Genomic DNA, 82,099 nt, shown 5'->3' on the forward strand with positions numbered 1-82,099 from the left:
AGAGCAACGTGTCACTGCCCACCCGTTCAGCTTCCATTTCGAATCCGCCCGTGCCATTCACCGTGCCGCCAGTCACGGCATCGCCCGGTTGTTTCTCCACGGGGAGCGATTCCCCGGTGATCATGGACTCATCCACGCTGGAGTGCCCGTTGAGCACCCGGCCATCCACCGGCACCTTCTCGCCCGGGCGGACGCGCAGGCGGTCGCCCGTCTTCACCTCATCCAGCGGTATTTCCTCGTCCCCATGGGTGCCGATACGACGGGCCGTGGGCGGGGCGAGATTGAGCAGAGCCTTGATCGCGGAGCCGGTGCGGCTGCGCGCCCGCAGTTCCAGGACCTGTCCCAGAATCACCAGCACAATGATCACTGCGGCGGCTTCAAAGTACACCCCCACACTGCCATCGTGACCGGTGCGCAGGGATTCGGGAAACCACCCGGGGGCCAGCATGGCGACCACGCTGTACAGATAGGCGGCCGCCACCCCCAGGGAGATGAGCGTCCACATGTTGAAGTTCAGCGTCGTCAGAGAGCGCCAGCCGCGTCGGAAGAACGGCCAGCCTGCCCACAGCACCACTGGAGTGCTCAGGGCAAACTGCAGCCAGCGTGAGGGCTCACTGTCCGCCCAGGATCCATGACCCTGGCCCGGCAGCAAGTGGGTCATCGCCAGGATGAACACGGGCAGGGAGAGCACGGTGCTGATCCACATGCGCCGCGTCATGTCCCGCAGCTCTGCGTTGTCGTCTTCTGGTTCGTCGGCACCTGCCACCAGTTTGGGTTCCAATGCCATGCCGCACTTCGGGCAGTCGCCGGGATGATCCTGCTGCACCTCCGAGTGCATGGGGCAGGTGTAGATCGTGCGCGCCTCCGGTTTCCAGGCCGGATTTCGATCCAGCGCCATGCCACATTTGGGGCAGTCACCGGGCTTGTCGGACTCCACCCCCGGGCACATGGGACAAAAATACTTGGCCGAGGCGGAGGGCTTCACCTCTGCGCCGCCGTGATGATGTTCATGTCCGTGGCCACTGCAGCAAGATGCCGCTGGGGCAGGCTTTACGGGAGCGGGGGCGTGTTGCTTGGAACCACCGCCACAGCAGGAGGACGGGGCCGGTGTCTGCGGCTTGGTTGCCTGAGGGGCTGGTGTGGAAGCTGGTGCACCGCCACAACACGAGTTTCCATGCGCGTGAGCTTCGTGATGCTCATGCTTCGTTGCGCCAATACCCACGAACTTCGTCCGGCAGTGCTCGCTGCAGAAGTGCCAGGTCTGGCCATCCTTCTCGGCGCTCAAGCTCGTCGCCGGATCCACCATCATGCCGCACACCGGGTCTTTTACCTTGTCCATCATTCAGTTCCTTCCATTGAAATTGTGGTTGTCGTGGGCCTGAGATGGAGCATCACAGGTGCAGTCCAGACACCCGTGGGTGGCACAGCTCTGGCAGCTCAGCTCCAGTCTCTCCCGCAGTTGCTGGCGGGCACGATGATGGCGTACGATCAGGTTGTTTCTCGTAATCCCGAGTCTCGCGGACGCCTCGTCCGTGCTTTCACCACCCAGGTCCAGCCGCTCGATCAGCTCGGCGTACTCCGGTTTCAGAGTCGGCAGCAGAGCCTTCATGCACTGGCACGTCACGCGATCCTCCTCGGCATCCGGGGTCACCTGTTGCTCCAGCTCCACCTTCAGCTTTTCCACCGCCCGGGCATGCACATCATCCCGCCGGTACAGATCAATGATCGTCCGGCGCAGGATGCGGTAAAACCACGCCTTGGCGCTCTCATCTTCCCGTAGTTCCCCGCTGGATCGCAGGGCCTTCAGCAGGCTTTCCTGCACCGCGTCCGCAGCCAGTTCCGGGCTGGACAGGCGCTTCCGCGCAAAAGCGAGGAACTCGCTCAAGTGTTCCAGCAAAGAGGTTTCTAGAGTCTTCATTCACCAAGGCTGACGCAAAGCTAGGGCGCTCATTACAGTGTACGCGTCTGAGCAGTGAAGAAATTTAACCACAGAGCCACAGAGAACACCGAGGAGGCAAAAATTATGAATTAGGAATGATGAATTATGAATGGGCTTCCTCTGACTGGGTCTTCGTGCCGATCAGGGGCTCCATTCCTAATTTCCAATTCCTAATTCATCATTTTTTGGAAGTTCCCTCTAGCTCACTTTCTTCCACAGCAATCCCAGGAACAGCGGGAACTCCTTCCGCGCTTTGTTCTCCGCCTTGGCCCTGGGGCCGGGTTCGCTTTGTTTGTGGGAATACCATTCCTGAAACCCGGCAAGCACGAGGCCGGCGGCGAAGCCTTTGGCGAGCAGGTCGGAGAGGCTGAGGTGAAAGGAGGTAGTGGTCTCGCTCTCCCGTTGGCCAGGGTGCATGACGATGGGGATGGTCAGCGGGCTGCCATACGCATCAAGGCGGCGATATTGGATCTTGGCCTCTTCATCAAAGCCCCAACTGGTCTGGCGGGGGATGCGGAAAGTGGGGTGGTTCATGGCCCAGAGCATGCGACCGCCCGGCTTCAGCACCTTGGCGGTGGCCTGGCAGACTTCGCCTAGGTGCGCCATGTTCTGGATGCAGAGGATGGCGGAGATGGCGTCGAAGGTGCCCAGGTCGTTGAGCTTTGCTGCGTCCCGCGCCACATAGCGGATGGGGGCAGGGGAGGGGTAGGTCTTGGCCCGTTTGATGAGGGAAGGGGCGGCGTCTACGCCGGTGACCTTGGCTCCCTCGGCCGTCAGGGCGCGGGAGAAGACCCCCTGTCCACAGCCAAGATCGAGGATAGCTTCGCCTGCCTGCGGCTTGAGCAGAGCCAGTGCCCCGGGGATTACCACTTGCTGGTAAAGTTCTGAACCGTTTTCGCCCAAGATCCGATCATACCACTGCGCCGACTGCTCCCAGGAGGTGGCATGCTTCCTCAAGCCTGCAGGACCGTGCCCTGGTCTGAATCCTGGCCGCGTCGGACTCTGGCAACCTTCTGTGCCTCCTTTTTGCGGTCGTGGTCCACGATAGGGGGCGGGAGAGGAGGAGCGTTCCTCCTGCTCTCCACGACGACGACGGTTTTGGTTCTTGTCGCCATCACGATCACGTTTCTGCCAAGCCATCTGTCAGAATAGCCGGATTGAGGGAGATCGAAACCGCAAAAGCAAAAGGGCTCCCGAAATTGGGAGCCCTTTGCTGAGAGTCTCGTGAATCGATCTGCGGGAGAGGCTTACTTCTTCCCAGAAGAGATTCGCTCGAAGAAATAGGGGATGGAGATCTTTAGGCACTGGATGCCGTAGCGCAGCGCCTTGGAGAAAGGGATGGAGCTGCTGTCTTCCTCGTACACCGTGGGGCAGGTCACCTCGCTCGTGGCGAAGTCATGCCGCAACGCGCCAATGAGCATCTGGTTGTCGAAGATAAAGTCGTTGCGGAATTCGTGGAAGGGCACCGTTTCCAGCAGCTTGCGGGTGTAGCCGCGGCAGCCGGTGTGGAATTCACTGTGGCTCACGCCAAAGCACCAGCCCATCACCATGGTGAGCAGGCGGTTGGGCAAATAGCGCCAGAAGGGCATGGTGCCGCGGGCTCCCTTGCCAGAGGTGCGGGCGCCCAGCACGAGGTCGTGGTAACCCGTGGCCAGCATGGCCGCCATGGGAAGGGTCACCTTGGGTGGGTACTGGTAGTCCGGGTGAAGCTGGATCACGATGTCCGCGCCAGCGTCCAGAGCCAGTTGCAGACAGCGCTTCACGTTGCCGCCATAGTTCAGGTTCTTCTCGTTGCGGAAGACAGAGATGCCGAGCGCCTGCGCAGTGGCAAAGGTGTCGTCTTTGGAGGCGTCATCCACCAGGATCACGATGTCCACATACTCGCGTGGGATGTCCGCGACGGTCTTGCCCACGGTTTTGGCCGCGTAGTACGCGGGCATGGTGACGGCGATCTTTTTACCAAGAAGCATGTGTGAGAGTGGTGCGTTGAATGACGGGAGAACGCCACCCGGAAGCAGGCATCAAGCCAGTTCCAGACTTTGTTGCCGGATGGAATCCCATGCCTTTTTGGCGAGGCTGTTGGGAATGTCCACATCGGAAGTCATCAAAGTCTGTCCCGCCGCAACGGAGTGCCGCAACCGGGCGCCGGAAAGGAGGCCGATGGGTGGCGCATCCGGTAGCTCTGTGATGCGGACCGTTTCACCACGCAGCTCCACACTGCCGATCGCGGCTTCTATGAGCGTGCCAGCAGGAAGATCCTTTTTGGCCACGGCTACCACATTGATCTTGGGCTGCGCGCTGTTGTTCAGCAACACTCCGCCACCAGCGATGACGCGGCGCAGGGTGCGCGGCAGTTCCAGGTGACAGAGGTGATAGGGGCGCAGCAGGGTATAGTACGGCCCATCACCTAGCTTCAGGTAGCGCAGTACCTGGGGGCGTTCGGTAGGGTGCTCGCAGGTTACGAAAACTCCGGCGGGCAGTTTTCGGTTGAGCACGTAGTCACTGAGCGGCGTGCCCAGTCGTGTGGCTTCGGCACCCAGCAGGGCACCTGCTTCATCCAGCGTCAGGTCCTGTGGACCCAGCATGCCGCGCTGAGCGATATCCGCACCCAGCCCATTGGCCACTAGTGCTTGCTCGATCTGCAGCTTGGTTCCGTCGGTGAAGCTCGTCACCTGCGTCCGGCTGATGCCGTTGCGGCTGGCCCAGTAGGCCATTTCTTCCTCTTTCGGATGATGATTGAGGAAGCCCTTGATGTTGCCGTACACCAGCGGATTGAAGCCCATCTGCACCGCCTCTTCATGCAGGGCGGCCAGGGAGCCGGGTTGGTCGCCTTCTGCCTCGGTCAGCAGACCGCTGTTGCAGAAGTACGAGCCCACAGTCACGTGGAACTCCGCGCCCATCGTCACCACCGGCAGGCCTGCCTCATGGGCAGCCTGCACAGCATTGCTGGCGTGAAGAATGTCCCCGCTGCACTCCACGATCACGTCAGAGTTGGCCATCAGGTCCTCCATGGACCGCGTCAGCAGGTTGGAATCGATCTCCCGCACGGAGTTCACCGGTCGCCGGGTCAGCACCCGAGACACCGCCATATCCGGCGTGGAACGCAATACCAAGCACAAGCCCACGGCAATGAACCCAGTCCCTACAATCCCAATTCTTGTTGGGACTGTACGAGATATTCTGGGCGTCATGGGGCTTGGCATCCGGGGTAGTTTTGCGGGGAGTCGCGGATACTGCCGACAACTGCCGCGAAAGCAAACGAATCCAGCAAGAAGCGTGATAATCTTGCGGGGAAAAACAATTGCCTAGCGAGGATTTTGTCCGCGATATCGATACACATCGCGGGAAGTAAAGGGCATGAGTCCGGAAAAGTGTCCCACATGTTCAAATTGTGCGGGATCCTCCAGCACAGCGATCACTTCCGCCAAGGTGGGATTGGATTTTTGAAAGCCCACATCCCCCAGATTGAAGTAGAGCTGGCGTTTGCTGCGGTCTGCTTCTTCAAGCAAGACGCGAAACTCTGCCAGGTTGTCCGCCCGGTACATGGCCGGGTCGTATGCTTCGGTGAACATGGAGAGAGCGCCGCCCATCACTTTCTTGTCGAAGTCGGGGTGACGCGGGCTCATGATCTCCCGGTAGCTGGCCACCGACTCACGGGAGGGCTCGATGGGGTGGTGCCGCATCCGATCCCGGGGGACGGCGGTGATCAGGACAAATAGCGTGGTCACGGCAAGCAGCAGTCCATGCCGATGCTTCACCCGCCAGCGCGCCATGCCTGAGGCGGCGGCAGAAACCAGCATGAAGAGGCCCGGTAGGAACGGTAGCAAGTACCAGGGGTAGGGCTTGTTCTGCCCTGCCGCCATGTGGGCGAGCATCAAGACGGGTGGTGCCAAGACGAAGATCAGGAGCAATCGGCGAGTCCGGTCAGTCACCAGCGCCCACAGACCCACGAGCAAAGTCAGGAGCAGCGTGCCCATTCCCGCTGCAAACAGCACGGGGTGATCACCAAATGCGGCGGAGAGGTGGTGGTGAAGCGGGTTGGTCTCCCGGCTCCACGAGTTCCAGGGCTGGCCAAAGACCCAGCCGGAAAAGGAATCCTGCCACCAGCGTAGATCCATCGTGCCGTGGATCTCCCCCTTTTTCATAAATTCCAGCAACTGTGGCCAGCAGGGGGTGAGGTAGCCCAGCACCAAGAAACAGGTGACCAGCCCGCCGACGATCCATCGGCTGGCGAGGAGGAATCTAGCCGACCACGTCAGGGACGGGGTCCAGAAGGCGACCATCACCACAAGATTGAGCCCCGCCAGCAGGTACACGCTCTGGAAATTGCTCCAAAGGATGAAAAACTCCAGCACCCCCATGAGCACCCACCAGCGCCAGAGTCCAGTCTGGAGGGCGCGACCCACTACTCCCACCAGCGCGGTGGCCCCCAGCATCACGAAACCGTAGCCGCGACCATCTACGGCAAACCGGATGAACCACGGATGCGCCGCCATGAGCAAGACCGTCCACCAGCCACTGAGCCCCCAGACCCGCAGGGACCAAATCATCAGCGCCAAGGTCGCCAGACCGCCCACGAATACTGGCGCGCGCAGGAGCGCTTCGTTGAACCAAGGGGCGTCCGGCCCGGTGCCGGGGCGGAAAAAGGTCTCATGGGAGAGCCGGGCAAAGGCGCTGTACCCCAGGTGGTTCGTAGGCTTGCGCATGTTCCACAGAGTGGTCGCCCATGAGCGGGGCTCAATGGTGAGTGTGCCGTCGGGCTGGCGCTCCACCTTGTCCAAGATAAACCGGCTGGCGTTGAAATCCTCATCTCCCCACATGGAGAGGGTCAGTCGAGGGCTGTTCATCCACGCCCCCAGTCCCACCACGCCCACCAGTCCCAGCGTCTGCCATCTGGTCCAGCGGGGGCGGGTAGGGGACTCCACAAAACTCATCCCTTCTTGCCGCTGCCGACCCAGCCAGGGGCTGGCCAGGAGCAACAGGGCGGACAGGCACAGATTCAGCTTCAACCCCTTATAGAGCCACACGGGTACGTAGGCCTCAGGTGCCACCACTTTGCCCTCTGCCTTCAGGCGCTCAATCCGACGCTCCTGTTTAACTGGCTGGTCGATCGTCAGATACGCCGTCAGGAACCCGGCAAACAACAGGGCGCTTGCCAGGACCAGAACACGGGATTCACGCAGCGGCAAAGAGGAGGGGACACGAAACATCCGGCCGCGACCATGGCTTTGAGGCTCCGTCGAGGCAAGCGCCAACTCCATCTCCTTCCCCGAGAGGGAGCCGTCCTCATCCAACAACGAGGAACCAAGAACTTGCTCACTTTAAAACTCCTGCTATCCTCCGCGCCTCATGTCGTCCGCAGCCTCCATCTGGCTCATTCGAATTATCTAGGGCTTCTGCAGCGCCTGAAAGGCGTTTTCTTGTGCAGACAGCCCGCATCCTCCCTCCCGACTGAGCGCCCGGACCCGGCGTCGAACTGGCGAAAGATTGACCTCGCCATCCCCCGGTCCGCCTTGCGCAAGACGCTCTTCTTTGCTTTTCTCGTAACCCTGCTTTTTTTCGCTACTTCCTCTCCGCTTCTTATGATCACTGCACCGAAAGTTTCCCTTTATGACACCACGCTCCGTGATGGGACGCAGGGTGAAGGCGTAAACTTCAGCTCGCTCGACAAACTGCGCATCGCCCACGAGCTCGACAGCTTTGGCATGCACTACATCGAGGGCGGCTGGCCCGGCTCCAACCCCAAGGATGTGGAGTTCTTCGAGCTGGCCAAAAAGCAGACATTCAAGCATGCCAAGATCGCTGCCTTCGGCAGCACCCGCCGTGCCGACCTGGCCGTGGACAAGGATCCCCAAGTGCGCACCCTTTTGGAGGCGGAGACGCCGGTCGTCACCTTCTACGGCAAGAGCTGGCTCCTTCACGTGACCGAAGTGCTGCGCACCACGCCTGAAGTGAACCGCGCGATGATCCGCGACACGGTGCGCCACTGCAAGGAGGCCGGTCGCGAAGTGTTCTACGACGCAGAGCACTTCTTTGATGGGTTCAAGGACGAGCCTGAGTATGCCCTTTCCACCCTTGAAGCTGCTCTGGAAGGTGGGGCCGATGTGTTGGTTCTGTGCGAGACCAATGGCGGTACCCTTCCTCACGAGATCGCTGAGATTGTTGCCAAGGTCCAGGCCCGTTTCCCGGAGGCCAAGCTCGGCATCCACAGCCATGATGATGGCGGTCTCGGCGTGGCCAACGCTCTCGCCGCCATCCGGGCAGGCGCCGTGCAGGTGCAGGGCACGATGAACGGTTACGGCGAGCGTACCGGTAACTGCAACCTGACCACCGTCATCCCCAATCTCCAGCTCAAGATGGGGATCCCCGTGGTGGGGGACCTTACCAAGCTCACCGTCCTCTCCAAGTTTGTGGACGATGTGGCAAACCTCCCGCACTTCAACCGGGCTCCGTTCGTCGGCAGCACTGCTTTCTCCCACAAAGGGGGCACGCATGTGAATGCCGTGCAGAAACTGGCCCGCAGCTATGAGCACATCCAGCCCGCCAGTGTGGGCAACCGCCAGGTGGTGTTGGTGAGTGATATGTCTGGCCAGGACAACATCCTTCACAAAGCTACCGAGCTTGGCTTCCCGCTCCAGCGTGGCTCTGCGGAAGTGAAGCGCATCCTCGATCACGTGAAGACCCAGGAGAACGAAGGCTACGAATACGAAGCCGCCGATGCCTCCTTCGAGCTCGTGCTCCGCAAGGACCTGGGTCAATTCACCCCCAGCTTCAAGCTGCTGGAGTATCACGTGAGCCACCGCACCCACGGCGAGCGTGGCTTCGATACCTGCGAAGCCACCGTCAAAGTGGAGGTGAATGGCGAACGCGTTTACACGGTGGAGGAAGGCGACGGTCCGGTGAACGCCCTTGACCGCGCCCTGCGCGTTGCCCTTTCCAAGGCCCATCCGGAAATCGCAACCGTTCAGCTCTGCGACTACAAGGTCCGCATCATCGATAGCCGCACCGGCACCGCTGCCAAGACCCGCGTGCTGATCGAGAGCACCGATGGTGTGAACCACTGGGGCACCGTCGGTGTGAACACCAACATCATCGACGCCAGCTGGGAAGCCCTCGTGGACAGCCTCGAGTACTTCCTTTCCAAGAAGGCGAACTACGCGGAGTAGAGTCGTCCGGGCCTTGCGGACAGCTTGTGACGGAGTGGCAGTGCATGCTGCCCTTCGTCTGCGCGCCATTCGTCGCGCGAGACTGCCCCTTGATGAGGCCGGGCCTACAGCCCTCACAAGGCGGCAAGATTCTCCGTTTCCCTGATGGCCTTGGCCAAATTTTTCACCCTTGGCGCACCGCGCCTCAGTTCTTCCCAGGGCTCTCAGGTACCAGCCGTGACAGCAACTGCTCGTACCGTTGCCGGTGAGGATGTCCTTCAGGGAAGATTTGGCGGGCGGTGGTGACCGCATGTTGTGCCAATGTCACGGCCTCCTGGGGGCGACGGAGCTGCACGCAGAGACGGGCGTAGTTGTACGACGTCATGGCGGTGTCGGGGTGGAGAGAGCCCAGCACCCGGAGTTGAGCTTCCAGCGTGCTCCGATAGAGGGGCTCTGCCAGATTGAATTCGCCCTTGTCCAGCAGCAGGTTGGCCAGGTTCTTCGCGCTCACCAGGGTGTCTTGATGCTCTGGGCCGAGGATGCGTACCCGTCCTTCATAGGAGGCGCGGTACAGCGTTTCTGCCCCGTTCACATCCTGGCGGTCGGCCAGGACGTTCGCCATGTTGTTCTTGCTGCTCAGAGTGTCGGGATGGTCGGGACCCAAGATTTTTTCCCGCAGCTGCAGCGTGTGCCGGTAGAGGGGCTCCGCGGCACCCAGGTCTCCCTTGCGATAATGCAGGGTGGCCAGGTTGTTCATGCTGGAGAGGGTCTCCGGATGCTCCGGGCCATAGAGGCTTTGGGACAAAGAGAGCAGGCGTTCCGAGAGCGGTTGGGCGGAGGCGAAGCGACCCAGCAGCCGATGCAAGGCGGAGAGCCAGCGCAGGGCGGCCAGTAGATTGGGAGAGGAGATTCCTTCGTTGCGCTCAATGGCGCGGAGCAGAGCATGCAGATGCGGCTCCAGCACTTGGTAGCGTTCCGTTCCTCCCACGACGCTCCGGGTCTTCCAACACTGGCGCAGGTAGGTGAGCACCCAGTCTCTCCAGCGTTGGTAGACGGACCGTGGATCAAAGATTGAATGTTGCTGGATGGGATCGCGCCATTCCCACTGGAGCCGGGCGGCCTCGGCCAGACCTACGCTGGTGAGCGTCCAGGCTTTTTCTTTCGTTCCGGGCTCTGCCCCTGGGACTTCCTGTTCCGTCAGGAAACCGCGCCGCGTCAGGTGCTGCAGTGGCTCCTCCACCTCACTGGGGCGCACGCCCATCGCGGTGGCGATGGAGAGGGTCGGCGCTGGGGTGGGGGCGTGCAGGGAAAGGGCATACCATGCGGGCAGGGCGGCTGCATCCAGCCCGCTGAAGGACTGGGCGCACTGGGCGAGAATCCAAGGGACGTTCTTCTGCTCGGAGGCGATGGTTTCGAGGAAATCAATGCCGTCTCTCCGCAAGCGCGCCAGGTACGAGGAGGGAACAATCTGCTCTGACGCCAGATGCTGGGCCGTGAGCTCCAGGATCAGCGGGTGGGCTCCCATGCGGCCGGCGATTTCCTGCCAGACAGGGTCGTTGAACTGAGGCAGCGAGTGAGAAGTCGAGTTCGCGTAGGCGGTGGCCGCTCCCGAGGTAGCCGCGGCAGGGAAGTTGCCTGTCGCTCCCACTCCGGCAAGTTCTGGTTCCGGCACTGCGGCGACGGCCTCGCGCGAAGGTTCCTTGTCCAAGCGGGAGCGATAAAGGCAGAACGCTCCGTCTTCCAGAGACAGCGGGTGCACGGTCACGGTCGGGACGCCTGGCAGGACAAAGGGCTCCAGCGCCTCCACCACCAAGTGGGCAGGGCCGGCCAGCTGCAAGAGGCGTCCCAAGTTCTCCGCGACTTCAGCGCCTTCCAAGATCAAACAGACGTCTGGTTTGGAGAGGAGCTGCTTTACCGCCGCCTCATGCTTGGTGTCAGGAATGTCTCCCAGACCAGCCTGGGTAAGGATGGTGGCCAAGGCAGAGTAGTGGCCTTGCGCCTCATGAAAATTGTAGCGGAAGACTCCGCCAGGGTAGGCACCGGGCGCGTCTGGGCCGGGTGCGATCTGGGCCAGCGAGGCCGCTATGAGCGAACTCTTGCCGATGCCGCGGCTTCCGGTGACGCTGACCCGGTGGGAGCTCTTCAGCGCCTGTTGAATGGATTCCTTCTCCAGGGTCCTCCCTACGAAGTTCGGCGCTGGCTGCGGAACGTGCCACGGGGGAGTATGGCGCGTCGGCGGCGGTTTGATGAAAAGTTCCGTGCCCGCGGTCACCGACGTCGCCGGTGGCAGTTGAGGGCTGGCTTGTGCAGGCGGAGGGGCGGGGGATTGTGCGAGTTGCTGGCGGGTCTCGTCAATCCAGCCCTTCAATCGACGAACAATGGCCCGCAGGGCTTCCATGTCCTGCACGCGGATCTCGGCTCCATTGTGGCGGACCAGACGTTCCTGATGGGAGTGTTGCAGGGTGACGGCCTCCTCCTGCTCGGGCGGGTGGGAGAGGGAAGGGAAGTCCGCATCGCATACCACGGTGAAGACTTTTTTCCCCAGAGATCTCGCCATTGCATATTCCAGCTGGGCGTAGCTCCGGCGGGGTTCCGCCGTCGGGCGGTTGGCAGGCTCCGGGCCGAAGCAGCTTCCTGCCAGATGGATCATCGCATCGCACTTGCTGATGTGGTGCTCCATGAGACTCCAGGCGGAGGCCCACTGGGCAGGGTAGTTGTCCACATGGACCGGCGTGGCCTCCATCTGTAACATCTCCGCCCGCACCAAGTTGACCGCTATGCCCAGGTCAGGACTTGCCGCGCTGATGTAGATCTCCGGTCGCCTTATCACAATCAGTAGTTGGTACAGTCACTCTATGCGGAGATCTCCTCCTTTAACAAGCATGGGTATGGAAAAGAAATAATAATAGCAATAACGGACTCGTTTTGGGGGAAATAGCGGCTTTGGTCATTTTAATTTCGCATGCGACCAAATGGTTGCGTGCATGGCCCGGTGAAAAGCTTGCACACCCCCGGCAATTCAGCTTCGTTGGCGCGATGCGCGGCGTCTCCAAACCCCAACTGACAGCATTGATCGCCGCGCTCACTTCTTGGTGGGAGCGGTTTCGCCGCGTGCCTATCGTGCAGCATTGGGGGCGGGAGCTCGCTGCTGTGGGGGCCATTGTGGTGGTATTGGCGGCGCCGTTCCTTCTGAAGCCGGCGGAGGGCAGCGCTCCGCGCCAGCATGATCGTCGGCTGGTGATCTACACCCCTCACCACGAGAAGATTCGCCACGAGTTTGGTGCCGCCTTTGCCAGGAAGTGGAAGGAGGAGCGGGGCGAGACTCTCTACGTCGACTGGCGCGTGGCTGGCACCTCGGAGATCGGTCTCATGATGCGCTCCGACTACGCCGCGGCTTTTGAGCGCTATTGGACGGACTCGTTGAACCGGCCCTGGTTGCCAGAGGTGGCGACCTCGTTTGGCAATTCCAAGGTGACGCTGCCCAAGGCGGGAGAGAAGGGGCAGCTTACCCTGCAGCAGTCGGCAAGGAAGGAATTCCTGGACTCCGCCGTTGGCATCGGGGTGGATCTCTTTTTTGGCGGAGGTGCGGTGGACTATGAGTCCCAGGCTAAAGCGGGCTTTCTGGTGGCGGCGGATGCCAGTGGCCAATTCGGGCTGAAGCCAGTGATGAAAAGGCACCCGGAGTGGTTCCAGCCGCAGTCCATTCCCCAGAACCTGGGGGGCGAGAACTACTACGACAAAGAGTCCCGCTGGGTGGGGACTTGCCTCTCCAGTCTCGGCATCTGTTTCAATCGCGATGTCCTGGCCCGCCTGGGGATCGAGAAGGAACCTCTTCAATGGGAGGCCCTGGGGGATCCACGGTACTTTGGGCAGGTGGCGCTGGCGGATCCCAACAAGAGCGGGACGGTGACCAAAGCTTTCGAGCAGCTCATCCAGCAGCAGATGCAGCTGGCGATCGATGAGCGGCGTGATGACCCGAAGGCCGAGGGCGACCCGGAGAAAATCGGTCTGGAGATCGGCTGGGAGCGTGGGGTGCATCTCATTCAGCGAATCAGCGCGAACTCCCGTTACTTCACCGACAACGCCACGAAGATCCCCCTTGAGGTTTCCCAGGGAGATGCGGCCGCTGGCATGTGCATCGATTTCTATGGGTGGACGTTTGAGGATTTGGTGCGTCGGCCGGACGGGACATCCCGGATGGGGTATGTGACCCCGCTGGGCGGCACCTCGATGGGGGTGGATCCCATTGGCATGCTGCGGGGCGCGCCGGAGCCTGAGGTAGCCACGGCTTTCATGGAATTCGTGCTCAGTGATGCGGGGCAAAAGCTTTGGAATTTCAGCCCCGGTACTCCTGGCGGGCCCGTTCGCACGCCTCTACGCCGGCTGCCGGTACGTCTTGATTTCTATCAAGCCGCGAACCGGGCCTATATGACCGATCCTCATGCTGATCCGATGGAGACGTCTCGAGCCTTCACGTACCACCCGGAGTGGACGAATCACCTCTTTGGAGTGGTGCGATACTTGGTAAAGGTGATGTGCGTGGATACCCATGAGGAGCAGCGTCGTGCCTGGGAGATGTTGATCAGTCGGAATTTCCCACCGCGGGCCACTGCCGTGTTCGAAGACACCCGGTTGCTCAATTATCAGGCCGCACAGGAGCTGGCCGCCCTTCTGCAAAAGAAGGACAAGGTTCAGGAAGCCCGTAAGGCCACCGAACTCAGCGTCGCCTTCCGCAATCAATACCGACGCGCCTACCAACTGGCCAAAGACGGATTCTAGGAGTACTTCTGCGTCTTTAGCTAGTCTGTATGGGGTGCGGTACCTGGAGGCCTGGCAAGCGAACCATCACGAACCAAGCACGAAGAACTGATTCCCCATGCCTCGCTCTTTTAGTTATGTCGTGTTTGTGGTGATGGCGGTCTTTTTCGCCTGCTTCTTCCTCATGCCCATCTGGAGCACCTTGGAGGTGGCCTTTCTTGGGGGGAAGGGGCAGTTCACCTTCGACTATCTGGCGGGGATCTTTCGCAATCCCATGTATCGTGAGGGGTTGGTGAACGCCTTCATCATCGCGGTGTGGACCACGTTGGGCTGCCTGGTGCTCTCACTGCCGCTGGCGGTGTTGTTTCACCGCTTTGAGTATCCTGGAAAGAATGTCCTCAACGGAATGCTCCTGCTTCCCATGATCCTGCCGCCCTTTGTGGGGGCGGTGGGGGTGCGCGCCATGCTGGGGCAGGCCGGGGCTTTCAACAGTCTGCTAATGAAGCTGGGCCTCATGGATCCCGCCCACCCGAGAGACTGGCTGGGGGAGGGGCAGATGGTGGGCGTCATCATCATGACGACACTGCACCTCTTCCCCATTCTGTATCTCAATGTGACCGCATCGCTGGCGAATCTGGACCCTGCTCTGGATGAGGCTGCGGCGAATCTGGGGTGTGCGCCCTGGCGGCGCTTCTGGCGCATCACGCTGCCCCTCATCATGCCCGGCGTTTTTGCCGGCGGTACCATCGTCTTCATCTGGGCCTTCACGGAGCTGGGGGTGCCACTGGTTTTCGACTACACCCGGGTCACGTCCGTCCAGATCTACAACTCGTTGCGTGATCTCAGTGACAATCCCCAACCCTACGCGCTGGTGGTGGTGATGCTGCTCGCCACGGTCCTCATCTACTTGACCAGCAAGTTCCTGTTTGGCCGCAGTCATGTGCTCGGAGGGGGGCGCAATGTTGTCGCGCGGGAGCCGGTACGGCTCGCGCCCATATGGGCGTGGGGGGTGACGGCGCTTTTTGCCGGCGTCATTTTCATTGCCATGGTGCCGCATATTGGCGTCATTCTTCTTTCTCTTTCCAAGGGTTGGTACCAGTCGGTGTTCCCTGAGGGGCTGACTCTCCAGCACTACCGGGACGCGCTCAGTCATGAGATGACGCTCACCGCCGTCTCCAACAGTTTGAAGTATGCTTCGCTGGCCACCTTGCTGGATGTAGTGCTGGGGTTGGGCATTGCGTACGTGAACGTGCGTTCCCGGCTCCCGGCCCGGCACCTGCTGGATGTGATGGCCATGTTGCCGCTGGCGGTGCCAGGCATTGTTCTCGCCTTTGGCTACCTCGCCATGGCCAGGGAAGGGGAGCCCTTCCACTGGCTCATGTTGGGGGAGGATCCGGTGTTGCTCCTGGTGGTGGCGTATTCCGTGCGCCGACTGCCCTATGTGGTCAGGTCCGCCACTGCCGGCCTCCAGCAGGTGAACCCCGATCTGGAAGACGCCGCGCAGAACCTGGGGGCTCCTCCTTGGCGGGCTTTTCTCCGCGTCACCCTGCCTCTTATCACGCCGAATCTCATCGCGGGCGGTCTTCTGGCATTCGCCTTTGCCATGCTGGAGGTGGCAGATTCCATGGTGCTCGCCCAGCAGGCCAGTCACTATCCCATTACCAAGGCCATCTATCTCCTCATGCACTCCTTGGGAAATGGTCCGTATCTCTCGGCTGCCTTGGGGGTCTGGGCCATGATCTTCCTGGGTGTTACCCTCTTGGGGGCGGCTCTCGTGTTGGGGAAAAAGCTGGGATCTCTTTTTAGAGCTTAGGAGATGGTGATATTTGGCTAATCATTAGTGGTTGCGGAGTGCCGACCAACCCGTCGCGAGTAATCACAAGGCTTGGTTTTCCGACTGTCTGATCGGCTCCAAAAATATCTTGCAAGGTCGCAAACCTCGTGTTTCTTCCCCGCCCCTTGCGAGCCAGCTCATCCGCTGTTGGTCTTCGGGTTCCCTTTTCTTTGATCAGGGGATAGCTCGCCCCGAAGGCAACCCAGCTATTCTATACCACCATGTCCATCCGTCTTGCCCGCTTCGAGATGCCGAATCGCCTCGTGAAAAACGACGCGACCGCCACCGACTATTACGCCCAATTCGTTGCTGAACCCTTCGACCGTGGTTATGGCCACACGATCGGCAACAGCCTGCGCCGCGTGCTGCTTTCCTCCCTGGAAGGCGCTTCCATCACCAGCGTGCGCATCAAGGGAGCTGAACATGAGTTCACCACCCTTCCCGGCGTTCTCGAAGACGTGACCCAGATCGTTCTCAACCTGAAGAAGGTGAAGTTCCGCCACTTCGAGAACAAAGAAACCCGCCTCCTTCAGGTGTCCGTGGACAAAGAAGGCGTCGTGACCGCTGGTGACATCAAGGACGACACGAGCTATCAGGTCATCAACAAGGATCAGGTCATCTGTACCCTTGATCGCAAGGGCAAATTTGAAGCTGAGCTCGAAGTCAAAGTGGGCCGCGGTTTCGCCACCAACGAAGACAACAAGCGTCCGGACATGCCGATCGGCGTGATCCCGATCGACTCCATCTTCTCCCCCGTGACTCGCGTGAAGTACGGCGTGGAAGCCACTCGCGTGGGCCAGAACACCGACTACGACAAGCTTCTCATCGACGTCTGGACCGACGGCCGCATCACCCCTCAGGACGCTCTGCTTCAGTCCTCCGCGATCCTTCGCAAGCACCTTGATGTGTTCGTCAACTATGACGACAACCAGGTCGAGTTCGAAGTGGCTCCGGAAGCTCAGAGCGAGGAAAACCTGGAGCTGCGCAAGCTGCTCAACATGTCCGTCAACGAGATCGAGCTCTCCGTCCGCGCTGCGAACTGCCTCAACAACGCGAACATCACCAGCGTGGGCCAGCTCGCGATGAAGAGCGAGGCCGAGATGCTTCGCTACCGCAACTTCGGCAAAAAGTCCCTCACCGAGATCAAGGAAAAGCTCTCCGAGCTGGGCCTTACTCTCGGCATGAAGCTCGACCCGTCGCTGCTTGAGCCGCTGCCTGGTGGCGTCTCCATGCTGCGCGCCGGTGGCTTCCGCCGTGACGATGACGATGAGGCCGATGCCGACAGCTTCTCCCGATTGATCAGCGCCAACCTGGGCGATGATGACGATGAGGAATAATCGCCTGCGCCCCGCCCAAGGTAAGGTTAATTGACTAACAGGAAATTGAGACAATGAGACATCAACGCAAAACCGTTAAACTGCAGCGCAAGGCGAGCCATCGCGATGCATTGCTGAAGAACCTCTGCAAGAGCCTGATCGAGCACCGCCGCATTCGCACGACCCTCGCCAAGGCCAAGGCCCTGCGCCCTGTGGTGGAAAAGCTTGTCACCCTTGGCAAGCGCGACACCGTGCACGCCCGCCGTCAGGCTTTCGCCGTGCTTCGTAGCAAGAACCTTGTCAGCAAGCTCTTCGGTGAGATCGCCGTGGCTTCCAAGGAGCGTCAGGGTGGTTACACCCGCATCACGAAGCTCGGCCAGCGCCAGAGCGACTCCGCTCCGATGGCTTTCATCGAGTGGGTTGATGCCTTCGCCCCTGCAGCCGCTGCTGCTTCCGTCAAGGAAGTGGAAGCCGAAGTGGTCGGTAAGGAGTAAGATCGTTTAGCACGATTGATTCAATTTCAGGAACGCGGGAGCCGCTTGGTTTCCGCGTTCCTTTTGTTGTGTCTGGTGGCCTGGGTTTGCGCTTGCGCTTGCGGGTTGAAGAATGATGTGGTGGGATTTTCTCCTGATGCGCATGGGGACCTTATCAACGCGGCAGTTTTCCCGTCTGATTTTGCGACGTCCTCTGCATGCCGTCTGTATGCGTAGAGTGGCGCAGGGTGTGGTGGCCTGTCTTTTGGCCATCCTCGTGCTGAAGGCGGGTGAGATGGATCCCACCCAGTATTGGGAGACAAGAGATGGCGTCTCTTACGTGGTAGCCACCAACAAGGGCGGGGAGTCTGGCTACATGGCTGTGGTGATTCCCACCGAGGATTGGGTCTCCTCTGGTCGTGAAGCTCCGGCTGGAGCGGTGAAGATTGATGCCGAAACGGTCTCGTCTTACCTGTACTTCCATCCTTCCGAGTTTCCCCGCGAAAAGGGGGAGTTCCCGAGTGAGGAGGCTATTGAGTTTGAGCGAAATAGACGAGAGAAGGCGTACTTTGAGGCCTGCAAGAAAGCTGGCTTGGTTCTTCCCCGGGATGACAAGCAGACCATCATGCTATTTGAGGTCGGCACGGTCGCGATCCGGGTGGATCGAGTGATCAAGGGGGCGGTGACCCAGGGGCAGCAATTGATCCTCAAGTGGAATCGACCGTATCGCAAGTCGTGCCCCCCTTTCACGCCGCCGGATAGCGGGCAGTATTTGTACCAGCTTGTCTTGGCTCAAGATGGGAAGACGGTCGCTTTCTTCGATGGGTGTGAGGTGGCTTATCTTCCCCGTTTGGAGGCCAAGCTGTCTCGTTGAGGTTGAAGTTGAATGGGGGGGCTCTTCACATCTCGCGTGACATTTGTCCGCCGGAATGTGATTTTATGGAAAAACAGCCCCCGATCACAGATGACTGAAACCAATCCCAACTTGCTCGACCCCAAGGATGCAGAACACCTCAAGCTTCTCGCGATTTTTCACTACGTCGCGGCAGGGCTGGCGTTCGCGGGGCTGGCATTCATGTTCATACACTTCCTCTTCTTCAAGATGATGATGTCCGATCCGGCCATGCTCAGCGGAGCCAAAGGCGGCCCTCCGCCGCAAGCAATCTTCACCTTCATGAAGGTTGTCTATGCAGGGATGGGGCTCTTCTTTGTGGCGTATGCGGTCGGCAACCTTCTCTCGGCCAAGTATCTAAAGCAGAGGCGGCATCGCATGTTTTCTTACGTGATGGCCGCGCTCAACTGCCTGCACATTCCCATCGGTACCACGCTGGGGGTGTTCACGATCATCGTTCTTTCGCGTGATTCAGTGCTGAAGGCGTACGGAGACGCCTGAGGTCTCGGAGCGGTGCGCCAAGGGGGGTGCTCAGGTGCGTGAGTAGAATTCGGTGGGGACGCGGCACGAGAAATCTACGTTTCACAGCGTTGAATGGCTTGGTGTCGATTACCACCGAGCTCCCGCCATGCGATTTGCCCCACTTTTTCCCCTCTTGTTGGTCGTCATCTCTTTGTCGTCTCGCCTGAGCAACGCTGCCGATCCACACTCGTCGGATCATGGCTGGCAAAAGCAGGGGCTGATGTTCAAGATGGAGCCCGGGGTGCTGGTGCAGAACTTTACCAGCCCGGCGGAACCTCTGCAAGATGGGCGTTGGCGCATCTGGTGCAGCCTTTCAGGAGCGCAGCGGAACAAGAATCTAGCTTTCGCGGAAGGGCGGCCCGGTGGCGACTGGAAGGTGACGGAGGCGGTGCTCTCGCCTGGTGCTCCGGATCTCAGTGCTCCCTTTGCCATTGGTGGCGTGCCGGAGGGGTGGCATCTGGTTCAGGGGGTGCATGTAAAGCTCCCTCAGGGAGGGGAACGTCTTTACTTCTGGGCCCATGGCGAAGGGGTGGTGCGATACGTAGCAGCGGACCGCATGAGTGACGCCGGGGATCATTACCGGATCGTCAATGCAGGGGCACCCTGCCTCTATCACCCTGCTGATCGGGCGGTGGGTGGCCCGGCCGCTCTTGAGGCGGAGTTGCTGAGGTGGGCCAAAAAGGTGGCCGCTCCATTGGAGGGGGAGGCCCTCGCTTCTGGGAAGCTGATCTCAAACGACGCCACCAATGTCTATGTCCTGCCTGACGGCACTTTTGAGATGTACACGGTTGGGCTGGTTCAAATCCCGAAAGAGGATCCCCGATTCCAACCCCAGGACAACATTCCCGGCTTGCTGCGGGTTATTGACCGCTTGACCAGCAAGGATGGTCTGAAATGGGGCAATCGGCAGCGGGTGATCGAGCCTGACGAGAAAGATCCGGTCGATCAGCAGTTTTACTTCCTCTCCGTCACTCACACGGATGCTGGGCGGGTGGGGGTACTGGGCCATTATCGACTGGGAGCACAGACGATCGATCTGGAGCGATGCTCTTCCGCGGACGGTATCAGGTGGGAGCGAATGGCCCGTGAACCCTGGATCTCACGGGGTGGGGAGGGGAGTTTGGATGGTTACCTCCTTCATGCGCCCCATGCGATGGTGCGGCGTGAGGGGAAGTGGTGGCTCTTTTACACCGGTGGGAATTTTAGCCACAACCGTAAGCTCTCCTATGGGCCAGAACATCGGGGCATCTTCCTGGCGACTCGCCCAGATTTGGCTGAGCCCTAATCAGCAACGGCGGGATGCGGTTATGGTCCCGACTCCGGAGAGGGGGCGGATTGAATCAGGTGCCCCTTTTTGAAGTTCATCCTTCCCGCCTCTGTTTTATCCGGGTGATAATCGATCATTGGACCGTCGTAGGCGTGATCTTTGAGGGTTGCCGTCCGGTGCGGATCGCTTTCAGGGGTGATCCATCGGTAGGTCCAGGCTCCCTTTCCTAAATAGATGAGCTCCGCTTTGTTCCCGGGTCGGATGAGTTGCTCGTAGGTGCCCAGGGCGAGTTTCCCGGAGAGTATTTTGCTGTTCGCCGCTCCCAGCCGGGAGATTCGTGCGATCTCCCTCCGGTCCTTGAAGAACAAGGTTATCGGGAGGGCGAAGTTGCTCAGGCTGACATAGGTGAGGCCGGCTGCGCGGGGGCGGGAGTCTACGAAGTTGAATGCACTCGTCTCGACCCAGAGAATGGCTTTGGCAGGGTCAGCTTCAGCGTACACAAAAGCGAAACGGTCGTACCAAGCCCGGGTCAGTCGCCGCTCCTCAGGGGGCCAGTGAGCATTGATGAGGGATCGCTCGCGGGCAGAGACTGAAAGATCAGGTTCACCATAAGCTTTCTGAATCGCCAGTAGAGAAGGGTGGGTGGGGCTCACGGGTACCTGAGGGGGTGGAGCGGGCTGGGGCTGGTCGCCGGTCATCAGGCGATCCCGCAGCGTTGCGGTGAGAGCTCTGATTCGATCCTCGGCATATGGTCGGTCGAAAAATTGGGGGTCGAGCAGGATTTGTCCTCCACGGGTGCGGAGGACGGCCGCGTCTTCCGCTGCGCTGGCTGGACGGAGTCGCAGGGTGGACTCAATGGTGGAAGGATTCCAGGGTGTCGCCTCGTTGTCTCGCTGCCAGCGGGTGAAGTGAATCACTGCCCGAAGGAGAGCGGGTGAGTCGTCGGCCTGGTTTTTGACGAACCAAATGAGGTGTTCCTCCCCGGGCGTAAACCGTTTGTAGCGAATGGATTGGAGAAAGAGGGAGTGTCCCGCAGGAGTGGTGGGGGAGATGTAGGCGCGGTCGCCGGCAAAATAGCCCTCGTCGTTGTCCTTCTCCTCCTGGCCCGCCTGGTCTGCCACTCGAATGCAACCAAATTGGCACCAGGAATCGGGAAGGCTTAGAGCCCAAACCAGGTCAAGGTAAGGGGTTCTGGGTGCCCGGAATCTCACCGCTGACCCCAGTCGTCCGTCGGGTAAGACAAACGCGGCGTTGCGAAGATTGGCCTCGAATTGACGAGGGGGATCCGAGCCTTCCGTCACTGAAACCTCCGGGAACTCCTTCGCCCGGGCTTGGAAAAGTTCGGGAAACAGCTTCCACGGCGCGGAGGCCTTGGCCCCCTCTTCCTGAGATCCCGAAAGGGTGGGGGAGAGCGTGAGGCATGAGAGCAAAAGGATGCCCGGATATTGCGAAAACCTGCTCATGGCGGCCGATGGCTGGCCGCCTCATCCTACAGAGCCAGAAGGAGATTGAGAAGCAACTTCTCCAAGGGATCTCCCTCCGGCATAAAAGCTGCGCCATGGGCCGCCACAGGCTGTTCGCAGGGACATCAGGGGCTGCCAAAAAGTTCAAAATTCTTCATTTCCATTCTTGCAAACAACTGCCAGCATCCTACAATGAATCCCCTTGTGAAATTTTTCACAAGCGCAGACTCTGAACCTTATGGGCAATTTTTTTCCTCGCTGGACCAACTGGGTGCCGTTGAAGATTGCGGTGTGCCTTGGATTTGTACTGGTGGGCGTGGCCGTTGGTGCCTCCTACTATTTCACTCCCAAGTACACCCGGGTAGGCTATGAGCCGACGCAACCCGTGGCATTTTCTCACAAACAGCACGTGGGGGAGCTCGGGCTCGACTGTCGCTACTGTCACTCCTACGTGGAGCAGTCCAGCCACTCGAACGTGCCCACCAACCAGACCTGCTACAACTGTCACGGTCCGGACAAGGGGCAGGTGAAGAAGGACAGCCCGAAGCTGGCCAAGGTTCGTGAAGCCAACATCACCGGCCAGCCCATCGAGTGGGTCAAGGTGCACAAGGCCCCTGACTACGTTTACTTCAACCACAGCGTGCACGTGAACCGCGGCGTTTCCTGCGTCAGCTGCCACGGCAAGATCAATGAGATGGAAGTGGTGAAGCACGCTGAGCCGCAGAGCATGGGCTGGTGCCTTGACTGCCACCGTGAGCCGGAGAAGAACCTCCGCCCCCTCGACCAGATCACCAATCTCAACTACAAGCCCGAGCAGCTCAACCGTGATGCCTTCTATCAGGGTCTCGCTGACAAGGGTGCCAAGTTCGAAGACCTCGGCAAGACGGTCCTCAACGGCAAACCGGCGGAGAAGCTCCCCGCCGACCTGAACGCTCTCGTGGCCCTCGCCACGGATACCTACGGCCCAACGGTCACGCAGCAGGAGGTCGGCAGCCAGCTCAAGCACAACTGGCGCATCCATGCTCCCGAGGATTGCACCACCTGTCACCGCTAACCTTTCGCGCCAAGTCCACGCATGAAACGCATCTGGCAACATCCTGAAGTCAAGTCTGAGCGTCGCTACTGGCGCAGTCTTGGTGAGTTCTCCGGCACGCCGGAGTTCACCGAGAAACTGGGCCGCGAGTTTGATCCTTCGATCAGCCTTGAGTCGCCTGAAGAGCGCGAGAACTCGCGTCGTGATTTCATGAAGATCATGGGCGGCATCGCCGCCGTGGCCGGTTTGGCAAGCTGCCGCCGTCCCCAGCAGAAGATCCTTCCTTTCACCAAGCACGTGGAATGGATCGTGCCGGGCAAGTCGCTGCTTTACGCGACCGTGATGCCCCGCCCGTACGGCTCGACCCCGGTGGTGGCCGTGACCCACGAAGGTCGCCCGACTCACCTTCAAGGCAACCCGCTGCATCCGACCAACGGTGGTCTGGATATCTTCGCCCAGGCTTCCGTGCTGGACCTCTACAGTGAGTCCCGCGTCAAGAAAGTCGTCGGCAAAGGTGCTCCGACCTCCTGGAGCAAGTTCGAGCGAGAACTGCGCGGATGGTGGGAACACAGCTGGTCCAAGAATGGCGGCGAAGGTCTCGCCCTCCTCCTGAGCCCCAGCACCTCGCCCACTCGCGGCAGCCTCCTGGCGGACTTCGCCAAGACCTATCCCAAGGCTGCTGTTTACAGCTACGCTCCTGTCAGCCGGACCAACGAGCTCAATGCCGTGAAGGCCCTCTTCGGTGAAGGCGTGTCCCTGCTTCCGAACTACGCGGCGGCAAAGATTGTCTTCTCCTTGGACGCAGACTTCCTGGGCGTGGACTCCACCACGGAGTTCCACACCAAGTCCTTCATGAAGAACCGTGGTCCTGAGAAGGGCACGGACGGCATGAGCCGTCTTTATGTGATGGAGAACCGCTACACCCTCACGGGTGGCATTTCTGACCATCGCAAGCCGACCGCGGCCAGCCTCATTCCTGCCGCGGCTGCCGTGCTGGCGCAGGAAGTGGCCAAGTTCACCAAGGACAGTGCTCTGCAACAGGCTGCCGCTCCGTTGGCGCAAGGCCTGAGCGACAACCACAAGCAGTGGATCGCGGTTGCGGCCGAAGATCTTTTCGCGAACCTCGGCAAATCGATCGTGGTTGCCGGTTCCGGTCAGAGCGAAGCGGTGCACGCCCTCGTGCTCGCGATCAATGACTCTCTCAAGGCATTTGGTTCGGTGATCGACACTGTGACCGTCCCGGTGGACAAGTCCGGCAGCATCGAGCAGCTCACCACTGACCTCACGGCCAAGAAGGTGAAGCAGCTCTTCATTCTTGCCGACACCGATCCGGTCTATGACGCCGTCGGTTTCGCTGAAGCCGCCAAGGCCAGCGAGGCGAAGATCGCGACTCTGGCTCTCCGGGCCAACCACACGGCGAAGCACTCCCATTGGATTCTCCCTGCCGCCCACTACCTGGAAGCATGGGATGACGTTCGCTCTGCCGAGGGCGTGTATTCCGTGGTGCAGCCGATGATTCAGCCACTCTTTGACGGTGCCTCCGTCAACGACATCCTGCTCGCACTCTTGGGTCGTAAGCACCCGGGCCCCGCCCGCGCGAAAGCGGTGGAGCCTTCGAAAGATCCCGCTGCTCCCGTGCCCGCTCCGGTCTTTGAAGTGGACCCCGCCTACGTGGCCGTGAAGGAAAGCTTCACAAAGACTGCAGGTGCTTGGGATGAAGAGAAGTGGAATCATGCATTGCGTGACGGATTCCTTCCGAAGACATTTTATCCGAAGGCGAAGGTTTCCCTGAACCGCGGTGCAGTGGCAGGTCTGGTGGCGAAGGCTCCCAAGCTCTCCGCTCCGACTGAGCAGGCTCTGGAAATCGTCCTGGCCCCTGATGCCAGCGTCTATGACGGTCGCTACATCGACAACGCCTGGTTGCAGGAAGCTCCGGATCCAATCACGAAGCTGACGTGGGACAACGCCGCTTGGTTGAGCCCGCGCACCTTCAAGCGCCTTGGCCTCAAGACCGAAGGTGACTTCATCGAAGTCAAGGTAGGGGACAAGACCCTCAAGATCGCCGCGATCGCCTGCCCGGGCCATGCGCATGATTCCGTGACCATCCCGCTTGGCTACGGCCAAAAGGTGACCACCTACGTGGGCAAGGGAACTGGCTTCAACGCCTACCCGCTGCGCTCCGCCAACACTGACTACATCATCAGTGGCGCTGCGGTCGCCAAGGTGGAGGGCAACTACGAGCTCGCCATCACGCAGGAGACTTACACGATGGAAGCCCGCTCGCAGGTGCGCGAAGCGACGCTCGAGACCTTCCAGAAGGACGAGCATTTCGCCTCCCACCAGGGCATGGATTCTCACATCCCGCCGGAGATGAGCATCTACAAGGGACGTATCGGCGTGAAGTCCGAGGAGAACCCTAACGGCTTCGACTACGAGAACATCCCGCAGTGGGGGATGGTGATCGACCTCTCCAAGTGCCTTGGCTGCTCCGCATGTATCGTGGCCTGCCAGAGTGAAAACAACATTCCCGTCGTGGGCAAGGACCAGGTTCGCAAGGGCCGCGTCATGCAGTGGATCCGCATGGACCGCTACTTCGCCACCCCGGACAATGTGGACACCGACCCGACTCTGGAAGACTTGGACAACCCGGAAATGGTGAGCCAGCCGGTGTCCTGCCAGCAGTGCGAATCCGCTCCGTGTGAGACGGTCTGTCCCGTGAACGCCACCGTTCACACTGAAGACGGCCTCAACGCCATGGCGTACAACCGCTGCATCGGTACCCGCTACTGCGCCAACAACTGTCCGTACACCGCCCGTCGCTTCAACTTCTTCGATTACAACAAGCGCAACCCGCTGATCGAAACCAAGGTGTTGGGTCTTAAGACGAACAACATCTACGCTGGCCCGCTCGGTGAGAAGAAGCCCCAGGAAATGGAGCAGCTTCAGAAGAACCCGAACGTCACCGTTCGTATGCGTGGTGTGATCGAGAAGTGCACGTACTGCGTGCAGCGTCTCGAAGAGGCCAAGATCAACCAGCGCCGCATTGCCCGCGATGACTCGAGCAAGCTGATGGTGAAGAGCGAGAGCCTCAAGGTGGCCTGCCAGGCCTCCTGTGCCGCCGACGCCATCGTCTTCGGCAACTTGGCCGACAAAGACGGTCCGGTGGCGAAGATGAAAGAACATCCGCGCAACTACCAGGTGCTCAAGTACCTCGGCACCCGCCCGCGCACCAGCTACCTGGCTAGGATTCGCAATGTGAATCCCCAGATGGCGAAGTTGGAGCTCGAAAAAGACCGCACGGTGCCGACGGGTACCTCCAGCAGCATGGAACGCTCATTCTAATTTGTCATGGCCCAGCAAACGGCGACCGCCTCCCACTCATCCTCAAACCAGCCGCGCATCCTTGATCGCGAACCGCTGGTCCTGAACAACCGCAGCTACAGCTGGATCACGAACCGCATCTGCGGCATCGTGGAAAACCGGCAGCCCAAGCTGTGGTGGATCCTCTTTATCCCGTCGGTGATCCTGACGGGCATCATGGCCTTCTGCTTTGTGTACCTCATCTCCACCGGGGTGGGTGTCTGGGGCCAGAAACAGCCGGTTGCCTGGGCGTGGGACATCACAAACTTCGTGTTCTGGATCGGTATCGGTCACGCCGGCACCCTCATCTCCGCCATTCTCTTCCTCACCCGGCAGAAGTGGCGTACGGCGGTGAACCGGGCGTCTGAGGCAATGACCCTCTTCGCGGTGATGTGCGCCGGTCTCTTCCCGGCATTCCACGTCGGTCGTGTCTGGATGGTGTGGTTCCTCGCACCGGTACCGAACGCGAACGCCATCTGGCAGAACTTCAAGTCACCGCTCCTCTGGGACGTGTTTGCGGTGTCCACTTACTTCACGGTGTCCGTGATGTTCTGGTTCATCGGTCTTGTTCCCGACCTTGCGACCCTTCGCGATCGCTGCAAGCCTGGCCTTCGCCGTACCCTTTACGGGATCTTCGCCCTCGGCTGGCGTGGTGGCAACCGTCAGTGGAACCACTACGAAATGGCCTACCTCCTCCTGGCGGCCCTTTCCACCCCGCTGGTTCTTTCCGTGCACTCCGTGGTGTCCTTTGACTTCGCCACCTCGGTGGTTCCTGGCTGGCACACCACCATCTTCCCGCCCTACTTCGTCGCGGGTGCTATCTTCGGCGGCTTCGCCATGGTGCTTACACTCATGATCCCGGCCCGCCGGATCTACGGTCTCTATGACCTGATCACAGAGAAGCACATCGACAACATGGCCAAGATCATCCTGCTGACCGGTACCATCGTCGGTTACGGCTACAGCATGGAGTTCTTCATGGCCTACTACTCGGGCAACCAGTACGAACTCCAGACCTTCCAGCTCCGTGGTCTCTACGGTCCGTCCGTCTGGTACTACTACTGCATGTTCGGCTTCAACGTCTTCGTGCCGCAGCTGTTCTGGTTCAAGTGGTGCCGTAAAAACCTGTTCGTCGTCCTCTTCGTCTGCATGTGCGTGAACGCGGGCATGTGGTATGAGCGCTACGTCATCATCGTGACAACGCTGGAGCGCCACTTCATGCCGGGCTCCTGGCGTGTGTTCGACGCCACCTGGGTCGACAACTGGACCTTCATCGGGACGTTCGGCTTCTTCATGATGAACTTCCTACTCTTCCTGCGCTTCCTGCCGGTGATCGCTGTGGCAGAAGTGAAGGCAGTGCTCCCTGAGGCCAACCCGCATCATGACGACCATCACGAGAAGGGTGTTCACGAACTGGAGATCGAGTACGGAAAGGTCAAGGTCTCCTAACCCCTCGCTGGAGGAATTTTCACATGGCACGAACCACTCTCAAACGAGTCCACGGCTACCTGGCTGAATTTGACAGCGCCAGCGACGTTTATCACGCATCCGAGCAGATCCGCGACGCTGGCTTCCAGCGTTGGGACGTTCACTCGCCGTTCCCGATCCACGGATTGAACGAGGCGATGGGGCTCAAGCGTTCGATTCTTCCCTGGTTTGTCTTCTTTGGCGGCGCAGCGGGCATCACGACAGCCTTCTGCCTGGCTTACATCACCCAGGTGGGCATCTACCCCACGGTGGTGCAGTCCAAGCCGGCGAACATCTTCACGACAGCGGCTTTCTTCCCGATCATGTTCGAGCTGACGATTCTGTTCTCAGCGTTCACGACGGTGTTTGGTTGCTTCGCTCTGATGGGGCTTCCACGGCTGAACCACCCGCTCTTCGCGGCCAAGACCTTTAAGAAGTTCTCCGACGACGGGTTCTTTATCTGCATCGAGGCCCGCGATCCGAAGTTCCACCAGGCTGAAACCAGGGCCCTCCTGGAAGGGCTTGGCGGAAAGAACATCGAACTCGTTGAGGACGAACTGTAAGCATCACGACTGTCCATGAAATACTTTTTCCTCAGTTACTTTCTCGTCGTGGTGACGGTGGTGAGCTTTGCGGGCTTCCGCGGCCACAAGTTTGAAAAGCCTCCGATCCAGGTCTTCCCGGATATGGATGACCAAGCCAAAGTCAAGGCCCAGGTGAAGAGTCACTTCTTCGCGGACGGCGTGGGCATGCGTCACCCGGTCGCGGGCACTGTGCCCATGGGTTTCGAACATCCCAGCAAGCCGGCGAGTGAAGGCTACACGCCCCAGACGATGGAGTTCACCCACGGATCCACGTATTACTACACCGGCAAGGTGGGGGATTACTACGGCGATGGCTTTCCTGAAGAGTTGAAGGTTTCCACCGAGTTTCTCAAGCGCGGCCAGGAACGTTACAACATCCAGTGCGCCATCTGCCATGGCACCTCCGGCAACGGCAAGGGTGTGTTCACCAAGTACTCCACCGTCGTTCCCGCCGACCTGACAGGCCCCGGCTTTGATGATGCCTCGAACCCGGCCTATCGGCCCGACGGCAAAATCTACGACACCATCACAAATGGCTGGAACCAGATGGGCGGCTACGGCGCCAACATCACAGTGCAGGACCGCTGGGCGATCGTCGCCTACGTTCGCGCCCTCCAGCATGCGGCAAAAAATCCGGCCAAGTAATTTCCTTTCAAGCAAAGCATGAGCGCCCATCCCATCACTCTTGACGACCTGCCGCGCGACGGAGAACGGCTCGATCTCACGAAGGTCAGCAAGCTGAACGGCTTGTTCCTCGTGATCGGCGGCCTTGGTCTGGTGGCCTCCCTGGCCTACCTCCTTGGTTTCCTTGGCGAGCAGAAGCAGGCGGAGTTCGCCTACAGCTGGTTGTTTGCCTTCTTCTTCTTCTTCACCATCACCTGCGGCGGCATCTTCTGGACCATGCTCCAGCATGCCTCCAACTCCGGCTGGAGTGTGGTGGTGCGCCGGTTGTTTGAGAACCTCGGTTCCAACATTGGCTGGATGGCGGTGTTCGTGCTTCCCTTCGTATTCATTCCCTCCGTTCAGAACGCCCTCTGGGAGTGGATTCCGATTCATCACAAAGCGGCAGAAGAGGCTGTTAAGTATAATGCGGATCATTCTGGCGCGAATTGGGGCACCTATGAAGGGCTGCACCACCTGGCGGAGACGGATCACTCCAAGCACATCCTGACCTCCAAGTACGGCTACCTGAACCTGAGCTTCTGGTATGTTCGTGTGGTGGTGTACTTTGCCATTCTCGGTGCCCTCGCTTATTTCCTGCGCAAGTGGTCCATCCAGCAGGACAAGGACGGCAGCTTCAAGCACACGTTCCGCTCCCGCGCCTTCTGCTGCATCCTCCTGTTTCCGTTCGCCCTCGCCGTGACCTTCTCGGCGGTGGATTGGGTGATGGCGATGGACTACACCTGGTTCTCCACCATGTGGGGCGTCTACATCTTCGCCGGCGGTGCCTGGGGTGCCATGGCGGTCTCGATCCTCGCGCTGACGTATGTCCGCAGCAACGGCTACCTGCACAAGGTGACCAGTGGCGAGCACTACCACCTGATGGGCAAGCTGCTTTTCGCTTTCACGGTGTTCTGGGCGTACATCGCCTTCAGCCAGTTCTTCCTGATCTGGTACGCAAACATCACGGAAGAAACCCGCTTCTACATCCTGCGTAACACAGGCGGCTGGTGGTACCTCAGCCACGTGCTGGTCTGGCTCCACTTCGCAGTGTCCTTCGTGTTGCTGCTTTCCGCTGGCCGCAAGAAGCGCACCGGCGTGATGAACGCCCTCTGTTTCTGGGTGCTGCTCATGCACGTGGTGGACTGGTACTGGCTCATCATTCCCGAGCGTGGACCTTCCCTTTCCGAGGGTAAAGTCTTGTGGCTCGACGGAGCCTGGGTGGGGGATGTGATTGCCCTGCTTACCATGGGCGGTCTTTGCGGCTGGGCTTACCTGCGCCGTCTTTCCAAAGCCAGCTTGTATCCCTGCCGTGACCCCCGCCTGCTGGAGTCCGTCACCGCCACCAACTAAGAGTTTCCCATGTCGTCTCCCACGCCACCCACACCCTCCCGAGCGCTCTCAGTCTTTCTGGGCACGCTGGCGGCATTTGCCAGCTTCGCCGTCGTGGCTGCCTTGCTGCAAGCCATCGCTGGCGGTACGCCTGAGTACCGGGATCATGATGCTCGCGTCAAAGTCAAAGAAGGCATCGCTGCTGAACAGGATGCCCTCGTTGAGAAGTACGGTCTGAAGCATGATTCGACTCCTGTGCTTGCCAAAGCCGCTGAACTTGTGAAGGAGCGCAAGCCCTCCACCTCCACGCAGGTGGTGCCTGGTTCCCCGACAGCGTTGAAGGCAGCTGCTGCTCCCGCAGCCGCTCCTGCTCCCGCACCGGAAGCTGCGAAGAAAGCGGAGGAAAAGCCTGCTGCCGCCCCAGCCCCAGCGCCTTCACCGGCCCCGGCTCCAGCGCCTTCACCGGCCCCGGCTCCAGCGCCTGCGCAGACTCCCTCACCGGAAACTCCAAAGGTCGAGGCTCCTGCCCCGGCTCCGATGCCTGCCGCGCCTGCTCCGGCAGCCGCCCCGGCTCCCGAGGCACCTAAGACGGAAGCGCCTGCGCCAGCCCCGGCACCCTCACCCGTTCCAGCTGCTCCGGCACCCGTGCCAGCCCCCGCTCCTGAGGCACCGAAGCCAACTCCGGCTCCCGCACCAGAAGCTCCTAAGTCGGAAGCGCCCGCCCCGGCTCCTGAGGCACCCAAGCCAGCTCCCGCACCTGCCCCCGAAGCACCAGCGCCTGCTCCTGCTCCCTCCCCCGAGGCTCCGAAGACGGAAACTCCAGTTCCCGCCCCGGCCCCAGCCCCGGCTCCTGCCCCCACCACTCCCGCTCCTGAGGCTCCGGCTCCGCCTGCCGCTCCGGAAACTCCCGCACCCCAACCTCAGTAAGCATCGTTTTTTCCTTTTTACCTGACCTGCCATGGAGACAACTGACACGACCGTCTCAAACAGCGACAGCCTACGCCGCGCGGCCATTGACCGCTCGGTGAAGGGGCCGGTGCTCTTCCTGTTCGCCAACGCCGCCCTTTGGCTGCTCGCATCCACCATCATGGGCTTGATCGCCTCTGTGAAGCTCGTTAAGCCGGGCTTCCTGGACTACGACTGGCTCTGGTTCCTCAACTACGGGCGCCTTCAGCCAGCCCATCTTACGGCCTTGGTCTATGGCTGGGCCATCCAGTCCGGCCTTGGTGCCAGCGTCTGGATCCTTGCCCGCCGCTCCGGTGTGGCTTTGGAGCGTGGTGCCGGATCGATGGTTACCGCTGGGGTGTTCTGGAACATCGGTGTGACGCTCGGTATCATCGGAATCCTTTTCGGCGGCAGCACTTCGCTGGCCTGGCTGGAGTTCCCGGCGTTCGTCTGGCCGCTCTTCCTGGTGTCATTCCTGATCATCGCTGGCCGCATGGTGCTGCACTTCAACGCGGTGCAGCGTGAGAACTGGTTCTTCCTCTCCTCCTGGTACATTCTCGCGGGTCTCTTCTGCTTCCCTTGGATTTTTGCCACGGTGAATCTGTTGCTCAACCACTATGCCCCGGCTTCACCGCTTGGTGCGATTGGCGCTGGCATCAACGCCTGGTACGTGAGCAACATCATCTGGCTGTTCTTCACTCCTATTGGCTTGGGTGCCTGCTACTACTTTATCCCGAAGATCACCGGCAAGCCGGTTTTCAGCGGCCAGCTTGCGCAGTTGGGTTTCTGGGGTCTGGTGGTTCTCGGTGGCTGGACTGGCTACCAGAAGTACATGGGTGGGCCGCTTCCCGCCTGGATGTCCGCAGTCGGCGGCACCGCGGCACTGCTGCTCCTTGTTCCGGCTGGCATTGTGGCTTTGAACAACCACCTCACCACTGAGGGCAAGCGCGGCCTCATCGAGAGCAGCCCCACGCTTCGCTTCGTGTTCGTTGGTTCTTTCTGCTACGTGCTCATGAGTGGCGTGAGCGCCCTGCTGGGTACGTTCTGGACGGGTTCCAACACCCAGTTCACCTACGCCGAGTACGGCTATCAGCTCCTTGCGGTGTACGGCTTCTTCAGCATGACCATGTTCGGCGCGATTTATTACATCGTTCCCCGTCTGGCCAACTGTGAGTGGCTGAGCGCCCGCCTGATTCGCCAGCACTTCTGGTTCTCCGTTTACGGCATCAGCGCCATGGTGGTCTGCATGCTGGTCGGCGGTCTGTTCCAAGGCGCGAGCGTCAACAGCCCCGACAACTGGAATCAACCCATGGTCGGTAGTGTCATCAACGCCCGTGGTTATCTTGTGGGCCGCTCTCTGGCCTGGGTCTTCATCCTGTGGTCGAACTTCTGGTTCTTTGTCCACCTTGTCTTCATGGTACTGGGTCTGGGACGTCGTAGCACGACGCCAACCCTGCTTGTGCATGACCGCCACCATGACTACGTCCCCGGAACTTTAACATCGGTTACCACCAAAGAAGCATGACCAGCTTGCGCAAACTCGTGATTGGATTGGGTGTCAGTTTCGGAGCTCCGTGGCTCCTGCTGGTCGTCATTCCTGCTCTCAAAGCCCAGAAGACCGTTCCTATCCCGTACGACAAGGATCGTGATGGATTGACCGGCTTCTATCCGGCCGAAGGTGTGTACCGCCAAGGTCAGCTCGTCTATCTTAAAGAGGGATGCGTGCAGTGCCACACCCAGGTTATCCGCACCACCTTCAACAACATCTCTGATGGCTGGAAGAAGGGGTGGGGGAGTGATCAAAGCGATATTCCGAAGCATGTTGTGCGCGCCAGCACCATGCGTGACTACCTCGGTGAGCCAGTGGCTCCTCTAGGTGTCCAGCGGAATGGTCCGGACCTCGCCAACTTCGGCTACCGTGTGGTGGGTGAAGCCGGCCGTGAAGCTCTTCACGTGAAGCTGTATGCCCCGCGTTCCCAGAATGAGTGGAGCATCATGCCGTCCTACCGCCACCTCTACAAGGTGCAGAAGATTCAAGGTGCCGGTTCTCCCGACGCTCTGAAGCTTCCGAAGGATCTGGCTCCCAAGAAAGGCTACGAAGTGGTGCCGACCGCCGAAGCCGTGGAACTGGTGAACTACCTTTGCTCCCTGAAAAAAGACGCCCCCGAGCCCGGCAAGGTGGTGGCTGACAGCAAGTAACGACGAGCCATGAACGAGAATCAGCCCCAGAACTTTGACAATACTGACCTCGACCGCCTTCACGCTGCCGTGAAGCGCGAGAAGCCTGACGCCCAGCCTGGCCGCGAACCTGCTCCCTTGTGGGTGTTTGTCGCCAGCATGGCCGCCATGGTGCTCGCCGGTGGCTACGCCGGAGCTTACGTCGGTGGATTTGAATTCGAGCAGAACTCGCCCTACCTCGGGAAGGTGACGGATACTCGGCCGATCAAGCTTGATGTCGCAGACACTCTCGATCCCTTCGCCCTAGCGATGAAAAAGGGTGCCGATTCCTACAACAGCTGCCAGGGCTGTCACGGTGCATCCGGTGGTGGTCAGCCAGGCCTGATCCCGCCGCTCGCTGGTTCGGAATGGGTTGCAGGTGGCACCGAGCGCATCGCCCGTATTGCCCTTCACGGCCTGAGCGGTAGCGTCACTGTCAAAGGTGCAAACTACAATGGCGTGATGCCTCCTCAGTCGGGCCTTTCCGACAAGGAACTTTCCTACGTGATCACTTACATCCGGAACTCCTGGGGCAACAAGGGCTCCTTGGTGACGCCGGACATGGTGAAGAAAGTCCGCGCCGAAACGAAGGCCCATGTGGGTCCCTGGACGGCCGCCACACTCTCGGAGTTTGCCGAAAAGGACATTCCGGGCGAAGCTCCCGCAGCCGCCGCGCCCGCAGCCAAGTAATAGCAATCAACCGGCATCCTGACTCTCTGAGCTTGAGCACCGCACCTTTCCAATCCCCCGTTTTCCGAACCACCTGCTTTTATTCATGAGCGCTGTTACCGCCCACCACGATCACTCGCATGCGGATCATGCTCACGAGCACGATCACCCGAAGCAGAGCTTCCTCTACAAGTACATCTTCAGTACCGACCACAAGGTCATCGGGATCCAGTACGGTCTCACTGCGATGTGCTTCCTGCTGTGGGGCTTCTTCCTCATGATGGTGATGCGCTGGAGCATCGCCTTCCCTGGTACGGAAATGCCCCTCTTCGGCCATCTGATGGGCGAACGCTGGGCTCCTGGTGGGGTGGTTAGCCCTGAGCTCTACAACATGTTTGGGGCCATGCACGGCACCATCATGGTGTTCTTGGGCGTGGTGCCTCTCGGTTTCGCCGCTTTCGGCAACTACATCATGCCGCTGCAGATTGGTGCAGTGGATATGGCGTTCCCCAAGCTCAACGCCTGGAGCTACTGGCTCTACTTCATCGGCGGTGTGCTCATGATGCTGAGCTTCTTCCTCCCGACGGGTGCTGCCCAGGTGGGTTGGACGAACTACTCTCCTCTGGCCACGACCGCACAGATCGACGTGAAGAACATCTTCTTCACCGGTCAGACGCAGTGGTTGTTCTCCATGGTGTTCCTGATCTCTTCCTCGCTGTTGGGCTCGGTGAACTTCATCACCACCATCCTCAACCTGCGCTGCAAAGGGATGACCTGGATGCGCCTGCCCTTCTTCTGCTGGGCCATGTTGGTCGTCGGTTTCCTGCTTCTCCTTGCTTTCCCCCCGCTTGAAGTCGCTGCCGTCATGCAGCTCGCTGACCGTCTCTTCGGTTCCAGCTTCTTCCTTCCGACGGGCTTGGTGGAAGCCAACAAACACCTCGACATCGCCGGTGGTGGCAGCCCGCTGCTCTACCAGCACTTGTTCTGGTTCCTCGGTCACCCGGAAGTGTACGTGCTCATCCTTCCGGCCATCGCCATCGTTTCTGACGTCATCCCGGCCAACATTCGTCGTCCGCTCTGGGGCTACAAGTCCATGATCTACGGCGTGCTCACGTTGGGCTTCCTGAGCTTCATCGTGTGGGCTCACCACATGTACCTCACGGGCATGGGACCGGTGGTCTCCACCTTCTTCCAGATCACCACGGTGTTGATCTCGGTGCCGTCCGTGATTCTTCTGACGTGCTTGATGATCACCCTCTGGGGCGGTTCCATCCGCTTCAACACGGCGATGCTGTTCGCCTGTGCGTTCCTTCCGATGTTCGGTATCGGTGGTCTTACCGGTCTGCCGCTGGCCTTCAGCACGATCGACCTCTATCTGCACGACACCTACTACGTGATTGGTCACTTCCACTATGTGGTGGCTCCGGGCACGATCTTTGGTCTCTTCGCCGGCATCTACCACTGGTACCCGAAGATGACGGGCCGTTTCATGAACGAGACGCTTGGTCGCCTGCACTTCTGGCCTTCCTTGCTGTGCATGAACCTGCTGTTCTCCCCGATGTTGATTCAGGGTATGGCAGGCTTCCACCGCCGCTGGCATGATGGTGGGGTTGCTTTCGCTGGTACGTCCAGTGGCGACTGGATGGGCATCCCTCTTTTGAAGCTCAACGAAGTGATGTCCTTTGCTGCTTGGGGTCTGGCCATTGCCCAGGTGCCTTTCATCCTGAACCTGTTCTTCAGCATCAAGGGTGGTAAGAAGGTGAAGTCGGACAACCCATGGCAGGCCACCACGCTGGAGTGGGCCACCCCGACACCTCCCGGACACGGCAACTTCCTTCAAGAGCCCGTGGTTTACCGCGACGCTTACGACTACAGCGTTCCTGGCGCCGAAACGGATTATTCCCCGCAGTGGCTTCCAGAAGGCGTGAAGCCTGAGGAAAAGCTCACCCACATGCATTGATCTCCCCGGGGCCAACCACTCCTGTTCCAGTCAATCATTTCTCCCAACTGACAACTTTTTCGCTCTGATGGAAATTCCATACACCGTCAAACCCCGGCCGGACACCGGACTGTTCAATGCGAAGATCGGCATCTGGCTGTTCCTCGCTTCTGAAGTGATGCTCTTCGGCGGTCTTTTCTCTGCCTACATCTTCCTGCGCATCGCCCCCGAAGGCCCCTGGCCTGTTCAGGTGCTGACCGTTAAGTGGGGTTTCATCAACACCCTTGTGCTGATCTTCTCCAGTGTCACCGTGCTGCAGGCGTGGGTGGCTCTGAAGTTGAGGAAGTTCCGGTTGTTCCAGGTTTGGATGACTCTCACTATCCTCTGCGCTGGTGGCTTCATGGCCATCAAGTCCGTCGAGTACGCTGACAAGTTCCATCACTTCGGTGTTTTGCTTAAGGACGGCAGCTCCTTGGAAGGTCACTTCCCGGAAGATCATCCTTATCACATCAAGTTTGATGAGGTGAAGACCGTGACGCTGGCCTCCAAGCACATGGACAAGGGCCTCTTTGACTGGAGACTTTTCCGCCATGGTTCTGACGGTGGTTTCCTCAAGTACATTGTGGACGGCAAGCCTGAGTTCAAAGATGCCGCCGGTAACTTGGTGACGTTGGATGCAGCTACCGTGAAGAAGTTGGTGCACGATGCTCAGGAGAAGAAGATCGACTTCATTGTCCTTACCGCGACCAATCCGCTCAAGTTTGACATCCCGCCGTCGAAGCTCTTCGACAACGCCTACGATGCTCACAAAGCCCATTTCCGTGATGGCACAGTGATCGACGGCAAGCTGGCCTATGATTCGATGCACCTTGAAGTGGACCGGATCGATCTGCGCCGCCTCTTCGCTGCAGACGAGAAGAGCGACCAGAAGGCCTTTGAAAGCGTGCAGAACGCTGACGTGTGGCGTGTCCTCGGTGGCGACTGGAAGAAGAAGTTCAACGAGCACCACGATGTGGAACTGAACAAGTTCATCGAGAAGCACAAGAGCCAGAAGAAGCCCCAACAGCCCATGGACAACAGCGACTACGTTCGCCACGTCTATGCCATGAAGATCAGCCTGGACGACTCCCACGGTCACGCCAACGCTGCCAAGACGGGTGGGGAAGGGCTTGCTGCTGAAGCCGCTGGTGACTCCCATGGCGCTCACGCTGCGGAAGCTCATGCTGGCAGCCACGGCCATCCTCTGGTTGTGATCGGGAAGAAGGACATTTCCTTCTGGTCCAACTTCACTCCCAAGTACGGAAACTACTTCGCCATCTACTTCACTCTGACGGGCCTGCACGGTCTGCACGTGATCGGCGGCGCACTTGTACTGAGCCACATGTTGTTGTTCGGCAAGAGGATCTACGACAAGGACCCTGACCACCTGGCAAACCGTGTGGAAGTGGGCGGCCTGTTCTGGCACTTCGTGGATCTGGTCTGGATCTTCCTGTTCCCGCTGCTGTATCTCCTCTAACCCGACTCTCCGGGGCTGCGGCCCCGGGAATTGATTCCCAGCTTTTTACCATCATGGCTCACGACCATCACGACCACGACAGTCCGGAATACTACAAGAAGCAGTCCAAGATCATCTGGGCGGTTGGTGGTGTTCTCGTCCTTGGCACCCTCATCACCGTCGGGGTGATGGACTGGGACATGGGCTCCCGCGCCGCCAACATTGCGTTCGGCATGTTCATCGCCCTGGTGAAAGCCAGCTTTGTCGCCCTCATCTTCATGCACTTGAAGAGTGAACGCGGTCTCATCTACAAGGTTCTCTTCTTCACCGTGCTTTTTGCGATCGGCCTCTTCGTGCTGACTTACCTCGGCTACGCTGATCCGCTGCACTCCAAGTTCATCGGTTACTGATTTCCCGCCATGTCCCTCAAAGGCTTCCACATTCTCTTCATCGTTCTGTCGTTTCTCTGCACCGCGGGGTTCTGGGCCTGGACGGTGGTGGAGGTGGAGCAGGCGAGGGAAGCCCGGGCGGTGGTTGCTGGGAACCTGAGTGGTACCCTGGCGCTGCTGCTGCTCGTTTACGGAATTTGGTTTGTCGCCAAGAAGAGCAAGACCATCAAGGTTTGAGATCCTGATCCCCATCACACCATGAGCCTCTTACATCTGCACCAGCTTGCCTGCGCCGTCTGTCTTCCGGACCAGTCGTCCGAAGTGGCCAAGGCTTCGAACACTGCCATCCTTTTTATGGTGGTCGTGGTCTTCAGCGTGCTGGGCCTGCTCGTCAAAATCATGTTCAACTTTGCACGCAAGCAGCGTGAGTTCGAAAATTCGTCCCTGTAAATTCCCATGATACCCGATTCGATGATCACCCTTGCCACCCTGAACAAGCTTCTGGGGATTCCCGCTCTTGCTTCTGAACACGGCGAGATGGTGGACCACATGCTTGAGCTGGTGCACTGGTTCATGTTGCTCCTTTTCATCGGCTGGTCCGCCTTCCTGGTGGTCGTCTTCACCAAGTTCCGTCAGAGCAAGAATCCCAAGGCCGACTATCACGGTGTCCGCGGTCACGCCTCCACTCACATTGAGATCGGCGTGGTCATCGTGGAAGCCATCCTTCTGCTCGGTTTCGCTTTCCCGCTCTGGGGCCAGCAATCTGAAAAATACCCTTCCGGCAACAACGTGCTGAAGGTACGTGCTGTGGGCGAGAAGTTCCTCTGGAGCTTCCAGTATGGTGGTACCGACAATACCCTGGGCCGCACCGCTCTCAAGCTGATCGATATCGGCACCAACCCTCCGAACACGATCGGTCGCGACATGAAGGACCCGAACGGCAAGGATGACTTCGTGAAGGTGGGCGTGATGACCCTTCCGGTGAACCGCCCCGTGATCGTGGACGTGACCAGCAAGGACGTGATTCACAACCTTGCTCTTGTGCCGATGCGTATGGCACAGGATGCCACCCCTGGCGTTCGCAGCCACGCCTGGTTCAAGCCAACCAAGACTGGGTCCTGGGACATCATCTGCGGTCAGCTTTGTGGCCCCGGCCACTCCGGCATGAAGGCCACGTTGAACGTGATCGAGCAAAAGGAGTTCGACGAATTCGTTAAGGAAAACAGCGACACCGCCAAGGCCGCAGTCGAAGCCACCCCGGCTCCTGCTGCCCCGGCAGCCCACTGACGCCGTGGCGGTTCTGCGACAGAATACCGCTCTGACCGACCTTGATCCTTCTTTGAATTTCTGCGAACGGCAAAGCCTTGGGGCTTTGCCGTTTGTTGTTTTTTAGCCCGTTTCGCCCATCCCTGATCTCATTCCTGGCATGAACTGGACCCGATTTCAAAAGCTGGCCCTGATAGCGTTCATCTCGGTGGAAGTGCTCATCTTTGTGGGCGCAGTAGTGCGGGCGACTGGCTCAGGCCTCGGATGTCCCGACTGGCCTCTCTGCTATGGATGCTGGACTCCGCCGACCAAAGCGGAGGACATCGATTTCAAAAAACTCAACATCGAGAAGTTCCGGGCGAAGGCCGCGAGACTGGGGCGGGATCCCGCTTCCATCACCCCGGAGACGTTGAGGGCCGAGTTTGATCCTGTCGCCACCTGGGTAGAGTACATCAACCGTCTGACCAGCCTCCCGGTGGGGCTGTCTGTGACCGCTCTTCTCGTGGCGTCTTTTTGGCAGATCTGGGCGGGTCGCTTCCGGGTCTTTGCCGGTGCACTCGGTTCCTTCGCCCTGGTGCTGATCAACGCCTGGTTGGGCGCGCGGGTGGTTCTCAGCGGTCTGAAGCCCGGCATCATCACCTTGCACATGGCTTTGGCCATTCTCTTGCAGTGTTTTCTCGTGTACACCGCCTGGCGTGGCACTTCTCAACCGTGGAAGCTTCCCGTGATCGGGGGCGGGGGCAAAGCTCTGTTTCGCATTGGGCTGCTGCTGTTTGCCCTGGTCGTGTTGGAGGGTGTCATGGGGTCCCAAGTTCGGGAGATGACGGATCACCTTGCCATGCTCCACGCGGGGGAGAAGCGTGAGCTCTGGGTCAAGGAACTGGATCAAACGGTCGTTTACCTCCTCCATCGGAGTTTCTCATGGATTATCTTGGGAGTGGCTTTCCTGTTTCACTGGAAGTCAACTCAAGTGCTTGGCCGAGTCGGTTGGCTGGAAAGAGGGATTGTGGGACTCGTTTGCGCTCAGATGGTGCTCGGTGTGGTACTGTCCCAGGTCGGAATCGTTCGGATCGCACAGATTCTCCACATTGGCTTGTCTTCCCTGCTGGTGAGTGGATTGTTCCTCTGGCTGCTCGGCAGCCATCGGGCAACCCGGGCGAAAGACTTGTCAGCACCGATGGAGACCGATGCGCCCAGTCCTGTAGTTTAGATTTCCCAGTCCCGTCTTTTCAGAGAGCCAGATGCAGAGTTCCGTCATGTCAGAGACCGCCACCTCGTCGAATACCCCATCCAACGTCACGATGAAGGACCTGATGTCGCTGACGAAGTTTCGTCTCAGTGTTCTCGTGTTGGTGACCACCTTTGTGGGTTACTGGCTTGGGCGCAGTGGGCAGGATCTGAACTTGCCATTGATGTTTCACACCCTGCTGGGCAGTGCCTTGGCCGCCTTTGGCGCGGCGGTGTTTAACCAGTTGATGGAGATCGAGCCGGACAAGCGGATGGACCGCACAGCGGATCGCCCCCTGCCTTCGCGCCGGATGGAGCCGGGTGTGGCCTTTGGAGTCGGCTGGCTGCTCAGCGCCTTTGCCTTGTTGCACCTGGGGAAGATGGTGAACGTGGAGTCCGCCGCTCTCTGTGCCATGACGCTCGCGGTCTATCTCTTCATCTACACCCCCATGAAGCAGCAATCGGCTTGGAACACGATTGTGGGCGCGGTGTCCGGCGCTTTGCCGCCGCTCATCGGGTGGGCTGGGGCCGCAGGTCCCCCGGTCAACAATGACGCTTACTTCCGTCTGGAATTGATTTCTTCCAGCGGGGCCATCTTCCTGTTCTCTCTGCTTTTCCTCTGGCAGCTCCCTCACTTCCTCGCGATCAACTGGATGTACCGGGATGAGTACCGCAAGGGCGGCTTTGTCATGTGGGCCAATGAGGATGATACGGGGGGCAAAACCTCCAAGCTGGCCCTGCTTTTTTCATTCTGTGCCGTGGCGCTCGTGTTCCTGCCTCCCTTTGCGGGGGACACCACCTACTGGTTCCTCCCTTTTGCGCTTCTGGTGAACCTGATGCTGGTGTGGCTGGCCTGGAAGTTCTACAAAATTCGCGACCGGGCGAGTGCACGGAAGTTGTTCTTCTTCACCCTCATGTACCTGCCACTCCTGCTGGGTATCAGCATGGTGTTCTGGAAAGCCTGATCAGCCGCCAACGGCGTGGCATTTTGCCACGTAGCGGCCTCGCCGTTCGTAAGCGTACTGGATCCTGTTACCATTCCTCTCTTCGACCTCCGCCTCCGTCTATCCCCGTGTCTGATCAAGCCATGAGCACCCCCACGCCGCCCTCCACTCCGACTGAGCCTTCACCGGATGACGCGCCCAAGGGCATCAATCCGCTGACCGTCTGGGTGCCCATCATCGTGATTGTCTGCGGTGTGGTGATCGGCTGGAACTACATGGTGAGCCAGATCAAGAAGGAGCGGGAAGAGTCGGCGGGCATGGTGGAACAGCGCTTGCCCATGTTGTCCAGACTGGAGAAGAATATTGGGTTCGTGGAGCGCAATGGCCAGAAAGTGGAACTCGCTGCGCTGAAAGGCAAAATCATCGTCGCCTGCTGGGTGTACACTCACTGCCCTCGTGGTTGTTCCGGCGTGGTGGGGGAGCTCCTCAGCCTGCACAATGATTTGGAGGCCAATCCAGACGTCCATTTCCTCTCGGTAAGTGTGGATCCTGCGGATGGCCCTGAGCAACTCAGCAAGTTCGCTGAAGGGCTGAAAATCAAAGGGGACAACTGGTGGTTTGTGAATGGGGAGACCAAGGAAGTGCGCTCCTACATGACCCGCTACTTCGGGTTTCAGGGCGTGCAGGATGTGCCTGAGAAAGACCGCCTCTCTCCGGATGACAAGTACATCCACGACATGAAAGTCGCCCTGGTGGATCACAAAAGTCACGTGCGTGGCATGTACGACGTGGCCAGCTTCGACCCAGAGTTCAAGGCCTTCTGGAAAGACAAGATCCGCAAAGATATCGCCACACTGCTCAAAGACAAAGTCGAGGACGAACAGGGCAAAAACACCAAGTAAGGGGTGGTTTGCCGCCATCCTGCGAGCCTGGGCGCTCAGTTGCTCTCAGAAGAAAGCCGCAGGGCTTGGCGCTTCCCGTCTGATTCTGCCCGGAATTGCATGATTTGATTGATTGAGAGGCAAATGAGGCGGAAAGGCAGTCGCTCTCTCGTCCGCCATTGCTTCATTCACGATTGATTGCACCACCACCATGGAAGTTTACGAACTCCCTGCGCTCAACGCCACCCTCAACGCCGCCGCCGCTGTTCTGCTGCTGTCGGGCTGGATCTGCATCAAGCTGGGCAAGCGCTCCGCTCACATCACTCTCATGTCGTTGGCGCTGGTGGTCTCCGCAGCGTTTCTTACCAGCTACCTGATCTATCACTTCCATGTACCCAGCATGAAGTTTCAGGGCAAAGGGGCGATCCGGTGGGTGTACTACACCATCCTGATTACCCACGTCTTTCTCGCCATCGTCAATCTGCCCATGATCATCATGACGGTGGTGCCTGCGCTGAAGAAGAAGTTCGACAAACACAAGAGAATCGCCCGCTGGACGTTTCCAGTCTGGATGTATGTCTCTGTGACAGGCGTGCTGGTGTACCTGATGTGTTACCACTGGTTCGCGCTCGGGTGAGGAGCGCGTGGCAGGATGGGGGGCTCGCTGTGTCGCCGCCCAGTTGGCTGATCCATGGCGAGAAGTTTGCTTCCAAGAGGGGGCGCTATCGGCTTGCCGGTCCGCGGTAGAATTGCGTTGTTCCTGCGCTCGCTTCACCCTCGGCTTATTCGTAGTGAACCCTCTGGGTTCGGAAGCAGGGTGCCGAGCAGCCGCCACCCCTCGGTCGGGACTACATTCCGGTGCAAGGGACACTCGATGCGTCGGTCTTCTGCCCGTTTGCTCTCGTGAATCGTCGGAGCAACGAACAGCGTGGCTGGCGTGATCTGACCCGACCCAGTGGAGACCATGCGGTCAAATTCGACCGTTGGTCCACTGGATTACTGAGCTACCGAATCACTCCCCAGTGGCTGGTGAGCGGCCAGTAGCAGAACCAGCCGGGGCCAACAACGTTCTGCTCGGGGACAGGGCCCCAGTAGCGGCTGTCAGAGCTGAAGTAGCTGTTGTCTCCCAGGGCCATGTATTGCTTTTTCTCCAGTTGCACGCCACGCACGGGCACGCGACGGCCGGTGGCGTCCTGGATGGCGTCCTGGTACCCGCGATAGCCGTCCTTGGGCTCGAGGTAAGTGCCCGTCATCACCCGCTGAAAGCCGGGTTCAGTGGCAAGCTGGCCGTTGATGAAGAGCTGGGAGTCTTTGATGGCCACGGTGTCCTCAGGAACGCCGCCGAGCCGCTTGATGTAGTGTTGGGAGCCCCAGCGCGCGTCGAAGTTGCCGCTTTCGATGCGGGAGATGTTCTTGGTGGTGAACACAAACACCTCCCCGCGGGTGGGGCGGCGGAAGTGGTAGGCGAACTTGTTGACGATGACGTGGTCGCCGTTTTGCACGATGCCACGGGCGAGGAGCTGGCCCTTGCGAATGTAAGAGCGGGAGCCGGTGCGACGGTTCACGGCAGCGCGCATGTCCGGGGTGTCGTTGCTGCCGAGCTCGGTATCCGTGTTGGCGTGGGCCCAGAACTGCAGGTCATCCGTGAGCTGGCGGATAGGGGCGGAGATCTTGATGGTGTGCCCATCGGCGAAGTGGACCTTCGTGTAGGGACGGAAGATCAGGAACTTGTGCTCCGTAAGGGCGGTGGGTGCCAGCTCACCTTCGTGATCTGAAACCACATTCAGATAGGTGGTACCGGTAAAGAAGCCGCCGAGCTTGCCAAGGAGGCCCGGATTGGGATCCTTCTCCGTGGCTTCAGCACGGATGCCATTCAGCGTAGGCTGCATGGAGCCCGTGGGGATCTGGAAAGGCTGGGCAATGTAAGAACGAATGCCCAGGGCGATGACGATGGAGACGAAGAAGACCTCGATGTTTTCCGCCCACTCCGTGGTACGGGCCTCCGGCAGAGCCCGCTCACAGACTTGATTCAGCTGCTTGCTCAGCTCGTCAATGCGGGTGCTGTTGCGCTGGCTGATGGCGCTGTCCAGTTCAGCGCGGAGTCCGTTGATCTCATCCAGCTTGGCAGCAGGCAGCAGATCGCGCTTGTAGTGGAGGAAACGGGTGACCCCCTTGCGGAGCAGCTTGGCGTGCTTGATGAAGCGCGGTTGGAACATGGCTGGCTGAGACTGGGTGGTGTCGGTTGAGGGGGCGCCGGAAAGGCGCGGATGGAGAGAGGGGCGTTGGCTGCCCCTGTGGTGACGCACCAGGAGCAGCGTATGCGAAGGGTGCTGCTCAATCCCCGGTCTTAAGCACCTGAATGAAGGCCTCTTGAGGGATGTTGACGCGGCCGATGGCCTTCATGCGCTTCTTGCCTTCCTTCTGCTTTTCCAACAGCTTGCGCTTACGGGAGATGTCACCGCCGTAGCACTTGGCGGTCACGTCCTTGCGCATGGCGCTGATGGATTCGCGGGCGATGACCTTGCCGCCGATGGCGGCCTGGATGGCGACAACGAAGAGCTGTACGGGGATCACTTCCTTGAGCTTGGCGGCGAGGGCCCGGCCGCGGGACTCTGCCTTGCTGCGGTGCACGATGCAGGAGAAGGCGTCCACCGGCTCGCCGGCGATGAGCATGTCCATTTTCACGAGGTCGGAGGCCACGTAGCCGGCATGTTCATAGTCCATGCTGCCGTAGCCGCGAGTCACGCTCTTGAGCTTGTCATTGAAGTCCACGAGGATTTCGTTGAGCGGCAGCATGCACTGGATCATGACCCGGTTGTCGTCCAGGGTTTCCGTGTGCTGCACGTCGCCGCGCTTGTCCATGACGAGCTGCATCATGTCTCCGATGTACTCGTTGGGCACCATGAGGAAGATCTTCACCATCGGCTCGCGGATTTCCTCGATCTCCGGCACGGGCGGGAGGAAGGAGGGGTTGTCCACGATGACCATTTCACCGTTGGTCTTCAGCACCTCGTAGATAACGCTCGGGTACGTGGAAATCACGTCCATCTGGAACTCACGGCGCAGGCGCTCCTGGATGATCTCCATGTGGAGCAGGCCGAGGAAGCCGCAGCGGAAGCCGAAGCCGAGGGCGGCGGAGCTCTCTGCCATGTAGCTGAAAGCAGCGTCGTTGATCTGCAGCTTGCCCATCGCCATTTTCAGCGATTCAAAGTCGTCGGTGCTCACCGGGTAGATGCCGCTGAACACGAGGGGGTGAATTTCCTTGAAGCCCGGGAGGGGTTCGGGGGAGGGTCTACGGGTCTCCGTGACGGTGTCACCGATCTTCACGTCCGACGTGGCCTTCACGTTGGCAATGATGTAGCCGACGTCTCCAACGTGCAGCTCCGGCACGGTGGACATCTTCGGGCGGAAGACGCCGACATCCTTCACTTCATAGTCCAGACCGGTGGACATCATGCGCACCTTCATGCCGCGCTTCACGCTGCCGCTGAAAATGCGGACATAGGAAACCACGCCGCGGTAGGCATCGAAGACGGAGTCAAACACCGAGGCGCGCAAATGTTCTTCGCCGAGGGATTTGGGGGCGGGGATGTATTTCACCACAGCCTCCAGGATGTCCTCGATACCGATGCCCATCTTGGCACTGGCCGGCACGGCTTCATCTGAAGAGAGCTGCAGGATGTCCTCCAACTGTTTCTTCACGCGAGGCACATCGGCGCTCGGAAGGTCGATCTTGTTGATGACCGGAATGACGTGCAGATTCTGCTGCAATGCCAGGTTCAGGTTGGCCACCGTCTGGGCCTCCACGCCCTGAGAGGCGTCCACCAGGAGGAGGGCTCCTTCGCAGGCAGCCAGGGAGCGGGATACTTCGTAGGAGAAGTCCACGTGCCCGGGGGTATCCAGGAGGTTCAGTTTGTAGGTCTTCCCGTCCTTGGCCTTGTAGCTCATGGTGACGGGGTGCGCCTTGATCGTGATGCCACGCTCGCGCTCCAGATCCATGGAGTCCAGCAGCTGATCCTGCTGCTGGCGCTCTGAAATGGTCTTGGTGAACTCCAGCAACCGGTCGGAGAGAGTGGTCTTCCCGTGGTCAATGTGGGCGATGATGGAGAAGTTGCGGGTCAGTTCGATGGACATCAGGGGGCGGGGACGGGAAAAAGGGGGATGAGACTTAATCGCGGAACCGCCACTTGGCAAGGGGGGCTTATCCGCCTGAAAAGTGAGACAGGAGGATGACTGCGAGGTTGTTGCCAGCATGAACGATCATGCTAGCAGCCAGTTTCCCGGTGCGCTGGTACACCCAGCAGTTCAGGATCCCGAAGAGGAAGACGTGGACGGTTCCGTTGACACTGTAGAAATGAGATCCTGCGAAGACGACGCTGGAGATCAGCATGCCCACCACGGTGCCCCAGCGGGCCTGCACGGACCTGAAGATGAAGCCGCGGAAGACGATCTCCTCCACAAATGGGGCCATAGTGACGGCCCAAAAGATGCCCAGAGGAAGGGAGAGCTCGCCCTGGTTTGAAAAGGAACGACTCAAGCCGTCCAGCACGCTGGAGGTGGAGCCCAGCCATTCCAGGCCGGTGTCCAGAAAATGGAAAAACCAAGGCAGGAGCCCCATGCTGGCGAAACCCAGCCCGATGTAGCTGGCGGAGGCGAAATCCCGGTTTCTAAACCCCAGGACCTGTGCCAGACGCGAGAACTTAGGGGCGTAGATCCGGCAGAGTGGCACCAGGGGCAGAGAAACCATCGCGGTGGCCCAGCCCAGCCAGATCCAGGTGGTGGTTTGCCAGGCGGAATACTCATCCATCACTGCCGCAATGACTCCCGCCACCCATGGGTATGCGGCGGTGAAGACATGGTGAGTCAGCCACAGGGCGGCGAGTGCTGCGAGGCCGAAGGTGCTGACCACCCGGGGGCCAGGCCAGAGGCGGTAGAGGCGTAAATGGGAGGCGGGCGCCTTCAGGCCAGAGCGGGCCAGTGCCACCCATGCCGCTGGGAGCGCGATCAATCCCAACAACGTCAGGTTCACCAAAATGACGGCGGCGAAGCCGAAGTTGCTCATGGCCCCTTTCTGAGCTTCGGCGAGAGCATCCTGATTGATCCGGTCCTGAAGATGGTACTGGGCCGCCAGAAAGCCCGTCCACCAGTCCACGGGTTGTTCACGGAGGTATTGGTCCAGGGCTTCGCGTTCGGATGCCGCCACCGGTGTGCCGTCCACGGCACCTTTAATGTAGCGGTAAGCGGGAAGTTTCTGCCCCTCCTCACTCACAGACTCCAGCGCCCCCTGGGCTATGGCCGTCCACTCCGCGGAGTTTTCTTCTTGGTCCCGGCTGAAACGCAGGCTGACCAGCGCGAGGTCCATCTGCAAGGCGTCCGTGGAGTGGCCTTCCGCCGCGACCTCGGTGAAGGCTGAGTAAACATCTTCGGGGATGGCATCCAGCTCCAAAATCCACTTCATGAAGCCGGGGCCCTGGTATCCTTTTTGGGAGTACTCATCATGCACCATCATGGAAGTGGCGACGTAGTTCCGAAAGGCACCCGAGGTGCTTGCTCCCGCGCTGGAACCGCCGCTCCAAGACCACTCTGCCTCCCACCAGACACACAGGATCAGGGCGGCCATTGCCCAAAGCACCAATTCCCGCCCCAGTCCCATTCTGCCCGGGATCAAACGCTGGGCATGACGCTTCGGGGCGTTCAGGTCGCCGAAATGGGCACCATTAGGGAGTGGGGGAGGGGTGAATTCGGCCTCTGCGCCAGAATCATCCCCTGAAGGTGAGGGCATTGCATCGTCCTACCGGAAGTTTTGCGACTGGACAAGTGAAAGTGACGAGCCGCGCAAACTGCGGCAGTGACCTGCACGAGAGCCCTTCGTCCAGTACGGCTGACAAGGGCAGGAGCCCTTGCAATCAATTGACGGAGAAGCCCGTCAGTTGTTGGCGGTCTCCGCGTACGGAGAGAGTCGCCACACGATGCGTACCTGCACCTCTTCAGGGCTGTTGAGCCGCAGATCGGACTCGAAAGCATCCTGTTGAGCGCGCCGCTTCAAGTGCCGCAGGTCACGACAGTGGAAGTTCACTGTCTCTTGGCGGGCCGGGAAATCCTGCGCGGTGGTTTCGAGCCCAAAGGAAGGCTCCAGCACACGACGGAGTCTGAAAAAGAGGAGGTAGTGCTCGCTTTCCAGGCGATTGCGAGCAGCGAAGAAGGTAGTGAGTACGGCTTGGGCCGAAGCCTGGCTGTCGAGCAGCATCATGCGGAGATCGAGGACCTCATCCGCAGCCGAAGGGGAAACTTCACAAAGCAACTGGGCCGCCAGACGGGCAGCATCAGCACGCCATCTTGCCAGAGGCCGCCGGGAATCGGTGGCTGGGGAAGCAACGCCAGTGTGAACTTGCATGCGAAAAGAAGGATCAGAATCGTGACAATGCAAATGAAATCGTGAGAATGGGTCTCAGTAGCCTGTATTCAGTGACAAAACGGTCAAATATTGTCCAATCTTACGAGGAAAATGGACGCGTAGAGTGGTGGAGTGGTGGAGTGAGGGAGTGAGGGAGTGAGGGAGTGAGGGAGTGAGGGAGTGAGACGGGGCAGGGCCATTTGCGTCGCAGGCGGTTTGAGATGGACCGCGATACCCCAAGATCAACGCCGTCTCGATTCGGCCTTCGCCCTGAACACCAACCAACAAAAAAGACCAGCTCCGGAGGGAGCTGGTCTTCGAGAAAGGGTTCGTCAAAACCTGAACCGCTGCGGAACAGCGCTTACAGGTTCTTGAGGTAGCTCTTCAGCATCCAGAGGGTCTTGTCGTGATACTGGATGCGCTTGATGGCGAGGTCCTGCGTTTCGAGGTCGTGAGCCTGCTCAGCGGTGTCGCGAAGTTTCTTTGCAGACTCGTTGGCGGTTTCGTTGCCTTCAATGATGGCGGCGACGAAATCTTTGGCCGGAGCAGCACCCACCGGAGCGCCGGGGATGGAGCTGGCTTTTGCAAAGACAGCGAGGCCACCAGGGGAGTAGTCACCCAAGGCGCGGATGCGCTCGGCAACTTCGTCTACAGCTTCGAAAAGCTCCTCATACTGTTTCTGAAACGCGCCATGAAGTTCGAAGAAAGCAGGGCCTTCCACGTTCCAATGAGCAAGGTGTGTTTCCGCCATGAGGCTGTAGGAATCAGCGAGCAGGGTGGAGAGGGCCGCCGTCACAGCGTTTTGGGTTTTTCCGGGAGAAGTTTTCGTGGTGCTCATATAGCTAAATACGTTATTGAGAAAGTAGGCGGTTGTTGAGAATGTAGCAACCAATCATTTCGCTGTAACTTGCTGGGATGTGAATTAGGATTGAGAATCTATGTCAAGAACACTGTGCGACTGGAGCAAGAAGGACATTCAACGGCATGCCGACGAGCTGCTGGAGATTGTCTCGCCCCAGCTTTATCTTTGTGAGAAGTGCGCCCGCACGGCGTGCGATGACCGGTACCTGTGCCGGGGGGTGGAGATCGCCAAGCTGCGTCGCCGCCATGAGCGTGAGCTGGCCCATCACGGCCATGACGATTGATTGATTGATTGAACGATGGATGGATGTGCCACAACCTTCCGGTGATGTTGTTTCCTGATGATGCAGCCGCTGTCACGGCGGTCCCGGTGAGGGAGTTCGAGGATCTAATGGCGCGACCGGGCCCCGTGCTGGCGCTGGCGCCCATGCAGGATGTGACGGACCTGCCCTTCTGGCGGCTCATGACCGACTATGACGGTGCGGACCTCTACTATACCGAGTACTTCCGTGTCCATGCGGACTCCAATCTGGAGAAGCCCATTCTGCGCTCGGTGACGGAGAATCCCACGGGGCGGCCGGTGGCGGCACAGATGATCGGGAACGACATTGCCTCGCTCGTGCGCACGGCGAAGGAATTGCAGGAGCATCCGATCGCCGCTGTAGATTTGAACCTGGGGTGCCCGGCGCCGGTGGTTTATAAAAAGTGTGCCGGCGGCGGTCTGCTGCGGGATCCTCGTCACGTGGATGCCATCCTGGGTGCGCTGCGGGATGCGGTGGTGAAGTGCAAGTTCACAGTAAAGACTCGAATCGGTTTCGATGACGCTGGCGTGTTCGAGCAATTCCTGCCGATCTTCGCCAAGCACAACATTGATCTGCTGACGGTGCACGGTCGCACGGTGGCCGAGATGTACCGGAGTGAGGTGCACTACGACTTCATTGCCCGGGCGGTGGAGGCGATGAAGTGCCCGGTGCTGGCCAATGGCAACGTTTCATCCGCGGTGAAGGCAAAGGAGATTCTGGAGGTGACGGGGGCCCGCGGTCTGATGATCGGACGTGGAGCCATCCGCAATCCGTGGATGTTCCGGCAGATCAGGCAGCATCTGGCCGGGCAGCCGGTCGTGCTACCCCGGGGGCGGGAGGTGCTGGAGTACATCCACCGTCTGTATGAGGCCGTGACCAGCCCGGAGGTGCCGGAGACGCTACAGGTGCAGAAGATGAAGAAGTATCTGAACTTCCTCGGCCTGGGAGTCGAGCCCACGGGGAGCTTCCTGCACGCCATGCGGCGTGCCAAGACTAAGGTGGAGCTGTTTGCCGTGTGTGCGAGTCACCTTGAGCATGACGCCGCGATGCCTTTGGAGCCGTTTAGCCTGGAACTCAAGGCCACGGACGTGATGGCAGGGGCTCATTTGTAGGTGTCTGTCTGTACCGCTTGCCGGGAAGGAGGCTCTTTGACAAGGCGACCTAGCTTCACAGAATGTGAGCATGCATCGTCTGCTTCGCTTCCTGGTACTTCCAGCTTTCCTGGGCACTGCGCCCATGGTGGCAGGGGTTGAGTTTCATGTTTCTCCCTCCGGCCTGGATACGGCCGCTGGCACCGCGGAAGCTCCGTTTGCGAGCCTGACTCGTGCCCGTGATGCGATCCGGGAGCTGCGCAAGAAAGCCGGGCTCAAGGAGCAGGCCCGGGTGGTGGTGCATGATGGGACCTATGAAATGCAGCAGCCGCTGGAGCTTGATGTGGTGGACGGCAGGTCTGACGGTCAGCCGGTGACCTGGGAGGCCGCGCCGGGGGCGAAGCCCAAGTTCATTGGAGCCCGCAAGGTGACGGGCTGGACCACGCACGAGGGCGCCATCCTCAAGGCGGATGTATCCGGCTTGAACCTGAGCAAAATCCAGATTCGTCAGCTACTGCTGAATGGCGAGCGCCAGCCGCTGGCGCGCTACCCAAACTTTGACCCTGCCAATCCGCTCTACGGTGGCTGGGCGTTTCTCACTGAACTGCCGGAGGGGGCCAACGAGGGCCACGTATGGAAGCGGGAGGGCTATGTGAAGGCTGCGGATGTGCGCAAGTGGTCCCGGCCGGAGGAGGTGGAGCTCTTCATCTTCGCCCAATATGGATGGTGGAATTTCATTGAACCGGTAAAATCTCTGGATCCGGAGACCCGCAAGCTCACCCTGGCCAAGGATTGCGGTTATGACCTGCATCCGCACAACCGCTACTTCTTCCAGAATGCACTGGAGGAGCTGGATGCCCCAGGTGAGTGGTATCTGGACCAGAAGAGCGCCACGCTGTACTTCTGGCCACCCAAGCCGCTCGACCAGGCGGAGGTTCGGATTCCGGTGGTGGATAGCTTCGTCCGCATGCGTGCGGGCGTGAAAGGCATCACGGTGCGGGGGCTGTCCTTCCTGGGATGCAATGGCACAGCCATCACGATGGAAGGCACGGAAGACTGCCTGGTGACAAAGTGTGTCATCGAGCACAGTGGCAGCATGCGAGGCTCCGGCGTGAGCCTGCAGGGTGGCAAGAACAACCGGGTGGAACGCAATGAGATCTCCTACATCGGCAACACCGGCGTGGGTGTGGGCGGTGGGGATCGCAAGACGCTGGTGCCGGCCAACAACGTGGTCACGAACAACCACATCCACCATGTGGGGGTCATCAACAAGAATGCCGCCGGGGTGGGCCTGGGAGGCGTGGGGAATGTGGTCACGCACAACCTCATTCACGACGGCCCGCGCATGGGCGTACAGTTCAGTGGAAACAACCTGGTCATCGAGTACAACCACATCCACCACGTGATGCTGGAGACCCAGGATGGCGGTGGTGTGTACACAGGCGGGCGCGATTGGATCAGCTCCCGCGGCACGAGTCTGAAGTACAACTTCATCCATGACATCGTGGGGGTGGGGCAGGAGTCGGCCGGGCTCAAGGTTCCTTTCTTCGCCTGGGGGATCTACATGGATGACAACGCAGGCGGGCTGGACATTGAGGGCAACATCGTGGCTCGCTGCTCTCGCGCAGCCATTCACCTGCACAATGGGCGGGACCACCACATCCTGAACAACATCTTCGTGGATGGCGGTGAACGTCAGATCGAGTTCAACGGCTGGCGGCCCGAACACAGTTATGTCAAAAACCACATGACGACCATGGTGGAAGGTTGGGCCAGTGTGAAGGATCTGCCCGCCTGGAAAGGCATGCGAGGCATGGAGATCGATCCACGAAATGCCTTCTTCCCCGACCAGACCATGATGAGCGGGAATGTGGCAGAGCGGAACATCGTGCTCTGGAGCAAGCCGGAGTTGCGCTACGTGGACGTCCGCAACTGCATGCCGGAGCACAATACTTGCGACTACAACCTGGCATGGAACGGTGGTCAGCCTATTCGCACCGCCGTCTCCAAAGTGGGACCCGATCAGGGTGATGATCTGTTGGCCGGAGCAGGTAGCTTCCAAGGTGTGGCTGACGGCACCGCTCCCAAGGGTTGGGGGTGGAACCACAAGCCGCTCAAAGAGTTGAAGTCGGTGGTGCAGGGCGGCGTGCTGGTGACGGACGGTGCGGTTAGCAAGGATCCCAAGAACCCCCACAGCGTGATTCACAGTCCCTTCGTGCCGTTCAAGGCGGGGGCCTCCTTCCGCGCCCGGCTGAAGGTGCGCTCGACCAAACCGGAGGCCAAGGTTTCCGCCGCGTTCATGATGTTCGTGGGCGGGAAAGGATACTGGGAAGGGCCTCGCAAGGAGATTCACCTCACCCCCGAGTGGCAGGAGGTGGAAGTGACCGGCTCCATGCCCCGGGAGTCGGATGCGAAGTGGAAGGACTGGATGAGCCAGTTTTGTGTGAGATTCGACTTCCCGGTGGACGAGGCCGTCCTGGAGCTCAAGGACCTCAGCATCCGCGAGGCTGGTCCCATGGATGAATGGAGTGCCTGGCAGAGCGAGGGTTGGGACAAGCACTCGGTGGTGGCGGATCCCTTGTTTGAAAACGCCGCCAAGGATGACTATCGCCTGAAGCCGGAATCTCCCGCCTTCAAGCTCGGGTTCAAGGCGCTGCCGATCGAGAAGATTGGGGTGGTTGAGGAGGCAAATTAGGAATTAGGAATGGCCGCTGCGCGGGAGGTGTGGAGATCCAGTGGGTGATCTCTGCGCATCCTCGGCAGCGGTACTTCCGGGGCTGGCGGAACCACAGGGCCAGCCGGTCGCCGGGCCGTCGCCACTCTCGTTTGGAGCTGGCCTCCAAGACATCTACCCAACGGCCGAAAGTCGTTGGGCCAGAAGCTAGTCCACACAGGCTCGGCATCGCATCGTCCTCGAGGGAAGGTGTCTGTTGAAGACCGACACGCCGACAGAGCTAACCCTTTGGTGGTATGCGTTTTTTCTCGAAATGCTAATTGTTACTTGATGGATAGTGACGATATGCAAATTATGAATAGTCCAGTTTCTTATGCGTGGTCTTGCTGCGCGGGTCTCTAGCTCTTTGTCCTAATCATGAGAAAGCTCCTGTCTATCGTCGCTGCGTGGGTTGGGTTTGCGGGGATGGGTATGGCGCAATCGCCATCTCCAGAGACCACCCCGCCAGCGGGGAGCTTAAAGGCGGCAGAAAAGCTGGCAGAGGTGATGAATCTCAAGGGGCAAATGGGAGGCGGCTTTGAAGCTCTCATGCCAATGATCAAAGGCATGGCTGACAGCATGATGCTGGCGACTGAGGAGCGCACGGCTCTAGAGAGCACCTTCCGCCAGTGGTATCTGGAGGACTTCGACCATGCGAAGATCTTGGCGGAGACCGTGAAGCTCTACGCGAGCACTTTCACGGAGGAGGAACTGATCATCCTGGCGGAGTTCTATACGACCCCAGCGGGACGCAAGGCCCTGACTGTGATGCCAGAACTCATGAAGCGCAGCGTGGTGATGGCGGCGGCTGAAAGCAAGGCCAAGCAGGAGCAGTTGAAGGCGCGACTGGATCGCCTCTTCACTGAAAAAGTGAGTCTGGCTCTGGAGCCAGGGGCAGGGAAGCGAGGGAACTGAGCGCATCGGCGCAGTTTCCCAGCAAACATTGCTTGTCAGGGAATGGCTGGCGACCGCAAGATGAGCGCGGAATTTTTTCCGCCCGTCCACGTTCACCCCTAGCCACACCTTCACCTTCACGCCCATGGTGCCAACCAGGGCGTTCCGATGCTTATGAAAATGCTGCTTCCGTTCGTTGCCGTCGTGCTCGCCTTCACCTCTGTGCGTGGTCAGGAGCCTACACCGGGGGCTGTGAAAGCAGCAGAAAAGCTGGCGGAAGTCATGGATATCAAAGCCCAGATGTCGAACGGTCTGGAAGCGATGATGCCGATGATCACCAACATGTCGGAGAAGATGAAACTCAATCCGACGGATGCCAAGGAACTGGAAGGCATCTTCCGGACCTGGTTCACGGAGGATCTGGATCACAGCAAGATCTTCGACGAGACGATCAAGCTCTACGCCCAGAACTTTACGGAAGAGGAGCTGGCAGGCCTCGCCGCCTTCTATGAGAGCCCGCTGGGGCGCAAGTCTCTCACGGCTCTGCCTCAGCTCATGAAGAAGGGAGCTCAGATCGGCATGGCGGAGGGCCAGGCCAAGCAGGAAAAGCTGCGGGCCCGCCTGGAGCCTTTCTTCAAAAAACACGCTCCGTCAGGAAATCCTTGAGAGTGAGGACGCCGGGTGCCAAAAAAGCCCGGTCTTCATGAGCGGGGGGAGGCGTACACCTTAACGCCCTCCTCTCGCAAAATCCTCAGTATGCCCAAATCTCCCCTCCCGGAGCGCCCGTTGCTGCTCCTTCTTGCCGCTGTCCAGTTCACCCACATCCTGGACTTCATGGTCATGATGCCGTTGGGGCCTCAGTTGATGAGGCTCTTCAATATTCTGCCGCATCAGTTCAGCAATCTGGTGGCCTCCTACACTTTCAGCGCGGCCGTGGCGGGGCTGCTGGGGGCGTTTTTGGTGGATCGCTTTGACCGGAAGACGGCTCTGCTTTTCTGCTATGCCGGGTTCCTCCTGGGCACTCTGGCGTGTGCCCTTGCGCCCTCCTATGAGACGCTTCTCGTGGCTCGTATTGTCAGCGGTGCTTTTGGCGGAGTATCGGGAGCGATGGTGCTGACGATTGTGGGGGACATTGTGCCTCTGGAGCGACGGGCTTCCGCCATGGGCATCATCATGTCCTCCTTTGCACTTGCCTCCATCTTGGGGGTGCCTTTTGGGCTTTGGCTTGCCGCGATCTGGAGCTGGCATGCCCCATTTCTCCTTGTGGTCGCCCTGGGATCGGTAGTGTGGGGAGTGACGTTGGTACGTTTTCCCGCCCTGCGCGGACATCTGGCGGCGGCAGGCCAGCACAGCAGACAGGCCATCAAGGGTTTGCTTGAACTGCTGACGAATCGCAACACCCTGGCGGCACTTTCCTTCATGATGATGATGATTTTCGGGCACTTCATCATCATTCCCTTCTTGAGTCCCAGTATGGTCGCCAATGCGGGGCTGGCAGAGAAGGATCTGTCTTACTTCTATCTGGCGGGCGGCATCGCAAGCTTTGTAACCTCCCCGGTGGTGGGGCGCATGGCGGACCGGCATGGTCGGTTGAAGATGTTTGCCATCATGATCTTGGGAGCGCTTCTGCCGGTGTATCTGATCACCAATCAGGGACCGTCCCACCTGGCAGTCATCATGGTGGTGGCGGCACTCTTCTTCGTCTTTGGCGGAGGGCGTTTCATTCCCGGGCAGGCCATCGTGACCTCTGCGGTACCAGCGCGTCTGCGGGGCAGCTTCATGAGTCTGAACAGCAGTGTGCGTGATCTCGCCGCAGGCGTGGCCTCCATGTTGGGCGGCCATATCGTGGTGAAGGACGCCCTGACTGGGAAGTTGCTCCACTTCCCTACGCTGGGATGGATCGCAATCGCGGCTAGCCTGGCCAGTGTGGTGCTCGCCTCCCGGGTGAAGGCGGTGGCGTAGCGATTTGCCGCTTCTTGAGGCGGCCTCGCCCGCCAGCGCAGTCTCCTGAGGGTGATGCGGGTGGGCCGCAAATGGTGCGTGCAAGTTAGCAAGGCCGGATCCGGCTGGATGAACGATCTTTCAGGCAGAGGGTGAGGGCTCGCAAGGGAGCCTGACCTTCTGGGAAGATCGCATTCATTCTGCGGATTTGGATTGTTGTTTGCTCAGGCCATGGAACTCACCGTTCAACAGCGTCGCGGCTTTTACGCAGGGGACGCCATTCAACGCCGGATCGGGGAGTTTCTCGGCGGGCGCTTTCCCGATGGGGGCACCGCCATGTACTTTGCTCCCGGGACAGAGGCGGAGTCGATGTACCGCCGACGTTACCCGCTGAGGGAACTGACACGCTGGCTGGATGGAGGATCGGAGATCAACCGTTCTCTGTGGGATCACGAGTACCTGATTGCCCACCTGGACATTGAATATGTGAACTTTGACCGGCCCGGGGAGATTTACCTCGATCCAGACCGCGGTTTCTCCCTGCAGCAGCCGGTCCAGCGTGCAGTGAAGGACATCCTGTTCTCCTACGGCATCCGTCCGCTGCATCTCCTCACCGGACGGGGCCATCACTTCGTGTGGCAGATGCGGCGCGAGAGTGAGGTTTTTCAGAAGCTGGCTGGCTTCGGGCGGCTCTCGGACACCTTGGAGCGGCTCTATGAAACATCTCCATCGCCCACCGGCGAGCTCGTGGAGCCGGAGCTGGGCCGGGCCTTTGCCGGGCTGGGGCTGGTGATGGAGTACCTGGCCCACCAGGTGAAAACCGTGGCCGCCGGGGAGAGCGAGATCCCGGTGGAGATGGCCGCGATTGAAGTGGGGGCAGATGATCACGGTCGGGAGATGGTGTCGGTGGATATCACAGAGTATGCGGATCCTCTCATTGCCCGGGCGGTGCGGGTACCTTTCAGTGTTTACCTGAAACCCCGGCAGCAGACGTGGAAGATTGGGGCAGAAGCTGTGGACAGCATGCCGCCCATCTTCAGCATCCCCATGCCTGCGGGAGTGCGGCTGGGGCGGGCGCTGCAGATGATGCGGGAGGTGGACAAGGTGAACCGCCTGGCAGAGCGCTCCTCCACCCGGATTCCGGATGCCTCCGAGCCCATGGAACGCCTGGTGGAGGACTATGCGGCGTCAAGGTTGAGGAAATTTCATGACTGGTACTATGAGGCCCAGCATGACCCGGCGGAGCGCTGGCCGGAGACGTATGACCGCACGGATCTCTCTGAGGTTCCGCCGTGCGTTCGTCTCATTCTGGAAAAGCCCAACGATCTGCTGCTGCGACCGGCTTGTGCAGAACGGGTGGTGCGGGTGATGCTGGCCCTGGGTTGGCATCCGCGACACATTGGAGGGCTCATCCGCTCCAAATATGAACGGGAACATCATGAGTGGGGGGAGCAATGGTATCTCTGTGATCCAGCGACCCGTGCCGATTTCTACGCCCGGCTCTTCAGCGGGCTTTTTGCCACCGGAGTGGATGACCTGGTGGACTTCAACTGTCGCTCTGCCCAGGAGGAGAATCTCTGCCTGGTGACGGATTGCGGCGATGATATCCGGCGGTTCCGGGAATCACTTTTACACAGGAGGCAACATGAGAGACTGGGCCATCGGCCTTTCCACGGGCTGTTTCTACCAGAAGAGCATCTTTGACTGCCTGGAAACGATCGGCTCCGGAGGGTTCAACCTCGTGGAGATCTGCTCGTTCCCAGCGCATTTGAACTACCATGACACCGGCGCGGTGCACCGGGCAGCCGAGAAGATGGCCGGCATCGGGATCGAGGCGTACTCGTTTCATGCCCCGTTCGCCGACCACATCGACATCACGTCTCTCGATGCTCAACGACGTGAGCAAGGGGTGAAGGAGGTGCTGGTGGCGGCGGAGGCGGCGGCGATGCTGCGCGCCCGGAACTTTGTCATTCATCCGGGGCCGGAGCACGCGCTGTATCCCACAGGGGATGAGCGTTGGTGGCGGCTTGAGCACGTGGCCCGTTCCTTGAGCACCATTGCCACCCGTTGCCAGGAGTTGGGCGTGCTGTGTGTCCTGGAGAACAAGCTGTCTCACCTGCTCTTTGGCAACATTCCTGACATGATGTGGATCCTCGGGGCGATGACGACCACGCATGTTGGGGTATGTCTCGATACAGGCCACGCGTATCTGGCCCGCAATCTGGACAGCGCCATGCACAAGCTGGCGGGCTATCTGAAGATGGTTCACGCCAGTGACAACTCAGGTCATCATGATGATCACCTGCCCCCTGGCGAGGGGCATATTGACTGGGTGAATGTCCTGAGGAAACTCGGCGATAGCGGCTTCCAGGGCTCCATCATGCTGGAGATAGCGGGAAGAGGCGAGCCGCATGAAGTGATGGCGGCAGCGCGGAAGGCCCGGAGGTATTTGCGGGATCAGGAGAGGAGGCTGTAGACAGGAGTAACAAGATTTCTGACAGATTTACAAGATTGGGGGTGGAGGTTGATGCCTCCACTTACCATTTACCTCTTACCGTTTTTTACCATTCACCAACCCTCCCCGTACTTCTTCGGCAAAGGCCCGGGCGGCGGCGGTGCGGTGGCCGCCGTTGACCCAGATGAGGCCGACGCGGCGGTAGGAGAGGTCGGCTGGTTTGTCGGCCAGACGACGGACACGGAGGTCGGGGTGCTTATCCCACTGCACAGCGGATTCTGGGAGCAGGGTGACCATGTTCGTCTGACGGATCGTGGAAAGAACACCTTCGATGGAGTTCATTTCCACGGCGGGATGCAGACGGTGGTCGAGCTGTTGCAGGGCGACGCTCTCCACCACGAGCTCGCGCGTGCAGAAGCCATGGCTGAGCAGCACCAGGGGCTGGGCCAGCATCTCGGAGAGGAGAATTTTGCGCTGGCGGTCCAGCGGGTGTTTGTCAGGGAGTACGGCGACGAGTTGCTCGACGAAGAGCGGTTCGGTATCGAGGTGAGGGTGGTTCTTGGTAGAGATGAAGCTGATGCCCAGGTCAAGCTTGCCGGCCAGCACCTCGGCTTCCAGACTCTCCATGGGCATTTCTCGAACGGATACCGTGACTTTGGGATAGCGGTTGCGGAAGGCGCTCACGGCTTCGGGCACAACGGCAACATTGACGGTGGAGACGATGCCCACCCGAAGCTGTCCGCTTTCCATCGTCTGTAGCTCGGCGATCTCACGGCGGGCGTCGTCCAGTTCGCGCATGATGGTGACGGCCCGGGTGTGCAGGATTTCCCCTGCAGCCGTGAGGCGGACCGTCCGGCTGAGACGGTCAAAAAGCGGGGTCCCCATCTGGCCTTCCAGCTGCTTGATCTGGTGGGACAAGGTGGGCTGGGAGACGTGCAGCGCCTCCGCCGCCCGGTGGTAGTTCCCGGCGGCGGCTACTGCCAGGAAGTAGCGCAGGTGCCGCAGTTCCGTAGGGCTGTCTTTGATTGATGGCATCTATCGAAACGATTGAATCAAGAGAATGGATGTATCAGTGAAACACCGGACGGTAGGGGCATGCAAGTTCCAACTTCTGCTTCATGTGCAACCTCATTGAAACCTGCCAACTCCGTCACTACGCGTGAGAAGGCGGGGCTGCCGCCGGCACTTTATGCGCTCACCGTGGGAGCCTTTGGCATTGGCACCACGGAGTTCGTCATCATGGGGCTGCTGCTCCAGGTGGCTGCGGATCTCCACGTGTCGATCGCTGCGGCGGGGCTGCTGATCAGCGGGTATGCGCTCGGGGTCTTTGTCGGAGCCCCGGTGCTGACCATTCTGACCAGCCGGCTGCCTCGCAAGGCGGTGCTCATGGGGCTCATGATCCTGTTCATCGTGGGCAACGTGGTATGTGCGCTGGCGCCAAACTACACGGTGCTGATGGTGGCACGGGTGATCACAGCCCTCATGCATGGCACGTTCTTCGGCGTGGGCGCGGTGGTCGCCACTGGACTGGTATCGGAGGATCGGAAGGCCTCGGCCATCTCGGTGATGTTCACCGGCCTGACGGTGGCCACGCTGCTGGGGGTTCCTGCCGGGGCCTGGCTGGGGCATCATTTCGGCTGGCGGTCCACCTTCTGGGCGGTGAGCGTGATTGGCGTGGTAGGCTTTGCCGTGATCGCGCTCCTGGTGCCCCGGCAGCAGCAGACGGGTGAACGGGCCGGAATGATGAGGGAGGAGCTGGCCGCAGTGTTTCGCCCGCAGGTGCTGCTGGGTCTGCTCATCACCGTGCTGGGCTGGGCGGGGGTGTTTGCGGTATTCACTTACATCGAACCCATCCTCACCAAGGTGACCGGCTTTGCCCAAGAGGCAGTGTCACCCATTCTGTTCGCCTTCGGCGGGGGCATGGTCTTGGGAAACTACGTGGGCGGCAAGCTGGCGGACCGCAAGCTCATGGCCACCATGGTGGGCACGCTGGTGTTTCTGGCGCTGGTGCTGGCGGGCACCACCGTGGCGATGCACAGCAAGGTGGGAGTGGTGCTCTTTGTGGGCCTGCTGGGGGTGGCGGCATTCGCGACCGTGGCCCCGCTGCAACTGCGGGTGCTGCAGAAGGCGGGGGGCGGTCAGACCCTGGCCTCCAGTCTAAATATCGGGGCCTTCAATCTCGGCAATGCCATCGGTGCCTGGATGGGCGGCGTGATCATTGAGCGGGGAGCCGGGGCCGGGTACCAAGCTGTGCCCGTGGCGGCAGCGATGGTGGCAGCCGGAGCCGTGTTGATGGCGCTATGGAGCTGGAAAGGGGATGGGCGGGAGCGGACGCTTTCTAGACAGAATTAACAAGATTTTGAAGGATTAACAGGATGGGGAAAGTGGGAGGCAGTGGGGTAGTTTGGATGAACCCTGCAAGCGGGACGCCCGGGGTTCAGCATCGCGCCCACTGCCTTCTGCCCACTGGCTCACGCCAATTCTGGCAGCGGAGAGTCGGCGTCGCCGAACTTGTGCATCTTCATGCCCATGCGTTCCATGACGGAGAGGTGGAGGCGGCAGAGCTTGCGGTTCTCGTTCTGGCTGTAGTCCAGCATGCGGCCGCCGCGGATGGTGCCGCCACCGCCGCCAGCGAGGAGGACGGGGAGCTGGCGGGAGTCGTGGGCGTTGCCATCCCAGAGGCTCGAGCAGAAGAGAATCATGCTGTTGTCCAGGAGGGAGCGCTCGCCTTCATCGGTGGCATCCATCTTCTGCAGAGTCTCGCACATGAGCTGCATGTGATACTCGTTCACCTTCTGGTACATGGCCAGACGCTCGGGATCATTGGCATGGTGGGAGAGCTCATGCTGACCACCCTTGATGCCGCCCAGGAAACCGAAGTTCATCTGGGAAAGGTCGTTGTTGAGCATCATGGTGGCGATGCGCGTGCGGTCCATCTGGAGGGCCAGCACCATGGTGTCCAGCTGAAGGCGCAAGTGGTCGCGCACATCGGCAGGGATGCCAGCTGCGGGGCGGGCGAAGGTGGGGGCCTTGACGGTGGGGGACCAGCCGTTACCGTTGGTCTCCTTTTTGCTGAAGGCATCCGCTTTTTCAATGCGCTGCTCCAACTCGCGGACGGAGGTGAAGTATTCGTCGAGCTTCAAGGCATCGCGGCGGCTCACTTTGTTGCGCAGGCTGTTAGCATCTCCCAGCACGAGGTCGAGCACGCTCTTGTCGCGCTTGCGCTTGGAGCCGTCGTCAAAGAGTTGGTCAAAGGCCTGTTGAGGATAGATCTCTTTCGGGGCTGGCGCAGTTGGGCTGCTCCAGGAGATGTAGGCGGAATAGATGGAGGTGTAGCCGCTGTCAGTGCTGTACTTGGGACCTTCCGTGCCCAGCACAATGCTTGAGACGGGGGTGTTCTTGCCCAACTCCTGCGCCATGAGCTGGTCCATGGTGGTGCCCACCTGCACATCCGTGGTGGTTTGCTTCACGGTCAGACCGGAAAGCACGTTCATCTTTGGGTAATGGCCGCCGGGGCCGGCCACGGTGGTGGGGTTCCAGAGTCCCTTGAAGACCAGAAGCTTGTCCTTCACCGGCTCCAGCGGGCTGAGCGTCTTCATCAACTCAATGCCCTGGGGACCGTTGGTGGCGCCCCAGTGGTGCGGGTTCACGCCATTGCCCATGAACAGGGCGGCGAACCGGCGGGGAGCTCCCTTGGCGGATGGCGTGGCGCTGCCCCATGCATTCATGGATTCCAGCCAGGGCAAACCCATGGCAATCCCTGCTCCACGCAGGAAATGGCGGCGGGACAAGCCGGAGGAACGGCTGACAGGGCGGGCGTTAAAGGAGCTCATGGGACGAATTCGTGTGCAGGGATCGGGGTTTTCTTTGGGGGGCGGTTATAGACTATTACGCGGTCAGGAGGGCCGGTCATTCATTCCGGCGGTGCTGGAACTGGCGGCTCTGCACCAGGGTGAGGACCGCAGCAGAGAACTTGCCACCGGACTTTTTCATTTCCTCCTGCATGGAAGCGAGGAGTGGCTTGTCCGAGGGCAGGACGTTACGCCCTAGGGCGTAGCCCACCAGCTTGCGGCAAAAGACGGCGCTGAACTCGTCTTCACGGGAACTGAGATATTCTCTCAAACCGGCAAGTCCCTTGAAGGATGCGCCACCTTTGATCTGGGCGGAGTCATCGATGGCCTGGCCGCCGTCGTCCTGGGTGCGGAGTCGGCCGATGGCGTCAAAGCCTTCCAGGGCGAATCCCAACGGATCGATCTTGTCATGGCAGGAGGCACAGGCTTTGTCAGCGCGGTGAGCCTCCAGCCGCTGACGCAGCGTGGTGGCCTTGGCCGCACTGTCGTCGAGCTGCGGCACATCCGGCGGCGGCGGTGGGGTAGGGGCACCCAGCACGGCATGCAGAAGCCAGTCACCGCGCAGCACTGGACTGGTGCGTTGGGGGTAGGAGGTCTTCGTGAGAATGCTGCCCATGCCGAGGATGCCTCCCCGTTGGTGCTGGCCCACGGCGACTTTCTTAAACTCACCGCCTGTCACACCGGGCACGCCGTAGTGCTTGGCCAGGCGCTCATTGAGGAACGTGTAGTCTGCGAGGATAATTTCCTTTACCGGGCGGTCTTCACGGATCACGTAGGCGAAGAATTCAGTGGTCTCCCGATACAGGTCGGCCCTCAACTCCGGAGTGAATTCCGGGAATTTGTTTCCGTCCACAGTGCTGTGCTTGGAGAAGCCGTTGAAGGACAGCCACTGGCCGGCGAACTCCTCAGCGAGGGCACGGGCACGGGGATCGCGCAGAAGTCGTTGCACCTCGGTAGTGATCGTTTCTTTCCTGGACAGGCTGCCATCCATGGCCGTCTGGGTGAGACGCGTGTCCGGCACGGAGGACCACAGGAAATAACTGAGCCGGGTGGCCAGTTCCCAGGGTTTCAAGGGATGTTCGCCGGGCTCATTGGCCTCCTCCATCTTGAACACGAAGTCCGGGGAGATGAAGATCCTCACCAGCACCTCGCGGGCGGCGGATTCGCGATCCAGATCACGAGCGCGGGCGTCAGCATAGAGCTGGCTGAGTTGTTGCTTGTCTGCGTCCGTCAGGGGGCGACGCCAGGCTCTCTTGGCAAAGTGCAGCAGGTGTCCACGCAGATTTTCATCCCACTCGTTCAGATCCTTGGGATTGGGCTTGAGGGAGCGTACCAATCGCCAGTCGGTCAGCATGCGCGTCATGCGGTCCTTCTCCTGGGGAGGGATCAATGAGGCGAGCTGGACATCGCTCAAGTAGTACACGCCGGGTCCTTTGCCGCCGCGTTGGAAGTTGCGAGAGACTTCCTCCATACGGCGCAGGTATTCGTCTGGGAAGGCGGTCTTCATCCTGCTGAAGTCCACCATCGTGTTTCGCGCGGCTTCAGTCTGGCGTTTCCAGAGCGTGAGCACGCCCGGCAAGATCTTCTGCGGGTCGGGGGCGTTCCCCACCACAGCAGTCCATTGGATGGTGGCGAAGTCGCTGTCCGGGCCTTCCAGCACAAGGCGACCTTTGCCACGGAAGAGGGTGGCGTCGTCAGGCAGGGGAAGGGGGATCACCTTTGGGGCCTGCACCACGAGGGTGTCGGCATTGACTTCTGGGCCCAGAGGATTCTTGCCAAACTGGGCAAGCGCTTTCTCGGCGGTGCTGATGCGTTGGTTCAAGGTAACAGCATCTGCCCCCGGAGCTTGCAAGGCCTTGCGATCCATCTCCATCTGGCGGCGCAGCCACACGAGATAGGGCTCCGTCTTCTTGCCGCGGGTCAACATGAGTTCGGTGAAATGCACCCAGTCTCCGCGATTGCCATCGCCCAAGTCCCCGGCGACGAGCTTCACTTCCATGTGCCCGGTCACTTCACGGACGAAGCCATAGGGACGCAAGCCGTCGGCATCCTGTTGCATGCGTTGCACACCTGTGCCGGGGCGCTTGGGGTCCCACCATGAGCGACGTTCTGCCTGAATGGCGAGGATCTTTTCGCGGACCACTGCGGGCACCTCTTTGGGCTTGGCCGCATCAGGTCCGGGCAATTCTTTCCAGGCGTTGCGCGTGATGTCCAGGAACCGGGAGTTGCTCTTGTCATTGTTGAGCATGGTCCACCAGTTCTCCAGGAAGGCGGGAAAAAGCCCGGCTTCCTTGGCCAGTACTTCCAGAGACGTGGCCCCGGTCTGCTCGCGATGCTTGAACTTCCAGCTGGCGAGCATGTAGTCGCCTTCGCGCATGTCGTCCCCATCCTTGGGAAGGTAGGGGGCTGCCATCTTCTGATACCAGACGTAGAGGCTCTGCTCTGCTTGATCGCGAATTTGCTCCGGCCCGCGAAGGCCGACACGCTGGGTCTGAAAGCTGATGCCACGGCCGGGCAGGATGCTGGCGTGGTCGGCCAGTTGGCGGGCTGCGGAGAGGTACTTGTCGAGCTGCTGGGGGCTGACGAAGAGCACATCACCCACGTTCGAGAAGCCTTCGCCGCCACCACCGTCGGGCAGGAACTCCTTGGCGAGTTTGTAGTCCTGGCCCGTGAGGTCGCGAACCGTGTTGTCATACTCCGCATTGGTAAGACGACGGATCGTCACCACGCCGGGATCTCCGGCGTTGGCCAGGGCTGCCGCTTCGAGAGAATGATTGAGCCAGGCTGTCAGGCGGGCTTTTTCTTCAGGGGACGGCTGGGGATCATCTTCTGGCGGCATCTCGGCCGCGTGCATGGAGTCCTTGACCTTCTTCCAGAACTCAAACTCCGAGCCCACTTTGGGATCGGCATCCAGGGTTTTGAGATTCACGCCACCCTTGGTCTTCTTGCCGCCATGGCAGTCATAGCAGTACTGCGTGAAGAGAGGGCGGATGTCCTTTTCCCAATTGGCTGTGGCGGACGGTTCAGCGGCTCCAGCCAGCCCGAGGGGACTGGCGCTGGCACCCAGCACTGCCAGCGCCATCGAGAGACGCGGGCGGAGCCGGGAAGAGGATTTGGAGTGGGGAGCGGTGGCGCGGAGCGGATTCCAGGACGGAGCAATCATTGGGGGCGAGTCATCTGAACGTCCTGCCGCATTTGGGGGAACACGGGAAGACGAGGAGGGCAGTCAGACCAGGGCGGGATCAGTGAGGAAGCGCTGCTGAATGCGGTGGAAGAATACGTAGGGAGGGTGGGGGTGTTTCAGGGGTTATGTTTCGATTTGAAAGTAATTAAGCGGCGAGTGGAGCGGTCCCATAGAAAGGACAAATTCGGCCGATTTTGGACGGGAATTGTGAGGGATGGGACGGTGCGCTGGGAATTCTTACCTGCGGACATCTGGAGAGGCAGGATGGACGTGCATGCGCGCGGCGCCTGAGCCGGTTGGCACAACCGGACTACTCCCGCCGCCGCCTCAGGGGCAGTCCGACGGTCCCCGTCGGGATGGGAGCGGAGGGGGCGTACGGACAAAGGCCGGAAGACGATCCTGGCGATCAGAGGGTTCGCGGAGGTGAGTCACGCGTCTCCTCCGTTGCCTGAGCCGGTTGGGACAACCGGACTATTCCCGACGTTGCCCTAGGGGTAGTCCGACGGTCTCCGTCGGCTCAGTCGCTGGAAAGGACGTACGGACAAAGGCAGGAAGACGATCCTGGCGGTCAGTGGGTTCGCGGAGGTGAGGCACTCGTCTCCTCCGCCGCCTGAGCCGGTTGGGACAACCGGACTACTCCCGACGCCGCCTCAGGGGTAGTCCGACGGTCTCCGTCGGGATGGGAGCGGAGGGGGCGTCGGAAATATGTCGAGGGCGTACTGACCACTCAGCACGCCCTCTGTCGTCTTTTGCCCCAGAAGAACTGCGCCGCTGGATGATGGGCTGTTGGCGCGATGCTAGGCACTCATCCCATCCATTGCACCCCACGGCTCAAGGCTCTCCAGCTTCTTGCTCTGGAGCGCCGCGTAGATGTCAGGCAGGTCGAATTGCTTCAACACGCCTGGAAGCAGCGTGGCGTAGGGCCACTTGTAGTCCTCCGTCGTGGCGATGACCTCGTAGGAGGCCAATGCGTTTTTCAAAGTGACCTGGGTGACCGCAGGGGAGAGAAGGGCGGCGAAAGCAGCCGCGAGCGCGCCCCAGCCGCGTCCGGCGAGATGAATCTCCTGGTGGCCCTGGGCTTTCAACCAGGTGACGACGCGGAGGAGGTCGCCGACCTTCTGACCCAGATAAGGACGGTCCAGCATGATGGCATGGGCGGCGAGGAAATAATCGCTGCCGTAGGGTTTGAGGAATTGATCTGCGCCGCAGGTGTCCGGCTGAGACTCGCCGATACCTCGCACATCACAGGCATACACGGCGGCGTCAGCGGCGGCACCCACCAGTTCGGCCACGAGAGGCTCGGAGCGGAGTTCGGCATCCGCGGAGCGGTGGGCCACATAGAGAATGGCCCGAGTGCCGCCCTGAGGGGGACGCGAGACTAGTGAGGCGTCGTGGAGCCGGGTGACGAGCGCCTGGATGCCGGGCTCGGTTTCCACCGCGTAGGTGCTGCTGCCTTTGGCGGGATACTTGCGGCCGCTGGAGGGGCGGAGGATGCGGTAGTCGGGCACGGTGGTACTCAGAGCTTCTGCATGGAGCCTGAGTGTGCTCTTGACCGCCTCCACCAGTTTGGAGCCGGTCAGGCGGGGGCGTTGGGTGGCGAGTTGTTTGGCGGATTCGGCCGTGAGCGAAGCGACGGTTCGAGGCTTTAACTCGCTGATTTGCCCACTGGCGGTGCACCAGAGTGTCTCGTCCTTTTCGATCACCAGATCGGGCTCCGACGTGGCTTGGGACACTCCTGTCACCTTGTTGAAGAAGCGGTACATGGCCTCGCGGTTCTCCTTGGAGTAGCCATGATAGTCCGAGCCGATGTGGAGCTGGATGTTCTCCGGCTTACCCAGCAGCGTGTAGAGCTGCTTGAGGCGTTCATAAGCCTCCATGCTGCCCCGCACGTCGAAGAAGTCCTTCTCCTGCGCCACGATGACCACGGGTTTGGGGGCCATGGCAGCGAGGAAATCACTATGGTCCAGGCCGAGGGCGAGCACTGCAGGCGGACACTGCTCGGTATCGGCAGGCAGTTCGTTTTCTGCGTTGCGGCGGAAAGTGGTGACGAAGCAGGCAGGCGCGGCCATGGTGAAGCGCGGATCGAGCCCGCAGATCCACGTTGTCTGCGTGCCGCCGCCGGAGTTGCCTGTGAGGCCGATGTGCTTGGGATCAACTTCAGGGCGGGTGAGCAGGTAGTCCAGAGCGCGAATGCCATCCCAGGCAAACCAGGCACCGAGGAACTCTCCCACCAGTGTCTGTTGATTGCCTGACTGGATGTGCTCGCTCACACCCGGGCTGAACCGGGACTTCAACGTGCCCTCAGCGAGATACTGAAAGCGTTCCCCCTGACCGATGGGATCGATGATGAAACAGACATAGCCAAGGCGGGCGAGTCCTTGGGCGAAGCTCTGGTAGGCGTCCGCTGCTTTGCCATTGAGGGAGTGGCCACACACACCGATGACGCCGGGCATCTGCCCAGTGCGGCCCACAGGCACATAGAGATTCCCCGTGACGAGAAGGCCAGGGCGGCTCTCGAAGATGATGTGCTCAATCTTGTAGCCGTCGCGTTCCACCGTGCGGGTGACCCGGGCGTTGAGGGGAGTCTTTTCAGGCTCGGGGCCGAAGCTGGTGCGAATGCGCTCACGAACAGACGTGACATAGCCTTCAGCATCGGCCTGCGTTTTGAGGGCGGCCCGCTTTGCGTTTTGTTGGGTTTCGACCGTGCGCACCTGGTTCACCAGCCACTCCTGCATCATGCGGGGGAAGCGATTGAGTGGTGCCAGAGCGGGTGCGGCCACGGTGGTGGTGGCGGGAACGGCAGCGGGGGATGTCGCCGCAGGTGCTGCGGCAAGGATGCGAGCGCCCGGCGCAGTGGTCAAGAAGGCAGGGGCAAAAGGCAGGCCGACGAGGCCGAGACCCGCACGACGCAGGAATTCACGTCGCGGAGAATCCGGGGTGGCTTCAGGGGTCGAGTCGGCGAGGGAGCGGGAAGGGGAATCGGCCATGGAGCGAAAAATTGGAATTGAGGAAATGCGGTGATCTCAGAAATCTGGCTGCACAGGAACTTCGTGTGCGATGCGAATGCACCAGTACCGGGAGGATGAACATGATCTATCCTGTTGAGTCCGAACCGGGCAGAGATGGGTGAGAATTGGGTATAAAAGTACTGGGAGAGGGATAGGGAAAAAGGGAAGGGGGAGAAGGGTTTAGTGATGGTTGTGGAATGGCAGGGGTGTGTGACGGAGGGCTTACGGAGGTGGCTGGTAAGGAACGAGCTGTTTGAGACAAAACGGTCAACACCTGGATGCGAAGCATCTTTAGGAGTGCGGCAAGAATTGCCGCTTTCGGGAGTCCTGTGTCGGGCGGATGCGATATTGTGGGAGCGGTGGCGATGATGGGCGCTGCTGGGGGGCAAAGGGTAAGAGGAAATCACATGGGCTGCGAAAGCGGTGATTCTCACCGCAGTCCCAAAGCGGCTGCGCCGCCAGGTGGAGGAGGTGATGAGATTGGAGCAGACAAAACTGCTTGCGACGTTGGATGAACACAAAAAAGGCGTGGGGGTCATTTGACCGCCCACGCCTGAGTGAGTGTGTGAACTTGCGGCTTACTTCGCTGCGGCGGCTTTCACGGCTGTGGTCTCGATGCCTCTGGCGGCCACGGCCTTGTGCGCGACCTCTTGCAGATAGCGGGCGTCTTCCGCGCTCAGGCCTTTGGGGACGTAGGTGTTGCCCACACAGCTTTGCTTGAAGAGAACTTCAAAGAAGCAGCACCCTCCCAGATATTCGCCTGCGATGTTGGCGTGATGTCCGTCCATGCCGAGGGTGGTCTTGCCATCCTTGCCTTTTTTCCACTGCCAGCCCATGTGGAGGGAGTGTTTCTGATTGGGCAGTTCACCCTGTTTGGCAGTCTTGGGATTGAAGGTGGTGTCTGGCTGGAAGCGCCATTGGGGATCATTGTCGGCGATGTGAAAGGCATCGCCGGTAGGGATGATGCGCAGGCCGCCCAGTTCCTTGGCAATGGTATTGTAGGCGCTGGTCAGTCCTTCATACATGGCTTCCTGGGTGGCAGGCTCACCGGGTTTCTCGGCGGGCTTGGTGAAGCGCGGGTCATCCACCCGGTAGGCCCAGGTCTGGTGAACGACGATCTCAGACTTGGGTGCGTATTTCTTGATGTAGTCGCGCAGCTCGGTGGCGGAGGGCCGGTAGTTGGCGATGTCATGGCTCTTGATGCTGGCCATCTGGATGGTGATGACATCCCAAGGTTCCGCAGCGAGGGATTCCTTGAGGCCGCGCTTGCTGGTGTAGCAGCCTTTGGGGTCAGCAGGATTGGCTTCGTGCAGCTTGGCTTTGTCCAGATGGACCTGCATGCTGGCACCTCCGATCACCAGCGGCGTATGGATCAATGTCTTGCCAGCGGCCTTGGCCAGACCGGGCAGATGCTTGGTGGCGTTCGCGGAAAAACTATTTCCCACGGTGAGAAGCCGGACGGTGGTGGGTGCGGCCTCCTCTGCGGAGAGCAGAGGTGCGTAGAGCGTGAGCAGCGGGAGTGCGAGGAGGGTGCGACGGAGCATGTGGGGTGGTAAAAGGTGAGAGGTAAATGGTAAGAGGTGAGAAGTTACTTCAATTGCTCTCTGATGAACTTGATCATCATGGCGCGGCCGGTGTCGTCGGCGTCTGCCATGCGGTTGCCCACGCCGCCGTGGTCGTGGCCATCCACCTGCTGGATCTGGAAGCTCTTGCAGCCTGCGGAAGTGAGGGCCTCGGCGAAGAAGCGGTTTTCCTCGGCACGCATGGCCATGTCTTTCTCCGCATAAAGGATGAGCATCGGCGGGATGTCCTTGCGGACGTGATGGAGCGGAGCGGCTTCATCCACGATCATGGTGCCCTTTTCAATGCCGCGTTCCGCGCGGACGGCAGCGTGGGTGATCATCTGACCGGCCACGGGGATGTAGCCGCGAATGTCTTCCGGCTTCAAATTGTGCCTGCCCAGATAGCGTGCATCCAGCGCCAGCATGGTGGTGAGGTAACCGCCCGCGGAATGTCCCGCGACGAAGACTCTCTTCGGATCGCCGCCATGGGCAGCAGCGTTTTTCAGCACCCAGGCGACTGCTGCCGCGGCGTCTTCAAGGTAGGCGGGGTAGGTGGCCTTGGGGCTCAGACGGTAGTTCACGGAGGCCACCAGAAAACCGTCCTGGGCGAGGCGGGCTGCTACGGCGGCAGTGTCCTTGCTGCCCTTGTCTCCACCGGTGATGCCGCCGCCATGGAACCAGACGATCACCGGGAGCGGTTCCTTGGAGCCGGCGGGGGCATAGAGATCCAGCTTGCAACGGGTAGTTTCATAGTCCGTGAGGCCGGTGGTGCTCTCCTTGTAGGGGAGGTTGAGCTGGGGCGTCAAGGCAGGCTCATCCGCAGAAATGCAGGTGGCACCAGCGAGCAGCAGGCCGATGAGGGCGGCTGCGAAGGGGAGGCGGGAGGAGGGACGCATGGCGGACGATGAACCGCCCTGTGCCGCGATGGAGCAGGGCGGGTTAAGGAGACGCGCAGGAGGGGGGCGAAATTTCGCCAAATATGGAGATGTCTCTTTGCCGCTGTTCGCCTCAGGGTTGTGACGGGCTGATCTCCGCCACGTACAGCCGGGTCCAGGGACCCTCGCTGACATTGAAGTAGATGCGCCTGCCGTCTGCGCTGAAAACCGGATGGGGATGGGAGCGCCGCCAGGATCGGGCGCCCTCGTTGTTCTTGAACTGATGGAGCATGAGGTGCTGGCCACCCCGTGCATCGGCCAGGATGATGCCCCAGTGGTTGGAGTCGCTTCCAAAGCGGTCCATGGTGGTATCCGTGACCAGCAGACGGCCGTCCGGACTGGCAGAGGGGTGATCACCCCGGGCCGCGGGCAACCCCGGAGTGCGCGTGGCCTTGCCATTGTCACTGTCGAAGATGGTGAACGTGGTCTCCACGATGTGCCGGTCGTCCGGATGCCACGAGGGGTGTCCCCAGCGCTCATTCTGGTAGAGGAAGCGCTTCTCTTTGAGATCGTAGCAAATGAGGCCCTGACGCACGCTGGCTGCCCCACTGCGTGGGTCCGGTCCGCTGGCAGCGGCCATCTTGAAAAAGACCCGGTCGAGCTTCGGGCTCAAGACGGGGAAGAAGATCGAGACCTCTTTGCCGGAATAGGCTTTGGAGAACCAGTCTGGATATTGCCGGGTGACGTCTTCCACCTTCAGCGCCGTGGTGATTTCCCCCGTGACGACGTTCACAAGTTCCAGATCACGATGCGGGCCGGGATTCCAGTGTTGACCATAGAGCGGCACCACCTGCCCCTGGGGCTGTCCCCAGCCGCTGAGTCGATCCTGGGCCAGTACCCGCTCCACGGGCGGGTTCCCGTCCACATTGACGGAGGCGACGAACCAGCGTCCTTCCCGCTCCCCGTGATAGGTGACGGTGCGGCCCTCATTCACCCACTGCTGGCAGGCGACCCGGTGGGCATCCTCGGCTTTGAGATTGGTGGCGAGTTGTTGCTCTGCGCCAGTCTTCCGGTCGCGAACCCACACCTCTCCGACGTGGCCGTCCGCGGCGGTGGAGACGAAGAAGAGCACTTTGCTGCCATCCGGACTCTCCGGACAGGTGTTGAAGTAGGAGTGCACGGTGTGGCGCTCCTTTTCCGGGGAAACTGGCTGGATGCGCACGCCACTTCGCCAGGGGGCCAGAGGATCCTCAGCGGAGGATGCCGGACTGTTCGTCTGGGCGGGCAGGGAGGTGCTGCCGCAAAGGAGCAATGCGGCAACCAGGGTGCGGACGTGGAGCGAGGAGGGCATGGCGGTGAGGAGGACTTCCATGCACAAGACGGCAGCTTGCAGGGAAGCCTTGCGAAGAACCGCAGGTTCCACGGTGACGACCCGACCCCAGGGCTAGCCCTCGTTGTCCAAAGCGGGCTCGTTGAGCGGGAGGTCCACTACGAGGGGGCGATGGTCTGAGAAGGGCTTCTTCACGTGCTCATTAAACTCCGCCAGGGTCTCTCCGTAGTGGGGGGCGAACCGGTAAGGGCCGCGTTTGTCGCGAGAGTCCTGAAGGAGGCCGGACTTCACAAAGAACCAATCCAGACGGTATCGCCCCAGCGGGCCGATGGGGCGGCGCACACTGAAGCTGGTGACCTGGCCCTTCAGGCGACGGTCGTTGCTGTTGGCCAGGAGGCCCTTGCGACCGTTGATTGAGCGCGCCCGGTCACCGCGAAAGTCAAAGCTGCTGCCGTCATCGAACTGGAACTCCTTCACCCGGTTGAAAAGGCCCACCACGCGGTTGGGGAACAGGATGGGGACATTGGGGGCGAGAGGGCTTTGAAAATTCTTCAATGCATTCACCACCCCGCGTTCCCGATAGAGGGGGATGACGGTGCCCCAGACGAGGCCGGACACGTTGGACGCGGTGGAGACAAAGCTGGCCGGAGTATCAAGCTGACGCCAGATGACACGCTCGACGGACGTGGGGCTCACATCATTGGGCGCGGAATTGTGGTCCCCCGCCATGATGACCGGGTGGGGGATGTTCTTGATGTACCCGAGGATCTCCACCATCTGGGCCTCCCGGTACTTCGGCAGCGTCTTGATCTCCAGGTGGTTGTTGATCAGGGTGACCAGCCCGCCCGGTGCGTTGGGCACAGCCACATCCACGCGGAAGAAGTTACGACCGCCGACCTTCAGTTCGCGGGTGATTTCATTGTCAAAAACCAGCGCTGAACCTACACGCCGGCCATGCTCGGCGAAGTCGGCACGCTTCTGTTCGTCCTTGAACCAATCGTAGGGCTGGGTCTTGAGTTGAAAGGCCTCCGCTTTGACAATCGGGTAGCGGGAGAGGATGGCAGAGCCAAAGACGCCTTTGTACCGGGCGGGATCAACACTGTGGTATTGGGGCTTGCCAGCAGGGCTGTCAGGCCGGGGTTCGTGACCCAGGAGCACAGGATCCACTTCCAGAGCCTGCGCGGCGTAGGCGTAGTTCATCCCCAGGGACCGGGCCAAGGTGCGGGCGGCATCCACGTAGCCGGAGCGGTTCACCCCGAGGTCCATTTCCTGAAGGAACACGATGTCCGCGCTGGCCAGACGCTGGCGCTGGCGCAGCATTTCTTCCCGCAAGAGAGAGCCGGCTGGCGCACGCTTCTCATTGATCATCGAGGTGTAGGCAGCGGGAGATGTCAGAGCCTCCGCCACCCGGGTGATGTTGAGAGATTTCTCGATGTTCCATGTCGCCACCCGCAGAATGGGGCCGAGGCCGGCCGTGCTTTGCACATGGGGGCGCTGGCCGGAGAGATAGGCCTCGTTGCTGACCACTGGGGTGCGCCAGAATCGCTCCAGCCGGGCCGCGGTCTCACCCTTTGGCTGGGGGTTTTTGCTCAGGGAGACGAGCTCTGCATGACTGAGGAAGTCCGGAGTCTGGCGTGGGGCCAGGCGCTGGCGGACATGGGCCGGAAAGGTGATGGCTTTGCCTTGAACCAGAGGTGTGGTCCGGTCAGCGTTTTTTCGTCCCGTGGTGGAGCAACTGGGAATGGACAAAGCTAGCAGCAGCCCGCCAGCCAAAGTCGCGTGGACTCGCCGCCGACGTGCATTGCGTCGGGAACAGAGACTCGGAGCGTCTGCGATGGGGGGCAGCATGCTGTGGGGTAAAATGAGACCGATAGGGGGACCCGTGCCAGGGGCAAGAAAAAAGCATACGTCTGAGGTGAAAATGGGGGAACAACGTTCTTGTTTGGCAGGAGGCGGCGCATGGGGGCCTACAGGCAAAAAAAAGCCCGACGTGACTGAGCACGTCGGGCTTCAAATGGAGATCTGGATGTCCCGTGTGCGGGCCTAGGGCTTCTTCTCGGCGGCCGCAGGCGTTGCCGGGGCGGCAGGCTTGGCTGGCTTCGGTGCCGGCGGCTTGGGCTCCACGTAGGGAGGGTTCACGTGCGCTTCGGGAGCGGTTTCCTTGAGGTTCGGGGGCACGTCGGCCTTCACATCACCCAGGGCCCACTTGATGCCGCCCACCAGAATGTCCTGGAAGATGGGGTTGGTCCAGACGTCTTCGCGGTGGCCCATGGCGGTGTACCAGACGCGGCCTTCGCCTTCTTTGCGGGCCCAGGTGATGGGGAACGCGGGGCGCTTGTATTCGTCGCCCTTCATGGAGGGGGAGTCGATGGTGCTCAGCACGTGGATGTCGGGCGTGAAGTCTTTTAGAGAATACCACTCTTCGGGGAAGCTGTACTCCTTGCCCACGTTCTCAAAGCCGGGGAACTTGGGATTGGTGACGGTGATCTTGGCCGGCTGCTGGGCACCGTGTTTGATGAACTCGGCACCGAGGAAACGCACATAGGGATCCGCCTTGTCGCCGTGATTGAGGAATCGCTCCGGCCCCTTCTTGGATTCATTGTCCGTGTGGAAGGTGTCGCTGGCGGAGTGGGAGCCGATGAAGCCTTTGCCGCTGCGCACGTAGTCGAACAGCGCCTGTTTGCCCTCGGGGCTCATGGCGGGCTGGCCGTCGGTGCCGGGTGTGGTGAGGTCGCCGGTGGTGTAGAAGAACACCGCGTCGAACTGGGCCAGGTACTCTTTGCTGAAAAGAGAACCGTCTTTGGAGTAGGTGAACTCCCAGTTGTTCTTTTTGCCGAGCTCGGTGAGCACGCCTTCAGCATGGCTGGGCTGGCCTTTTTTCCAGGAGATGACGGAGTGCTCGAATCCGCTGGATTTGGTGAAGAAGAGGATCTTGCGTTTCGGCGGCGTGGTGGCGGAGAACGCCATGGCCGCCACGACGGCCAGCAGCGTGAGTGGTGCGATGAGTTTCTTGAACATTCCCCGGGAATACACGGTGGGGCCGGGTTTGGCGAAGAAAAAAATTGGCGTTACAGCTGCACCCGTCGTGCGCGTTTACGGAGGTCTGATGAAGCGTCTAATCTGGCTGGCAGCGGTTTTTTCAATGGGGTGGTGCACTGCAATCCTGCGGGGGGCGGATCATCCCAATGTCCTGTTTTTGTTCAGTGACGATCAACGCGCGGACACCATCGCTGCGTTGGGGAACGCCCATCTCCAGACACCCAATCTGGATCGCCTGGTCAAGGAGGGCACCACCTTCACACGAGCCTACTGTATGGGCTCCAAACAGGGAGCGGTCTGTGTGCCCTCGCGAGCGATGCTGATGAGCGGGCGCACGCTCTACCGGGTGCAGGAACAGCTCAAAGGCGTGCCCACCTGGCCGGAGAGTTTTGCCACTGCGGGATATCGCACTTTCCTGACGGGAAAGTGGCACAACGGAGCGCCCTCCGCGCTGCGGGTGTTCCAGGACGGAAAGGCGGTTTTCCTCGGGGGAATGGGCAATCCGGATGCGATTCCCGTGCAGGACATGGCTTCGCCAGATGCGGGCGGGCCAAGGCAGTTTGTGAACAGGCGCACGGTGGAGAAGCACTGTGTGGAGCTCTTTGCCGACAAGGCGGTGGAGTTCCTCCAGGGGCAAAAACAAGGTGCGCATCCCTGGCTCTGCTACGTGGCTTTCAACGCACCTCACGATCCCCGGAAAGCGCCACCTGCGTGGCACGAACAGGCCAATGCCAACAAGCCACCGGTGCCGGAGAACTTCTTGCCGGTGCACCCGTTCAACAATGGTGAAATGACCGTGCGGGATGAGAAGCTGGCCCCCTGGCCGCGTACCGAGGCGGTGATCCGGCAGGACCTGGCGGACTACTATGCGGCGATCATGTTCATGGACGCGCAGATCGGCAGGATTTTGGAAACCCTTCGAGCAACCGGCCAGGATGAAAAAACGATCATTGTCTTCACCAGCGATCATGGACTGGCCATCGGCAGCCACGGTCTGATGGGCAAGCAGAGCCTGTACGACCACTCCATGCACTCCCCACTGATCCTGAGCGGACCTGGAGTGCCGAAAGGAGAGAAGCGAGATGCGCTCTGCTACCTGCTCGACGTGTATCCCACGTTGGGAGAACTGGCGGGAGTGCCCAAGCCGGAAGGTAGCGAGGGGCTGAGCCTGGTGCCGGTGCTCAAAGGCGAGGAAACGACCCGCCGACAGGCGATCATGACCGGCTACCGCAACGTGCAGCGTGCGGTGCGGGATGATCAGTGGAAGCTCATCGTGTATCCGCAGGTGAACAAGATGCAGCTCTACGATCTGAAGTCAGATCCAGCCGAGACCAAGGATCTGGCCCAAGAGCCTGGGCATGCGGAGGAAATTGACCGCATGCGGTCGCTGCTGGAGAAGCTGCAGAAGGAGAACGGGGACACTCAGGTGCTGAGGACGGAGCATCCGCTGCCGCTGGAGTTCGATTTTGCGGGTCAGGGGACGGCGACAAAGAATTGACAGGATTAACAAGATTTTTAGCGGATTAACAGGATGGCTGGTGGAGGCATTTCATTTGGACAGAATTAACAGAATTTACGGAATTAGAGTTCAGAGGCGTAGGGGGGAAGTGTGGTCTTGGTTAAATGGAATAACAGCTATGGGGGTGGAGAATTCCGGGAGCCTGATTCTGTTAATTCCGTTATTTCTGTCTAAAAAGTCTCTGCCTATGCCGTCTCTGGGCGTAGGGATTTCCAGGGCTCTTCGTTGCTCACATCCACGATGCCGGGTTCGTCGGCCTTGGCCGGGGAGAGAATGGCCAGGAAGACAAGGCGTTCATTGAAGGGGTTGTAGGTGCCATGGACTTCGCCCTTGGGGATGAAGGCCATTTCGCCTGGGCCGAGGATGCGTTTTTGGTGCCCGACCCATTGTTCTGCGCGGCCTGAGACAATGTAGATGATTTCTTCGCGGGTCGGGTGGGTATGGAAGGGGTGGGAATGAAAGGGCTCCATGTTGGCGCGCACCATGAGGAGCTCCTGGTTGTTCACTACGTCATTGCGGCACAGCCATTCTTCGAGGGTCCAGGGCGAGACAAAGTCCACCTTTTCCGCGGCAGTCACGAAGCGGCGGGAGGCGATATCTTGCGGAGCAGGGGTGGGGGCGGAGTCAGCGTTGGACATGGTCGTGGGAAAGGGGATGGGGATGCGCCAAGGCAAAATGGTAGTTGAGAGCCAAAACTACGTCCTGCAAACACATCCACCTTTCTAAAATCCACATCCAGGCGACTGAAGGGCACAACAATGGGCGACTAATAACAGTCCTCGTCTTCCTCGACATCACGGGTCCAGTGCGACTTGACGACAAGATTCAATACTGCCACCCCTGCCAACCAGCCAAGGGCATTCAGTAGTTCATTCGCAGTGGGGGCAGCTGGGAGCCACCAAGGCTCGTCTTGTGCACACTGCTCTTACCATAGCCAAAACGAAGACGGTATGGGAAGACAAGAACCGGGTCTGGTTACCTTCCAAAACGGAACAACTCCGCGTGCTCGTTCTTTTTCCCCAGGATCTCATCGCGCATGATCTCGGCGGCGATCAGACTGTAGATGATGCCGTTGCCGCCAAAGCCGAGGGTGAAGCTGGCGCGGGGAAACTCCGGGGTCTGGCCGATGTAGGGGAGGCCGTCCTTGGTTTCTCCGAACGTGCCGGCCCAGGCGAAAGCTACTTCGAAAGGGATGTCGGGGAAGAGGTGCTGAAACTTTCGGAGCAAGGTGGCCGACTTGGACTCGATGAGCGAGTCTCGCCGGTCGGCGTCGCGGAAGTCTTCATCTTCACCGCCGATGATGATGCGTCGGTCTGCGGTGGTTCGGAGATAGAGATAGGGATCCGCGTGTTCCCAGATCAGGCAGTCTTCATGCCAGATCGGGCCACGGCCCGCGATGGGCTCGCTGACGAGGGCGAAGCTGCTGTGTAGTGAGACGACCTTCTGATCCAGATCCCCCTGGGCCTCATATCCGGTGGCGAAGACAATGTGGCGGGCCCGGATGGTGGTGCCGCGGTCCGTGGTGGCGATGACCTTATTGCCTTGAACCTCGTAACCCGTCAGACCGGTGCGGTCATGCACGCGGGCTGCCTTTTGACACGCGGCTTGAAGCAGGGTGTGAGTGAGCCGGTAGGCATCCACCTGCGCTCCGTCTCGTGAGTAGATGGCGCAGGATTTCTTGAAGGGCATATGCTCTGTCACCTGCCGGGATGACCACCATTCAACGGCGATGCCCGCCCGACGTCGGGCGGCAAACTCCTTCTTCATGCCGGGCAGATCCCGTTTTAGGCCGCTGTAGTAGAGACTGGGTTTGGTCTTGAATCCGCAGTCATCATCCAGATTGCTCACCAGTGTCTGAATCTTGTAGATGGCATCGCGGCAGGCCTGGTAGCTGCGCACCGCATGGTCGCGACCAAGTTTTGCCTCCAGTTCATGCAATGGCGTATCGATCTCGTATTGCAACAAGGCGGTGCTAGCAGCGGTGCTGCCCCAACCGATATCCCGGCGGTCCAAGACCATGGTGGAGACGCCCGCTTCGGCCAAATGGTAGGCGACCAGCGCGCCGGTGATGCCGCCACCCACCACCAGGACTTCACACCGGGCATCGCGCTCCAGGGCAGGGTAGCTGCCTTGGAGCCCATTCTTTAGCAGCCAATACGGGTGAGCTGAGCGGAGATCCATGAGGTGGCAGGCGATGTTGGTTCACCACCCCTGATTCGGATCTCGCACCCTTTCGTCCGCGGAAATCTGGCGGGACGAGTCAAGGTGGATTGATCCCAAGGCCGGTCAAGGGGCCTTGCTCTTGAAGTAAATCGTCACGCCCAGTTCCGAAAAAGCTGCGGCCACCTCCGTCTGGAGTTGATCATAACTGCGACCTTTCAAGAGGTGCGTCTTGATGGCATCCGCGTGGGCGGTGCCATTGCGTACGGCGTTGAAGCAAGCCACCATGTCTGCTCCGTCTCTCTTTCCATCAAGCTTGTAGAAGTAGTAGGTAAGCAGCGCGGCCCCCGTGTAGTTTCCGCTGGCGTCACCGGCCGCGATGCTGGCATTCCATTTGGGATGGTCGAACGTCATCAAGTCGGCCAGGTGAGGAATGTTGACACTCTTCATGGAGAATCCCCGGCGTTCGAGTTTCTCCGGGAAGTTGCGGTGCATGTCAGTGAGGGTGAATTTCCCGCGGCTGTAGGATGCCCAGGCCACGTATTCGGCGGAGCCCTCAAGCAACCACAGAGGCAGCTTGTCCAGCCAGCGGTTCATCATCTGGTGGGTGATCTCATGAATCAAGGTGTGGTAGTCCCCGCTTCCCGGGTCGATGGTGACCTTGTCGCGTTCCAGCTTAACGCCCAGGCTGGAGATCGGCACAAGGATGCTCTTCGCTGAGGGAATGTACACACCGGCGGAGCCCACAGCTCCACCTTGCATGTGGTACGATTCATCTGAGGTGATGATTCGTGCCGTAAATGCGGGCTTGAAGATTTCAGGCTCAGGCTGGATGTCCAGAGGGAGCTTGCAGTTCACCTGAAAGGTTGCTTCGAACACTCTTCCAAATTCGCGCACTACATTCACACTCAAGCGGGAATCGCAGACGAATTGATAGTTGGGTGACTTGTAGATGAAGACGCGTTTTTCTGGGTCTTCCACCGCCTCCTCCACTTCAGGTGCATCGTACAGTCCCAGCGTTGTCGGCCAAAACTTGTCGGCCTGCGGGCGTTCTTTGCCTGCTGGTGCCGGAGTCGCCGTGTCCATGCCTGGAAGAGACTGTACAGGAATCCTCTTCGCGGCACTCAATACGTTCGACAGCTCTTTGTAGCTCGCGTTGTTTGAAGCCATCGTGGAGAGGTAACGAGCGTGACCGGGACTGCGAAATCTCAGTTCACGGACCTCGACGCTGGAGTTGTCCATCACGCCAATGCTCACGCTGCCCCTATTCCCGAGGAGTGGGGTGTCAGAGTCGCAGACTGTGACGCCGTTGCATTTGATGGAGAAACCTGCTTCGTGTATCTTCAGTTCGAATTTTTGAACGGCACCTTCCGGCAACGGTTTGCAGGTAACGAGTTGCGAATCCCAGTCCATGCCTTTGCGATAGATCAGCTTGAGATTGCCCGGGACCTCGGGGTACCTGAACAGGACCCTAGTGCCTGCAAAGCTGATGTAGAAGGGGGTGTCCCCGCCGGCGACAGTTGCTTCAATCTCTACCGGCAGCGTGTTTCTGGCATAGGAGGTCAGTTCCGGAGTGCGATTTGTATTGGTCGATGTCAACAAGATGCCGGAATCCAGTTTCTTGGGAAGATCTCCACCAAAGTAGTGGCCATCTCTCATGACATCGAACCACGTGTCTCCTTCTGACCACACCATCTGTCCCTCGGACAGGCGTTTGAGATCAACCTCAATATTCTCCAAGAGCGACTTTTGCAGATAGTCCTCAGGTGAATTCGCCTTCTTGGTTTTGGCCACTTCCGCTGCCATCCTAGTCTTCCAGGTTTTGAGCGTTGCCATCATATTGACTTGGATGGCTTTCGTGCGTGCTGCCGTTTGCTGCTCGAAGATGGTGCGCAGGTTCTCGAGCTCGGGTTTGCTCGTGGTGGGGAACTTACCGTAGGTCTGAAGCTCCGTCTCGACGAGCCGGATAGCGTCAGTCAACTCAGCGTCATTCTTGTTGAAGGCATCTTGTCTGAGCTTTTCCAATGCGCCGCCCAATTTGTCCTGCAGGTCTGTCAGCGGATGTAGTTGAGCCCCCATGGCTGTGTACAATTCTTCCTGCTTGGGGTCTATAAGCACTCTGACTCCTCCCAAGGAACGCTGGGGCGCTTGAGCCATTGCATGGGGCCCGTACAGGAGAGGGCAGGTGAAGGTTACGAGGAGCGCGGTGGTAACACCGGATGCCCAACGCATTCGAGGGCTCCGGGAGGAAGTATGATTCGCAAGGCAAGTGGGGGTGACCATGCAGCCAATGAGATCAGCAACCCCTGGTATGGCAAGTTTTTTTGCTGATCAAACCATTGATGGAAGTGCGCGAGTCCCTTCCAATGTTGCCGGGACTCTTACCTCCTCCCGCCTCGCTGCTCGGCCTCCTGAAGCATGCTCTGGGCGATGGAGAGATCGAGGCGGACGAAGAGCCACCAGGCAATTTTCTGTTTGAGGCGTTTCCACCAGGTGGTGGGGCGGCGCCAGCGGACCTTTTCCACCAGGCTGCTGTGCTCAAGGTCCTGCTCAAAGGTGGCGAGGACCTGTCGGGCCAGCTCTGGGGATTCGATGCGGATCATGAGCTCGAAGTTGATGGAGAGACTGCGGGGGTCGAGGTTCGATGAGCCCACGTAAACCGCATCATCCACGACGAGGGTCTTGGCGTGGAGCACCTGGGGCTGGTACTCATAGATCTGCGCCCCTTTGCCCTGAAACTTGCGGTATTGGGCACGGGAGGCGGATTGGAACATCGGCACGTCACACTTGCCGGCAAGCAACAGACGGAAACGCTCGGCCCGGCGGGCGGCCTTTTGCAGAGCGCGGCGGGTACGACCGGGTGGGAGGAAGTACGCACAGGTGATGGCGACGTCCCGGGCATT

The 82,099-nt window shown here is 60.0% G+C and carries 64 protein-coding genes; 38 read left to right on the forward strand and 26 right to left on the reverse strand.

What is annotated here, in order from left to right; all coding sequences use genetic code 11:
• The 6 genes from BV106_RS16965 to BV106_RS16990 form a co-directional block, all read right to left on the reverse strand.
• The coding region (locus BV106_RS16965) for an HAD-IC family P-type ATPase (protein WP_038166687.1) at positions 1 to 1,342 on the reverse strand (1,342 nt) is incomplete at its 3' end.
• Complete coding sequence (locus BV106_RS16970; RefSeq protein ID WP_038166690.1) at positions 1,343 to 1,918, reverse strand: RNA polymerase sigma factor; 576 nt, start codon at positions 1,916 to 1,918, stop codon at positions 1,343 to 1,345.
• Positions 1,919 to 2,137: 219 nt separating this feature from the next.
• Positions 2,138 to 3,079, reverse strand: a complete 942-nt coding sequence (locus tag BV106_RS16975; RefSeq protein WP_081891830.1) for a class I SAM-dependent methyltransferase — start codon at positions 3,077 to 3,079, stop codon at positions 2,138 to 2,140.
• Positions 3,080 to 3,186: 107 nt separating this feature from the next.
• Positions 3,187 to 3,909, reverse strand: a complete 723-nt coding sequence (locus BV106_RS16980) for a glycosyltransferase family 2 protein (RefSeq protein ID WP_009960601.1) — start codon at positions 3,907 to 3,909, stop codon at positions 3,187 to 3,189.
• 51 nt (positions 3,910 to 3,960) lie between these two features.
• Entirely contained in the window at positions 3,961 to 5,052 is a 1,092-nt protein-coding gene (locus BV106_RS16985) for an SAF domain-containing protein (protein WP_265595776.1), read from the reverse strand.
• A gap of 192 nt (positions 5,053 to 5,244) precedes the next feature.
• Positions 5,245 to 7,149: a hypothetical protein gene (locus tag BV106_RS16990; RefSeq protein ID WP_265595777.1), complete on the reverse strand. Its 1,905-nt coding sequence runs from the start codon at positions 7,147 to 7,149 to the stop codon at positions 5,245 to 5,247.
• 372 nt (positions 7,150 to 7,521) lie between these two features.
• Between BV106_RS16990 and cimA the strand changes: the two genes are divergently transcribed.
• Entirely contained in the window at positions 7,522 to 9,105 is a 1,584-nt protein-coding gene (cimA, locus tag BV106_RS16995; protein WP_038166698.1) for a citramalate synthase, read from the forward strand.
• Positions 9,106 to 9,289: 184 nt separating this feature from the next.
• Here cimA and BV106_RS35755 read toward each other — a convergent pair whose 3' ends face one another.
• A complete protein-coding gene (locus BV106_RS35755) occupies positions 9,290 to 11,914 on the reverse strand; it encodes a tetratricopeptide repeat protein (protein WP_081891834.1) in 2,625 nt (874 codons plus the stop codon).
• Positions 11,915 to 12,120: 206 nt separating this feature from the next.
• On the opposite strand from BV106_RS35755, the gene BV106_RS17005 reads away from it, so the two are divergent.
• The 7 genes from BV106_RS17005 (at position 12,121) to BV106_RS17035 (ending at position 20,164) form a co-directional block, all read left to right on the forward strand.
• Complete coding sequence (locus BV106_RS17005) at positions 12,121 to 13,863, forward strand: extracellular solute-binding protein (RefSeq protein ID WP_051945974.1); 1,743 nt, start codon at positions 12,121 to 12,123, stop codon at positions 13,861 to 13,863.
• A gap of 97 nt (positions 13,864 to 13,960) precedes the next feature.
• Positions 13,961 to 15,655 (forward strand): iron ABC transporter permease, encoded by a 1,695-nt coding sequence (locus BV106_RS17010; RefSeq protein ID WP_081891836.1) that lies wholly within the window; start codon positions 13,961 to 13,963, stop codon positions 15,653 to 15,655.
• Between the two features lie 242 nt (positions 15,656 to 15,897).
• Positions 15,898 to 17,013 carry a DNA-directed RNA polymerase subunit alpha gene (locus BV106_RS17015; protein WP_038166699.1) on the forward strand — a complete coding sequence of 372 codons (1,116 nt, stop codon included), beginning with the start codon at positions 15,898 to 15,900 and terminating at the stop codon, positions 17,011 to 17,013.
• 53 nt (positions 17,014 to 17,066) lie between these two features.
• Positions 17,067 to 17,486, forward strand: coding sequence for a 50S ribosomal protein L17 (gene rplQ / locus BV106_RS17020; RefSeq protein WP_038166701.1), 420 nt, complete (start codon positions 17,067 to 17,069; stop codon positions 17,484 to 17,486).
• Between the two features lie 208 nt (positions 17,487 to 17,694).
• A complete protein-coding gene (locus tag BV106_RS17025; RefSeq protein ID WP_265595778.1) occupies positions 17,695 to 18,339 on the forward strand; it encodes a hypothetical protein in 645 nt (214 codons plus the stop codon).
• A 90-nt stretch (positions 18,340 to 18,429) separates the two neighbouring features.
• Positions 18,430 to 18,858, forward strand: coding sequence for a hypothetical protein (locus BV106_RS17030; protein ID WP_038166703.1), 429 nt, complete (start codon positions 18,430 to 18,432; stop codon positions 18,856 to 18,858).
• 127 nt (positions 18,859 to 18,985) lie between these two features.
• On the forward strand, positions 18,986 to 20,164 hold the full coding sequence (locus tag BV106_RS17035; RefSeq protein ID WP_265595779.1) for a hypothetical protein: 1,179 nt from the start codon (positions 18,986 to 18,988) through the stop codon (positions 20,162 to 20,164).
• A gap of 20 nt (positions 20,165 to 20,184) precedes the next feature.
• Here the strand turns inward: BV106_RS17035 and BV106_RS17040 are convergent, their stop codons facing one another.
• A complete protein-coding gene (locus BV106_RS17040; RefSeq protein ID WP_038166706.1) occupies positions 20,185 to 21,267 on the reverse strand; it encodes a hypothetical protein in 1,083 nt (360 codons plus the stop codon).
• Positions 21,268 to 21,847: 580 nt separating this feature from the next.
• Between BV106_RS17040 and BV106_RS17050 the strand changes: the two genes are divergently transcribed.
• The 20 genes from BV106_RS17050 to BV106_RS17150 all read left to right on the forward strand — a co-directional run bounded on the left by BV106_RS17050 (position 21,848) and on the right by BV106_RS17150 (position 42,654).
• Entirely contained in the window at positions 21,848 to 22,663 is an 816-nt protein-coding gene (locus tag BV106_RS17050) for a cytochrome c3 family protein (protein WP_038166709.1), read from the forward strand.
• A 21-nt stretch (positions 22,664 to 22,684) separates the two neighbouring features.
• Positions 22,685 to 25,984 (forward strand): TAT-variant-translocated molybdopterin oxidoreductase, encoded by a 3,300-nt coding sequence (locus tag BV106_RS35760; protein WP_051945975.1) that lies wholly within the window; start codon positions 22,685 to 22,687, stop codon positions 25,982 to 25,984.
• Between the two features lie 6 nt (positions 25,985 to 25,990).
• Complete coding sequence (gene nrfD / locus BV106_RS17060; RefSeq protein WP_038166711.1) at positions 25,991 to 27,451, forward strand: NrfD/PsrC family molybdoenzyme membrane anchor subunit; 1,461 nt, start codon at positions 25,991 to 25,993, stop codon at positions 27,449 to 27,451.
• 23 nt (positions 27,452 to 27,474) lie between these two features.
• Positions 27,475 to 28,032, forward strand: a complete 558-nt coding sequence (locus BV106_RS17065) for a DUF3341 domain-containing protein (protein WP_038166712.1) — start codon at positions 27,475 to 27,477, stop codon at positions 28,030 to 28,032.
• Between the two features lie 15 nt (positions 28,033 to 28,047).
• Positions 28,048 to 28,698: a cytochrome c gene (locus tag BV106_RS17070; protein WP_038166713.1), complete on the forward strand. Its 651-nt coding sequence runs from the start codon at positions 28,048 to 28,050 to the stop codon at positions 28,696 to 28,698.
• A gap of 18 nt (positions 28,699 to 28,716) precedes the next feature.
• Positions 28,717 to 30,066: a hypothetical protein gene (locus BV106_RS17075; protein ID WP_038166714.1), complete on the forward strand. Its 1,350-nt coding sequence runs from the start codon at positions 28,717 to 28,719 to the stop codon at positions 30,064 to 30,066.
• A gap of 9 nt (positions 30,067 to 30,075) precedes the next feature.
• Positions 30,076 to 30,972 carry a hypothetical protein gene (locus BV106_RS38610; RefSeq protein WP_265595780.1) on the forward strand — a complete coding sequence of 299 codons (897 nt, stop codon included), beginning with the start codon at positions 30,076 to 30,078 and terminating at the stop codon, positions 30,970 to 30,972.
• Positions 30,973 to 31,003: 31 nt separating this feature from the next.
• A complete protein-coding gene (locus tag BV106_RS17085) occupies positions 31,004 to 32,515 on the forward strand; it encodes a cbb3-type cytochrome c oxidase subunit I (protein ID WP_051945977.1) in 1,512 nt (503 codons plus the stop codon).
• Positions 32,512 to 33,189, forward strand: coding sequence for a cbb3-type cytochrome c oxidase subunit II (locus tag BV106_RS17090; protein WP_038166715.1), 678 nt, complete (start codon positions 32,512 to 32,514; stop codon positions 33,187 to 33,189). The genes BV106_RS17085 and BV106_RS17090 overlap by 4 nt, the downstream gene beginning before the upstream one ends.
• Positions 33,190 to 33,198: 9 nt before the next feature.
• Positions 33,199 to 33,897, forward strand: a complete 699-nt coding sequence (locus BV106_RS37365; RefSeq protein ID WP_051945978.1) for a cytochrome c — start codon at positions 33,199 to 33,201, stop codon at positions 33,895 to 33,897.
• An 85-nt stretch (positions 33,898 to 33,982) separates the two neighbouring features.
• Positions 33,983 to 35,836: a cbb3-type cytochrome c oxidase subunit I gene (locus BV106_RS17100; protein ID WP_038166717.1), complete on the forward strand. Its 1,854-nt coding sequence runs from the start codon at positions 33,983 to 33,985 to the stop codon at positions 35,834 to 35,836.
• 67 nt (positions 35,837 to 35,903) lie between these two features.
• Complete coding sequence (locus tag BV106_RS38615; protein ID WP_051945979.1) at positions 35,904 to 37,331, forward strand: cytochrome c oxidase subunit 3; 1,428 nt, start codon at positions 35,904 to 35,906, stop codon at positions 37,329 to 37,331.
• A gap of 53 nt (positions 37,332 to 37,384) precedes the next feature.
• Positions 37,385 to 37,720 carry a cytochrome C oxidase subunit IV family protein gene (locus tag BV106_RS17115; protein ID WP_038166720.1) on the forward strand — a complete coding sequence of 112 codons (336 nt, stop codon included), beginning with the start codon at positions 37,385 to 37,387 and terminating at the stop codon, positions 37,718 to 37,720.
• 9 nt (positions 37,721 to 37,729) lie between these two features.
• Positions 37,730 to 37,936, forward strand: coding sequence for a hypothetical protein (locus tag BV106_RS17120; RefSeq protein WP_038166721.1), 207 nt, complete (start codon positions 37,730 to 37,732; stop codon positions 37,934 to 37,936).
• A 21-nt stretch (positions 37,937 to 37,957) separates the two neighbouring features.
• On the forward strand, positions 37,958 to 38,149 hold the full coding sequence (locus BV106_RS17125; RefSeq protein ID WP_038166724.1) for a hypothetical protein: 192 nt from the start codon (positions 37,958 to 37,960) through the stop codon (positions 38,147 to 38,149).
• 6 nt (positions 38,150 to 38,155) lie between these two features.
• Complete coding sequence (locus BV106_RS17130) at positions 38,156 to 38,986, forward strand: cytochrome c oxidase subunit II (protein WP_265595781.1); 831 nt, start codon at positions 38,156 to 38,158, stop codon at positions 38,984 to 38,986.
• Between the two features lie 139 nt (positions 38,987 to 39,125).
• Positions 39,126 to 40,175, forward strand: coding sequence for a COX15/CtaA family protein (locus tag BV106_RS17135; protein WP_038166728.1), 1,050 nt, complete (start codon positions 39,126 to 39,128; stop codon positions 40,173 to 40,175).
• Positions 40,176 to 40,221: 46 nt separating this feature from the next.
• Positions 40,222 to 41,157 (forward strand): heme o synthase, encoded by a 936-nt coding sequence (gene cyoE / locus BV106_RS17140; RefSeq protein ID WP_063767950.1) that lies wholly within the window; start codon positions 40,222 to 40,224, stop codon positions 41,155 to 41,157.
• 122 nt (positions 41,158 to 41,279) lie between these two features.
• Positions 41,280 to 42,038, forward strand: a complete 759-nt coding sequence (locus BV106_RS17145; RefSeq protein WP_038166729.1) for an SCO family protein — start codon at positions 41,280 to 41,282, stop codon at positions 42,036 to 42,038.
• A 190-nt stretch (positions 42,039 to 42,228) separates the two neighbouring features.
• On the forward strand, positions 42,229 to 42,654 hold the full coding sequence (locus tag BV106_RS17150; protein WP_038166730.1) for a DUF420 domain-containing protein: 426 nt from the start codon (positions 42,229 to 42,231) through the stop codon (positions 42,652 to 42,654).
• Between the two features lie 367 nt (positions 42,655 to 43,021).
• On the opposite strand, the gene lepB is transcribed toward BV106_RS17150, so the two are convergent.
• The 5 genes from lepB to BV106_RS17175 form a co-directional block, all read right to left on the reverse strand.
• Complete coding sequence (gene lepB, locus BV106_RS17155; RefSeq protein ID WP_038166731.1) at positions 43,022 to 44,233, reverse strand: signal peptidase I; 1,212 nt, start codon at positions 44,231 to 44,233, stop codon at positions 43,022 to 43,024.
• Positions 44,234 to 44,351: 118 nt separating this feature from the next.
• Positions 44,352 to 46,151, reverse strand: a complete 1,800-nt coding sequence (gene lepA, locus BV106_RS17160) for a translation elongation factor 4 (RefSeq protein WP_038166733.1) — start codon at positions 46,149 to 46,151, stop codon at positions 44,352 to 44,354.
• Between the two features lie 67 nt (positions 46,152 to 46,218).
• Positions 46,219 to 47,799, reverse strand: coding sequence for a type II CAAX endopeptidase family protein (locus tag BV106_RS17165; RefSeq protein WP_081891838.1), 1,581 nt, complete (start codon positions 47,797 to 47,799; stop codon positions 46,219 to 46,221).
• A gap of 144 nt (positions 47,800 to 47,943) precedes the next feature.
• Positions 47,944 to 48,411, reverse strand: a complete 468-nt coding sequence (locus BV106_RS17170) for a hypothetical protein (RefSeq protein WP_038166735.1) — start codon at positions 48,409 to 48,411, stop codon at positions 47,944 to 47,946.
• Positions 48,412 to 48,772: 361 nt separating this feature from the next.
• A complete protein-coding gene (locus BV106_RS17175) occupies positions 48,773 to 49,249 on the reverse strand; it encodes a DNA starvation/stationary phase protection protein (protein ID WP_038166737.1) in 477 nt (158 codons plus the stop codon).
• Between the two features lie 100 nt (positions 49,250 to 49,349).
• On the opposite strand from BV106_RS17175, the gene BV106_RS17180 reads away from it, so the two are divergent.
• The 8 genes from BV106_RS17180 to BV106_RS17215 all read left to right on the forward strand — a co-directional run bounded on the left by BV106_RS17180 (position 49,350) and on the right by BV106_RS17215 (position 58,689).
• Entirely contained in the window at positions 49,350 to 49,556 is a 207-nt protein-coding gene (locus BV106_RS17180; protein ID WP_038166739.1) for a hypothetical protein, read from the forward strand.
• 44 nt (positions 49,557 to 49,600) lie between these two features.
• Positions 49,601 to 50,686 (forward strand): tRNA-dihydrouridine synthase family protein, encoded by a 1,086-nt coding sequence (locus tag BV106_RS17185; protein WP_081891840.1) that lies wholly within the window; start codon positions 49,601 to 49,603, stop codon positions 50,684 to 50,686.
• Positions 50,687 to 50,756: 70 nt separating this feature from the next.
• On the forward strand, positions 50,757 to 53,360 hold the full coding sequence (locus tag BV106_RS17190; protein ID WP_038166741.1) for a right-handed parallel beta-helix repeat-containing protein: 2,604 nt from the start codon (positions 50,757 to 50,759) through the stop codon (positions 53,358 to 53,360).
• 396 nt (positions 53,361 to 53,756) lie between these two features.
• On the forward strand, positions 53,757 to 54,293 hold the full coding sequence (locus BV106_RS35780; protein WP_265595782.1) for a DUF2059 domain-containing protein: 537 nt from the start codon (positions 53,757 to 53,759) through the stop codon (positions 54,291 to 54,293).
• Positions 54,294 to 54,446: 153 nt separating this feature from the next.
• A complete protein-coding gene (locus tag BV106_RS17200) occupies positions 54,447 to 54,938 on the forward strand; it encodes a DUF2059 domain-containing protein (protein ID WP_038166743.1) in 492 nt (163 codons plus the stop codon).
• Between the two features lie 90 nt (positions 54,939 to 55,028).
• Positions 55,029 to 56,234 carry an MFS transporter gene (locus tag BV106_RS17205; RefSeq protein WP_038166744.1) on the forward strand — a complete coding sequence of 402 codons (1,206 nt, stop codon included), beginning with the start codon at positions 55,029 to 55,031 and terminating at the stop codon, positions 56,232 to 56,234.
• 210 nt (positions 56,235 to 56,444) lie between these two features.
• On the forward strand, positions 56,445 to 57,917 hold the full coding sequence (locus tag BV106_RS17210) for a hypothetical protein (protein ID WP_038166745.1): 1,473 nt from the start codon (positions 56,445 to 56,447) through the stop codon (positions 57,915 to 57,917).
• Positions 57,859 to 58,689 carry a sugar phosphate isomerase/epimerase family protein gene (locus BV106_RS17215; protein WP_038166748.1) on the forward strand — a complete coding sequence of 277 codons (831 nt, stop codon included), beginning with the start codon at positions 57,859 to 57,861 and terminating at the stop codon, positions 58,687 to 58,689. The genes BV106_RS17210 and BV106_RS17215 overlap by 59 nt, the downstream gene beginning before the upstream one ends.
• A 75-nt stretch (positions 58,690 to 58,764) precedes the next feature.
• Here BV106_RS17215 and BV106_RS17220 read toward each other — a convergent pair whose 3' ends face one another.
• Positions 58,765 to 59,703, reverse strand: a complete 939-nt coding sequence (locus BV106_RS17220; RefSeq protein WP_038166750.1) for a LysR substrate-binding domain-containing protein — start codon at positions 59,701 to 59,703, stop codon at positions 58,765 to 58,767.
• A gap of 138 nt (positions 59,704 to 59,841) precedes the next feature.
• Here BV106_RS17220 and BV106_RS17225 point away from each other — a divergent pair, with 138 nt between their 5' ends.
• A complete protein-coding gene (locus BV106_RS17225; protein WP_038166791.1) occupies positions 59,842 to 61,020 on the forward strand; it encodes an MFS transporter in 1,179 nt (392 codons plus the stop codon).
• Positions 61,021 to 61,139: 119 nt separating this feature from the next.
• Here the strand turns inward: BV106_RS17225 and BV106_RS17230 are convergent, their stop codons facing one another.
• The 8 genes from BV106_RS17230 to BV106_RS17265 all read right to left on the reverse strand — a co-directional run bounded on the left by BV106_RS17230 (position 61,140) and on the right by BV106_RS17265 (position 75,496).
• Complete coding sequence (locus tag BV106_RS17230; RefSeq protein WP_038166752.1) at positions 61,140 to 62,501, reverse strand: DUF1552 domain-containing protein; 1,362 nt, start codon at positions 62,499 to 62,501, stop codon at positions 61,140 to 61,142.
• A 76-nt stretch (positions 62,502 to 62,577) separates the two neighbouring features.
• The gene (locus tag BV106_RS17235) at positions 62,578 to 65,682 is read right to left on the reverse strand and encodes a DUF1592 domain-containing protein (RefSeq protein WP_038166754.1); all 3,105 of its coding nucleotides are present in this window, start codon (positions 65,680 to 65,682) and stop codon (positions 62,578 to 62,580) included.
• 818 nt (positions 65,683 to 66,500) lie between these two features.
• Positions 66,501 to 68,690: an acetylxylan esterase gene (locus BV106_RS17240; RefSeq protein ID WP_265595784.1), complete on the reverse strand. Its 2,190-nt coding sequence runs from the start codon at positions 68,688 to 68,690 to the stop codon at positions 66,501 to 66,503.
• A 599-nt stretch (positions 68,691 to 69,289) separates the two neighbouring features.
• Positions 69,290 to 70,255, reverse strand: a complete 966-nt coding sequence (locus BV106_RS17245; protein WP_081891844.1) for a DUF4886 domain-containing protein — start codon at positions 70,253 to 70,255, stop codon at positions 69,290 to 69,292.
• Positions 70,256 to 70,299: 44 nt separating this feature from the next.
• Positions 70,300 to 71,169, reverse strand: a complete 870-nt coding sequence (locus BV106_RS17250) for an alpha/beta hydrolase (RefSeq protein ID WP_038166756.1) — start codon at positions 71,167 to 71,169, stop codon at positions 70,300 to 70,302.
• 112 nt (positions 71,170 to 71,281) lie between these two features.
• Positions 71,282 to 72,499 carry a PD40 domain-containing protein gene (locus BV106_RS17255; protein ID WP_038166794.1) on the reverse strand — a complete coding sequence of 406 codons (1,218 nt, stop codon included), beginning with the start codon at positions 72,497 to 72,499 and terminating at the stop codon, positions 71,282 to 71,284.
• 93 nt (positions 72,500 to 72,592) lie between these two features.
• Entirely contained in the window at positions 72,593 to 74,326 is a 1,734-nt protein-coding gene (locus BV106_RS17260; RefSeq protein WP_265595785.1) for an endonuclease/exonuclease/phosphatase family protein, read from the reverse strand.
• Between the two features lie 195 nt (positions 74,327 to 74,521).
• Positions 74,522 to 75,496 carry a ThuA domain-containing protein gene (locus BV106_RS17265; protein ID WP_038166760.1) on the reverse strand — a complete coding sequence of 325 codons (975 nt, stop codon included), beginning with the start codon at positions 75,494 to 75,496 and terminating at the stop codon, positions 74,522 to 74,524.
• A 124-nt stretch (positions 75,497 to 75,620) separates the two neighbouring features.
• Between BV106_RS17265 and BV106_RS17270 the strand changes: the two genes are divergently transcribed.
• Positions 75,621 to 77,015, forward strand: coding sequence for a sulfatase-like hydrolase/transferase (locus BV106_RS17270; protein ID WP_051945982.1), 1,395 nt, complete (start codon positions 75,621 to 75,623; stop codon positions 77,013 to 77,015).
• Positions 77,016 to 77,221: 206 nt separating this feature from the next.
• On the opposite strand, the gene BV106_RS17275 is transcribed toward BV106_RS17270, so the two are convergent.
• The 4 genes from BV106_RS17275 to BV106_RS17290 all read right to left on the reverse strand — a co-directional run.
• Positions 77,222 to 77,674: a cupin domain-containing protein gene (locus BV106_RS17275; RefSeq protein WP_038166763.1), complete on the reverse strand. Its 453-nt coding sequence runs from the start codon at positions 77,672 to 77,674 to the stop codon at positions 77,222 to 77,224.
• A gap of 337 nt (positions 77,675 to 78,011) precedes the next feature.
• Positions 78,012 to 79,217: an FAD-dependent oxidoreductase gene (locus BV106_RS17280; RefSeq protein ID WP_038166765.1), complete on the reverse strand. Its 1,206-nt coding sequence runs from the start codon at positions 79,215 to 79,217 to the stop codon at positions 78,012 to 78,014.
• A gap of 105 nt (positions 79,218 to 79,322) precedes the next feature.
• A complete protein-coding gene (locus BV106_RS17285) occupies positions 79,323 to 81,275 on the reverse strand; it encodes a hypothetical protein (RefSeq protein ID WP_265595786.1) in 1,953 nt (650 codons plus the stop codon).
• A gap of 302 nt (positions 81,276 to 81,577) precedes the next feature.
• A partial coding sequence (locus BV106_RS17290; RefSeq protein WP_265595787.1) for a phospholipase D-like domain-containing protein occupies positions 81,578 to 82,099 on the reverse strand: 522 nt, incomplete at its 5' end.

Source organism: Verrucomicrobium sp. BvORR106 (assembly GCF_000739655.1).
Lineage (GTDB): Bacteria > Verrucomicrobiota > Verrucomicrobiia > Verrucomicrobiales > Verrucomicrobiaceae > Verrucomicrobium.

What these genes read in the sequence shown, in the direction of transcription:
- BV106_RS17005 (WP_051945974.1), top strand. Translation starts at nt 12,121, where the DNA reads ATGCGCGGCGTCTCCAAACCCCAACTGACAGCATTGATCGCCGCGCTC.
- BV106_RS17180 (WP_038166739.1), top strand. Translation starts at nt 49,350, where the DNA reads ATGTCAAGAACACTGTGCGACTGGAGCAAGAAGGACATTCAACGGCAT.
- BV106_RS17270 (WP_051945982.1), top strand. Translation starts at nt 75,621, where the DNA reads ATGGGGTGGTGCACTGCAATCCTGCGGGGGGCGGATCATCCCAATGTC.
- BV106_RS17030 (WP_038166703.1), top strand. Translation starts at nt 18,430, where the DNA reads ATGACTGAAACCAATCCCAACTTGCTCGACCCCAAGGATGCAGAACAC.
- BV106_RS17220 (WP_038166750.1), bottom strand. Translation starts at nt 59,703, where the DNA reads ATGCCATCAATCAAAGACAGCCCTACGGAACTGCGGCACCTGCGCTAC.
- BV106_RS17235 (WP_038166754.1), bottom strand. Translation starts at nt 65,682, where the DNA reads ATGATTGCTCCGTCCTGGAATCCGCTCCGCGCCACCGCTCCCCACTCC.
- BV106_RS17245 (WP_081891844.1), bottom strand. Translation starts at nt 70,255, where the DNA reads ATGCTCCGTCGCACCCTCCTCGCACTCCCGCTGCTCACGCTCTACGCA.
- rplQ (WP_038166701.1), top strand. Translation starts at nt 17,067, where the DNA reads ATGAGACATCAACGCAAAACCGTTAAACTGCAGCGCAAGGCGAGCCAT.
- BV106_RS17275 (WP_038166763.1), bottom strand. Translation starts at nt 77,674, where the DNA reads ATGTCCAACGCTGACTCCGCCCCCACCCCTGCTCCGCAAGATATCGCC.
- BV106_RS17010 (WP_081891836.1), top strand. Translation starts at nt 13,961, where the DNA reads ATGCCTCGCTCTTTTAGTTATGTCGTGTTTGTGGTGATGGCGGTCTTT.
- nrfD (WP_038166711.1), top strand. Translation starts at nt 25,991, where the DNA reads ATGGCCCAGCAAACGGCGACCGCCTCCCACTCATCCTCAAACCAGCCG.
- BV106_RS17200 (WP_038166743.1), top strand. Translation starts at nt 54,447, where the DNA reads ATGAAAATGCTGCTTCCGTTCGTTGCCGTCGTGCTCGCCTTCACCTCT.
- BV106_RS38610 (WP_265595780.1), top strand. Translation starts at nt 30,076, where the DNA reads ATGTCGTCTCCCACGCCACCCACACCCTCCCGAGCGCTCTCAGTCTTT.
- BV106_RS17025 (WP_265595778.1), top strand. Translation starts at nt 17,695, where the DNA reads ATGCGTAGAGTGGCGCAGGGTGTGGTGGCCTGTCTTTTGGCCATCCTC.
- BV106_RS17145 (WP_038166729.1), top strand. Translation starts at nt 41,280, where the DNA reads ATGAGCACCCCCACGCCGCCCTCCACTCCGACTGAGCCTTCACCGGAT.
- BV106_RS17175 (WP_038166737.1), bottom strand. Translation starts at nt 49,249, where the DNA reads ATGAGCACCACGAAAACTTCTCCCGGAAAAACCCAAAACGCTGTGACG.
- BV106_RS17100 (WP_038166717.1), top strand. Translation starts at nt 33,983, where the DNA reads ATGAGCGCTGTTACCGCCCACCACGATCACTCGCATGCGGATCATGCT.
- BV106_RS17050 (WP_038166709.1), top strand. Translation starts at nt 21,848, where the DNA reads ATGGGCAATTTTTTTCCTCGCTGGACCAACTGGGTGCCGTTGAAGATT.
- lepB (WP_038166731.1), bottom strand. Translation starts at nt 44,233, where the DNA reads ATGTTCCAACCGCGCTTCATCAAGCACGCCAAGCTGCTCCGCAAGGGG.
- BV106_RS17210 (WP_038166745.1), top strand. Translation starts at nt 56,445, where the DNA reads ATGGAACTCACCGTTCAACAGCGTCGCGGCTTTTACGCAGGGGACGCC.
- BV106_RS17185 (WP_081891840.1), top strand. Translation starts at nt 49,601, where the DNA reads ATGTTGTTTCCTGATGATGCAGCCGCTGTCACGGCGGTCCCGGTGAGG.
- BV106_RS17130 (WP_265595781.1), top strand. Translation starts at nt 38,156, where the DNA reads ATGATACCCGATTCGATGATCACCCTTGCCACCCTGAACAAGCTTCTG.
- BV106_RS17265 (WP_038166760.1), bottom strand. Translation starts at nt 75,496, where the DNA reads ATGTTCAAGAAACTCATCGCACCACTCACGCTGCTGGCCGTCGTGGCG.
- BV106_RS17120 (WP_038166721.1), top strand. Translation starts at nt 37,730, where the DNA reads ATGTCCCTCAAAGGCTTCCACATTCTCTTCATCGTTCTGTCGTTTCTC.
- BV106_RS16990 (WP_265595777.1), bottom strand. Translation starts at nt 7,149, where the DNA reads ATGTTTCGTGTCCCCTCCTCTTTGCCGCTGCGTGAATCCCGTGTTCTG.
- BV106_RS17260 (WP_265595785.1), bottom strand. Translation starts at nt 74,326, where the DNA reads ATGCTGCCCCCCATCGCAGACGCTCCGAGTCTCTGTTCCCGACGCAAT.
- BV106_RS17090 (WP_038166715.1), top strand. Translation starts at nt 32,512, where the DNA reads ATGACCAGCTTGCGCAAACTCGTGATTGGATTGGGTGTCAGTTTCGGA.
- BV106_RS35780 (WP_265595782.1), top strand. Translation starts at nt 53,757, where the DNA reads ATGAGAAAGCTCCTGTCTATCGTCGCTGCGTGGGTTGGGTTTGCGGGG.
- BV106_RS17205 (WP_038166744.1), top strand. Translation starts at nt 55,029, where the DNA reads ATGCCCAAATCTCCCCTCCCGGAGCGCCCGTTGCTGCTCCTTCTTGCC.
- cyoE (WP_063767950.1), top strand. Translation starts at nt 40,222, where the DNA reads ATGTCAGAGACCGCCACCTCGTCGAATACCCCATCCAACGTCACGATG.
- BV106_RS17250 (WP_038166756.1), bottom strand. Translation starts at nt 71,169, where the DNA reads ATGCGTCCCTCCTCCCGCCTCCCCTTCGCAGCCGCCCTCATCGGCCTG.
- BV106_RS17150 (WP_038166730.1), top strand. Translation starts at nt 42,229, where the DNA reads ATGGAAGTTTACGAACTCCCTGCGCTCAACGCCACCCTCAACGCCGCC.
- lepA (WP_038166733.1), bottom strand. Translation starts at nt 46,151, where the DNA reads ATGTCCATCGAACTGACCCGCAACTTCTCCATCATCGCCCACATTGAC.
- BV106_RS17075 (WP_038166714.1), top strand. Translation starts at nt 28,717, where the DNA reads ATGAGCGCCCATCCCATCACTCTTGACGACCTGCCGCGCGACGGAGAA.
- BV106_RS16975 (WP_081891830.1), bottom strand. Translation starts at nt 3,079, where the DNA reads ATGGCTTGGCAGAAACGTGATCGTGATGGCGACAAGAACCAAAACCGT.
- BV106_RS17255 (WP_038166794.1), bottom strand. Translation starts at nt 72,499, where the DNA reads ATGCCCTCCTCGCTCCACGTCCGCACCCTGGTTGCCGCATTGCTCCTT.
- cimA (WP_038166698.1), top strand. Translation starts at nt 7,522, where the DNA reads ATGATCACTGCACCGAAAGTTTCCCTTTATGACACCACGCTCCGTGAT.
- BV106_RS17170 (WP_038166735.1), bottom strand. Translation starts at nt 48,411, where the DNA reads ATGCAAGTTCACACTGGCGTTGCTTCCCCAGCCACCGATTCCCGGCGG.
- BV106_RS17280 (WP_038166765.1), bottom strand. Translation starts at nt 79,217, where the DNA reads ATGGATCTCCGCTCAGCTCACCCGTATTGGCTGCTAAAGAATGGGCTC.
- BV106_RS17015 (WP_038166699.1), top strand. Translation starts at nt 15,898, where the DNA reads ATGTCCATCCGTCTTGCCCGCTTCGAGATGCCGAATCGCCTCGTGAAA.
- BV106_RS17125 (WP_038166724.1), top strand. Translation starts at nt 37,958, where the DNA reads ATGAGCCTCTTACATCTGCACCAGCTTGCCTGCGCCGTCTGTCTTCCG.
- BV106_RS38615 (WP_051945979.1), top strand. Translation starts at nt 35,904, where the DNA reads ATGGAAATTCCATACACCGTCAAACCCCGGCCGGACACCGGACTGTTC.
- BV106_RS17065 (WP_038166712.1), top strand. Translation starts at nt 27,475, where the DNA reads ATGGCACGAACCACTCTCAAACGAGTCCACGGCTACCTGGCTGAATTT.
- BV106_RS17115 (WP_038166720.1), top strand. Translation starts at nt 37,385, where the DNA reads ATGGCTCACGACCATCACGACCACGACAGTCCGGAATACTACAAGAAG.
- BV106_RS17085 (WP_051945977.1), top strand. Translation starts at nt 31,004, where the DNA reads ATGGAGACAACTGACACGACCGTCTCAAACAGCGACAGCCTACGCCGC.
- BV106_RS35760 (WP_051945975.1), top strand. Translation starts at nt 22,685, where the DNA reads ATGAAACGCATCTGGCAACATCCTGAAGTCAAGTCTGAGCGTCGCTAC.
- BV106_RS17240 (WP_265595784.1), bottom strand. Translation starts at nt 68,690, where the DNA reads ATGGCCGATTCCCCTTCCCGCTCCCTCGCCGACTCGACCCCTGAAGCC.
- BV106_RS17190 (WP_038166741.1), top strand. Translation starts at nt 50,757, where the DNA reads ATGCATCGTCTGCTTCGCTTCCTGGTACTTCCAGCTTTCCTGGGCACT.
- BV106_RS17135 (WP_038166728.1), top strand. Translation starts at nt 39,126, where the DNA reads ATGAACTGGACCCGATTTCAAAAGCTGGCCCTGATAGCGTTCATCTCG.
- BV106_RS17165 (WP_081891838.1), bottom strand. Translation starts at nt 47,799, where the DNA reads ATGCCCTCACCTTCAGGGGATGATTCTGGCGCAGAGGCCGAATTCACC.
- BV106_RS17285 (WP_265595786.1), bottom strand. Translation starts at nt 81,275, where the DNA reads ATGGGGGCTCAACTACATCCGCTGACAGACCTGCAGGACAAATTGGGC.
- BV106_RS17070 (WP_038166713.1), top strand. Translation starts at nt 28,048, where the DNA reads ATGAAATACTTTTTCCTCAGTTACTTTCTCGTCGTGGTGACGGTGGTG.
- BV106_RS17230 (WP_038166752.1), bottom strand. Translation starts at nt 62,501, where the DNA reads ATGAGCTCCTTTAACGCCCGCCCTGTCAGCCGTTCCTCCGGCTTGTCC.
- BV106_RS17215 (WP_038166748.1), top strand. Translation starts at nt 57,859, where the DNA reads ATGAGAGACTGGGCCATCGGCCTTTCCACGGGCTGTTTCTACCAGAAG.
- BV106_RS17035 (WP_265595779.1), top strand. Translation starts at nt 18,986, where the DNA reads ATGCGATTTGCCCCACTTTTTCCCCTCTTGTTGGTCGTCATCTCTTTG.
- BV106_RS16980 (WP_009960601.1), bottom strand. Translation starts at nt 3,909, where the DNA reads ATGCTTCTTGGTAAAAAGATCGCCGTCACCATGCCCGCGTACTACGCG.
- BV106_RS16970 (WP_038166690.1), bottom strand. Translation starts at nt 1,918, where the DNA reads ATGAAGACTCTAGAAACCTCTTTGCTGGAACACTTGAGCGAGTTCCTC.
- BV106_RS37365 (WP_051945978.1), top strand. Translation starts at nt 33,199, where the DNA reads ATGAACGAGAATCAGCCCCAGAACTTTGACAATACTGACCTCGACCGC.